Here is a 115,343-nt window from a genome sequence, read left to right as displayed (position 1 = left end):
ACGTCAGCGATGATGCCGTCACGGCTAGCTCGGATTTCATGATCAACCTTACCAATTCTGATCTCAAACAATACTTGTTCGGCAGACACCTGCTGTCCTAGTGACACGCATATTTGACTGATGTACGCGTTCGCGTCATTGTCCGATAGCAAGGGAACGAATATATTACTAATATTACTGCTCATTACCCTGCTACCTACTGCTGACTCATGCTTTGGCGAATTTTGTCATTGAGCAGTTTAAACTCTTCTATCAGAGCATCACATTGAGATTTACTTGCTTGACACAGCGCGGTCATTTCAATGTGAATTTGTTTATCTTTTTCGACGATTTTGCGTTTAACCGCAGCTGGGTGTGCATCATGTTCTGTCGGCGTAAACGACCAGAGAACATAATCACCGTCTTCTTGCTCGGCAACAATCGTCCAGCCGCCCTGTTGACTAAACTGAGCGCCTTGCTTTGACTTCAAAGCCGTTAAAGCGCTTTCAACACTGTCATAGCCTATGCTCGTTTTTGCATTCGCGCTAAGCGCAGTAAATAGACTAAATGTCACCAATACCAGTCGGTATTTATTCATCGAACGATACATAATAATTATTGTTTTTGGCGTCTAATAAAAAGCAGCAATTAGGTTATGTAATCTAAATAAAAACTGCAATGATTATTTAAAAATTTCTAAAATTTTCAACTATATAGACTATATTTAATACAATACAGGCAACACCACTCGCCTGACTCTAAGGATTAGACCTTGTATAAAAATGCTATCTATTGGTTTGTGTTATTACTGATCATTCAAGTCGCAGGTTTTTGGCGAAGTTACTTCTCTAGAATGACATCTGATGACGTCACCTTTGCACAACATTTTCATGCCATTGCCATGCTTATTTGGGTGCTTTTATTGATTAGCCAAGCTTGGTTAATCAATCATAGACATAATCGTTACCATAGAATGTTGGGCATGAGTTCGTTGTTTCTCGCACCAATCATTGTGATTTCAGGTTTTACGGTTATTGCCGATATCAGCTCAAAAATCCCTTTACCTATGCCTGACTGGGTACCTGCCATGGTGTGGTTTGGATTTTTCCAACTAACAGTGTTTGCGCTCCTCTATGGCCTTGCGATTATGTACCGAAAGACTATGCAACTTCATATGCGTTATATGTGCTGTACTGGGGTAATGTTTCTGAACCCAGGTTTGAGTCGTTTGTTAGATTGGCTAGCCGAGGCAACGCCATTATGGTTGCCAAGTGGTATCCAGCACTTTTACATCCCCATTTTAATATGTGTGGTTATGCTTATCGATGACCGACGCCGTGGAAAATTCTACCTGCCTTGGGCGCTATGTGGCTTTGCTTGGATTATAAACATCGTCATTTTTAGCAACGCTAATCAGATCACGGCATTAGTCGATGTATCTCATTGGCTTATCAATGCCACACAAAAATAGCCTTGACCTGACTATAACGTCATCGTCTATTAACCAAAAAACCAGTAACACACTGCAATGGCAGCACTGATCCCTGCAACATCTGCAATTAAGCCACAGGCGATAGCATGGCGAGTATAACGAATACCGACACTACCAAAATACACCGCCAGCACGTAAAACGTTGTTTCTGTGGAACCTTGCATGATAGAGGCTAAACGACCCGCAAACGAATCTGCACCGTGATGATTCATGGTCTCAACCATCATTGCCCTAGCGCCGGATCCACTTAATGGCTTCATTACCGCCGTTGGTAAGGCATCGACAAAACGAATATCTCCACCGATGACGGCGACTAACGTACGTACCGAATCGACAATGATATCTAATGCGCCGCTGGCCCTAAATACGCCAATGGCACAGAGCATCGCCAACAGATAAGGAAGTATGGTGATACAAACCTGCAATCCTTGTTTCGCGCCAATGATAAATTCATCATAGACTCGAACGTTTTTACGATGCGCAATAATTAAAAACGCCACTAATACCGAGATGATTAACAAATTACCAAATAAAGACGACTGCTGCGCCAACTGTTCTGCTGACAAGGTTGCCATATAGGCGATAAGCGAGGCGAAAAATGCAAAAGCGGCACCTAAATAAGCCATCACCACACCTTGCATCAATTTGATTTTTTGTACCCAGCAAACCGCGAATAAGCCCGCTATGGTTGATGCAAATGTTGCTAACAAAATCGGTAAAAACACATCCGTTGGCACCGCTGCCCCCTGCTGTGCTCGATAAACAAACACAGTGATAGGAAACAAGGTCACAGATGACGTATTTAACACCAAAAATAATATTTGCGCATTTGAGGCAGTATCTTTTTTCGGGTTGATTGATTGCAGATCTTGCATCGCTTTTAAGCCTAACGGTGTTGCCGCATTATCTAGACCTAAAAAGTTTGCCGACAAGTTCATGGTGATGGAGCCAAACGCGGGATGGTTTTTCGGAACATCTGGCATTAAACGAGAAAATAACGGAGAAATCGCTTTTGCAATTTTATCTATTACCCCAGATGATTGTGCTATTTGCATCATCCCTAACCAAAAGCTCAAGATACCAATTAAACCTATCGCGATTTCGACCGTTAATGACGACATATCAATAATGCTGGTCAACAATTGCTCAAAGATAGAGGCATTATTTAACGCTAGCCATTGATATAGAGCGCAGACAAAAGCAATCAGAAAAAAAGAGAGCCAGATAAGATTAAGCATGAGCGATGATAATTATTTTTGTTTCTTTCACCATACCATAGCCTAGATAACTTGATAACCTCCTGATCAGCAACAGGTAAATGTTAACATTAGGTTAAATACTCTATAACAACCTGTGGATAAGCTGTTATCGTCATGTATAAAAACTTTAGATAAAATTTTAATTATTTTTCAACCATTGTCGCAACCCCTTGTATACAAAGGGTTTTAGTGTGGATAAAAAATATTGGCTTTTCTCAAGCCATGTACTAGAATTAAAATTCAAGGCAAACGAATTACATCATTTTGCTGGTTCGGTTCCAAGGTAAACACTAAGGAAATTGAATAGCGAAATGAGATACAGAATTTATTAGCGCAGGCTCAACCTATGAGCCATTCCCCTGAGCCCGAAGCACCTCATTGCTTTGGGCCTTTTTTTGCCTAAAGAAAATCACCATTTAGCAACACCTTATTTAATTGCCGACGGTAAGTATAACCGGCACTTACCGTTTGCTGTTTGCCGTTTATCGTTTACTGTTTACTGTTTACTGTTTACTGTTTACTGTTTACTGTTTACTGTTTACTGTTTACTGTTTACTGTTTGCGTAGTACGGTTAATTTTTAGACATAAAAAAAGGTGGCAGTGCCACCTTTATTCGCTTTAATAACCATATTATGTTGCGAGCTTAAACAAACAACGGTAATTATCAGAACTAAGCTGGGCAATTTCTTCAACACTTTGTGCACGAACATCCGACAACATTTTAGCCACTTCAACAACATAAGCTGGCTGGTTCTGTTTGCCGCGATGTGGTACTGGTGCCAAATACGGTGAGTCGGTTTCAATCATAAAGCGGTCATCAGGTACCTTGCTCGCAACATCTCTCAACGCTGCCGCATTTTTAAAGGTCACAATGCCAGAAAAAGAGATATAAAAGCCCATAGCAATGGCCTGCTCCGCCATGTCCCAACTCTCAGTGAAACAGTGCAAAATACCACCCACTTCATCCGCTTTCTCTTCACGCATGATTTGCAAGGTATCTTCTACCGCATCTCGGGTATGAATGATGATGGGCTTGTTAAGTTTGCGTGCAACGCGAATGTGTTTGCGAAATGCATCACGTTGTACTTCTTGCGTTTCTGGTGCGTAAAAGTAATCTAGACCGGTTTCGCCTATGGCAATCACTCGTTCATTATCAGCAAGCTGCTCTAATCTCGCTTCATCAACCATGTCTTCTTGATTAAGCGGGTGCACACCACAAGAAATTTGCACATTATCATACTTCGCGGTTTTGTCCGCCATGCTTTGAAACGCATCCAACGTTACTGATACACATAGCATCTGTTCAACACCCGCTTGTTTAGCTGCGGCAACAACGTTGTCTAACTGATTGTCAAAATCCGTTAAATCTAAACGGTCTAGGTGACAATGAGAATCAATATACACTTTTACTCCAATGACTCATCAAAAAAGGAGTTCGTTGAACTCCTTTTAGTATTTAAATGGTTTAAGGTCTCGTGTGCAAATGACCAACTCCTTTGCCACACAGTCCTTGTTAAATTACATGGTATAGGTCGGCTCTTTCGAATTTAGCATTCGCCCTAAATTTGATTCGATTTGATTACGCACGTTATTTTCATCGTTTACGAATGCAACACCAACACCCGGCTCGGTACCATTTTGCGCGCCATGTGGGGTGATCCAACAAACCGAACCATTTAATTCGACCGATTCAAGTTGACCAGGTAATGTCACGGTTAAATGAATTTCATCACCTAATTCAAATTGCTCAGGTGTTTTTACAAATAAACCACCTTGCTTTAAAAACGGCATATACGCCATATACAGCTCGCGCTCGTTTTTAAATTCTAACACAAAATTATTCATCAACGATTTACCTTGTTATTCTTATTTGATGGATCCGCTGTTGCATCAAGCGGCATTACGTATAGTCTGTTCAAGCTCCACCAGCAACACCTCAAGTGTATAGGTTTTATTGGCTTGTGTTAATGTTTTTAATTGTCTATTTGCTTGCATCGTTAAGTTAAGGCAGGCAAATACCGTCTCGGCATCTAGGCCATCGACAGTTTCAGATAGAGGGTTGTCAGCAAGCGCTTGTTGCCAGCCGCTATGATAGCGAAACATCGACTCAAAACCGAACTGCAACCAACGCATACCATGAACGGATGCCTGAATTTGCTCTATTAATTCAACGCCATTATCAAATTGATGGATAAACCGAGCCAAGCTTTGCAATAGCTGACGTTTGTCGTTGTAGACATCCTCATCGGTTAACTCCGCAATTTCGGCAATCGTACTAAATGGATGAACCGCCTGTTTATTGACAGCGACTTGCGCCAATTGCTCCCCTTGGGGTGGCGTAATAGCGACTTTACTGCAACGAGAAATAATGGTCGGTAGTAACTGTTCCATGTCATTGCACACCAACAATAAGAAGCTATTATTGGTTGGCTCTTCTAACGTCTTTAACAAGGCATTGGCAGCCGATTCGGTCATATTTTCACAGTGACTGATCATTACCACTTTGTTACGCCCTAACTGCGCGGTTTTTTCTAGAAACTGACAGGCTTTACGAACCAAATCTACACCAATGGTTTTGTCATCATTATCAATAACCACAAAATCAGGATGCGATTGAGCTTTAAGTAGTTGGCAAGTTTTACACTGACCGCAAGGTTGGTTTGTTTGTTCAATATTTTCACAAAGCAGACTGTTACCAAGCCAATTAGCCAAAGGCAATTGCCCAGCACCGTAACTGCCATGAATTAACAAGGCATGAGGCAATATTTTTTGTAGGTATTTATTGATCAAATCCTGCTTATTGCTTGCAAGCCAAGGGCTTGCGATGTCTGCTGTGGTCTCGTTCATATTGATTCTTGCCATTACGGCAATTGGTTTTCCAATGTTTGACGAATATCTTGATGTACTTTATCCATCGACTGACTTGCATCAACAATAAAGGTGTTGTCATCTAAGGTGGCTAATTGCAAATACTTATTCCGTACACGATGGAAAAAATCAATTTTTTCTTGTTCGATACGATCGAGTTCGCCGCGATTTTGTGCTCGCTGCAAACCAAGCTCAGGCTCAATGTCTAGGTATAAAGTTAAATCGGGTTTAAAATCCCCTAGCGTAATATTGGCAATGGTATCAATCAGGGTATCGTTAAATTCTCTGCCACCACCTTGATAGGCACGTGAAGATAAGTCATGGCGATCACCAATAACCCACTTACCTTGTGCTAACGCAGGCAATATTTTGTTCGCCAATAACTGCGAACGACTGGCGTACATAAGCAGCAACTCACATTCTTTGGTAACTGTCTCATCACTAGGCTCTTTGACAAGGGCTCTGAGCTTTTCAGCCAATGGCGTTCCGCCTGGCTCTCGAGTCTTCACGTATTCGATGTGTTTTGCCTTTAAGACGTCTTCTATAACGGCGATAGCAGATGACTTTCCGGCACCTTCAATGCCTTCAACAACAATAAACTTTCCCTGACTCATGATAGGTTATTTACCTCTTATATATTTATCGACCGCTTTATTATGTTCTTGCAAGGTTTTTGAAAAATAATGCTCGCCATTACCCTTGCTAACAAAATACAAATACTGACTCTGCGCCGGATGCATGCTGGCTTCGATCGCCGATTTACCTGGCATCGCTATTGGCGTTGGTGGCAAACCATTAATGCGATAGGTATTGTACGCGGTCTTTTCACGGATATTAGCATAGGTGATGTCGCCAGTGTAACGATCGCCCAAGCCATAAATGATGGTTGGATCCGTTTGCAAGCGCATACCTTTATTTAAGCGCGAGATAAACACCGATGCAATCAATGGTTGCTCGCTTAATTTACCCGTCTCTTTCTCTATTAGCGAGGCCATGATTAACGCCTCATAGACGTTTTTATATGGTAATTTTTTAGCTCTGCCCTGCCAGCTGTCGTCTAATTCTTGCATCATGCGTTGATGGGCATTACGCAAAATATCAATATCACTCATCGAAGCGGTATATTGATAGGTGTCTGGAAAAAACAAGCCTTCTGGGTGAGTGTATTGCTCAGTGATTAACGACAATACTTGCTGTTGTGATTTATCCTGCAAGGTTTGTTTAATATGCGGCGTCTCACTTAACTGCAGTAACCATTGCTTAAACGTTGTTCCTTCAACAAACGTCAGCTTAAACTGGGCTTCCTTACCGCTGTTCATAAGGGTAATGATATCTAACATATTCATGTCAGCATCAAGCAAATAACTGCCTGACTTTACGTTAGTTTTTGCGGGATATAACTTGGCATAGACGCGAAATGGCAAGGTCGATGTCAACCAACCTTTATCGTTAAAATCCTTTACCAAATGATGATAACTCTTGCCTTTATTCAATTGGTATAAGGTTTGTTGGCTAATATTAATCGGCTTTTGCAATTGAGCGTCGACATAAGCGTACATACCACCGGCTGCTAATAACCCAAGAACGATAAAAATTAACAGGATCCGCTGCAACATGGTTTATTCCTTTATCCATTGATTCAATTGCTGATATAGCGACAGAGCGCTTGTCGAATGTTTTATGATATGACCATTAAAGCGAGTAACGGGGGCAAGCCCCAATACCGTATTACAAATAAACATCGCCTCAACATCCGCTAACGTATCGATGCATGTTTGCACTTCGTTAGCATCAATTTTAGCGAGCAGTTTTTGTCGGATAAGGCCATTAACTCCTGCCTTATCTAAAGATGGTGTCTGCCATTGACCAGCTAACTGCCAAAATACATTAGCTGAGCTTGTTTCAATGATATTGCCCTGAATATCAGCCACTAAAAGATCATCGTCTTGACTGTGTTCAAGTTCATCTCTTATCAGCACCTGCTCAAGGCGATTCAAATGTTTGATACCCGCCAGTAACGGGTTAATACCGAGCCGAGTGTCAGCGATGCCAACGGTTATGCCCTGTTCACGCCACTGTTGATAATGTGCCGGATAATCGGACGTTTGCACAATAATAGTCGGCTTTATGATAGCACTGCGAGCATAGCCGCGTTGAGACACACCAGCAGAAATAATAACTTTTAATACACCGTTTTGCTGAGCGGCAGATGCCTTATTAATCTCGCAAACCACAGACGGCCAATCGACGCCGGTAATACGCAAGCGTGCACAGCCATCTTGTAAACGAGTAAGGTGTTCACTTTGTATTAATAAGCGACCTTGTTCGATGCAGCCTGTTGTAAACAAGCCATCACCAAACGCCACAGCGCGATCATAGACACTGAGTTGCTTAGTTTGCTGAAAATTAACGGATACAAAGCTCATGATTAAAGCCGTAAGTTGGCAACTATCTGAATGTTATTATTATAAAAAATGCTCAACCACTATATCAAAGTAATTGAGCATTTCACATCTTAACTTGATGGCTTTATTTAAATCTTTTTAAATAATAACGAGCCGTTAGTGCCACCAAAACCAAATGAGTTACACAAAGCATAATCAAGCGTTGCCTGACGAGCGGTATGCGCTATGTAGTCAAGATCACAGCCTTCATCTGGGTTATCTAGATTAATGGTTGGTGGGACTTCTTGATTCTGTAAAGATAGAATGGTGAAGATCGCTTCAGCAGATCCTGCCGCACCGAGCATATGGCCGGTCATCGACTTGGTTGACCCCATCATCAATTTGTGGGCGTGATCACCAAATACTGATTTCGCACCATTGGTTTCGGCGATATCACCAGCTGGCGTTGAGGTGCCATGAGCGTTGATATAACCGACTTTGTCCGCGGCAATATTTGCATCTTTCAACGCATTACTCATCGCCGCAGCTCCACCTTCACCATTGGCTGGTGGCGAGGTAATATGATGGGCATCGCCACTCATACCAAAACCAACTAATTCTGCATAGATGTTGGCGCCACGAGCTTTTGCATGTTCGTATTCTTCGATCATCACCACACCTGCCCCATCACTTAGAACAAAACCATCGCGGTCTTTATCCCAAGGGCGAGATGCCTGTTGTGGTGCATCATTACGAGTTGATAACGCACGGGCTGACATAAAGCCACCAATACCTAACACCGTTGATGCTTTCTCTGCACCACCGGCCAACATCGCATCGGCATCACCGTAAGCGATCATACGTGCGGCATGACCAATATTGTGAACACCTGTCGTACACGCGGTGACTATCGCGATATTTGGTCCTTTCATGCCATGCATGATTGAAAGGTGACCGGAAATCATATTTAAAATAGTCGACGGACAAAAGAAAGGAGATAATTTTTTCACACTGCTTTGCAGCGCTTTTTTATGACCTTCTTCAATAAGCGTCAATCCACCAATACCAGAACCTACAGCAACACCAACACGACCGGCGTTTTGTTCGGTAATTTCAAGACCAGAATCGGCAAGTGCCTGATTACCCGCAGCAATACCGTATTGGATAAACAAATCCATTTTACGGGCTTCTTTTTTTGCGATGCCAAAATCTTCCGAATTAAAGTCTTTAACTAGACCGGCGAACTTGGTAGAAAAGTCGGTGGTATCCAGGTGTTCGATCATCCCTATACCGCTTTTCCCTGCCATTAAGGCTTGCCAGGTAGATTGAGCATCATTAGCCAGTGGACTTAACATCCCCAAGCCTGTTACAACGACTCGACGCATAACTTATTTTGTCTCCGTATTACACTTTTCAAAAACAAAAAAGGCGGTAATTAAACCGCCTTCTTCGTTGAATTCGTTATTAGCTGTTAGCTGTAACGTAATCGATAGCTGATTGAACAGTAGTGATTTTTTCAGCTTCTTCATCAGGGATTTCTGTATCGAATTCCTCTTCAAGAGCCATTACTAGTTCAACTGTATCTAGAGAATCTGCACCTAAATCATCAACGAAAGATGCTTCGTTTTTGCATTCTTCTTCTTTAACACCTAGTTGTTCAACGATGATTTTTCTTACGCGTTCTTCGATAGTACTCATTTTTTTTCCTTCACTAAAATTAGCAATATTTTCTAAATTGCGTGTAGTTTATTCGGCATCAGGAACTGTTGCAAGCATAAATGCAAAATTTTGCGCTGGTCAAACCTGATAGCCAACTCGATATTTATGGCTTAAAATCGGCGAATATGCAAGTATTTGCGACAAATCCGCCAATTTCTGTTGTTTTTATAAACTGATCGCCTAAACCATGTACATGCCGCCATTAACGTGAACAGTTTCACCGTTAATGTAGCCTGCTGCGTCTGATGCTAAAAAGGCGACGGTAGCCGCGATTTCTTCTGGTTGACCTAAACGATTTGCAGGCACTTGCGACGAAATCGCGTCACGCTGTTCATCGTTTAGTGCTTTAGTCATATCAGTATCGATAAAACCAGGTGCAATAGCATTGACGGTGATGCCACGAGAGGCTACTTCTTTTGCTAATGATTTGGTAAAACCTAATAAACCTGCTTTTGCTGTCGCGTAGTTAACCTGACCGGCATTACCCATTGAGCCGACAACAGAACCAATATTAATGATTCGGCCACTGCGTGCTTTCATCATTGGGCGCATAACCGCTTTGGTGATCTTGAATAATGAATTAAGGTTGGTAGAGATAATGTCATCCCATTCAGCGTCTTTCATTCGCATCATTAGGTTATCGCGAGTGATACCGGCATTATTTACCAATATATCAACGTTGCCAAAGTCTGCTTTAATCGCTTCAAATAAAGCGCTGATCGACTCGCCGTCTGTTACGTTTAAAACGTAACCTTTACCGTTGTCCGCTAAGTATGCAGAAATAGCATCAGCACCACCTTGTGATGTTGCTGTACCAATTACTTTTGCACCTTGAGCGACTAATTGCTCAGCGATAGCTTTACCGATACCACGGCTAGCGCCTGTTACTAGGGCAACTTTGCCCTCTAAAGAAAATAAAGACATTGTTAACCTTCCAATGCTGATGTAAGCGTGTCAGCTGTATTGACTGATACGCAGCTAAGTTGTTTATTAATTCGTTTTACAAGACCTGATAGTACTTTACCTGGTCCCATTTCAATGACGTTTTCGACACCCATGCCAGCGATTTTTTCAATCGACTCAGTCCAACGAACTGGGCTGTATAATTGACGAATAAGCGCATCTTTGATCGCTGCTGCATCATCAACCGTCGCGACATCAACATTATTGATTACTGGAATTTGCGGTGCATTAAAGCTGATGTTGTCAAAATCGGCAGCCAATTGATCCGCCGCAGGTTGCATCAATGCACAATGCGATGGCACGCTAACAGGTAATGGCAACGCACGCTTGGCACCGGCTTCTTTACACAAAGCGCCTGCTCGTTCAACCGCGTCTTTATTACCAGCAATCACAACTTGTCCAGGTGAGTTAAAGTTAACGGCAGATACGACTTGCCCTTGGGCAGCTTGCGCACAACAGTCAATAATCGTTGCATCATCTAAGCCGATAATGGCATACATAGCACCAACACCTGCCGGTACCGCTTGTTGCATATACTGACCGCGTTTCTCAACCAGTTTTACACCATCGCTAAGAGATAAAACACCGGCACATACTAGTGCAGAATATTCGCCTAACGAATGGCCGGCTAATACTGCCGGGTTATCACCATTGGCCGCTAACCAAGCACGAAATACAGCAACACTAGAGGCAAGTAGTGCCGGTTGGGTATAATCTGTTTGATTTAATTTGCCATCGCTGTCGTTTTGAATCAGATCCCAAAGGTCGTAACCAAGGGCTTCTGATGCTTCAGCAAAAGTTTGTTTTACAACGTCGTTGTCGCCAAGGTCAGCCAACATGCCGACAGCTTGTGAGCCTTGACCAGGAAATACAAACGCTAATTGATTGTTCATTTTATTTATAGTCCTGAAATTAAAAACGAATTAATGCACTGCCCCAGGTAAAACCACTACCAAAGGCTTCCATTAATACTGTTTGACCACGCTTGATACGACCATCGCGGACCGCTTCATCAAGTGCAGTAGGAATTGTCGCTGCTGATGTATTACCGTGCTTATCAAGGGTAACGACCACTTGTGACATAGGTAAACTCAGTTTTTTCGCAGCCGCAGCAATAATACGTAGGTTCGCTTGATGCGGAACCAGCCAGTCGATATCCGACTTATCCATATTATTGTGCTCTAGTGTTTCGGTAACGATTTCGCTTAAACGAGTTACCGCAAATTTGAATACTTCATTGCCCTTCATATATATGTAGGCTTTTTCTTCAGTTAACGGGTCACCACGTTTTGGTGAATTCGCGCCAAGTAATGCGCCGTAATTACCATCAGCATGCAAATGAGTAGAGATGATCCCCTGCTCTTCGCTGGCTTCAAGAACCACCGCACCGGCAGCGTCACCGAACAAAATAATGGTTGAGCGATCTTTTGGATCACACATATGTGATAATGCATCAGCACCAATCACAAGAATACGCTTGGCCATGCCTGAGCGAATATATTGGTCGGCAATACTTAAACTGTAAATAAAGCCTGAACATGCCGCTGCAACATCAAACGCTGGAACATATGGCATATCCAAATATTTTTGTACGTAACAGGCACCACTTGGCAAATCAACATGGTTTGAGGTCGTCCCCATAACAATCATGTCAATATCTTCTTTTTTAAGACCTGCCATTTCTAATGCTTTTTCAGCGGCGCGTGCGCCCATATAGGCAACGTTCTCGTGCTCTGCTGAAATGCGTCTTTCCTTGATACCGGTGCGTTCCATGATCCAATCATCGGTGGTATCTACCATTTTTTCCAAATCAGCATTAGAGCGAATTTGAGCCGGAAAATAGCTACCGGTGCCAGCAATTCGTGAATACATAGTTATTTATGACCTTTTACTAACGTCTGTTCCAATTTGTGATTTATTTTCTGTGGAACTTGTCTTTCAACTTCTTTAACCGCTTCCTTAATGGCGTTATAAAAAGCGGAGCTGGTTGCGTTACCGTGACTTTTAACCACGATGCCGCGTAATCCTATCAAACTTGCGCCATTATACTGGTCGGGGTTCAGACGTTTTACGATATTTTTTAGTGTCGGATTAAGCATTACGCCTAATAAACGGGTGAATTTATTCTCATTGATGATTTTCATCACCTTACCCATGACCAATTTAGCAACACCTTCACAAGTCTTGAGCGCAATATTGCCAACAAATCCATCACAAACAATAACATCCGCTTTACCAGAAAAAATGTCATTGCCCTCAATAAAGCCAACGTAGTTAATATCTTCGGTCTGCTCCAATAATACCGCCGTTTGACGGATATGGTCGCTGCCTTTGATATCTTCCTCACCCATATTAAGCAAGGCTACTTTGGGGGATTCGATTTCATCAACTTCTTGTGCCATCACTGACCCCATTACCGCAAATTGGAACAAGGTGGTTGAATCAACAAATACATTGGCACCTAAATCGAGCATAAAGGCGTGTCGGTGAGAATCGGTTATTGGTAAATGAGACACAAGCGCTGGGCGTTCGACGCCCGGTAACATCTTTAAGACATAATGAGCAATCGCTAGTAAGGCTCCGGTATTACCGGCACTGACGCAGGCATTCGCTTCGCCTTGTTGTACCAAATCGAGAGCTTTTCGCATCGATGAATCTTTCTTGGTACGCAAAGCAATACTTGGCTTTTCGTTCATAGCGATCGATTCGCTGGTATGACAAATTTCAATACGCGAATGGTCAACGAGATTGTGATGTTTGAGATGCGCTTCGATAACGCTTTTGTCGCCGCAAAGGGTGAGTTGGAGGTATGGCATTTTTGCAAGTGCCATTTTTGCAGCAGGAATTGTTACAAGGGGGCCATTATCGCCCCCCATAACATCTAACGCGACGGTTAGACTATCCAAAGTTAACTCGCTTATTTAGCGATAACTTTTTCACCTTTGTAAAAGCCATCGGCTGTTACGTGGTGACGGCGGTGAGTTTCGCCAGATACGCTATCTACTGATAGATTTTCTGTAGTCAACGCATCGTGTGAACGGCGCATGCCACGTCTTGAACGAGATTTCTTACTCTTTTGTACGGCCATTTTACCTTACTCCTAAAAATTTTTTAAAGCTACTTGAGGTTTTTTAAAACATCAAATGGATTCGGTTTCTCAAGCGTATCCGGTAACTTGCCCCAAGTCGTGTTGGCATCTTGGCCACAGTCCTCGAGGTTATGTTTCGGAATTAATGGAATCGAAACTAAAAGTTCATCTTCCACTAAATCGCGTAAATTGACTTCACCATTTTCATCTAAAACGACAGCATCATAATGTTCCGGCAGTTCACCTGCCTTCTCCTCATTTTTCGCAGGAGAGAAAGAAAAGTCTACTTTCAACTCTTGTTCAAATGGTTCATTACAACGCTGACATGTTAAATAAACTTGGGTTGATGCTTTTCCGCTGATAACAATCAAACCCTGTTCATCAACATCAAAATTTATTACAACATTTACATGCTCGGTAGCCTTATCAGCTTCACCAAGCAATCTTTCGAACCGGCATAGTTCAAAGAATCCATCAACGACTAAACGTCGCTGTGCACTTTTGTACGGATCTATTGTTACCGGAAGTTTAAGATTCTTCATAAGGCGCGCATATTAATGGGTGTATCGCCCTGTGTCAAAAGAAAATTAACCTTTGTCTGTTCTTTTGACTAATTAATGACAAATTTTAACACAAGTGACTTAATTGTGAACAATTTTACTCGGTTAACTTGCTATTAACCTATTTTGCCACAAGAAAAGCCAACTATCATCAATTCACAGTATGACAGATATTGGCGAGAACATGTGCTTCGGCTACAATGCCTGCAACATAACCAAACAAACACAGACCCATGACACAACTTGTATTAGGTTCAACATCTCCTTTTCGTAAAGCTTTGTTAGAGAAACTTGGCGTGCCGTTTGCCTGCGCCAAACCAGACGTAGATGAAACAGCGCTTGCTGATGAATCGCCAGAGCAGTTGGTCGCGCGCCTAGCTGAACAAAAGGCAAACGCGGTAGCGGCACAATATCCTGACGCTTTAATCATTGGCTCAGATCAAGTCGCCGTGTGCGATGGCAATATATTGGGTAAGCCACATACTCATGAAAACGCCATTAAACAATTGCAATCCTTCAGCGGAAAAACGGTCACCTTCTTAACCGGCTTATGCTTATATAATAGTGCGACGCAAAACAGCCAGGTTATTGTTGAGCCGTTTTACGTGAGTTTCCGCGAACTGAGCCTCACCGAAATAGATAATTACCTTAAAGCCGAACAACCCTACAATTGTGCCGGTAGCTTTAAGAGTGAAGCCTTAGGGATTTGTTTATTTGACTCGTTACAAGGTGATGATCCAAACAGTTTGATTGGCCTGCCATTGATAAAATTGCATCAACTATTAAAAAATGAAGGTTATGACGTGCTCGCGAAACAAAGCCTGTAATCACTAAAATTTGTTAAAGATAAAGGGTTAAACAGATTAACCCTTTCATCTATATAGGCGAGCTTTAGCTGCGCCATTAGCGTTTGTTAAGTAATACGGCGCCTACCCCTTGCTTTGCCAATGTGTCGTCTGGGTTATATAAAGGACAAGACTTTAAACTCAGGCAACCACAGCCAATACACCCATCCAGTGAGTCTTTAAGTTTATTCAGCTGAACTATGCGTTGTTCTAATTGTTGTTGCCATAAGGTCGATATCGTCTGCCAGTCTTGTTTGTCCGGTGTGCGATTTTTTGGCAGCGAGCGAAATACGTTTTTAATTTCTTCTAAGCTCACACCGAGCCCCTGCGCGACCTTTATTACCGAAATTCGTCGTAAAACATCGGCTTTGTAACGTCGCTGATTGCCGGTATTACGCCAACTGGTGATCAGCCCTTTGGTTTCGTAGAAATGCAACGTCGACACCTTCACTCCGGTGCGTTTGGCCACTTGCCCGACAGATAAGTTTGCCTCCATATTTCACCTCTTTATCACTAGCTCTTTGTAAGTAATCGAATTTTTCGATTCGTTTAATCTACTAATTTAATGCAAAAAAGCCTTTACCTCAAGTTAACTTGAGGTCTTATCCTTTGCATTACAAGATGACAACACACAAACAAAAACAGCATCAATATAAAGGAGCAACATGATGAAAACTTTAATCAATAACGTACAAAACTGGCTAGATAACGATTTTAAGAAAAAATATTGGCAGTTAATGAACGACACCATGGCCAACAAATAAGCGTCACAAAACGCTTTAGGCAATAACCAGGTAGCTAAAGAACGATAACAAAATAACCCGACGTTGGTGTTAATCAGAGGCAAAATAACAAACTCGAGACTCTAACACGTCAAGGAGAAAACGATGAGATTAGAACATATTAATTTGGTGGTCAGTGATTTGGATAAGACATTGACCTTTTATCAAGCGGCATTCCCCCATTGGCATGTGCGTGGTCAAGGACAGATGAATTGGTACGGCAAGGACCGACGCTGGTTACATTTTGGTGATGACCAGCAATATATTACCTTTAACGACGGTGGCGAAGGCAAAAATCGCGATTTAAGCTCACAACAACTCGGTCTCGCCCACTTTGCCTTTACCACTAGCAATCTGCAGTCGTTAATAGATAGATTAAAACAGGCTGGATTTACACGCTCTAGCGGTGGCAAGCAATTAACCGGTCGACGAAACGCTTATTTTATCGACCCGACAGGCTTTGAGGTGGAGTTTGCGCAATACACCGCCGACGACCCAGCAATACGTAATTTCTATGAAGATGAGTGAACACCTTGATACAGCAATAACAGGCACAAAAAAGGCGGAGAAAATACCGCCTTTGGATTTATTTTAGTGAACCGTTAACATAAGGCTAGCCATGCCAGCTTAATAGGTTTTGATGGTCTGCTTTTTCAATATCGCCGTTAATTGTGCATCATATGGCGCTTCAAAACGAACCCGCTCTGCACTTCTTGGATGTTCGAATTCAATACTGTGAGCATGCAGGAATAATCGTTTAAGGCCTTGCTTGTTCATCGTCGCAGTAAAATCTTCAGCACCGTATTTGGCATCACAAGCAATAGGGAATCCAGAGCATTGGCAATGCACACGAATTTGGTGCGTACGGCCGGTAACCGGAAACGCTCGAACCAAACTAGCACCTTCAAAATGCTTTATTACTCGATAACGGGTTTCTGACTCTTTACCTTGAATATTGTCAACGATAACGACACGTTCGCCTGATTTAAGCTCATTTTTACGTAACCCTTCGGTTACCTTAGTGAGTTTTGTAGGCCAATGCCCTTTGACTAAAGCATGATAAAATTTTTGCACTTTTTTACTGCGCAGTTGTTCGTGCAAATGACGTAATGCAGAGCGCTTTTTGGCAACCACTAGACAACCGGATGTGTCACGGTCAAGACGATGCACAAGCTCGAGCATCTTTGCTTGTGGACGCAGTGCGCGCAGCGCTTCAATGAGTCCAAATGACAAACCACTACCACCATGCACCGCCATACCCGATGGTTTATTAATGACAATTAAACAGTCATCTTCAAACAAAATGCTTTGTTCAAGACGAGATACTTTGTCTAATTTAGTCGAAACAACATCGGTTTTCTCAGACACGCGTATCGGTGCCACACGGATAACATCATCTGTCTGCAGCTTATATTCAGGTTTGGTACGTTTTTTATTAACCCGTACTTCGCCTTTACGTAATAAACGATAAATCATGCTTTTTGGTACCCCTTTGAGGGTTCTTAGCAGAAAGTTATCGATTCGTTGACCGGCACTGTCTTCATCTACCGTAATGAAGCGAACCTTAGGTCTATCAGCATTAGGCTCGGCAGCGTTTTCAGAGGGGTTTGTTGCCGCTTTTCGTTTATCGTGCAACGGATTTTTAGGCTTGTTGTCTTTCATGGCGCGAAGTCTAACACATTTTTTTGCATTTTTGCGTAAATTTCTAAGGCAAAATCATTGCCTTAAGCTAGTATTTAGTGGGATAATGGCTCAGTTACTGAAAAATTATCTGTAACAATAAAAAGTAAACGATAAAACTTAAAAAATCGACTTACTTATTAAAGGAAAATTGAAACAAACCGCACTCCAGAGAGAATCGTAAGAGGTTTATTGCGGCAACTTCACTATACGAACAATTGAGCGAGTTACATGCGCATAGGCCATTTGCCGAGTATGTCCGCCACAAAAGATATAGTGACAGCATTGCCCATTGCTTGATTGGCGCTTGTAACTTGCCAAATTCGAAGCATAAACAATGAATCCAGCAAATTCGGAGTGTTTTTAACAAAAGCCAGCACAATATGTGTGATGTGTAAAAGTTATTCGCGTAAGTAGAACCGACAAAGATAGGCTCTACTAACGTAAAAAATTTAATGACAGTCCCGAATTCATTAGGGAGTTGACATCCGTGAGGCTGACAACCCTCTGTTTATCTGCTTTTCTGCCTGAATACCAGGTATGTTAGCTTTTGCACAAATGCGCCTGTTGTGACTTGGTTTATAAAAACAGAGTCATAAATTATATGAAACGCATGTTAATCAATGCTACACAGTCGGAAGAATTCCGCGTAGCGCTTGTTGACGGCCAAAGCTTGTACGATCTGGATATCGAAAGCCCAGGCCATGAACAGAAAAAAGCCAATATCTACAAAGGTACCATCACTCGCGTAGAACCATCTCTTGAAGCAGCATTTGTGGACTACGGCGCCGAACGCCACGGTTTCTTACCTATGAAAGAAATCGCCCGCAGCTACTTCCCACAAGGCTACAGCTTCCAAGGCCGCCCTAACATCAAAGATGTATTGCAAGAAGGCCAAGAAGTCATCGTGCAAATTGATAAAGAAGAGCGAGGCCAAAAAGGCGCCGCCCTTACCACCTTTATCTCACTTGCTGGTAGTTACTTGGTATTGATGCCAAACAACCCGCGTGCTGGTGGTATTTCACGTCGTATCGAAGGTGATGAACGTACCGAACTTAAAAACTCACTGTCTAAGCTAAACCTACCTAAAGGTATGGGCCTTATTGTTCGTACCGCAGGTGTTGGCAAAGCCTACGAAGAGCTAGAGTGGGATTTAAACGTTTTAATGCAACACTGGAAAGCAATTGAAGATGCTGCATCGTCACGCCCTGCACCATTTTTAATTCACCAGGAATCAAATGTAATCTTGCGCGCAATTCGCGACTATTTACGTCGTGATATTGGTGAGATTGTTGTTGACCGTCCAAAAGTATTTGATCAAGTAAAACAGCATATCGACTTAGTTCGTCCTGACTTTATTAACAAAGTTAAGATGTACAAAGGTGATGTACCACTGTTTACCCATTATCAAATCGAATCGCAAATTGAATCTGCGTTCCAACGTGAAGTGCGTTTGCCTTCTGGTGGTTCAATCGTTATCGATCCAACAGAAGCATTAACCTCCATTGATATCAACTCTGCCCGTGCTACCAAAGGTGGTGATATCGAAGAAACCGCATTTAATACCAACTTAGAAGCTGCGGAAGAAATTGCCCGTCAATTACGTCTTCGCGATTTAGGTGGTTTGATTGTTATCGACTTTATCGATATGACGCCGGTTCGTCATCAACGTGAAGTTGAAAACCGCATGCGCGATGCCGTACGTCCAGACCGTGCTCGTATTCAATTAAGCCGTATTTCAAAGTTTGGTTTGTTAGAAATGTCGCGTCAGCGATTGCGTCCTTCTATTGGCGAAACAAGCCAACACGTGTGTCCTCGTTGTAGCGGTACTGGTAATGTTCGTGGTGTTGAGTCTTTAGCTCTTTCTGTTCTTCGTTTAATGGAAGAAGAAGCGATTAAAGATAAAACCGCGCAAGTTCATGCCCAAGTTCCTGTTCCTGTAGCCACTTACCTTTTAAACGAAAAGCGTAATGCTGTAGGGCATATTGAGCGTAATCATAACGTTAAAGTATTAATTTTAGCGAATAGTGATATGGAAACGCCGCAGTACGAAGTATTGCGAGTTCGTGACGATGAAACGGTGGCCACCTCAAGCTACGAAATGAAGCTAACAGAGGCGGTTGTTGAAGAAGCGGTTATGCCGAAGTTCCAAAAGGAAGCAGTTAAACGCGACGAGCCAGTATTGCAAGGTATGACAGCACCGAAGCAACCTGCTCCGCAACAAGCTGAGCCTGAGAAAGCGTCCGCTGGTTTGTTCGAAGCAATCAGCAGCTTCTTTAAATCTTTATTCTCGGCTGACGAGAAAAAAGAAGAGAAGAAACCACAACGCAGCAATCAACGTCGCCCACAAGACAACAATCGTCGTCGTAAGCCGCGCAATCAACAACGTCGTGGTAAAGGTCGCGAGCAGCACAAAGGTGGTGATAAGCAAGATCAACAGCGCGATAACAAACGTGATGCGCAACGCGATCAGCAAAATAAACGCCAGAAGCCGCAGAAAGACGCTCCAAACAAAGACGTTCAAAACAAAGGCAAGCAACAGCAACAGCCAAAGAAACAACCTCAAGAGCAAAAAGCGAAAGAGGAAAAAGTTGCAGAACGCCGTCAACGTCGAAATGTTCGTAAAAAAGTGCGCGTAAGTGAGCAAAATAAAGAGCAAGATGAAACTCAACAAGCTGCAACTGAGACGGTAAAAACCGACACACCAGTGAAAAAAGAGCAGCCTGCTAGAAAAGAGCCTCGTAAAAATAAAAACGAGAAAGCGAAACCACAGCAAGCTGAAGATGCTAAAGCTGAAGATGTAAATGAAGATAGCGCAGAAAATGCCGGTGATGAGGGTGACAATAAAGAACGTCGCCAACGCAGCCGTCGTTCTCCACGTCACTTACGCTCTTCAGGCCAACGTCGTCGTAAAGAAAAACAAGATGCTGCTGAGACTGAAAATGCCATCATCGAACAACGTATTGATGAAGATCCAGTAACTGCACGTTACCCTGGCAGTACAGAAGCTGATGAAGCACAAACATCGCTTGATCTTGAAACGCCAGAAGGTTTTGTTGCTAAACAACAAGCACCTGAATCTGAGGTTGAGCAAGCAGACAGTGGTGATGGTGTGCCAGAGCAGCAACAAAGCCTGCCATTAGATGCCGATGCGCCAGTAGCGAAAAAGAGAACGAGAAAGCCTCGTTCAGCTAAAAAAGCTGAGCCTGTCGCTGAACAAGCCACAGAAAGTGCTGAAGCTGTTAAAACCGAAGCACCTAAAGCAGAAGCGCCTAAAGCCGAAGCGCCTAAGACTGAAGCGCCTAAAGCAGACGCGCCTAAGACTGAAGAGCCTAAAGCAGACGCGCCTAAGACTGAAGCGCCTAAAGCAGACGCGCCTAAGACTGAAGAGCCTAAAGCAGACGCGCCTAAGACTGAAGCGCCTAAAGCAGACGCGCCTAAGACTGAAGCGCCTAAAGCAGAAGCGCCTAAGACTGAAGCGCCTAAGACCGAAGCACCAAAAGCAGAGCCTAAGACTGAAGCGCCTAAAGCTGACGTTAAAAAGCCAGCAGCAAAAGTCGTTCGCTTAAAGGCTAAAGCACATGCGCCAATGGCAAAACCAGCGGCTGTAGAACCTGCATCATCGGTTATTCCGACAGATGCGGTTGATACTGCCGATCGTGAGTCGGTTGTTCGTTCAGAACGTTCAGCTGCAGTAGGTTTTGCAACAGAGCACAGTACTTCAGGTCCTACGAAACCTTAAATAGGCTTTAATTAGGCTTTAACAGACCACAGTTTTGTTGAAGTACAATTAATCGCAACATAAAAATGCCAATCATATGATTGGCATTTTTTATTTTTAAACGTTTACTGTAAAAGCGGATGTCACTAATTAATATTTAGCGATTAAATCATCTCACTTTATCTGTTACAGCTTCATATACTGGGCGTTTTTCTCGATAAATTTTTCGCCAATACCTTTTACATTAGCCAAATCTGTTAATGACTTAAATGGGCCATTTGCTTGACGATAGTCAACAATCGCTTGTGCCTTTTTACTGCCTAAGCCTTTTAACTCAGACAATTGAGCAGCATTGGCTTTATTGATGTCCACACGACTATGGTTTGCTTGCGCCACAGCATCACTTGCTACGTTTTTGTTTTGAGCTTTATCTGCAAACGCAAAGCTAGTTGATGGGATTAATAGTGATAACGCCAAAAAAGATGAAGTAAGTATTTTCATGTGTAGTTCCTTTACGTATTTAGAGCTGAATAGAACGATGACTAAAGACCGCCCTGCCATTGCTGCATCCTGCAACAATCAGTGACAAAGGTTGTCACCTATTTAAAACATAGTTAACCAAGCGCTGATGTCAAAACAACAAAGGTACCATAGCGACTAGGTTAATGTATTTACTACCGCTCTCGGTCGCGTAAATAACGGTGCAACAAAAAAAGCGGCAACCTAGTGGTTGCCGCTTTTTAATCGTTATTAAAGCGTGACTGGTTATTTATCAGCACGACTCATAAATTTTTTCTCTTCGGTATTCACTTTTACGCGATCGCCAGTAGAGATGTATTCAGGAACTTGAATAACAATACCTGTCGTTAAAGTTGCAGGTTTAGTGCGAGACGTTGCCGAAGCACCTTTGATAGAAGGATCTGTTTCCACAACCTCCAATTCAACACTTGGCGGCAATTCAATCGATACTGGGTTACCATCAATGATGACCACGTAAATCCCTTCAGTTGCTTCATTGATGAACTGAATTTCATCACTGATAGATTCGGTATTAATGTTGTACGGCGTGTAGTCTTCATTATCCATGAACACATATTCATCACCATCGACGTAAGAGAACATGGCTTGACGACGCGTTAAATCAGCCAAGGTAAGCATGTCAGAGTCTTTAAACGACTCATCGGCTTTACCACCGGTTACCGCATCGTATAAGCGCATACGATAAATGCTGCCACCTGCACGGCCTTGTGGTACCGAACGTTGAATATCTTTTACGAAAAAAACGCGATCGTTATGTTCAATCGCCTGATTCTTTTTAATGTCACTTGCCTTAGGCATGATTAATTCCTGTTAACGTTTGTTCTAAACAATAATGCTTTTATTTATATCTTCAAGAACCTGGAACGGATCTGCAGCTTTGGTGATCGGACGACCAATGACCAAATAATCAACACCAAGTTCGATTGCTTGCGGCGGGGTCATGATGCGTTTTTGATCATCCACTGAACTGCCTACCGGACGAATACCTGGGGTTATCAATTTAAATTCTTGACCTAGGTTTTGCTTTAGCATTGCCGCTTCTTGGGCTGAGCATACGACACCATCAAGCCCTGACTCTTTCGTCAATCGCGCAAGGTTCATAACCTGTTGTTCAGGTGTCACCGCTAAGCCTAATTCATGCAGATCTTGCTCTGTCATACTGGTTAATACCGTAACCGCAATCAACAATGGTGCGTCTTTACCATAGCTTTCTAGGCCCTGTTTGGCGGTGGTCATCATTTTACTGCCACCAGAAGCATGAACATTGACCATCCAAACGCCAAGATCAGCGGCTGCTTGCACAGCTTTGGCAACAGTGTTTGGGATATCATGAAATTTTAAATCAAGAAAGACGTCAAAACCGCGATTTGTTAAACCTTTTACAAACTCAGGACCAAAGTGGGTAAACATTTCTTTGCCGACTTTCAACTTCGCCTGGTTTGGTTCAATTTTGTCAACAAATGATAGCGCTTGCGCTTTTTCAGCAAAATCCAGAGCCACAACTACTTTGGCATCAGACATCTAATTATTCTCCTTCAAGGCCTCTTACCGGCTTTAATTGTTCCCAGTCATGACAGCTTGGGCATGACCAGTAATGGACTGTTGAATTGAAACCACAATTACGGCAGCTGTACCTAGGCCTAATGTTAATATAGGCGGCGACCATTTCGCTAATCACATCAAGGCTTTTTGCGGTTTTATCATCCTGACTTTCATGACGTTGCATTTTTACAAAGTGTTTGAAGCCACGGATGGTTGGGCGTCTCTTTAACGCCTGCAAAATATATTCTTCTGCCTTTTCTTTCGATTTCGATTGTTCAACATATTCTAAATATTTGATCAGCGCAGTTGTACTACCACTTTTCTCGAACACTTTACGAATAAACGGATAGAATTCATCGTTAATATCACTGCGCTGATATGCAGCCTGCATTTTATCAATAACGTCAGGAAAAAACTCCATATCTTGATAAAAAATTTCTTTATAACACTGGCATGCATCATTAAATTGCTCGCTATTTTCAAAAACCTGAGCCATAAGAAAATTAGCACGGCTGGACTTAGGGTGCAGCTCTAATGCTTTTTGCAATAATTCTAGTTCGCGTATGTACTCATTTTGCGCAAACGCCTGTGTCGCCAACTCGCAATAAAAGTTCGCTAATACGTGTTGTAATTTCTTATCTTTGCTTTTAATTATCGCCTTTTCCAGTTCTCGGCCTTTTTGCCAATCTTTGGTGTTTTGGTATATCTGCAACAAATAACTTAAAGACTTATTGCCATAGGTAGGCGTTTTCGTCAGTTTTAAAAATAACTTTTCGGCACGGTCAAACAAACCAGCAGCATAAAAATCACGACCTAATTCAAATAAGGCTTGCTGCTTTTGAGGATCTGATAATACCGGCTGTCTCACCAGGTATTCATGGACTTTAAGCGCCCTGTCGAGCTCACCTCGCTTGCGAAACAAGTTTGCCATAGCGAAGTGAGCTTCAACGGTATCATCTTCTACCGTTAAGGCTTCTAAGAGAAACTCCATGGCCTTGTCTTGTTGGTTAGACAACAGATAATTTAAGCCAGTGGAATATTTGATGGTGAGATTGTCTTTGTCGGTTTGGTCTTTTTGTTTAACGCTGTTGCGGCCCATAAACCAACCGTAACCTACAGCAACCGGGAGCAACAAGAACAATAATTCAAACATAAAAGATAGGGCTTCTTGTTAGTTTATTTGCTGGAGGATTTACGCAAACGTTTAATTTTGCGCGACAGCATGATACTGAACATGGTCATCAGACCTATGACGAAGCCAATAAGGGTAAAGATGCTTACCGCCATGGCGACCGACATTCGTGACTTCGCAACGATATAGTTCAATTCAATCAATTGCTCGTTTTGCGTACCAAAAACAAAAGCGATGGCTAAAAAGATGAACAATACTAGTACAGATAAGTAGAGTTTCAAAGGAGTGCTCTTTTTGATTCGTTGGTTAAGTGTCTCAAGTATATGAATAAATAAAACCGGAGCACAAGTGCTCCGGCCTAATATTCTACAAAGACAGGTTCACCCGCTCGCGCAATTCCTTGCCCGGTTTAAAATGCGGTACGTATTTGCCCGTTAATTCAACCGACTCGCCGGTTTTAGGATTACGACCGGTTCGCGGTGCACGATAATGCAACGAGAAGCTGCCAAAGCCACGAATTTCAATCCGCTCCCCTGTTTCCAGAGTATTGGCCATCATCTCGATAATTTCTTTTATCGCTGTCTCAACATCTTTCGCTGAAAGATGTTCAAGTCTATCTATTAATCTTTCTATAAGCTCTGACTTAGTCATTTGAACCCCAACTCGTTCTTTTGCCATTCTTGTACCAAAACGCTAAGTCTAAGCTCGTTTGTTGCCTTAAGACTTTTGGTTGCCATTCTTTCTTTTATTAATTTTAATAAATATTATAGTTTGATCAAATAGTTATGTCGTCTTTTTTTTAAAAAATTGTAACCGTATCAACTTATTAGCACGCTTGAACAAAAAACAAACAGCAAATTGACGGCTAACTATTTAGAAAAATCGCATTAATTTGTCAAAACAACTTAGTACATTCGTTTAATTATAACGAGACGGGTAAATATCAGACATAAAAAAAGCCGCGTTAAGCGGCTTTTTATTACGTAATAACTTAATCTGATGTCAGATTAGTTTTTCGCGTTTTTGAAGGCTTCAGCCATAGCGTTAGTGAATGAACCATCTTCCGCTTGGTTTACGTCTTCTAGAGCTTGACGCTCTTCAGCTTGATCTTTCGCTTTGATAGAAAGGCTGATTGCACGGTTCTTACGGTCAACACCAACAAACTTAGCTTCAACGCTGTCGCCAACGTTAAGTTCAGTTGTTGCATCTTCAACACGCTCACGTGAGATGTCAGCTACACGGATGTAACCTTCAACACCTTCAGCTAGCTCAACTTTAGCACCTTTAGCGTCAACTTCGATGATAGTACCAGTAATAACGGTACCTTTCTTGTTGTCTGCTAGGTAGTTGTTGAACGGATCTTCTTCAGTTTGCTTAACGCCTAGAGAGATACGCTCACGCTCTGGGTCAACTTGAAGTACAACAGCACTGATTTCATCGCCTTTCTTGTATTCGCGAACAGCTTCTTCACCGCCATTCCAAGAAATATCAGATAAGTGAACAAGACCGTCAATACCGCCTTCAAGACCGATGAAGATACCGAAGTCAGTGATAGACTTGATCTTACCAGAAACTTTGTCACCTTTGCTGAAGTTCTTAGCAAACTCTTCCCATGGGTTCGGGATACATTGCTTAAGACCTAGTGAAATACGACGACGTTCTTCGTCGATTTCAAGAACCATAACTTCAACTTCATCACCCAAGTTAACAACTTTAGATGGGTGGATGTTTTTGTTAGTCCAATCCATTTCAGAAACGTGAACTAGACCTTCAACGCCTTCTTGGATTTCAACGAAACAACCGTAGTCAGTTAGGTTAGTTACGCGACCAGTAAGTTTAGAACCTTCTGGGTAACGATTAGCGATAGCTGCCCATGGATCTTCACCTAGTTGCTTCATACCTAGTGATACACGGGTACGCTCACGGTCGAACTTAAGAACTTTAACGTTGATTTCGTCGCCAACATTAACAATTTCACTTGGGTGCTTAACGCGCTTCCAAGCCATGTCAGTGATGTGTAGTAGACCATCGATACCACCAAGGTCAACGAACGCACCGTAATCAGTAAGGTTCTTAACGATACCTTTAACTTCTTGACCTTCTTGTAGAGACTCAAGAAGTGCATCGCGCTCAACAGAGCTTTCAGATTCGATAACTGCACGACGAGAAACAACAACGTTGTTGCGTTTTTGATCTAGTTTAATAACTTTAAATTCTAGATCTTTACCTTCAAGGTGAGCAGTGTCACGTACTGGACGAACATCTACTAATGAACCAGGAAGGAAGGCACGGATGTTAGAAACTTCAACAGTGAAGCCACCTTTAACCTTGCCGTTGATAACACCAACAACAGTCTCTTTCTCTTCGTATGCTTTTTCAAGGAACTGCCAAGCTTCGAAACGCTTCGCTTTCTCACGAGAAAGGATAGTTTCACCGAAACCGTCATCAGTAGCGTCTAGAGCAACATCTACTTGATCGCCAACGTTGATTTCTACTTCACCAGCAGAATTCTTGAATTGGTCAATTGAGATAACAGATTCAGATTTAAGGCCAGCATCAACTAGTACGTTGTCTTTTTCGATACGTACAACAGTACCTTTGATGATTGAACCAGGACGTGTTTCGATTTCTTTTAAGCTTTCTTCAAAAAGCTGTGCAAAATTTTCAGTCATAACTTGTATATAAACTCAGTTATTAATCCAGTCGACGTCATTGTCTCATGGGGTTGTTTAATTGACTTCGTGCTTCCATGCAGTAAGCCCTAAATAAAGATATCAACCATAATTGGTTGATATCGTATAAATCTATTTACATTAATTGTTTTAGCTAAAGATAATTTAAATCAATTACTTAGCTCAGCTTTTCACTGGCGAACAAGAGGATTTTTTCAACTACTTGTTCAATACTCATTTCAGTTGAGTCTACAATTAACGCACCTTCGGCGGGTACTAGCGGCGCAACTGCTCGGTTGCGATCTCGGTCGTCCCGTAGACGTATATCTTCCAAAAGGCGCCCGATACTAACATCTCCACCCTTTTGTTGCAACTGTAAATAGCGTCTTCTCGCACGTTCTTCAGCGCTGGCGTCAAGAAATACTTTTACTTTTGCATCAGGAAAAACCACGGTTCCCATATCTCGACCGTCAGCAATCAAACCAGGGGTTTCACGAAATGCACGTTGGCGACGCAATAATGCCTCTCGAACTCGTGGATACGCGGCGACTTTTGATGCCACAGCACCAACAGTTTCGGTGCGGATATTGTCGGTTACATCTTCCCCTTCCAACAATATACGCGTCTCGTTATCTTCCACTGAAAATTCAACATCCAGATGAGCCGCTAACGGGATCACGGATTCTTCATTATCAACATCAATGCCGTGATGTTCGGTAGCCACAGCTAGCACGCGATAAATAGCGCCACTGTCTAAAAAATTCCAGCCTAGTTGCTCAGCAACTATCCTTGCTACTGTCCCCTTACCTGCGCCACTTGGGCCATCAATTGTAATTAGAGGGATTTGCTCACTCATGTGTAATTCCTAATTCACTTATTATGCTTGTTGCTTTTTGATGTTCAAACCTACGCCATTAGCCATTTCAACAAAGTTGGGGAATGATGTGGCAACATTTTCGCACTCGAGTATGGTAATTGTATCACTAGCACGCAAAGAACTGATAGCAAAAGACATGGCAATTCGGTGATCATGGTGTGAATTTATCGTTCCACCGCCTAATTTTCCACCAACAATGTCAATCCCATCTGGTACAACAGTACAATCAACACCCAAAGTCACTAGACCATCGGCCATGGCTTGAATACGATCACTTTCTTTTACACGTAACTCTTCAGCATTGCGAAGACGAGTTGTACCTTTAGCACAAGCGGCTGCTATAAATATTGCAGGAAACTCATCAATTGCCAACGGTACATCCTTCTCATCGATATCAATACCTTGTAATTGTGATGCATGCACTATCAAATCAGCCACGGGCTCAGCCCCAGCAAAACGTTTGTTAACTAATTCAATATTTCCGCCCATTTGCTGAACAATGTTTAACACACCAATACGAGTTGGGTTCATGCCAACATTGCGCAAGGTTATCGAGCCTTGCTTGGCTATTAAGCCGGCAACGATAAAAAATGTTGCTGATGAGATATCACCAGGGACGGTAATATCACAAGCGGTTAAGCGACCACCGCCTTGTAGGCTCACTTTATTGCCATCGACTTGCACGTCATAACCAAAGGCTTGCAACATACGTTCGGTGTGATCGCGAGTAATGCCCGGTTCAGTAACTGTGGTTGTACCTTCGGCAAACAAACCGGCTAAAAGAACACAGGATTTTACCTGCGCACTGGCCATTGGCAGCGGGTAATCAATACCGCTTAGTTTGCTGCCACCTTTAACCACCACCGGTGGCGTGCCATCATCGTTGGCGCTAATATCTGCACCCATAAGTTTCAATGGGTTAACAACACGCATCATTGGACGCTTATTCAGAGATACATCGCCTGCCATTGAGCTAGCAAATGATTGCCCGGCTAGAATCCCCGACATTAAACGAATCGATGTGCCTGAGTTACCGATATCAATTTGTTCACTTGGTTGTCGCAAACCATCAATACCAACACCATCAATAATCACGTTATTGTCTGCATCAGGCCCTTGTATATTTACACCCATGGCTTTAAACGCATTCATAGTTGCCAAACAATCATCACCAGGTAAAAAGCCTTTCACATACGAGCGGCCATCGGCTAAAGAGCCAAACATAATGGAACGGTGAGAAATTGACTTATCTCCTGGAACGTTGACGTCACCATTGACGTTACCTTCAACAGGATTGGCAATAAAGGTTAGAGAACCTGACATGTTTACTTCCTTCTATATATACAGCATGAATGCGATGCGTGAATGCCTGTTATTGTAATTAGTGGCAGTTTAATCTGTTTATTATGGGTAAGTCGCTACCTTGCCCAAGTAGATACGTTGGGTTAAGCGTTTTCTGCGGCGAATTGCTTCATAAAGTCAACAAGTGCCTGAACCCCTTCGATTGGCATGGCGTTATAAATACTCGCGCGCATACCGCCGACCATACGGTGCCCCTTTAAAGCCAACAAGCCAGCGTCTTTCGCTTCACTTAAAAAGCGTTGGTTGAGATCTTCATCGGTTAAATAAAATGGTACATTCATCAAAGAACGATTGCTTTTATTAATGCGCGACTGATAGAACGCAGATGCGTCGATATAGTCATACAGTAATTGCGCTTTATCTTGGTTATGCTGCTCAATGGCTGGCACGCCACCTAATGACTTTAACCATTGAAACACCAGCGATGCCAAATACCAAGCATAGGTAGGCGGCGTATTAAACATAGACTCAAAATTTGCGGTCTTTTCATAATCCATAATCACCGGTGTTGCCTTAGCATGTTGACCAAGCAAGTCTTCACGAACGATAACAATGGTTAGGCCTGACGGGCCGATATTTTTTTGCGCACCAGCGTATATCAACGCAAACTGGCTGACATCAATTTGTCTCGATAATATGGTTGACGACATATCAGCAACCAAAGGCACGCCATTGGTTTGCGGAACCTCAAATATTTCAATACCGTCAACGGTTTCGTTTGGACAGTAATGAACATAGGCTGCGTTAGGGTCCAAGTCCCACTCAGAGCTTGGCTTAACCGCTTTTTCGCCATTAATGTCAGTGACGACATCTACACTGCGAATACGCCCGAACTTCTCGCCTTCAACCACAGCAGCTTTTGACCATGAACCGGTTACGATGTAATCCGCACTTTTTCCTGCAGGTAATAAATTTAAAGGTACCGCTGAAAACTGGCCTCGTCCGCCACCATGGCAAAATAATACTTTGTAGTTATCAGGGATGTTCATCAAATCACGAAGGTCTTGCTCAGCTTGGGCAGCAAGCGCCATAAATTCAGGGCCACGGTGGGATAATTCCATCACCGAACAACCGCTATCATTCCAGTTTAAAAATTCGCTTTGGGCACGTTGCATAACCGGCTTGGGTAACATTGCCGGACCGGCGCAAAAATTAAACACTTCACTCATTGCTGTTTTACTACCTATATAACTTGCGGCAATACCTTGCAGTCTTTGCCTGTTTAAAAACAAAATGAGCGGGGTTAGCCGCTCATTTTTTCATTGTTGTTACGTTGAATTATTCGTCGCTTGCCTCAGCGTCATCCGCTTCAGCCTGCTCCGCTTCCGGCTCTGGTTGAGCGTCACCATCTGCTGTTGGTGCACCCTCTTCGCCTTCTAGCAATTCATCGTCTTCATCGATTTCTTCGATTCGTTGTAAGCCTACGACGTTTTCATCTTCAGCGGTTCTGATTAATCGAACCCCTTGCGTATTACGGCCGATGATGCCGACTTCATTAACACGAGTACGAACTAAGGTACCGTTGTCGGTGATCAACATGATCTCGTCATTGTCATCAACTTGAACTGCGCCAACAACCGGACCATTACGATCACTCACCTTGATTGATACCACACCTTTGGTCGCACGCGACTTAGCTGGGTATTCTTCAAGTGCGGTACGTTTACCATAGCCGTTTTCAGTAACCGTTAACACCGCACCGTCGGAGCGAGGAATAATCAGTGAAACAACTTTTTGGTCACCTTCAAGTTTGATACCACGAACACCTGTTGCGGTACGACCCATGGCACGAAGTGCATGAATCTGTTCGCCAGTCTCTGCATCAACTTTGATTTCACCGGTCTCGCTATCGCGAGCCATCTCGTTGAAACGAACCACTTTACCTTCATCACTGAACAACATAATGTCGTCATGACCATCGGTAATATCAACACCGATCAAGGTGTCGTCATCACGTAAGTTCAAGGCGATAATACCATTAGCACGTGGACGCGAGTACGCCGTCAATGGTGTTTTCTTAATCGTACCTGATGCTGTCGCCATGACGATGTATTTATCTTCTTCATATTCGCGTACCGGTAAAATAGCGGTAATACGCTCGTCACTATCCAATGGTAGGATATTAACGATAGGTCGACCACGAGCAGTACGAGTTGCTAGAGGTAATTGATACACCTTCAACCAGTACAACTTGCCTCGGTCAGAGAAACATAAAATCGTATCATGGGTATTGGCAACCAACAGACGTTCAATGAAATCTTCATCTTTCATCTTGGTTGCAGCTTTACCTTTACCACCACGACGTTGCGCTTCGTATTCACTAAGCGGTTGATACTTACAGTAACCTTCATGAGATAAGGTCACGACAACGTCTTCTTCAGTGATTAAATCTTCTAGGGACAAATCATGAGATGATAATGAGATTTCTGAGCGACGCTCATCACCAAACTCTTCACGAATCGCTTCTAACTCTTCACGAATAACTTCCATTAAACGTTCAGGGCTAGATAAAATGTGTAGCAATTCAGCGATGATGTCTAATAACTCTTTGTACTCATTTAGAATCTTTTCGTGCTCAAGACCAGTAAGCTTTTGTAGACGTAAGTCCAAAATAGCCTGAGCTTGTTGCATGGTTAGGTAATATTTACCATCACGGAAACCGAATTCTGGTTCTAACCATTCTGGACGCGCGGCATCAACACCTGCACGTTCAAGCATGTCAGAAACATTGCCTAAATCCCAACCTTGAGCCGTTAGCTTCTCTTTTGCTTCAGCGGCTGTCGGCGAGCTTTTGATGCATTCGATGATAGGATCGATATTCGATAACGCTACCGCCAAACCTTCCAAGATGTGCGCACGCTCACGCGCTTTGCGAAGTTCAAAGATAGTACGACGTGTTACAACTTCACGACGATGCAAGATGAACTCATCAATCATATCGCGTAAGTTAAACAGTTTTGGTTGGCCATTTGAAAGCGCAACCATGTTCATACCAAAGCTAATTTGCATTTGTGTTAGTTTGAATAGGTTGTTTAATACAACCTCACCCACTTCACCGCGCTTAACTTCAATAACCATGCGCATACCGTCTTTATCAGACTCATCGCGTAGGGCTGAAATACCTTCAATACGTTTTTCTTTTACTAGCTCAGCCATTTTTTCAATAAGGCGAGCTTTGTTTACCTGGTACGGTAATTCGTGAACAACAATGGTCTCTTTGCTTGTTTTCTCGTCTACTTCAATTTCAGTGCGAGCACGAATATTTAATTTACCGCGACCGGTTTTATATGCTTCATGAATACCCGCAACGCCAGAGATAATACCCGAGGTCGGGAAGTCTGGTGCCGGAATGTATTCAATTAATTCTTCGGTAGTAATGTCTGGATTTTCAATCATGGCAATACAGCCATTGACGACTTCCGTTAGGTTATGCGGTGGAATATTGGTTGCCATACCAACCGCGATACCGGATGAACCATTAATTAACAGGTTAGGTACACGCGTTGGTAAAACTGAAGGCATAAACTCTTGGCCGTCGTAGTTCGGCACAAAATCAACAGTTTCTTTTTCAAGGTCGGCAAGTAAGGCATGCGAGATTTTCTGCATGCGGATTTCCGTATAACGCATTGCCGCTGCAGAGTCGCCATCAACAGAACCGAAGTTACCTTGACCATCAACCAACATGTAGCGAAGCGAGAATGGCTGAGCCATACGAACAATAGTGTCATAAACAGCGGTATCACCATGTGGGTGATATTTACCGATTACGTCACCAACAACACGGGCAGATTTTTTATAGCCCTTGTTCCAGTCATTACCTAAATCGTGCATTGCATATAGCACACGACGATGCACTGGTTTTAAACCATCACGTACATCAGGTAAAGCACGACCTACGATTACACTCATGGCGTAATCCAGGTATGAATTCTTTAATTCATCTTCAATATTGACAGGAACGATTTCTTTAGCCAGATCGGTCATAAAACGATGCTTTCCCTAAACTTGAACACCTAGGTTTATCGGGTGCTCCAACATTATTATTATCGAGGCAGAATTTTAGCATAAAAGCCCTACCTTCTGCACTTCTTTAGTCGCAATAAACGTTTTTTATTACGGTGCAACAAAGCACCCTTTAGCTTATATTTACGCGACTAATAAAAATAGCCCTGCCGCAACGTGATAAACGACCAAGAGTGATTGCAACTCTAGAGGTAAAATGCGACAAGATAATTAACGCTCACTGAACAAAAAACACACGTCAAAAGTCAGTAAACCGTCGTCTTTCAAACTATTGATTAAACCCTAATCCTAGCCGCTTGTCACCTCTTTTATAAGCCTTTTTACAGAAAATAATCTTTGTTATCAGTTATAGGTTTACATATTGATATGACTTCGATATAAATAAGCGTAGTTACAAATAGTTAACACACATGGACTGTGTGATTTCATAGGTCAAAAAACCAGCGACGGAACGGTTATATGCGCAGGTAAGACCTGTTGTAGAAATTAGGAAATAATAATAATCACATGGCTAAAGTTATCCAGCGAAAAGTAACCATTCTTTATTACGACATAACCTCTTTACAACTAAAACACGCCATTGAGACATTTCCTCAAAAAGATGGCGGTCGAGTCGTTATTGATGAGGAATTTAAGAAAGGTAAATCCATTATTGCAGTATGTGATGGTGAAGTAACCGTTCTTAACAAGATAGGTGACCGAATAGACGACGAACGCTGATCGTTAGCGCTTGTTCCAAACAAAAAAACGCCAACACATATGTTGGCGTTTTTTTGTTTATCACCTATCGGCTTAATGCTTTAAGCCGCCAATCGATGCTTTAGCTTTCGAAATGTCGGTGCCGACATCGCCAATAATTGACACGCCCTATTGGCTGCCAAACCACTATCTAACGCCGCTTTAGCCAATAAACGTTGCATCAAATCCACTCTAGGCTCTGCCAATGGCATGCGCATAAGCGATTCAGAGATGTGATTAATCAACCCTAGCAACTTATAATCTTGTACCTCGGGCAATTGCTGAAGCTTTTGCCAACGACGTCTAAAAGTTGCCTCTGGCAGCAATAGAACATTCGCCGATTGCAACACAACCTGCTGGCACTGATTCATCGCGTATTGATACAGCGCGTATTCAAGATAGCTCGCTACCGGTGGCAGTTTTTGATACGGCAAGGTCACATCACTAATGGCAAAAACCAATTCCGTCAATGCTTGTTCAACACCTTGGTCAAACATAAAGGCTACAGTGTTTGGCGAATAGCTTGATACTGCTGAATGACTGGCAGATGGCGTGTTAAGCGGTGCTGGGCTATGCGGTACAGGGCTATGCGCTGCCAAGTTATGTGCGGTCGCCGGAGCATACGCCACATTGGATTGTGCTGCCTCGCCATGCATGGCATTGCTATTGGACGCACTCATATACGAAACACTAGGCAGTGCTACGCCAGCAATATCAGCCTGATTATTAGTAAAATGAGTGTTCTCGCGCTGAACAGACGACTGCGTGTGCTCAGGCTCAGTATCAATGACGTTTTCACCGCTATGGTATAAGCCAAGATGAGCGCAACCAAGTTGTTGCTCAGAACATAAAATTACCGCTCTGTGAATTAAGTTTTTCAATTCTCGTATATTACCCGGCCAAGGGTAATCTAATAATGCTTGTTTGGCATCGGCGGTGAAACCCGTAATGCCTTTATTGTACTCACGATTGTATACTTGCAAGTAAGACGATGCGATTAACAAAATATCGTCACTGCGCTGGCGCAGGGGAATATTTTTTAGGTTGAACACATCTAGGCGGTAATAAAGATCTTCTCTAAACAAACCTTGCTTAATTCGCTCTTTTAAATCGACATTAGTTGCCGCAACCAAACGCACATCGACGCGTTTAATATCACTTGAGCCGACTTGCGAATATTGTTTTTCCTGAACAAAACGCAGTAATTTAACTTGCATTTCCAGAGGTAATTCACCAATTTCATCCAAGAATAAGGTACCACCATCCGCCTTAGCGATCGCACCAGTAGAGGCCTTACTGGCGCCAGTAAACGCGCCTTTAACATGACCGAACAACTCACTTTCGACCAAATTTTCTACCACGGTACCGCAATCAAAAATAACAAAAGGTTGATCTTTTCGATCGGAAAAATGGTGCAAGCTCTTAGCCAACATCTCTTTACCAGTACCCGATTCACCCGTAATTAGGACTGTCGCATTGGTCGGTGCCACCAGTTGCAGCTCATCCATTAACTTATGCATCGACATCGAATTAAACCAAAAATTTGGTACATGGTTTTTATTTTGACTAACGACAGCGGTATCACTGTGACCTAGTTTGGTTAAGGTCATGGCAATAAAGTCTGCGATATGACACAACACATGATGGTCGCGCTTTTGAATACTCATACCGGAATGGTTTATCAATGACAAACAGCCTAATAGCCGCTCTTCATCATAGACACCAACGATTGATTGCGTGCCTGAGTTGGCCAATACCGAGGTAAACACTCGATAGTCTGAACTGGCATTTTCTACCGACGCCAAAAATTGCAGTTGTGTATCACTGATGGTTAACCCAGCATGCTCAACAGGTTGACCTTGTTGGTCTATGGCACACAACAACTTACTGGTGACGCCATTGCCGCTATCAACGATTTCATAATAACCACTTTGGTCGAGTTCAAAGCCATGACATAGGTGAGCTAGGGTACTTTCAATAAACTCTTCTTTACGGGCGTTATCACCTTGTTGGTTGATAATACTCCACTGCATCAACATCTTTTGATAATCGCCATCGGTGGTTTGCGATACTTTTCCGGAAATTTTATCCAGATTACCTATTTGCGTTAAGGTATTTTGATGCTGCCATTGGTTTAGTTGATTGCCACCGGTCTCCAAGGCATTCGATAACGAAAAGTTGGCATAATAAAACAATTCAATTGGCGAATAGCTGACTTCTTGGCTATTCAATGCCAAGCCGCAACTGAACGACAATGATTGATTCAATCCGGCAAAACGATGCTCATGCAATAACGTCTGCAAACGACTGCTCATGTTCAGCATTTGCTCTTCGTTGGTATCATAAAACATCAACATATAGATGGTACCGCCATAATGCGATGCTAAATCGCCAGGGCGAGCAAACTTTCGTAAAAAGTCACCTATGCCATACAAAACCTTGTCACCGATTTCACGGCCATATTCAATATTAACTTGGTTGAAGTTATCTGGGCTTAATAACAAGATTCCCGATACACTTTTGTTTTCATCACCAATATGATTCGCCAATCCCATAGGTAAATGATCAAGGCGAGTCAGTTGTCTAAGAAATAAAACCGCACCGCGTTCCATATCATCGTAATGCATAGGCGCAATAATACCGTCGAGCAAAACACTGGCATTATTCGCACACTGTACCGCGATGGGTTGCAATTTAGTTAAGGTATCAACTTTAATCGCGGCGTCGATAAACTGCTCGGCGTGGCGAGAACTTAAATCTTCACGCATACGAATCAATGTCGGCCATGGTTGACCGATAATGTCGACACCCACCGGCGCTAAAAGTGATAATGCCGATTGATTGGCAGTAACGATTTGACCACGACTGTCGAGATAAACCTGTACCTCACCAATAGCAGAAACCGCTTGTTGTAATAATTGTTGTTGGCAATCAATGGTCATTACGCCTGCCCCTCAGTAACCCAGCCACAATAATCATGTGACAACAAGGCTTCAAATTCAGTGGCGTTAACCGCTGCGCCAAATAAAAAGCCCTGTACCATTGTCACACCATGTTGCTCTAGTACGTGCAACTGAGCATCGTTTTCAACGCCTTCGGCAATCACATCTAGGTTAAGTGCGTTAGCCAAAGCAATGATTGCCTGAACAATGGCTTTATCATCTTCTGATGTGGCGAGATCAATAATAAATGAGCGATCAATTTTTACCGTATCGATAGGAAAGCGCTTTAAGTAACTAAGCGATGAATAGCCGGTACCAAAGTCATCAATGGCAATATCAACGCCAAGATCTTTGATCTGTTGTAATCGGCTGATGTTGTCTTTGACGTCATTCATGATGGCGCTTTCGGTCAGTTCCAGCTGCAATGATTTACGATTAATTTGGGTGTGTTGTAACACCTTTTCTAAATGGCTAAGCAAAGTGCCACGGCGAAACTGAATGCTTGAGACATTAACGGAGACTTTTAAGTCATGATACCCCTGCTTTTGCCACAAACTGGCTTGCATACAGGCATTTTCTAATACCCACTCGCCAATCGCGGCGATAAGGCCTGTTTCTTCGGCAATAGGGATAAATTTAGCCGGTGATACATAGCCAAACTCTTCACTGCGCCAACGAACTAATGCTTCAGCGCCGACGATATTACCGGCTTTGCTGCACACTTGTGGCTGATAGAATACTTCCAGTTCATTATTATCAACCGCTTTACGCAATGCCTGTTCCATTTGCAAGCGTTCGGCAGCCAAATGGTTGAGAGAGCTGCTGTAATATTTAAAACAACTTCGCCCTTCTTGTTTGGCATGATACATAGCAACATCAGCATTTTTCATCAAATTGGTTACACTAATGGCGTCATCCGGAAATACCGATACGCCAATGCTTGGCGTCACTAAAACTTCGTATTGCTCAATCATCAAAGGTTTAGACACCGCATCGATGATATCTTGCGCCACCACATTGATGTCATCCAAGGTATCGATGTTATCCAAAAATACCGTAAATTCATCACCACCTAAACGGGCCACTTGTGACACCTGAGGTTTCAAGCTACTTGGCGATACGCCGTGATAACTTGCCAGAGTTTGATCAAGTATTTTGGCAACTTTTTTAAGGACTTTGTCACCAAAATTATGGCCTAAGGTATCGTTGATTCGCTTGAACTGATCAAGATCGATAAACAGTACGCCAAGCCTTTGTTTATTGGTTTGCGCTGACTCGATCAAATGATGAAGCTTGTCGTAAAAACTTTGTCTGTTGGGTAACCCGGTTAAGCTGTCGTAATAGGCAAGATAATGCAAGTGCTCTTTTGAGTGTCTAAGCTCGTTTACCGCCTGTTGTGAACGCAACATATAGCGAACACGATGGCCTATCATTGGCCAGCGAATCGGCTTAGGTAAAAAGTCGGTTGCGCCAATATCATAGGCACGGCGAATAGACTGATAATCATCTGCACCGGTGATCATTAAGATAGGAATATCTTTACCTTTAGGGTGCTGTCGAATGCGCTCACAAACTTTATGGCCACTTAAACCAGGCATTTCAACATCAAGTAGTACGATATCAATTTCATGTTCTATAAATGCCGCAATGGCACGTTCGCCGTCGCACGCATCAATCACGTAAAAACCTTCTGCCTCTAACGTATCTCGCATTAACATCAGATAGGTTGGATCGTCATCACAGACCAGTACTTTATACCCGTTATAATCTTTTAATTCATCTTCGCTCATACAACTTCTCTGGCTATTTCATCAAGTACAAGATTGGTTTCGCCGTATACATCTTGCAACTGCTGGCTATAGCGTAAACAAGTGTCAATATTTCCTTGGCTGGCATTTCGCTCAATTTGCGCACAATAGTCAGCAAGCTTTTTGCCACCGACATTAGCGCTCAGTGATTTCATGGCGTGAGCGGTTTTTCGTACCTGTTCGCTATCATTACTTTCAAGTGCTTGTTCAAGCGCTTGGTATTTATGAGCGAACTCCTCTTTAAATGTTTTATAGACTTTGGCATAAATTGGCTTGCCGGTCATCTTTTCTATGTCTTTTATGGCATCAACCGCGCTTTTATCAATCAGATTGTCGGTTGTTTGCAATGGCTTTTGTGGCGCCGAAGATGACTGACGTTCGTTATTGCAGTCTTCAATCGTTCCTTGGTCTGCGTTATCTTGCCCCTGAGCATGGCTACCTTCTATATGGTAGGCCTCGATAAACTCATCGATTTCAGCATCGTCAACTTTAAGGTGTGCCAAAAATTGATTTAACACCGTCAATATTTGATTGATGGTAAACGGTTTATAGGTGTGTGAATTCATACCCGCATCGATACATTTTTGTTCATACCCCAAACCAACCCCTGCGGTTAGCGCGACAATCGGCACCGCCTCAAGGTTCATATAACTTTGCCACTTGCGTATGGCTCGGGTTGCTTCAAAGCCATCCATGACCGGCATTTGGCAGTCCATCAGTAAAAGGTCATATTGGGTTGTCTTAACCATCTCTAACGCTACCTGACCATTTTCGGCAATATCAACCTCACAGCCAAACATATGCAGCATACTGGTGGCGACTTCTTGGTTTGTGCGCACATCCTCAACAAGCAAAATTCGAGCTCTAAACTCATCGACGTTGGCAAAGGCATCAACAAAACCGTCTTTTTCCTCACGAATGGTGCCACTTAGACAGTCATGCAACACTTCTATGGTTACTTGCTTTCTTAGCGGTTTTTCTAAATGGAAACCATGATCCTTGACCTTACCATCCGCTGAGGTACTGGTTAACAACACCACGTGTTTACGTTTGGCAAAAAAGTGCTTAACCGCTGGGTTTTCCAATAATGGGCTATCAATGATGTATAAATCGGCATCATTCAGCGGTTGTTGAGATACAAAGTCTAAAGGCTTATCAATCGTATCAGCATCAATGCCTAATCGATGCAGGGTATTGATGGTCATGCGACGCACAATTTGCGAATCACTGAGCACGACAACATGAGAATCAAAACTTTGTGACTGACACTGCTCATGCTGCTCAGCTCTTACCAAAGGTAAGTTAATGGTGAACACTGAGCCTTTGTTAGGTATCGATACCACATCAATATTGCCGTTCATGACTTCCAGCAATCGCTTGATGATCGCCAAGCCTAAACCTGTGCCACCATATCGACGGGTAGTCGAGCTGTCTTCTTGGCGAAACGCTTTAAAAATCTTATTTTGATTGGCTTTGGCAATCCCTATGCCTGTGTCCGACACACTGATGACAATATGGTCACCTTTTACAGAGCAGCTTATTTCAATATGACCCTGCTCGGTAAACTTAACGGCATTGCCAAGCAAGTTGGCGATAATTTGGCGAATGCGTAACGCGTCGCCGACAACCCATACCGGCGCATGAGGGTCAATAGTTACCGCCAATTCAACGCCTTTGTCATGAACGCGATTGGCGAATAAAAACGCCGTTTCTTCGACCAGCTCATGTAAGTTGAAGGGTTGTTTTTCCAATTCAATTTGATCGGCTTCCATCTTTGAAAAATCGAGAATATCATTGATCAAATCAAGCAACATTTGACTGGCTTTTTGCACAGACAGCGCGTAGCGATTTTGAGTTCGATTTAAGCCTGTTTTCAGTAATAAATCACTCATACCGATGATCGAGTTCATCGGTGTACGTATCTCATGACTCATGGTAGCTAAGAAATTAGACTTGGTTTGTGCTGCTCGTTCTGCGGTATCTTTAGCTTTATTGGTTTCAATAACCGCGACTTCCAAGGCAACGTTTGCCTGTTGCAATTCTGCGGTCCGTTCCGCCACGTCTTTTTCCAATTGCGCTTGATAGGCTAGTTGATCGCGACGACGTTGCTTACTGCGCATCACCAAGCTTGCGATTAAAAGTAATGTTGCTAAGGCATAAAATGCATAGGCATACCAGCTGTACCACCATGGTGGATTTACCTTAATAGGTAAACTCAGCTCCTGTTTGCTCCATACACCATCGTTGTTTGAACCGCGCACTCGGAAGATGTAATCACCATCCGGTAAATTGGTAAACGTAATACGATTATTGTTGTCAGAATCAACCCATTCATTACGCAAGCCTTGCATCATGTATTGAAATTGATTGTCTTCTGGCTTGGTGTAATCCAAGGACGCAAATTCAAATTCTAAAAAGGCATCAGAATGTTTCAGTTCAAGCACTTCATTATGATTGAATACTTTTTCAATTGGCATTTCAGTACCAAAAATACTGAACCGCGTTAACCGTAACGGTGCCTGATAATTATTAATTGGGATCTGATCAGGCATAAAGGCATTAAAACCATTAGAACCACCAAAGAACACCCTGCCTGTAGCAGATTTAAAATAAGCACCACTGTTAAAGTCTTCGCCTTGCAAACCATGCGTGGTATTAAAGCTGTTCACTTTTAACGTCTTAGCGTTAATGCGCGATAAGCCTCGCGTATGACTGACCCAAACATAGCCGTCATCGTCTTCTACCATGCCATAGGTGAACAAACTAGGCAGACCATGTTGCAAACCAATTAATTCAAAGTGCATGTTACCTTTGGCGAAGTTATCTTTGCGAATACGTGCCAAACCGGCATCTTGGGTAGCCACCCAAATATACTTTTCGGTATTTAATAAACTAACAATTTTATTGGTTGGCAATGAATATGGTTGTTGTTGATGATGACTAAAGTAATTTACTTTGCCACTTTTAATGTTGTAAGTATTGACGCCACCACTGCGTGTCGCTATCCATAAATGACTCGCTCCATCGTAGATAACATCGAGTACCCTATCACTTGAAATGGAATCTTTATTGTTCTCATCGCTTTCGATATGAGTGATCTTGCCGTTTGCATCAATAATATTGAGACCGCCACCAAAGGTTGCAGCAACGATATTGCCGCTTGGTAATTCGATGATTTTTGAAATGGCGTTACTGCTTAAATGATGCTCTTTGGTTTGGTCATTGGTAAACAGTTGAAATGTTGATTCTCCGCTGCGACGCAGATGCAGGCCCTGACGAAATGTGCCTACCCATAAATTGTCATTTGAATCGACCAATAAACTTAACACCCGCTCATCTTGCAAGGCGCCTTCTGTACCCGGGCTCGCTTTAATCACTTCGGTTTTGGTGTTATCTGAGTCAAAAACATTTAAGCCGCCGCCCCAGGTGCCAACATACAAGTTGCCGGCTGCGTCTTCAGCAAATGAGGCAATGACATCCGACGAAATATTATCGTTCATTCCCTTACGAACATGAGGAAACTTGGCCAAACTTGCGTTCCAACGACTTAAACCGCTTTGTGTACCAACCCACATAACGCCACCGTCGTCTTGGAATAACGTTTTGACCCTATCATCTATTAAACTGGTGGGCCTTGCATCGCTATGGCGGTGAGCGATAAAGCTATCGGTTTCACTTTGGTATTGGCATAAGCCACTATCGGTAGCAAACCACAGAATATTATTTTTATCCTGATATATGTCATGTACGCTATCGTGACATAAAGTGCCCGATTGCTCTGATGAGATATAACGCTTTTGTACGCCACCGATAGGATCGAACGTAAATACCCCTTTATCGCCAGTGGCGATCCAAAGAATATTGGAATTATCTTCATAAATGGTTTTTATTTTGTTGCTGGGTATCGAAATTTGCGTCGATGTAGAAAATGTAACAAAGGAGTCTTCTCCAGGTTTTAATAAATTAAGACCATTAACCGTTGTTCCTACCCAAAAATTATTCGCAGAATCAAATTGAAGATCGGCTATCGCATTGCCACTAAGATGGGATTTACCATCAAGTTCGTTAAAATGTTTAACATCTGAGCCATTATCAATAAACGCAATAATACCTTGGTTACGACTGCCAAAATATAAGTTACCGTTAGCGTCTTCTGCGGCCACATCAAAATCACTTGGAATGATATCTTTGTATTGCGCTGAATCACTTAGATTACGAAAGCCATCAATCTCAGGTAGATATAAACTAATACCACCATCACCTAATACCCAGATCCGCTCTTCTGAATCAACAAATACGTCCTTAACCCAATTACTTGCAAGGGATTTTGGATCACGAGGGTTATGGTTATAAGCTTTAGAAGAGATACCATCAAAGCGGTTTAAACCATTTTGGTTACCAATCCAGATATAGCCCATTTTATCTTGAGCAATGGCATTAACCGATTGTTGTGATAAGCGTTTGCTGTCTTTTAAGTTGGTAAATTGAATCTCATGGTTGGAATATCGATACGACGACGCGAATAACTGCGCACTAACTAGTGCCAGAAAAATACAACAAAAAGAAGCGCTTAATTTGCGCATCGTAAAAGATAGTTTGGTTTTATACATCGATTAAACCCAGTTTATTTTTATAATTTTTGGGAGTACTGCTTTATCACATTAAAACACTTGCGCAATCCGTTGTCACGTCTATGTTTTGACTATATTTATCGCGAATTTTAATACCGATAAAAAAGGCACCTGAGGTGCCTTTTTTATTTTTCGTTTATTCGACAAACCAAGTATTGGTTATGGCCGCATTTTCAATCCTTTGCTGTGACCAGATATTGTCTGCACCTATTTCATCATCTGGCCATAAATGTCCATTAGTGAAGAACTTACCGTCTAGTTTTAAATACCCGTAGGCGGTAATGGTGTCGTTCGGCCATAAATAGTAGGTAGCGCCGATTTCATCATCTGGCCATAAATGACCTGTTGCACCGATTTCATCGTCTGGCCATAAATGACCATTAGCACCGATTTCATCGTCTGGCCATAAGTGACCATCAGCACCGATTTCATCGTCTGGCCATAAGTGACCATCAGCACCAATTTCATCATCTGGCCATAAGTGACCATCAGCGCCAATTTCATCGTCTGGCCATAAGTGACCCGCTGCGCCAATTTCATCGTCTGGCCATAAGTGGCCATCAGCACCGATTTCATCGTCAGGCCACAAGTGACCACTGGCGTAGGTGCCATCCCAGCTGTATTCTTTATTACCGACTAGGTAAAACTTGCCTTCTTGTAAATTGTAACGTGCTGGACCAACGTAATGTTGATACTTAGTTTGTGCGGTTAGCGTTTGTTCAATGTTCATGCCACGATTGGCACAGCCAACAGCATCAGAATTCACGGCACGTTCTGCATTTACAAAACCGGCACCTTGTTGGAACACACTGTAGGTATATTCATCCGTTTCAGAATTAGCGCCTGCAATAGCAGACGATAACAGGCGGCATTTGACATCATCCGGGGAGAGGGTTGGGTCTTCTTGTAACAACAGGGCAACAATTCCCGAGGTAACCGCTGTTGACTGAGAAGTACCAGATAGTGCCATGTATTTGCCGCCTGTATCGGCTTCTGGGAAATTTCGGTATATATAACTATTTTCTGTCATTAATCCTTGGATTTTGCTACCCGGTGCAATTAATTCAGGTTTAATAAATCCTTCGACCGTTGGGCCAGCACTTGAGAACGATGACAAGATGTCATCACCAAGGAAATAAGGCGTACCATTGTCTGAGCTAGCACCAATGGTAATAACATAAGGGTTATTGCCTGGCACACCAATACTCATCGCATCTGACCCTTTGTTACCTGCAGAAGCAAGCACGGTAATGCCCTTGCTCCAGGCTAAAGTAACGGCCTGATTAATAGGATCGTCCCAATAAAAAGACTGCGGATTAGCCGAGAACGACAGATTAAGAACCTTGATATTATGCTGGTCTTTATGGGAGATAACATAATCAAGGGCCTTTAAGATCTCGGTGTAAGTTGAGCTGCCATCTTCATAGAAAGCTTTTACAACCAACAAATCCGCATCAGGAGCAACACCATTATAGAAAGCCATTTGGTTTCCATTTCTGTCATAACTATATGAACTGTTACCAATGATACTTGCCACGTGGGTACCGTGACCATTTTCATCGTGCTTTATATCTGTACCACCTAAGACATTATGCAGCACTAAATTACGTTTATGACCTGTGGTATCTTGTTTGATACTTTTCATATGACGCACGCCTGTATCGATGATGGCAACACCAACACCTTTACCGGTTATGCCATTTTGATGCAACTGACTGGCGCCAGTTAGGGTCGATACATAGGTATTTCTATCGTTAGCGAATGCTTCTGCCGCAGCAACGTCCTGCTCATTAGCCATGCTCAATTGCACTTTATCGTCATTGAACAAACGAATCATAGGATGAGCGTTTCGCACCTCATTCACTTGAGCATCGGTCATTAATGCAGAGATTGCTTGGATGACAGTGTACTTGTGCAGTACTTCACCACCGACTGACTCTACAGCATTAACCAGTGTCGGCTTACTTGCTCCTTGCACAATATACGAAAAACGCTCTTCCGCATGTTGGTGACCGACGTATAGGAGAGCTGCCGTTAATACGAGCAGCGAGGTCATTAGCGCAGACCTTAAAACGGATTTTTCTAAAAATTTGAACGATTTCATGCCCTGTCCATAATTTTTTATTATTGTATTCTTTACAATGCGAGAAGCGTGCCAAACTTTAAAATAACCAATACAGACAACAAGTTATGGGGCTTAGTGCAATAAACGCACAATCACAGCAAAACCAAAACCAAAACCTAACGAGCAAAAGTGACGAAAACAAACGACGAACCAGAAAGAAATGACGAGCACCAGTAAAAGACAAACAAATGACGTTAAAAAATGACGAGCACGATTAACTATAATTGCAACAGCTTTATCAAAGTTGTTGATTAGCTAAAGAAAAAACCTCTGATACACTTAGTAAATACACACGGTAGTAAATGTGTTTCAATCATTTTGGTGCCGCCCTATGTTTAAAAAAATTCTAATATTTACCATTCTGTTAGTCCTAGCCTATGGTTTTTGGATCAGCCCAGATTTTAAAGAGATAGCTGCTGGTGTGGCGATTTTCTTATTTGGCATGATATCTCTTGAAGAAGGCTTTAATACGTTTACCGGCGGTACGCTGGAACGGATTTTAAAAAAATCCACAGACAAGCAATGGAAGAGTGTTGGCTTTGGTATCGCCACAACCACGATTATGCAATCGAGCTCTCTTGTCTCGGTTATTACCATTTCCTTTTTAAGTGCAGGACTGCTTGGTCTGGCCGCCGGCATTGGTATTATTTTTGGCGCCAACATAGGTACCACCACGGGAGCTTGGTTGGTTGCCGGACTTGGTCTTAAAGTTAAGATATCCGCCTATGCTATGCCCATGCTTGTTTTTGGTGTGGTGTTATTACTGCAAAAACAAAAGAACTTAAAAGGCTTTGGTTTTATTCTTGCCGGGCTTGGTTTTTTGTTTCTCGGCATCTCCTATATGAAATCCGGTTTTGAAGCCTTTAAAGACACCATTGACCTAGCGCAATTTGCCATGGAAGGATTCGCCGGCTTGATGTTGTTCTCTTTAATCGGTATCGCGGCAACGGTGATCATGCAATCAAGTCATGCCACCATGGTGTTGATCATCACCGCGTTGGCTGCGGGGCAAATCACTTATGAAAACTCTCTTGCGTTAGCCATAGGTGCGAATGTCGGCACCACCGTCACCGCCGTAGTCGGCGCAATGAGCGCAGCCATTCCCGGGAAACGGCTGGCTGCAGCCCACTTGATCTTTAATATGGTTACGGGCTTAGTTGCGATAATCTTTTTGCAACAGTTTTTAGTGGCAGTCAACTACTCTAGTGAGGTTTTAGGCATTGCCAACGACGATTACACTCTAAAACTGGCGGTATTTCATACCCTATTTAATACCGCAGGGGTGGTCATCATGTGGCCATTCGTCAATAAAATGGTCAGTTTTTTAGAAAACATATTTAAAGAACCAACGGTGGAAGGCAAAGGCGCCATTCATTTACATAATATTTCTGTCGACTTCCCTGAAACCGCAGTCGAAGCGGTGCGCAAGGAAACCGCCCATATGTACCAATTATCGACCAATGTATTGTGTGAGGGGCTGAGTTTAAATCGAGAAGAAGTGCTGTCAGACAAAGATCTTGAATTGGTTGTAAAAAATAGCCGAACCGTAACGGATCTTGATATTGATGGTCTCTATGAAACTGAAATAAAAGGCATTTACTCTGAGATAATTAAGTTTATTTCCAAGGCATCGTTTACCTGGGAAGTTGAGCAATCGTCATCGATTCATTGGTTACGATCGGCAACGCAAAACATTGTCGAGTCGGTAAAAGCGATGAAACACCTGCGTAAAAATATGTCTCAAGCGATTGTGCACAGCAATAAAGACTTACAAGAGCAGTATGACTTGATGCGGCTGATGATCGCTCGCATCATTCGCGAACTTGACGGTGTACGCGTCATGATACGGGTAGAAAATGACGATCAAAAAGCATTGATGATGATTCAAGATTTAAAACAGGAAATACAAGGCATAGATCAAAAGTTTTATCGTCATATCACCACCCTATTACAGGATAAAAAAATCACCGCACATATGGCGACATCCTTGATGAATGACGGCAACTACACACTCACCATAGCCAGCGACATTATCTCTATGGCAGAGACCTTGTATGCGGTTTACAACGAGCAAAAAGAACAGGTTAAACGTGAGATCATATTAAATGAAGAATAGCGGTTAGATATTTTAACGCATACAAGGCCTTTCACGTCACAGATAAAAAAAGCGCTATCTTTTTGATAGCGCTTTTTAATGACTGGCGAAAAATCAACTAGAGAATAGCGTATTTATTGCGACAGCAAATCCAGCATAAATGCGAATACCAGAGCACGGTCTTTATAACGTTTATAACGACCGGAAACACCACCATGGCCTGCTTCCATATTTATATGGAACAACAACTCATTATCGTCTGTTTTCATCTCACGTAATTTCGCCACCCACTTAGCCGGTTCAAAGTATTGAACTTGCGAGTCGTGCAAGCCCGTTGTAACCAATAGATTCGGGTACGCTTTGGCCTCGACATTATCGTATGGTGAATAAGACAACATGTACTCGTAATAGGCTTGCTCATTTGGATTACCCCACTCATCATATTCATTTGTGGTCAATGGAATAGACGCATCTAGCATGGTGGTAACCACATCGACAAACGGAACCGCTGCAACAACGCCACGATAGAGTTCGGGTGCTTGGTTGATTACCGCGCCCATTAATAAACCACCAGCACTGCCGCCATAGGCAAAGATCTCGTCTTGTGCGCCATACTTGCCTTTCACCAATTCACGGGTAACATCAACAAAATCATTAAAGGTGTTCTTTTTATGCAGTAGTTTGCCGTCGTCATACCATTTACGGCCTAGCATAGAGCTACCACGTATGTGCGCCACAGCATAAACAAAGCCTCGATCGACCAAACTGATTATCGAATCACTGAAAGATGGATCATTGGTTGACCCATACGAGCCATAAGCATATTGCAATAACGGGTTATTGCCATCGCCTTTAAACATGTCTTTTTTGTATAACACACTAACCGGCACATCAGCGCCATCACGGGCTTTCATCATAATGCGCTCAGAATGATATTGCTTAGCGTCATAACCACCAAGTACCTCATCTTGTTTCTTAAGGTCAATGGAGGTTAAATCCAAACTGATGTCATAAACAGAGCGAGGTGTGGTCATACTTTGATAACCAACACGCACTTGTTGTGCATTAAAATCGACGTTGGTATGCAGGTACACCGAGTATAAAGATTCATCAAATTCAACAGGGGCAACCTTGTTAGTATTTAAATCCATCACTCTCATGCCCATCAAACCATTTTCCCGTTGCACATAAACCAAGGCGTCATTTAGTACTAACATGTCACTGATTAAGGTGTCGTCACGATGTTCAACAACGTCCTGCCATTTACTCTTGTCAGCAACATCGGCTTTAGCGACTTTGGCAATTTTAAAATTCTTAGCATTTAAGTTAGTTAGAATATAAAACTGGTCACCGTGAGGTTGCACGCTGTATTCTAAGTCGCGCTCTATCGCGTGTGCGACCTTAAACTCGCCTTGTGGATTATTTGCATCAAGTAATGACACGCCAAGGCTTACGGTGCTGTTGTGAAAAATCTCAATGTATTGATTATCCAGCGATTTACCAATCCAGGTATAGAATGACTTGTCGGTTTCTTCGTACATAAGTACGTCATCATCTTGAGATGTACCTAATGTATGACGATAAACCTGATAACCAAGCAAGGTCGTTGGGTCTTTGCGGATATAAAACACCGTTTTCGAATCATTTGCCCAAATGATTTGCCCGTTTGTACCGGTTAATTCATCACTGAGCATATCGCCGGTGTCGAGGTTTTTAAATTTAATCGTATAAATACGACGACTGACCATATCTTCAGAATAAGCTAATAAACTATTGTCTGGGCTGACTTCGACACTGCCATTGGCATAGTAATCTTTACCTTCGGCCAGTACATTGGCATCAAGCAATACCTGTTCTTCGCTTTCGCCCTGTTTCACTCGGCTGTATATACGGTACTCACCGCCTGTGACAAATTTACTTTGATAGGTATAACCATTTTTCGTATAAGGCACCGATGAATCGTCTTTTTTAAGACGGCCGATCATCTCGTCATATAGGGTATCTTGCAGCTTTTGAGTATGCGCCAATTTAGCCATGGCGTAATCTTCTTCCGCTTGAAGATGGGCAAGTATTTCTGGATCCGAACGGGTGTCGTCACGTAACCAGTAATAATTATCAATGCGCTCATCACCATGAATCTGCATTTTTTTCGGGACTTTCTTTGCGACAGGAGCGGCCACTTTAACCTCTTGTGCTACGGATTGTTCAGCTTCTTCGTTATCGACACTACAGCCCGTCAAATAAACAGGCAGTAGCAACAAAGCAAATTTTTTCATTATTCTTCCCTAACTTAAGTTGTTGACTTGATTCAATTTAGTGTAGTTATAGGAATTAGACAAATGAATTTTTATTTTTAGATGCTTTCTATTAAAGTTATTCGTGTAGAAGAATACTAAGGACAGGAAATTGTACTGACAGAGTTGCCTGATGAGTCAGTGCTAAACAAAAAACAGTCAGAGCAACGATGGTGACCTTGCAAATAGAGGGTGGTAAAAACAGTAAATTACGCCCTGGTGATATTCATGGCAGCTTATGCTCAAATCCAAACATAAGCGACCAACAAATTGGTAAGTTCAAAGTGTAAGCGGTTGCATCGTTTATCGCGGTCGAGGCCAAAATTGCTAATCTTGCTAATCTTGCGGTAAAAACCATTAGCGAAGGCAAAATGAAAGGGCGTAATTTTAGGGTACGAAAAATTAGCGAGTCACCACAGAGCCAGCAATTACGCATTCATTAGCTAAAAAAAAGCCCCACTAAAGAGTGGGGCGAAAAAATTTGCATTTCAGGGAGGAAAACTATGAAAAGTTAACTGTGTTTAATAGTAAACTTTTCCTTAAAAAATACCGTTAATGAAATGTAAAACACTGCAAAAGTGTGTTGTTATGCTTTTGTTAATAAAATAGTGTTTTACTTGATATCTATAACACGTCTTTGAACGTTCAGCCTTATAATATGTCTATCCGCAGTGAATTCATCTAGAATTTAAAAGGCGTTTGAACAAATCTGCAGGAGCTTTAAGTTGCAACAATGTATTGTATTTATCCTTCTTTTCTCGTTAACCGCTTGTGCCAATAGCGATTGGCGAACGGCAAGTCGAGAACCTGCCGGTATCGCTGCATTACCGAGTGAAGAAAATCGAGCAATCATAGAAGTATATGCGGCGGATGCGTTTAGTTGGCGCGGCTGGTTTGCGGTGCATCCTTGGGTGGCGATAAAGGATAAAGATGCCAATGAATATACCGTCTTTGAAGTGGTAGGTTGGCAAGTCAGACGTGGCCTTTCGGCCATCCGTGAATTTAACACCGAGACCCCTGATAGGTATTGGTACGGTTCTAAGCCTGAGCTATTGCTATCGATTAAGGGCGACCGAGCAACCGAGCTGATCCCTAAGATCAAGAAAGCCATTGAAACTTACCCATGGGCAGATGAATACAGTGTTTTCCCTGGCCCCAACAGCAATACCTTTGTCGCCTGGATAGCCCGCGAAGTGCCGGAACTTGAATTAGAGCTTCCGTTTAGCGCCATTGGCAGTGGTTATGCTAATGAGTAACTAAATCATATTTATTTGATTATTTGTCGATTTATCAAATTAATAATAAGGATATCTGATTTTTGCTTTAATGAGTAAATAGGATGTAAGACACATTTCAGAGATTACGAAATTATGCAATCCTTACATATCGCGCCTATACTTGCACTAGCGTATAAAATCCAACGAAAACAATAACAAGCAGGACGCATGAGTCTTTTTCAGGAACTAAAGCGGCGAAACGTATTTAAGGTGGCAAGTGTTTACTTGATCACCGCGTGGCTGATCATCCAAATTATATCGGTGGTATCCCCTTACCTACATTTACCAATTATCTTTGGCACCATCACCACAGTGGTACTGGCCATCGGTTTTCCTATTGCGATGATATTTGCTTGGGCATTCGAGCTCACACCACAAGGTCTAAAAAAAACCAAACACGTTGATAAAGACACGTCGATAACTCATGTCACGGGCAAAAAGCTCAGTATCACATTATCGATACTGTTGGCGTTTGCGTTATTTTTTATCGCATACGACAAACTTATTGCGACCAAGCAAACAGAGACAATACAAACCCAACAAACAGCTGAGCACTCTACAGACGATTTGACTATTGCGGTATTACCCTTTGTGAATATGAGTACCGATAAGGAAAATGAGTTTTTTGCTGATGGTTTGACCGAAGAAATACTTAATAAGCTTGCTCGGGTAGCCAAACTGCAAGTTACCGCAAGAACATCGGCGTTTCAGTATAAAAACAGTAATGAAGATTTACGTATTATCGGTGAACGATTAGGTGTCAGTTATATTTTGGAAGGTAGTGTACGTAAATCGAATAACATCGCCCGTATTACCGCACAGCTGATACGTACCAGTGACGGCTTTCACCTATGGTCTGATACCTACGATAGTGAATTAGATAATGTCTTTACCGTACAAGACAATATTGCCAACGAAGTTACCGAAGCGCTTGATATCATTCTCGATGAAGGTGCTAGAGCTGAGATGCATCAAGCTGGCATTGGCGATGTGCAAGCCTTCATCGCCTTTCAAAAAGGCGTAGAAACATATAACGAGGCCCATTCTAACTTGATTGTCGATATTCAGATATTAGAGCAGGCAAACCAATACTTTGATATCACCATAGAACAAGCGCCTAAATTTCAAGACTCTTACATTTATAAAACAGACTATTACGGCCATATATTTTTAACCGATGAAGTCAAATATAGCATCGATGATAAATTGGCTGCTCTTCAACAATTACAACAACTGTTTGCACAAGTGATTGCTAATGAACGCAATAAAAGCTTAAAAGCGGTGTATCAGATGAGTGTGACGATGTTTTCCAATGACTGGCGAAAATTGCCGGTTTATAAAAATAACATTAGTGATATGGATTTTTGCGCCAACATTCAATGGTTCGATATGTTAAGAAATTTAGGTTACGGCGAACTAACTCATGCAATGGCTGAGCAAGGGATAAAATGTGATCCACTCAATGGATTAAACAGATTAATTCTTATTTTTGAAACCTTCCATATGGGGCTGCAAGAACAGGCCAGACAAATTATAGCAGGCTATCATCAAGAACAAGATGCCGGCAATGGCTACGAAGTCATCAAGGTGTTGACCTATCTAGCTGAAAACAACATAGCTGAAGCGGTAAGTATAATAAAACAGGTTAAGCCAAGTCCGTTAAAAATCATCGGCGAGGCATTTATTGCTGCCGCTAAGGGCGATAAACAACAGATAGAACAAGCAATCGAGGCACTAAGAGCAAACCGAGATGGCTCACGAAGTCATTTGTCAGAAGATCTGGTACACGCCAACTATTTAGGTGACCGTGAGACGGCTAACCGTATCGCAAGTAAATTAGATAACGATCCCGCGGGACCATTTCACCTTTTACAAAGCATTGTAAACTGCTCTTGTGGTGCGACGTTTGACATCGATAGCACACCAAATTTTAAAAAACGCATTGAAGAAGCGCAATTAACCTGGCCGCCGAAAACACTGATCAAGTTTCCATTGAAAGACTGGTGATAGCTGATAGATGCTAGCTTTTTGGTGAAAGCTTTTTGGTGAAAGCTTTTTGGTAAAAGGTGACTGGCTTTAATTTAGTAACATCACCAAGCAATTGCTCACTGAACGTATCGAATCCAGCATTAATTAACAATTAGCCAACCAATTTATAACAACACACTCTTGCACTGTTTTACATTTGGTTAACGGTATTATTTTGATAAAGGTATAACATTAAAGGCAGTTAACTTTTCATAGTTTTCCTCCCTGAAATGCAAATTTTTCGCCCCACTCCTTAGTGGGGCTTTTTTTTAGCTAATGAATGCGTAATTGCTAGCTAAATAGTGACTAGCTAATTTTTCGTACCCTAAAATTACGCCCCTTCATTTTGCCTTCGCTAATGGTTTTTACCGCAAGATTAGCAATTTTGGCCTCGACCGCGACAAACGATGCAATCGCTTGCACTTTGATCTTACCAATTTGTTGGCCGCTTATGTTTGGATTTGAGGTTAAGCCGCCAAGAATATCACCTGGTCGTAACTTACTCTTTTTACCACCATCAATTTGCAAGGTTACCATCGTCGCTCTGACGGCTTTTTGGTTTAGCACTGACTCATCAGGCAACTCTGTTGGTACAATTTCCTGACCTAAGTATTCTTCTAAACGAATAACTTTATGAGCTTCTTTATGGCTAATAAACGAACAGGCAGTACCGTTTTTACCCGCTCTGCCGGTTCGGCCTATGCGATGAACGTGTACCTCAGGATCGTGAGCAATATGAAAATTAATCACCAGATCCAAGTTATCGACATCGAGACCGCGAGCTGCGACATCGGTTGCCACCAGCACAGATAAACTTTTGTTGGCGAAACGAATCATGGTTTTGTCACGGTCTTTTTGATCTAAATCACCATGCAATGCGGCACTATCAAAGCCACTGGCTTTTAATTGCTCGGACAATAGTTGGCATTGCACCTTGGTGTTACAAAATACCACCGCCGATTGTGGCTGAAATGCAAGCAATAAGCGTTTACTGGCATCCATGCGTTGTTCATCACCACCTTCAACTTCATAAAAGTATTGACTGATGCTGCTGTTATCATGGCTCGACTCTACCGTGACTTTTTCAGGCGCGTTCATAATATGTGCGGCAAACTGTTCAATCTTCGGAGGGAACGTGGCACTGAACAGCAGGTTTTGTCGATCACTCGGACAAAAACCAACAATGGTATTTAATGACTCTTCAAAGCCTATATCGAGCATTCGGTCGGCTTCATCTAATACTAATGTATTGACCTCATCTAAAGATAAGCGGCCTTTACGGATATGCTCTTCAACTCGACCGGGTGTACCAACGATAATATGCGCACCATGCTCTAAGGACCCGATTTGCGGCCCCATAGGTTGGCCACCACATAAGGTCAACACCTTGATGTTATGAATATTTCTCGCCAGCTTGCGTATTTCAACAGCAACCTGATCGGCTAATTCTCGGGTTGGACACAACACCACACTTTGCACTCGAAAGCGCTTCACATTTAAGTTATTCAATAAGCCCAAGCCAAAAGCACACGTTTTACCGGAACCGGTTTTTGCTTGGCCGATTACGTCTTTACCTTCGAGCATAAGTGGAATCGACTTGGCTTGAATGTCAGTCATGGATAGGTAGCCAAGCGTTGTTAGATTTTCAACGAGGGCCGATTTTAAATTAGTCGAGTTAAATGTTGGATTGGACACAATCAATAGCTATATGAATGGGAAAGCGTAAGTATAACAGATACTAATGCCTTACATTAATGCTAATTAGGGTCAATGGCTTGAATTTAACAGCTTTTACAACCATAAATTCAACGAGTCAGCGACAACGAGAGATAAAGAGAGATAAAAAGAGATAAAACAAGTGACGATGTCTTGTCTCAAGGATATGATCGTCATCCCGGAATACCATACAGTCATTGTGCTCTATGAAACATATACTCAGTAAGCTCAGTGTTTATGCCAAGTAGCTCAACCCAGTTAACTCAACCAGATAATTTAAATCCGATAACTCAGTCAGGTAAATATGAAACAAACAATCATTTCTCCAAACGCATTCAAAACCATTGCTTGGAAAAACGGCAAAGGCAACACCATTGAACTGGCGATAAACGAGGGCGCGAGTTTAGCAGATTTTAAATGGCGTATTAGCATGGCTGATGTCGTTGAAAATGGTGAATTTTCAGACTTTAGTGGTTATCTAAGAAACTTGGTTTTAATTAAAGGAAACAGCATCTCACTAGAGCATGACAAACAAGCAACCGATATCCTTGATCAGCATTTAAGTTTCGCAACATTTGATGGCTCGAATAAAACATACGGTAAGCTGGCGAATGGAGCAATTACCGATTTTAATATCATAACCTGTCGCCAAACCTACCACACAGAGGTGTTCACCTGTATCGATACTATGACGAAACAATTGCCACCGTGTGATATCGCATTTGTCTACGGCTTAACATCTCCTATTGATGTGAGGCTAAATAATGCTCAACAGACATTTTCGTTAAAGCCAAACCATTTGCTCAAGTATGAGTTTGAAGACAACCAGCACGTTATACAGGCCACAGGCCGAGAAATGATTATTGTGTGTCTAACAGAAAAATAACGCTGAATTTTGCGAGCTCGATTAACACATTTATAACAACACACTATTGCACTGTTTTACATTTGGTTAACGGTATTTTTCGCTCAAAGGTATAACATTAAAGGCAGTTAACTTTTCATAGTTTTCCTCCCTGAAATGCAAATTTTTCGCCCCACTCTTTAGTGGGGCTTTTTTTTATCTGTGGGTTAACCTTCGATTTTTAATCTACATCGATTGTGCGCCCTGCTATGACTAACACGACCGTTTTGCTGCGACACTCTTTTGCACTGTTTTACATTTTGTTAACGGCATTATTTGGCGCTTGCTGTAAAATTAAAGACAGTTAACTTTTCATAGTTTTCCTCCCTGAAATACTATTTTTAGCCTCACTCTTTAGTGGGGCTTTTTTTTGTCTGTGGATTAATCTTCGATTTTTAATCTACATCGATTGTGCGCCCTGCTATGACTAACACGACCGTTTTGCTGCGACACTCTTTTGCACTGTTTTACATTTGGTTAACGGCATTATTTGGCGCTTGCTGTAAAATTAAAGACAGTTAACTTTTCATAGTTTTCCTCCCTGAAATACTATTTTTAGCCTCACTCTTTAGTGGGGCTTTTTTTTGTCTTTCGCCCTGAGTAATCCACTTTGCTTGGCTCGGTGTTGCTGATATACAATATGATCTTTATTTGTGTTTGCGCGCTTTAATCAATGATGAAGTCATTTAATATCCCATTAGTTTTTCACCCTATATATAGCCAATTGGATTTGCCTGAGCGGCATCGCTTTCCAATTGATAAATATCGAACGATTTATGAGCGCTTGCTTGCTGAAGGCGTGCCACACAGTGTCTTTCATCAGCCTAAGACATTAGACGCAGGATCTGCCTCACCGTTAATTGATGCCAGCTATGTAGAGGCATTGGTTTCTAATTCGCTTGATCGCAAACAAATGCGACGTATTGGCTTTCCTTGGTCTGAGCAATTGGTAAAACGTACCTTTACCGCCGTTGGTGGCACTTTACTAACAGCAGAGTTAGCACTCGCGCATGGCATCGCAATTAACTTAACCGGTGGATATCACCATGCCTTTGCGGACTTTGGTTCTGGATTTTGTATGATCAATGATTTGTATTTGGCAGCCAATAGAATGCTTGAGCATGATGATATAAATCGCGTATTGATATTTGATTGCGATGTCCACCAAGGCGATGGCACAGCCGCATTAGCAGAGCACCGCGACGACATCATTACGGTGTCGCTGCACTGCGAGAAGAACTTCCCGTATCGCAAGCAAGTATCGAATATGGACTTTGGCTTAGACAACCATTTAGACGATGACGAGTATTTGCAAACCGTTGAGCAAGCCTTACATTTGGCGCTGAGCTGCTACGATGTCGATGCGGTGATTTATGATGCCGGTGTCGACATCCATCAATATGATGATTTAGGCCATTTAAATATCACCACCCAGGGGGTGTATCAACGTGACAAATTAGTTTTTGATGCCTGCGTTTCGCGCCAACTTCCTATTGCCGCAGTTATTGGTGGTGGCTATCAGCGCGATATTGCCGCCCTTGCCGACGTGCATCTGCAACTATTTAAAGCCGCTCATGACGTGACATTGTCGAATCGGGATTAACGCAAAGCTAACTGATGAATAACGATTTGCTAACAACACACTCTTGCACTGTTTTACATTTGGTTAACGGTATTATTTTGATAAAGGTATAACATTAAAGGCAGTTAACTTTTCATAGTTTTCCTCCCTGAAATGCAAATTTTTGCCCCACTCTTTAGTGGGGCTTTTTTTTATCTATTGCTTGGCAATTAATAATCGACTTTGTGGGTCAAAAGAAACTGAGATTTATCTAAAGCTGTATAAAAGTCTCGGTATGGTTCCGGATCATCAATACTGCGTTTTCCATGGTGAGCATTGGTTCGCACCAGTACATGACCATCACCCTGATCTCGCACGGTAATCGTCAGCCGAATGTGATAGCCACTTAATTTAGTTGCCGAAATAACACCAAAATCGGCATCGGCCTTTTCAACGACAAAACCTAGATCTTGTAAGGTCGCGACAACACTGCGCAATGTGCTCATTTTGTCTGTACCTTCATAGGTTCGTGACTGAAAACTACGTGACTCCACCGCGCTTTTATCCATGTCAAAAGCTCTATTGGCGGTATTTTCGCAGCCAAATAACAAACTGCTACCCGTAATAAGGCAAATCATTAACGTTTTCATATTTCACCCTCCTCTAAAAATAGGGATTTCGATAATTTTTCAAAGAACGACTGATATAATTCAGGCTCATCAATTATCTCAACCGTGGTCACTATCCCCTGGGTATTACGTACGATTCGTTGCATGGTTATCCTAGCTGTCGCCTTATCGGCGTGATTTAAATCTTGATAGACCACCAAGCATATTCGGATGCTTTGTATATCGTCAGTCGCAGGCATACTGCCCGTTAACATGGCAATGATAAATGCTGCCGCCTTTTCACGAGAGCGTGAGGCATCAATGTCTTTTTGTGCCGATAACACGCCAATGCTACTATCTGACTCTTCAACTAAATAGCCAAGATCTTGCAAAACACCGCCGGTTGCTAAAAGCAATGTTTCCCTATCGACGTTATCAAATTTGCGACTTTGCATTTGTCGGCTCTCCAAAGACGACTCTTCTAATTTGAAGGCATCTTTAGGTGGCGTCGAGCTGCAGCCAAACATCAACATAAGGCAACAGATGGATACTATTGTGTGGTTATTCATAACATCCTCCTTAAAATGTTGAGCTGTGGTAGGCAAAATCGTTGACAAAGTTACCTTCATCAAAACGAATGATAATGGTTAACGTTTTACTTGTTCTAGAAGCTGCGCCAGCGTTTTTGTTATAGCCACCGCCCCCGCCAGCCAGCACTTCGCTACCAAAACCTAAGATCAATGTCGAAATACCACCACTGCTGTTAGAGTAAGCAAATTCTGTGGCAATTTTATCGTATACCCATACTTCATTGCGCTCTTTGTCGGTGGAAACAATATTAGGTGAGCCTAAAATGGCGGCAACATCTGCACCAGCCATGCCGAGCTTTATCTCTTTCTGCACAACACCAACCGTTAGCTTGTTGGCATTATTTCCATTGACGGCTTCATCAACATCGTTTTTATGCTCTGAAGCAGACATACAACCGGAAACTGAACAGAGTAAAGCGATAACAACAATAATTTTATTTAACTGTTTCATACACCCTCCTGAATATCATTTCGGTGTAAGAGTTAAATTGCAATTAGTAAGCCAATCAACAAAACCAGTTAAGCTACTGTTTTTATGTAGGTTATTTAAAAATAAAAATATTGGCCGAATTAACGTTTGAGCATTTATGCCAATACAAAAGACATATTTGTCAGTTTTTTGCGATAAGAAAAGTAAATAGTCACCAATCAACAACACACTGTTGCGCAGTTTTACATTTGGATAACGGAGATTTTTATGGTCAAAAGGTATAGTTATTAGCGTTAACTTTTCATAGTTTTTCCTCCCTGAAATACTATTTTTAGCCCCACTATTTAGTGGGGCTTTTTTTATGCGTAAATATGACCGTATTGAACGTAAAAAGCTAAGCACATAAATATATGTTACTTAGCTTTTTTAATGACTTTAACGGCTATTTATCTACAATTGTAATTGTACAGACCGCCATTTAACTCTTCGCATTAGAAGTAATCTTTTATTTGCCACGCTGCGAAGCTAGACAGTTCGTATCCATAGAAAATGACCGTACGGGGATCGCTATCAAGATCGCCACTATAGTAACGCTCTTCGATGATATTGTTGTGCTCGTCATACGTTAAGGCTCGACTGTCATCAATACTGCCGTCGCCCCAGTTATCACGCAAATAATTAAGCATAAAACCATGCTCATTATAAGTACGATAAAGAATGTACTGTGGCGTTTCCAAATCACCATTGACATAACTGGTGTGTTCTATTCGCAAGTTATTGTCATCGTACTTGTACTCATTGCCTTGGTAGTTCACACCATCAGCATCATGGTCATAATATTTGCTGAGCATATTGCCCCGGTCATCGTACGTCATAGACTCGATATTGTCGTAGCCCTCAACCAAAGGATCGGCATCGGTTTTTACAAAGATAAGGTTACCGGCATCATCATAAACGTAATCTTTAATAGTGACTCGATTGGCTGAAAAGTTGCTGTCTATTTGTTGTAATAACTGGCCAGAGTCATTGTAAGTGTATTCCACCTGTGAATCGACGACATTGATGGCATTTTCATCGTAACTCGCATCCCAATAGTTTTCCTTTTTCACTAACGTGCCATTGTTGTAATACATTTTATAGACAGTGTCTGGGTTACCATCGTTGTTTCTATCTTGCGCTTCACGGGTCAAATTGCCATCGGCATCGTATTGGTACTCAACAATGAGTTCAGGCTGTTCTGCGCCATTGCGGGTACGATTATAAGAGGACTGAAGACCTTGCTCGTTGTACATATATTGTTGGTCATTGGTATAACTGCCACTGGTGTAATTTTGACTTACCGGTCGGCCGTGTATATCTCGCGTAGTAACAGACTGGCTCGATAATTCACCTTCATAATAACCTTTCCATGATAAGAAGTTAGCGTTAGCATCGTACTGCTCTAGGTCATAGCCCTGACTATCTGCAACCTCATTTCCTTCAACATCTAGCTCGTGATAATCCCAACGCAACTGATGAGTTTCTTTGTCATAACTCACTCCATAAACATAAGTAACGTCATCGGATGCACTGGTATAGATATCCTCTGATACAGAATAAACCTGAGACTGCAAACCCATTGCCATAAAGGCATGATCCATCGCAACCATTGGGTGTGTGGTATCAGCATGAACGATGTCACCATTAGCAAAGGCAGAAAATAGCGACAAAGTCAGTTTATTGCTGCTAAAGAGATAATTGAGTTGGTACAAATCAAAGTTTGACGCCATCAATGTTTGATGAGTGCTTTCTTTAATAGAGACATTATTACTACCATCTCTATCGCTATCAAAACTGTAAAGTAAGGTCAGTATATTAATTAGCGCGCTGTTGGCTAGACTGTATTCGCCGTAGTTAAAGTTTTTTAGAAACTTCGTCGTTTCAATTGCTGTGCGCGGCAAGCTAACATCACTGACCAAATCCTCTGGTGATATGCTCGCTTTAGCCATCACTTGTTCACCCAGTTGCGTGCCACCTAAATAAAAGGTGATGTTATCGCCGGCGTTATATACAAAGCCACCTTGCTCATCGGTATAGCCTGTCGCGCTGTCAGATTCATATTTTAAGCCATGCACACCTTTCATAAACGAGCCTTTGGTAACAGCAGCCGTTACCGTCGACTGGGCACAGTTTTCTGGGTTTAAATTTTCACAGACTTGATAGGTTAATGCGTAGTCACCAGCTAAGGTGTCGGCAAGCAAGCTTATACTATTATCGACTAGGGTTAACGCGTCATCACCACTGACCAATGTCACGCTGACATCGTCAGCCATAATGGCTTGCTCATCCATCATATCGTTAGCAAGCACATCAAGGATATTGAGGTTTTCTAATCCACCATTTAAATCCATACTGGCATCTGTAGTCAGTGCGAATGTGGCAGCCATCACCTCAACGCTAACGTCGCCAGTTGCACACACACTGGCATCGCTTTGCAAACACACTTGATATTCAAGCGCATAGGTACCGGCGGGAGTCATTGCGGCAACGTTAATGGTACCATCTTCATTTAAGGATAACGGCGTGTCGCTGTTTAAAACGCTTATGGTAACTAGATCAAGTGATAATTCGGCGTTATCTAAGGTGTCGTTATCGAGTATCGATAAACCATTGGCACCAGTACGTCCGGCAATATTGCTAATGGAATCACTGGTCAATGAGAGTTGTGGGGTATCTTGTTTTTGTTCGATATCTTTATCACTTGATGAAGAACCGCCGCAAGCGGTTAACATGACAATAGACGCGATAGATAAGGACGCTTTGTTCAGCGTTTTTTTAGATGGCAATAAGTGCAACATCAGCACCTCCGAGATTAACATTTATTATTATTTTTATTTGCTATCCCTGCGGTTAATACCAACCTATCAACTATCTCAAATGCTAACAACCTACCATTTGTAGGGTTATTACGATTTGCTGGTTTGTTGTTTGGTGAATGGTTGCTGTTGCAATTTTGTACCGCAACGCCACAGCCATTCTAATGGTCCAAACTGAAATCGTTTAAGCCACCAGCTACTGAATTTTAATTGCACAATCAGTATAACCAGCGCAATAACAAGGCCTTGATGGTGAGATAATTTCGCAATATAACTTAAGCCCCAATTGAAAAAAATAAAGGTGCCGATCAAGCTTTGCGTCACATAGTTGGTCAGTGCCATTCGGCCAAATGGTGCTAAGCGCAGTAAAAACGTCTGCCCACGCAATGTAGTAAAAGCCAAGAGAAATAAACACAGATACACACCGGTCATCGTCAAATTAACCAATTGATACATGGTCAAGGCCACCATGCCGACAAAGCTATCAAAACCAGCGGCGTTTTCTTTCATAAACGCGTGGTAAATCACAAATCCAGCGATAGGTAGACATACAGCAAAGGCAATGCCCAGTCGTTTAAGCCAGGTTTTAAATACTGCTTTATTGGCAATAATATCGTTGAATATGCCTAACCTCCCCAACCAAAGGCCGATTAGAAAGTAAGCAAAGGTGAGGTAAAAACGACCAAAAATACTGATTTGAAATTCAAATTTCGCCAGCATGCCAGAAAAGGCATTCTGATAAAACACATCACCAAGACTGCCTTGTGTTATAGCCGCAATATAAGCCTGTGCCGCCGGTTCATCGGGTTCCACACTTCCCCCAGGTATGATGGTATCGGTGCCGTGAGTGAAAAATATTAAATAACGAAAGCCACCAGCGAAAATAAACGCCATTATCCAAAAAAAGGCTTTATTGGAGAGTTTATAGCAAGCAACTAGCGGAATACCTAAAACCGCATAGATCACCAGAATATCACCTCGATAAAACAGATTATGCACAAAGCCAATTAGCAATAACAAGGCGAGTCGCCAAACAAATCGGCCGTGGTAATTGACGCCTTTGCGTTCAGCGCTGTCCATTTGAATAAAAAAGCTGAGACCAAAAAGAATTGAAAATAGCGCAAAGAATTTACCACGCAGGAAAATCCAGTCCATTGGACCGATAATGGCGTCTATGACACTGGTATTTAAACCATCAAAGAATCCCGGTGGCGGCAAGGTTGCCATGTATTGTTCTAGCATATGACAAATAATAATGCCCGCCAGTGCAAAGCCACGCAACGCATCGACAACATGCAATCGAGCATTGCTCGTTTGTGTTGATGAAAAATTTACTAAGCTATCATTTTGCATAGGTTTCCTTATTCCTTGGACTACGTAAGCAGAGCTGTTAAAAACAGGGCTTAACCAAAATACCTGCTTTACAGTCTATGTCAGATACTGCCATTGAGCGAGAATTGGCCAACGTTGAAACCAAACATCTGTACAAACGGGTTAAGCAGCTTCTCTAAAAGCACACTAACACCCTGTTTAATATTATAAAAATCAAGCACATCAACATAATTCTACTATAGTTATCAAAGACGAATTCGGGCGTTTTAAGTTTAGTGAAACGGATATGACCCGATTTGATAATAAACAAGGAATCACTATGAATACACGCATTTCACTGAGTTTTGCGCTCGTTGGCTCTTTGCTACTAGGCGCTTGCTCTTCCGGTAATAATGAAGTTGAAAGCACCATGGCAAAAAAAATTACTCCTCCTGCACTTATCGATCGTGCCGTTTTATTTGGCAACCCAAGTCGTTTTCAAGGCCGTGTTAGCCCGGATGGCAATAAAATGAGTTTTCGTGCGCCATTAGATGGCGTGATGAACTTATGGGTAGGCGATAAAGGTAACTTTGACAGTGTTAAAGCGATTACTAAAGACACCGGACGAGGTATTCCGAGCCATTTTTGGTCAAAAGACAGTAATTACATTTTCTATATTCAAGATCAAAACGGTGATGAAAATTGGCATTTATACAGCGTAGAGCTGGCCACAGGTAAAACCACGGATTTGACACCGCATGCCAATACACAGGCCCAGTTTTTAGGTCAAAGTAAGGACATGCCAGGCATCATCATTGCCGGTATGAATGACAGAGATCCACGTTGGCATGATATATACAAGGTTGATTTAGCCAGCGGTGAACGCACCCTGTTACAGCAAAATGAAGGCTATGCCGGTTTTGTACTCGATAATGAACTGAATGTTCGTTTGGCTGCAAAAACCCTCGCTAACGCCGATATGGAATGGTTTAAAAAAGACGGTGAACAATTTACATCATTTTTAAGCGTCCCTTATTCAGATATGCGAACCACGCAGATTTTAAAGTTTGATAACGACAACTCAGGTGTCTACATGCTCGACAGCCGCGGTCGTAACACCGCAGCATTGAGTCACATGGACTTGGCCAGCGGTAAACTTACCGTTCTCGCCAGCGATGATAAAGTCGATATTTCCAGCATTTTGTTTGACCCAGATAACCATACTCCGGTTGCCTATAGTGTCGATTTTATCAAACCAGAATGGGTTGCCATTGATGACGGTTACAAAGACGACATTAACACCCTAAACAGTCAATTGAGTGGCGGTGCGCAAATCTTAGCGCAATCAAATGATAATAATTACTGGACCGTATATACGGACAACAGTAACAGCTCGCCTATTTACAAGGTGTATGATCGAACCACTAAAACACTGACCGATATGTTTGTTACCAACCCGAAACTTAATGAGGTTAGCTTAGCTAAAATGTACGGTGTGGTGATCAAATCACGCGATGATAAAGACCTTGTTTCATACCTTACCCTGCCATTAGAAAGCGACATGAATCAAGATGGCAAACCTGAAGCCAAGGTGCCTATGGTGATGCTGGTTCATGGTGGCCCATGGGGACGTGACATCTATGGTTACTCTCCGGTTGTACAATGGCTAGCAAACCGCGGTTATGCGGTTCTGCAAGTAAACTTTCGCTCATCAACAGGCTTTGGTAAAGAGTTTACTAACGCCGGTGATAAGCAATGGGGCAAAGCCATGCATACCGATTTAATTGACGCCAAAAACTGGGCAGTTAAGCAAGGCGTTACGGACGCCAATACAGTAGCAATTATGGGCGGTAGTTACGGCGGTTATGCCACATTAGCAGGGTTAACGTTTACCCCGGACGAGTTTAGCTGTGGGGTTGATATTGTAGGCCCGTCAAACTTACAAACGTTATTGTCTTCTATTCCGCCTTATTGGACCAGTTTCAGACAAGTGTTTGTTAACGCCATTGGCGACCCTGATACCGATGAAGGCTTAGCACTATTGAAAGAACGTTCACCATTAACCTATGTTGATGAGATAAACAAACCATTGTTAATCGCTCAAGGTGCTAATGATCCACGCGTTAAGCAAGCGGAGTCTGATCAAATCGTCGATGCGATGAAAGCGCGAGATATTCCCGTGACCTATGTGTTGTTCCCGGATGAAGGGCATGGTTTCCAAAAGCCTGAAAACAATCTGGCATTCTACGCGGTAGCGGAAGCATTTTTAGCAAAATGCCAAAATGGTCGTGTACAACCGATTGGTGATGACTTTGACAACTCAAGTATTCAAATTACCCATGGTGCTGAGTTTGTGCCAGGTGTGCCGAGCACCTCGGTAAATGAATAGTAAACCAGTGATAAAAAGGTAACCGAAAAAAACAGTGCTCTATTTACATCATAGTAACAACAAAGCATTGCACTGTTTTACATTTGGTTAACGGAAATAATTTATGAACAGATTAGACTTAATAGCAGTTAACTTTTCATAGTTTTCCTCCCTGAAATGCAAATTTTTGCCCCACTCCTTAGTGGGGCTTTTTTTTGCCTGACATAACACCTACTGGCAACCTTTCACTAGTTCATTTCAAAGCTTGGCAATAGGCTTGCCTATCTACTCGTCTCTATTTCGTTTGCAAACATTTATGATAAGGTGGTGAAAAAACAACAAGAATAAATAATGATGATCGAAAACGGAATTCTTAATAAACCCAAATTACGAGAACAGCTCTGGTTCAAAGTACTGTTCGCCTTGTTTGCCGGTGTCATCGTCGGCGTATTGATGGGCCAAGACTTGGCGCTTATGCCGCATCACATAGCAACATCTATCAGCGAATGGTTAGCACTACCGGGCTACCTATTTATGACCTTACTCAAATTTATCGTTATCCCTTTGGTGATAAGTTCGGTAATGCTGGGAATTTGTGACTCGTCTGGCTCAAAAGCACTAAAAACATTAGGCTCTAGCGTAGGCTTTATTTTATTTACCACAACGATTGCAACAACCATTGCCTTAAGTCTGACGTTTTTAATCGAACCAGGTGCGGCTGTCGACAATCGTTATTTTGGTGGCACCGGTGACAGCACCATCAACCCTATCAACATAGCCGAAAACGGTGCGTTAGGGATTATCAAAGGCATTATGCCTGGCAACCTGTTTTATCATATGAGTAACGCCGATATGCTGCAAATTGTTGTCGCAGCGATCATCATTGGCTTAGCGCTATTAAATATGGCAAAAGACGATTCGATGCCGCTGATAGCGTTAATGCGTTCGGTACAAAAAGTCTGTATGACTATTGTTATTTGGTTGATGAAGTACACACCTATCGTGGTGTTTGGATTGATTCTTAACACGGTTGTGCAAATGGGCTTAGGCGCCATTGTCGCGGTTTCGATGTTTTTTGCAACCGTCGTGTTGGGCATGTTGTGCATGGTGCTGGTGTATATGTTGATCATTGCCATCTTAACACCGCATAACCCGCTCACCTTTATTAAAAATTGCCGCGAGGTTATCGCGTTTGCGTTGGCAACATCATCATCAAGTGCCACCATGCCGGTGACCTTGCGTGTCACCGAAACATTGCACAAGGTTCGGCCGCAAATATCGCGCTTGGTCATTCCCTTAGGTACAACGGTTAATATGGATGGTACGGCGATTTTCCAAGCCACCGCGGTGGTCTTTATCGCTCAAGCATTTGGCGTAGATTTAACCACAACGCAATTGATCATCATTAGCTTATTGGCCATTGTTGCCTCAATTGGTGCGCCTGGTATTCCTTCGGGATCTCTTCCGATTCTTGCTGGTACCTTGGCAAGCCAAGGACTGCCGGTCGAGGGTATGGCATTGGTCATTGGCGTTGATAGACTCTTGGATATGGGCCGTGGGGTTATCAATATATTGGGTGATATGACATCAGCAACCGTACTTAATACCTATATAAAAGAGGATACGGTAACAGATGTGCCGGTCAGCGACGCTGGCTAAGTTAACAGTTTTATAACAACAAACGATTGCCAACAATTACGTTTGGTTAACGGTATTTATTCAGGGTTCAAGTATTATTATACACAGTTAACTTTTCATAGTTTTCCTCCCTGAAATGCAAATATTCGCCTCACTACCTTTAGTGGGGCTTTTTTTTATTCCGATAAAAAACAGAGCCGAGTGCAAACCAGTAATGAATTACAAGGAAAAATGACCTAACGGCTACGGTATACTAATAATGTTCTTTGGTAATTAAACTGACCTGCCCTTGTTCGTCTAACCAAACATATGCCTGTTGTTCAAACTTTGCCGCCAATTGATTTGCTTGTTGCTGAGTGATGTTGGTTATAAACACACTTTTTTCTGCTGGCCAACTGTCATCGCGTCCAGCGCCATAACCATTTAAAAACGGCAATTGCTTAGCATTAAGCTCAGCCACTAACGCCTTGTGGCGCTGCTCATTCTGTTGCTTAGACAAGGCTTTACTGTGAGGGTTATACGCGGTAATAAACGCCGCAGCAGGCTGTTTAAAACGATGCAAATAACGACTCAAGGTGCGTTCGGTTTGGCCTATATTTATCAGCCAAATGCCAATATCATCATCAATGATGTAATCAGTTTGCATATAGGCGTTTAACAGTTTTTTATCCATAAAAGTGTACATTTGGGGTAATTGCCAACATTGTAGCCGATTTTTATCTGCTACAGTTAACACCATGTTACTGTTCAGAAAATTAATTTCTAAAGCCTTCCCAAAACCCGAGCCTAAATCGTTGCCAGCTAGGGTCGTGAACTATACCTGGTATGCGATAGGTGAAATCGCGTTAATTGTTGTCGGTATTATGTTGGCAATAAGCCTGAACAACTATAACGAAAACAAAAAACAGCAGCAGATATTTATCAATGAACTGGAGATTGTCTATAACAAGCTGTTTGAAATAAAAGACCTGCATCGTAACCACGTATTTGGTATTGATAAGCAGGAAAACATCATTGATGCCATCTTAGAAGATCGTTTTTTCTTATCCTATCCAGAAAGCCAACTGCCCTACTTCTTGTATTATGTCGATCTACCCCATCAACATTGGGGAGTTCAGCCGGTAAGCATAAATAATTATATTAAAGACCTAAAACCGATCACCGCCAAGCAAACCGAAGTCTACAACGTCTTACTCGATTATATCGAACACAAAGATTACAACGGTTTAATGACGAGCTCACACGCGTTAAATCAAGCCATCATCTCACCTGAATTAGAAGCCTTAGGTATCCCCTATCCAGCATTAGTATTTGGCATGTACGCGCTTAACAACTTTGAATTTTTTAATACCATGCCGGTATTTTCTGAAGAGGATGTGAACAAAGTAAAACGCTTACTGAAGCAACCACATATGATCACTAAACTGCACAGCCTAAAGGCGAAAAAAGCGTTGCTTAAATACCCCTTTTTTATGAGTCCTGTTGAAATTGACAACGTGTCACAGATGATAAAGAGCTATTTTCCCAGTATCTCTTACCAAACTCCAAAAATAGGCATCATTGGCTCAGCGATTGAAGGTCATGGTTGGTTTGAAACCTCTTTAGATATGGCACTTATAGATGAAGAACAAAGGACTTTTTATGTGCGCGTGTACTTAAATCAAGGGCAGGTAAAATTTAGGGCCGATAATATGTGGAAAAAGGATTGGGGTGGTAGCTTTTTCCCATCTGGTGAAGCGATTTTAAAAGGCGATAATATATCGGTGCCGGAAGGTTTATACGATGTCTACTTTGATTTATCGGCTTTGTCTTATCGATTTGAGCAAGTAGAACAAGCACCGACAGAGCAGCAAAATAACCAGTAAACTAGTCCTTAGTCCTTAGTCCTTAGTCCTTAGTCCTTAGTCCTTAGCTCTTAACTCTTAGTCCTTAGTCCTTAGCCCTTAGTCCTTAGCTCTTAGCTCTTAGTCCTTAGTCCTTAGTCCTTAGTCCTTAGTCCTTAGCCCTTAGGCATAACATTCAATACAAGCAACCTAGCGAAGATTTATTTCCGTGCCTGAGCAAGGTTAACGATTAATTAACAACACACTGTTGCAGTGATTTACATTTGGTTAACGGTATTTTTTCTAGGCTCAGGTATTATAAACACAGTTAACTTTTCATAGTTTTCCTCCCTGAAATGCAAATTTTTGCCCCACTCCTTAGTGGGGCTTTTTTTTATGCTTACTATTTTTTAGGTATCCACTTCGGATGCTCACCTGTTTTCTCATCTAATCCACTGATGAATATCCATTTTATTGTGATGAAAATAGCAAAATTTCAATAGTTTGCTAATCTTTAGGCACCGGTAAAGCGCAGACTTTACGGATCCTGCTAATGGTATTTAGAAGCGGCTTCAAGCGGTAACGCAGTAATTAGCTATGTAAAATTAGAAGGATACAAGATGAAAGAGTACATAACCTCCCTAACCCTAGCGGTTAGTCTATTGTTCAGCTCTGCTCTATTTGCATTTGATGACCATGAAAAGCCTAAGTCTCTCGCTGACATGTGGGTGATGGTGCCAAATGCCGGACAGCAAGCACAGTTTGAAAAAGCATTTAAAGAGCACCTTAAATATCGCTTATCAAAAAAAGACTCTCGCGAATGGCATGTCTTTGTGCCAACCGTTGGTGTTGATATGAATCGTTACGCGGTGCGTTTTTGCTGTACGTCATTTAAAGATGTCGAAGCCTATAACAAATGGGCTAAAGACAATGACATCGGCAAACATTGGAATGAAACCGTTGCCCAATATGTTGCCAGCTATGAGCACTTTTTTGGTCGCATGGACTTTGAAAACAGTCATTGGCCAGACGATGGTAAAAAATACCGTTATTTCGCAGTTACCGAGTACCAAGTAAAAATGGGAAAAAGTGAAAGTGTTGAAGCGGGTAAGAAGACATTAAGTGACAATGCAAAAGCGATGAAGTGGCCATATCTTTGGTCATGGAGCTGGACCATCGGCGGCGAAGGTGGATTAAACCTAGTCATCCCTTATGAAAACTTTGAAGGCATGACGCCACCAGATAAATCGTTTGGCGAAGCCTTATCTGCGCATTTAAAAGACGATGCCAAAACCGCTGAAATTTTCAGTAACTGGAGTGATAATTTCAGCAGCACCAATTATACCATTTGGTCACTAAGAGATGATATGAGCATGGGACAAAGCGAATAGCCCAAGCACTTATTAACGACTTAACAACAAAGGCAAACCGAATCTCCTGCGGTTTGCCTTTTATTTTTATAAAACAGTAAGATATAGACTACATTTAGTGAATAACACCATACAAAGCACTTACTATTATGCTATTACGACGCATTAACCTTCATTTAAAACAACAAAACTGGACAGCGGTCATCCTAGATTTTCTGGTCGTTGTGCTGGGTATCGTCGTCGGATTACAAATAACCGACTGGAATGAACAGCGCAAAGACAATGCCAAAGAACAACAGTATCTCAGTCAAATCTATCGCGATTTTGGCGTTAATATAGAGAAAGCCAATGCCTTAGTTGCGCATCATGATGAACGAGTCAACGACAGCATGTATGCCATTTCCAAAATCATCAAGCAAAAACCGCAAGATGACGAGGAAGTCGAACGCTTTAAATGGGCGGTATTAACCTTAAAACAACGCCCACCATTGATGTTAGAAATGGGCGGATACAATGCGCTGATTGCCGCGGGTGACTTTGCTCTTATTCGTGATAACGAATTGCGCAACCTATTTATTCGTATCGACAGTGCGATTACAACCGATAAAGAAATGCTCGATATTTTTGATGGTCAAGATTGGAATGAACAAGATCAACAACGAATTGGCAAAACCTTGCCTCACCCAAGTGGTCGTGGCCTGGCTTTTGAAGTAGATTACGATTATGTCGCCAATCACCCGCAATCACTGTCTGTATTCTCTGCGTGGCGTCGCAGTCATGCCACCCTACGCGATTATCGCAGTTATCTAGCAAAGCTTTTCACTGACGCCAGAGAACGAATAAAAGTGGTAAACAATCAATCCTTTGATACAGAAAATAGTCAATAATCGACGATAAACCTATATTGACTATCATCCGTATTACACAATTAACACCAAGTTTCCTTTGATATTAATTGTTTACCTGGGCTAGAATCGAATCATTCTCATCAAGTTGTTTATACCTATGTCAAAACCTTTAAACGTTAACCCTGAAGAAATCGCTAAATTTGAAGCCGTTGCTCACCAATGGTGGGATTTACAAGGTGATTTCAAACCACTACATCAGATCAATCCTTTACGTCGAAATTTTATAACGTCACATGTTGGTGACTTATTTGACTTAGACATTATCGATGTTGGTTGCGGCGGTGGCATTCTCGCTGAAAGTCTGGCTCGACTCGGCGCTAAGGTAACGGGTATCGATATGGGTGAAGAGCCGTTAAATGTTGCCAAGCTGCATGCTTTAGAGTGTGGTGTTGACCTCAATTACCAAAAAATTCCCGTTGAAGAAAAAGCCGAACAATGCCCAGAACAGTTTGATGTCGTAACCTGTATGGAAATGCTTGAACATGTGCCTGATCCGGCGTCAATCGTTAAAGCCTGCAGCGACATGGTTAAACCCGGTGGTTATGTGTTTTTTTCTACATTAAATAAAACCATCAAATCCTACTTATTCGCGATAATTGGCGCCGAAAAAGTATTAAAAATCGTACCTAATGGCACCCACGATTGGGACAAGTTTATTCGACCGAGTGAGCTTATCGGCTGGGCCGAAAATGTTAATTTAAAATGTTTTGATGCGACAGGCATTCATTACAATCCAGTGACCGAGAATCATAAATTAGGCGATGGTTTGGATGTCAATTATCTTATCGCTTGTCAAAAAATTACCGAATAACTTACGGATACCAAAACTATGCTAAGCCAAGCTAAAGGCGTGTTGTTTGATCTTGATGGCACCCTACTCGATACCGCAAAAGACTTAGGTGCGTGCCTCAATTATTTGATGGATAAATATGGCTTTGAGCACGTCTCATACGAACAATATCGCTTGGTTGCATCCGATGGTGTCTACCCATTGCTCGATCTTGGCTTTGCCGAGCAACTGGTGCATTTTGACCGCGAGCAATTGCGCCAAGAATTTCTCGATTACTATCTCGAAAATATTGCCGTTCACAGCAAACCGTTTGACGGCATCGTTGAGCTTATTGATGCCATTGAACGTCAAAATGTGCCTTGGGGCGTGGTAACAAATAAGCCCGCGTTTCTTACCGATCCATTAATGTTGCAGTACCCAGAATTTAAACAATCGATCATTAATGTCAGCGGCGATACGTTACCACAACGTAAACCGGACCCTGCGCCAATGTTACTGGCCAGTGAAGCCCTTGGTGTGGCCAGCAAAGATATTTGGTATTTTGGTGATGCAGAGCGCGATATCCAGGCTGGTCGACGTGCGGATATGACGACCGTGATTGCCAAATGGGGTTATATTAAAAACGAACAAGAATTAGCCAGTTGGCAAGCAAATTATTGCGTTGCTCACCCTTTGCACATTCTTGCTGTCGAAGATCAGGCCAAAGATCGCCCAAACCTGTAACCCACTGTTTTAAAAAGCATTTAAATTGAATAGTCGTTTTTAGTATAACAAGGTCAAAAAACAACCAAAAAGATCTTAAAAAAAATTTTTTAGCTAAAAAAAGATCTTGCTTTTTTGCGATTCTCTTTAGAAATAAAGCGCACAATGTAAGTTGTTACTAACCGGGAAAGCGCAAGTGATTTTTCCACAATTTATTCACTATTTATTGGGGTTGCATTAAGGTCAAAACCTCATTATCTTGTGACTAGATACATTAAAAACCCCAACATATTGTGCATCGCTTTTTGTTGTAAAAGTGTGCAATCAGGGTAGAAAATACACACGGCATGAAGCTGTGTGGCTGCAAGCCAGCGCTAATAAATAACAATAACTACAAATAAAAAAGCAGGGAAAGCAGATCACGTATTACTGCCCTTTGCATACAAGTCAAAGCTATGTATAAAAACTATAAAGACAGGTCATTCATGAACAACAACCTTTTTGTCACTAAGCGTACCGGTGAAAAAGAGCCAATCGACTTAGACAAAATCCACAAGGTAATCGACTGGGCAGCGGAAGGATTAGAATCAGTTTCCGTATCTCAAGTAGAAATTAAGTCACACATCCAGTTTTACGATGGCATCAAAACGGAAGATATCCATGAGACCATCATTAAATCTGCCGCTGATTTAATTTCAGAAGAAACACCAGATTACCAATACTTGGCTGCTCGCTTAGCGGTATTCCATTTACGTAAAAAAGCCTACGGCCAATATGAGCCGCCAGCGCTATTTGATCACGTTCAAAAAATGGTTGAACTTGGTAAGTATGATGAGCATTTGCTGGCTGACTACAGCCCTGCAGAATTTGCTGAAATGGACTCTTTCCTAGACCATGATCGTGATAAAACCTTCAGTTATGGTGCGGTTAAGCAGCTTGAAGGTAAATACTTGGTGCAAAACCGAGTTACCGGCGAGATTTATGAAAGTGCCCAGTTCTTGTATGTATTAGTTGCAGCGTGTTTGTTTGCTAAGTACCCACAAGATACTCGTATGCGCTATGTACGTGACTTCTACGATGCCATTTCGCTATTCAAGATTTCACTGCCAACGCCTATTATGGCCGGTGTACGTACACCAACACGCCAGTTCTCATCATGTGTATTGATTGAGACCGGTGATAGCCTTGATTCGATTAATGCCACATCAAGCGCCATTGTAAAATACGTTTCACAACGTGCAGGTATTGGTATTAATGCCGGTCGTATTCGTGCGCTAGGTAGCCCGATTCGCGACGGTGAAGCATTCCATACTGGTTGTATTCCATTCTACAAACACTTTCAAACAGCGGTTAAAAGCTGTTCACAAGGTGGTGTACGTGGTGGCGCAGCAACATTGTTTTATCCACTTTGGCACCTTGAAGTTGAAAGCTTATTGGTTCTTAAAAACAACCGTGGTGTTGAAGAGAACCGTGTTCGTCATTTAGATTACGGCGTTCAATTTAACAAAACCATGTATCAGCGTTTGATCAAAGGCGAATACATTACCTTGTTCAGCCCGTCAGACGTACCTGGTTTATACGACGCTTTCTTTGAAGATCAAGAATTATTCGAAGAGCTTTACGTTAAATACGAAAACGATTCAACTATTCGTAAGAAGCGCATTAAAGCCATTGAGCTATTTACCTTGTTTGCACAAGAACGTGCGTCAACAGGTCGTATATACCTGCAAAACGTTGATCACTGTAATACGCACAGCCCGTTTGATCCAAAAGTGGCTCCGGTTCGTCAATCAAACTTATGTTTGGAAATTGCCCTACCTACGAAACCACTTGCTCATGTTAATGATCCAGATGGTGAAATCGCGCTATGTACCCTATCAGCCTTTAACTTAGGTAAAATTGAGTCGTTAGACGAACTTGATGGTTTAGCCGATTTAGCGGTTCGTGCGCTAGATAGCTTATTAGATTATCAAGACTACCCAGTACCAGCGGCATTAAATGCCACTGTCGGTCGTCGTACCTTAGGTATTGGTGTCATTAACTACGCATACTACTTAGCCAAAAATGGCGTGTTCTACTCAAATGGTAGTGCAAACAACCTAACACATAGAACATTCGAAGCGATTCAGTATTACTTGCTTAAAGCGTCGAATCAGTTAGCGAAAGAGCAAGGTGCTTGCCCATTATTTAACGAAACCAAACTTTCTAAAGGTATCTTACCGATTGATACCTACAAAAAAGAAGTCGACAAAGTCTGTTCTGAGTCGTTGCATCTTGATTGGGAAGGTTTGCGTGAAAACATTAAGCAATATGGTGTGCGTAACTCGACCGTTTCAGCACTTATGCCGTCAGAAACCTCATCACAGATTTCGAATGCGACTAACGGTATTGAACCGCCACGTGGTTTGATTTCAGTTAAAGCGTCAAAAGACGGTGTATTGAAGCAAGTTGTGCCTGAATACGAGCGATTGAAACACAACTACGAGTTACTTTGGAATATTCCAAATAACACCGGTTATCTTGAACTGGTTGCTATTATGCAAAAATTCGTTGACCAAACGATTTCTGCAAACACCAACTACGACCCAAGTAAATTCGAAAACGGTAAAGTGCCGGTTAAGCAAATCCTTAAAGACTTATTGCTTGCTTATAAACTTGGCGTTAAAACCATGTATTACCATAATACCCGCGATGGTGCTGATGACAGCCAGGGCGATATGGATGATGGTTGTGAAGGCGGTGCATGTAAGATTTAATCTTACCTCGCTATCTATCGATAAAAAGAGAAGGCATGCCCTTCTCTTTTTTTATGGCCCGATTTTAGGTGCTAGATTTTAGGCCTGAGCATGTATGCGCAAGTTTTTATGTATAAGACTGGGTACTGTGATTGAAAACCACTGCACAGTAACCCGACAGCGCAGGCATGAGTTCAAATAGCTTCAATAACAATGAACGTTATCAGCAAGCCCGCAACCGCCTCGCGCATGCACTTCAATCAAACACGTCAAGCAAAGTTAATATCTATATATACAAACCTGCCCGTGACAACGATTTACAGCGAACACGTAATCTTTACATCTTTATAACAACAAAGTCTTGCAGGCTTTTACATTTGGTTAACGGTATTATTTTGCTAAAGGTATAACATTTAAGACAGTTAACTTTTCATAGTTTTCCTCCCTGAAATGCAAATTATTCGCCCCACTCTTTAGTGGGGCTTTTTTTTGCGTTTATTTAGTGAGGCTTTGTTAACTTATAGAAAAAGTTAATGTTGCTGCCTACAAATACATGTAGTTAAGCGTGAATGATAGGATAATCCACATCAGGATACTGAGCGGGATACCGACTTTCATAAAGTCAGAGAAATGATAACCACCAGCGTTCATCACCAGCAAGTTGGTTTTATAAGCCATTGGGGTGGCGTAACTTAAATTAGCACCAAATAAAACCGCCAGCACAAAGGGCTCTGCCGGTGCACCAAGCTGTTGAGCCACAGAAATAGCAATCGGTGTACCGATAACCGCAGCGGCGTTATTCGATACCACATTGGTTAAGATAGCCAGCAGTAACATCAATGCTGCGAGGACACCGCCGGTGGGCAGCGAAGAGGACATAGCAACAAACAATTCAGCCAAATACTGAGCGCCGCCGGTTTCCATCATCGCCGTACCTAACGCCAATGACGCAGCAACGATTAAAATAACCTGAGTGCTCAATGCGGCACTGACTTCTTTCCAATTAAGACACCGTGTCATCAATAGCAACAGCACGCCAACAATTGAGCTCACCACGATTGGCAAAATATCCAATACAGGCAAGGTAACCACGGCACAAAGAATACCGAGTGCCAATGGCGCTTTTCGAGTGTGGACTATCTTTGCAGCGCCATCGACAACCAAAATACCTTGTTTGGTTTTTAGTTTTTCTATTTGCTCCACATCACCTTGTACCAGCAATATATCGCCAATATTCAAGGTCACATTACCAATGCTTTTACGGCCGATTTCCATCGCTTTACCATCGCGATGTAAGGCAATGACCGATAAGCCGTATTCGTGAGCAAAACTGACGCTTTTTAAAGTACGGCCTATCAAGCCTGAGCCTAATATCACTACAATTTCAGCGAGCACCTGAGAACCGGGCTCTAATGGGTGATCCGCATCGAGTTTGTGTTTTCCTGAGTACAAGGTTGCTTTTAACACCCGTTCAAACTCTTTTAATCGGTCAGGGTAATCTCGTACTTGCAACCTATCACCAGGGCGAATTAAGGTGTCTGGCAATGGCATAAGCTTATGATTGTCAGAGCCACGTTGAATACTTTGGATTTGCAATTGACCATCGGTCAATTTAATTACTTCGGCAATGGTTTTACCTGCCGCTAAACACGTGTCATTAACGCTAAGGTAAGCGCTAAATAAGCGCGGTGATGTATCCGGCATACTGGCTTCACGTTTAGGCAAAATACGCGGCGCAACCAACCACAAATATAACACCGCTGCGGATGCGGCAACCAATGCAGGAATAGCAAAATCAAATAAACCAAAGCGCTTTAAGCCCATATCAAAGGCAACACTGACCACCAACAAGTTGGTTGATGTACCTATGGTTGTGACCATTCCGCCGACTAATGTTGCAAAGCCCATCGGCATGAGCATGCCACTTGGGTCGGCTTTGGTACGAATCGCGACACTGATCAAGATAGGTAATAACAGCACCACGATTGGCGTGTTGTTGACAAAGGCACTTAACGTACCGGCAATAATGAGGGTAAATAATAACGATATTTGCGGACTGATCTTCCACAATTTCGCCAGACTTCGCCCTATCGGCTCTAATGCACCGGTACGTACTAACGAATGACCGATGATCATTAACGCACAAACCGTCACTAACGCTTCATGACCAAAGCCATAGAAAAACGAAACAGGTTCAATCACATTGCCGTTATACTCGAACGGGAAGACAGCAAAAAACACCGTTAATACGGCAATAACCGTTAGCGAAGAGGTTTCCAAGGAGATATCTTCTCGTTTGAAAAGATATAAAGCACCAAGTGTTAAGATTAAAACTACTAGAGCATGGTAATTCGGCAGGCTCGGGAGTGTTGCCAGCATCATAAGTCTATCTTTTTTGGTCTATTTTTGGTGTGTCATTGCAATTAAGAATAGCCAGAAATCTGGCTAAAAAGCAACCATTAATTGACTATGACAAGAATTGCGGTCAAAGATTCAAAATTCATGGTATTTATCTAAATTGCTGTCATCATAATGAATTTAGAAATGCAAACAATTTAGTTATCAATTTTCCCCTGATTTGAGTAGAAACATTTCCATATTTGGTGTTATTATCCAATTATTAACCACCATATATTGTGTAATTAGGTGGTTTGGCACAATTAAGTTGTGAACTCGAATCCTGAAAAAAAGCCGGCTTTATCGTAGATTTTTCGCTAAACGGTTAAATGAATAACCAGAACAATAAACGCCTTGGATTTGAGATAGCAGAAAATAAAAATTTAATACTGTAATGACGACATATTGGGCAGTATTGAAAGGAGAAATGATGTCGTACTCAACTTTTAATCAAACCAAAAACAACCCTTTACTTGAACCGATGTTTTTGGGCCAAACCGTTAACGTATCCCGTTACGATCAGCAAAAGCACCCTATTTTTGAAAAGCTGATTGAAAAGCAGCTTTCGTTCTTCTGGCGCCCAGAAGAAGTCGATATTTCTAAAGATCGTGCCGATTGGCAGTCATTGACGCAAAGCGAGCAACACATCTTTATTTCCAACCTGAAATATCAAACCTTGCTTGATTCAATTGCCGCACGCAGTGTTAACGTCTGTATGCTACCTTTGGTTTCGATTCCAGAACTAGAAACATGGATTGAAACTTGGGGTTTCTATGAGACCATCCATTCACGTTCGTACACGCATATTTTGCGTAACTTGTTTACTGACCCAAGTGCCGTATTCGATGATATCGTTATTAACGAAAACATCATCAAACGCGCTAGCACAATCAGCCAATACTTCGACCGTTTGATCTTGATGACTCAGTTATATCAAGCTCAAGGCGAAGGTACTTACGAAGTTGAAGGTAAGCAAGTTGAGGTTACTGAGCGCGAAATTAAAAAAGCGCTCTACCGTTCAGTATGTTCAACCAATGCATTAGAAGCGATTCGTTTTTATGTGTCGTTTGCCTGTTCATTTGCATTTGCCGAACGCGAATTATTGGAAGGTAACGCCAAGATCATCAAGCTAATCGCTCGAGATGAAGCGGTTCACTTAACCTCTACTCAACATATTCTAAATATTTGGGCGAGCGGTAAAGATGATCCTGAGATGAAAGAAATCAGCGAAGAATTACATCAAGAAGGTCTAGAAATTTTCCTTGATGTTATTCGTCAAGAAAAGGAATGGGCTGATTATCTGTTTAAAGACGGTTCTATGATCGGTCTTAACAGCGAAATTCTTAAGCAATACATTGAGTATCTATCAAATCAGCGTTTGACTGCGATTGGCTATGCGCCACAATTTGAAATTAAGAGTAATCCATTACCATGGATCAACTCTTACTTGAGCAGTGATAATGTGCAGGTTGCACCTCAAGAAACCGAGATTTCATCATACCTGGTTGGTCAAACGGACAGCGCCGTTGATTCAACCGATTTTGAAGACTTCGATCTGTAACCTCAGGCCTAAGCATTAAGCCTGTGGGAAACAAAGTCACCATAGATAACAAGGTTGTCGAAGCGGAATTCGACAACCTTATCTATAAAACCACCCTTGAATATTTTGAAGCCAACGACATAGAGATTCATTATCATTGTCGTGATGGGTTTTGCGGCGCCTGTCGCTGTAACTTGGTTGAAGGTGATATTGAATACGTCAACGGTGAACCACTGGCCTTTATTCGTGATGGTGAATTCTTACCTTGTTGCTCGGTTCCCAAAACCGACATCATCGTCACAACAGATTAACTCTGTCTAGCAATCTACTCGTTAGCCTTTATATAACTCCCTGATTAATCAACTATATCCCTGTAAATCATGGCCTTTGTGCTATACACTCTATAGCAAGCTGAATAATTATTTTCCTCTGTTTGAGACTCATAAGGATTACCTATGGCCGCCCCACAACGTTCACTCACCCTTCGTTTTCTCGCTGAACCGCAAGATGTCAACTTCGGCGGCAAAGTACACGGTGGTGCCGTAATGAAGTGGATCGATTTGGCCGCCTACGCCTGTTCGGCGGGTTGGAGCTCACGTTATTGTGTTACCGCTTACGCTGGTGGCATTCAATTTGTATCGCCTATCCACGTTGGCAACCTAGTCGAAGTTGAAGCCAAAGTAATCTATACCGGTAATACCTCGATGCATATTGCTTTAGAAGTGCTTGCTTGCGATCCTAAATCGTTATCTAAACGTCTAACCACACATTGTATTGTCATCATGGTGGCTGTCGATGAGAGCGGTCATCCGGTAAATATCCCACAATGGGTTCCTGAAACCGACGAAGATATTAAACAGCACGAAACCGCGAAAAAATTAATGGATATGCGCAAAACCATTAAGAATGAAATGCAAATATTCAATACAGCGACGGTGAGTAAATAAAACACCGTATCTATATTCAAATACCAACACGATTCAATACCCTAAGCTATTAAGAACCTAAGCTATTAAGAACCTAAGCTATTAAAAACCTAAGCTTTTAAGAACCTAAGCTTTTAGGTAGCACGGCTCAAAGAGCCTACCTTTGAGCGTTTGCCTGACAGGTGCATAAAGCAACTCACTATCAACGTCTGCGTATACCTAACTGGAAGCAGTGTTGCATGTTCAACATAGAAGCGTCATTACAACTTATTATCAATACCATGACAATTGATAATTTCACATAATACATGTCAATTCATATAATCTCCTCATCGAATCGAGTTACGGTTTATCCAGCTCAATTATTCATTATTTAATTATCAAGTTTGGAGTACATTATGAAAATGAATCACGTAGGTATTATGGTTGGCGACATGGATAAAGCGATTGAGTTTTACACCAATGCTTTAGATCTTGACATTGTTATGAATAAAGCGACCGTTGTTGAAGAGCGCGAATCAGCGATTGGCCGTATGTGTATCGCCGTTTTTGGTGAAGGTTTTAAAGGCTTTAATATTGCGCACTTAGTTACATCAGATGGTATTGGCGTTGAATTATTTGAGATGAAAGAACGTGCTGAACGACATGATTTAGACTTTTCTCGTTTGGGCATATTCCACTTTTGTTTACAAACCGATGACTTTGCAGGCGTTATCGAAAAAACTGAAAAGTTTGGCGGTAAGGTACGTATGGATATTATGCGCTACCACCCAGAAGACGACAGCAAGCCAGCAAAAATGGTGTATTTAGAAGACCCGTTTGGCAACTTATTTGAACTGTACTCACACACCTATGAAGAAACATACGCGTCTGAATACGAGTAATCGTGCGAGCAACATTTAAAATGAAAGGATTGGCATTGCCAATCCTTTTTTATTTGTTATATCGCATTAAAACGCAATGGTTAACTTTTTGAGAAGTGGCCTCACCGCGACTAGTCGGCATTGGATTTCGTTAGCGCGGCTTTTATCGAGGCAATATGTTTTGGCCCCATACGGCAACAGCCGCCGATAATATTTGCGCCGGCGTTTAACCATTGCTCTGAGGCGAGACCGCATTCATTTGGGGTTGCCGTCCCATGCCACGTTTTACTTTGTGCATCATAGTCTTCGCCAGAATTAGGATACACAACAATAAACTTGTCATTACAAACGGATTTGATTCTTTCGATGAGTTCGACCATGTATGTAGGGTTGGTACAATTTACGCCAAAAGCAATAGGATTTGCGCTATCACGCAAGGCGACAACACACTCTTCAATCGGCGTACCATCGTTTAATTGTTGTCCATTTTTACATGAGAAACTTAGCCAAGCGGGTTTTGTTTGCTTGTTAAGTAACTCAGTTAACACTCTGGCTTCTTGTAAGCTAGGTACCGTTTCACATGCCAGCATATCGGCATCGGTTTGAGTTAATAATGACAGTTGCGCCTGGTGATGCGTTTTCAATACCTCATCACTCACACCATAATTACCATGATATTCTGAACCATCGGCTAAGCTGGCGCCATAAGGGCCAATACTCGCGGCAACAAAAGGTCGCATGGTATCTGGATTAAGCTGCATAAATTGCTCAACAGCGTGTTGCGCTAGGGTAACCGAGCTGACAATTAAATCACTCGCTTGGTTTTCGCTTAATCCTAATTTAGTCAACTCAGCAACGGATGCTTGATAGCTTGCGGTGATTACGCATTGCGCTCCGGCTTTTAAATAATGCAAATGTGCTGCAACGATAGCACTTGGCGCTGATAATAAAAGCTGCGCTGACCACAAGCTATTGTTTAGATCAAAACCTTGTTCTTCAAGTTGGTTAGACATGCCGCCATCCAACAACAAAGTGTTACCTTGATTAAGGAAGTCAATAATACGATGGTCTTTCAAGCGCGGGTTCGTCATAGGTTAGTCACTGTGTTGCTGGTTATATCAGACATTAAGCATTTGTTTTGCTTACGTCAATCATCGGCATATGATGGTGCTGTTGCTGTTGCTGGTGCTGATGCAGCTATTGCTATTAGCTTGCTAGTCTAAACGTTAGCAAATCAACCAATGACCAACATCCAGCTCTTTTAAAAATGTCGCCGCATGCTCTCCTTGGCACATCGACCAGGTTGCGATAAAGCCTGCTTGCACACAGTTAGGCGCCGTGATGGTCACTGAACGCGGCGCATTAACAATTGCCTTACCTGTTTTTGGGTTAAGAATATGCGCGTATCGCACACCGTCTTTTAAAAGATAGCGATTTGCGTCACCGCTACTGGCAATGGCGCCTGTATTTAAAGATACGGTATGCACTGCGTGTTGTTTTTTATCAGGGTGCTGCAACCCTACTTGCCAAGCTTGACGTTCATTGCCAGTGTTTAGCGGAGCTTTATTGGCCAACATATCACCGCCAAAGTTAATCAATATCGCTGGCAATGCTGTGTTCAGGTCTGACATCAGTGATTCGGCGATTAGCATCGCCCTATCTACCGCATACTCTTTTCCTAAGCCGCCTAAATCTAATTCCATTGATTCGGGCATCCACATCGTGTCAGCGCCTAGCTGTAACTTATCTAAGCCAATGTGCGCTAACAATGGCTCAATGTCTTTATCTACAGGTAGCTGGTCGGAACCATCAAACTGCCAAGCTTTGCGTAAAATACCGGCACTGATATCAAACAATCCATCACTTAATTGATAGCACTGTTTGGCAAAGGCAAATAAACGCTTGGTTTCGTCGTCAATAACGGTTTCATGTCCCGCTTGTTGGTTAATATGAGTTAATACACTGTCGCTGCGGTATCTTGAGTACTTTTGTTCTATACGGCGGGTTTCATCGACAATGGCTTGGGCTAACTGCTTAACCACAACGTCATCATCACTATTAATAAGAATTTCGCAAAGACTTGCCATAGCGCTAAAGCATACCTTGTAACCCAATGAGGTTTTCGCTAACGAGAATGGCAATAACGTCTCAGCGACAGCTGATGGACTATCAACATGATGTTTTGATTTTACTCGCTCAGTGGTCATAGGCTTAGCCGCTAAAAAGAATTACTGACTTGAAATATGATGGCTTTAACCGATTCATATAAATCTTGTTCAGCCAAGACGCCCGGCGCGTCAACGCCAGGATTATCTGGATCTTGCTGGTAATATTGCAATCGAAACGACCATTCTCGCCCTTTATCAAATAAAATGCCGTATTTAAAGCCGAGGGTGAAGGCACTCATTTTCCCCAAACGATAATCGGCGCTGACGTGTGTCGGTTGCTCATTTTGCCATTGTTCCGTTGTCACAAAAGGTTGAAAAAACTCGGCCTCCTGCTGCTCGTAATAGCGAACATGCGGCTCTAAGTAACGGCCATTTAATTGTATGCGGTAGCGCAAATCAAAGGTATGCGAGTTTATTTGCCAGTCATCCCACATGTATCGATACGAAACATCAATAATGTCATGCTCTAAATGATATTTGCTTTGCGCAAACACACTTTGTTTTTGTCTTGTATCCGGACGGCTTTCATAAATTTGTGCTTGTGAAATACCTTGCTCGTCCACTAAAGAAACAATTTTAAACGCATCATTGAGGTAGCCATCTACGCTGGAATAAGAATAATTGAATTGCACGATGGCGCGGCGACTGAGCACCTGCGTAACACCAAACAACACATCAATGGTGGTTTTATCATCGTCTTTAGCGATTCGATATGGGTTTTCACCTGATGATAAATCGGTAAACACATTACCGTTTAATACACTATCCGGTGTGACTTGCGGCAAAATAGCCAATGGCTTAGGAATGCCACCTTCAGGATCAATTTGATCAATAAAAGCACCGAGGCCAAACGCTAATGTGGTATTTTTTTTATTAAAATCGCGAGCAACCGAACCACTGACACCGAGTGAAAAGTAGTCATATTCTTTCGAGGCATGAGCGGCTACGGAATAACGAGAGTCGGCACTAACAGGCTGTGACCATGAGGCGTTTAACTGTAAACGGGTGTCATGAAATGTTGGGTCTAAGGGAGTTTCATTGGCATCAACTTGATATACCCCATCACCGCTTGGTCTGGCAAATGTCTGAACATAAGGCTGAGGTACCGCGCCATTAGCCGACGCACCACTTAATGTATCGGCAGTAATTTTGCCATTAAATATATGTTGGTCGCCAAAGTCTTTTGTCGCTGAAACTATGCCTTCAACGACTGAAACACGTTGCTCTTCGGCATAAACCAAAACCGCCGTATCAACCTGCCAGGCGTCTTGTTGTGCTTTTGCGTTGCTGCCAAGTAATGAGCATGCAGCTGCGCCAAGGATGGCTTTGACATTATTGCCGGAGTCATCCTTTAATTGCATCCACAGCCTCCACCAGCAAAACTGCGACCGCCACTGGATGCTTCCTTGGAAAAATAAACATGATCGTCGACGATGGTATCTAAACCACCGCTGTTAAGCGCCATTTCTTTTTTTGCTAACAGATCTCGCTGCCATGGTTCAACGCCTAAACTGGCGCATCCACTAAACATCAAACAGCTAACAATTACGATGACTCTTTTCATAGATACTCGCGTCGATTGTGTTGATTATGTCGAACGTGTCGGAGAAAAATGCATATCAGCTGATATTCGCTAACAGTAAATTCGAGCAACTCAACATTGTATGTTAATGTATATCTAAATATTTTAGTGCAATCAATGGCTTTTAGTGACAAACCATTGCAAAGGTAGAATATCACGATGTCAAAAAACAAAATTATCGTGCTGTTGTTATTGGCGTTATCGTTTTCTATATACACCAATATCACCCTATTAAAACGTCAAGCGCAAGTCGAAAATAACATTGCAGAGCAACCTGCCAATGGCGTTTCCATGCACACAGCGTCAACAAATAACAATTCTAACAATGGTTCCTTGAGCGCCAGTGATGGTCTTTCTTCGTCTATTTCAACCCAAGAAAAAGTCGATCAACTTTACAGCGACGATAATCGCTTAAACCTGCTTATCGCCAAAGCCCATCAATATTTTGACAGTTATCAATTTGCACAGGCCGTCGATCTATATGAAGAAATTTATTTTAGCGACGAGGACATCAGCTTTAAATTAAAACTAACCTGGCTACAACAGGCTAACCTTTGGCTAAAAGGCAACCAAATCAATATTTCTGAAGATTTTGTCGAGCAAATGCTAAGAGTATTTCCGTACGATTACGAAACCAGCATAGTGCAATTGGCGATATTAAAAAAACGCGGTGACAATGAATTGGTTTTTGAACGTTACCTCGACCTGATACGTAATCAATTCGACAGCCGCAAGCACAGTTTTTTAGAAAGTCAGTTGCAGGCTTATTATCAGCAATGGTCTGCGCATATCATGCAATTACAAAACTGGTCACTTTTGATTGAGCAGACAGAAAAGCTTATCGATCAGCAAGGATTTCAAGTCGAGTATATTCTGGTCATCAGTGAAGCGCATATTCACTTAAATAACATAGACAATGCATTGGCGTATCTTGAGCAAGTCGAAGGTTTACCGCAAGTTGAAGTGCAACTGAATAAACTACTGCGCATGATAGAGCGTAAAGAACGCAACTTAAACGGCATTCCTTTAATCAAAGATGGCGACCATATGTTGGTTAATGCTCGATTTAATCAAGGTCGTTATGGGCGTCTAATGATTGATACTGGCGCATCATTAACGGTTATATCTGAACGTTTGTTAAATGAATTATCAGCACAAGAAAACTATGATGTGCATCGCACTATGACGATACGAACAGCATCCGGTGAAGAGCAAGCCTACAGCATTATTATTAAACAATTTACCATAGACGCTTGGACCGTCGAAAATTTGGAAGTGGTTATTATGCCATTAGAAAGTATGGACAGTGCCGATGGTTTATTAGGCATGAATTTTCTTAAGCAATTTACCTTCAATATTGACCAACAAGAGCGCTTACTGTTTCTGCAAGAAAAATAGCAACCGATGCGGGCATATAACAAATGCAATTACAGCCCTGTCTAGCTAAGCAACTTTTTTCTCAATAGCGCTGCGGCTTTTCATAGGGATCACCTTACTCACTTTGCCTAACTGATGACGTTTCTCATCATTTAAAATGGCAATCATAAATTGTAGGTCGATATATTTACCAACAATTGCCAGCAGCAAACTGATAAGCGGTAGGTATAGGATTGAATACACCATGTTGTTAACCAACAAAATATCCACCATCAATGGGGTTAAAACTAACAGTGTTGCTAAGTAACGATATCCTTTTAACATCATACGATTCATTTTCATGATTTGCTCCCGGTGCTTGTATGCAATTTATGGTGTTAATGCTAGGCATTGACCGAGATTTGTACAAAGGGAAAATATTCACCATATAGGTGAATATCATTCAACCATAAAGAAACACAGATAAATTTATTAACATCTTATTAACAATCAACAACTTACAAGTTTAAGTCGCGCTGTGTTCGATGACAAAATGCCGACAACCGTATGACAACAGATGAAAATTAATCCGCTATGAATGACTATGTTGAGGTTTTCTTAGTATTTTTGACTTGTTGTTGCAATAGTGGTGACTTGGTTAACCAGGATAAAAAACAATGGATCTCATGGCGCTCTTCGTCTTCTGGACGGTACACCGCATACAACGCATTGGTGTATGGAGTGACTATTTCAAAAGGGTTTACTAATAACTTGCGCTCTATCAATCGATTTTCAATCGGCACCATAGCCAAAGCCACCCCGAGCCCCTGCTCAGCTGCATCAAGCATGGTGTCATAATTGTTAAAACTTAATTGAGTCTTTGCCTTAAAGCGGTCAACACCTAAGTACCCCATCCAAGTCGACCAAATGTTATCCATATTACCCAAATCAAGCAGTGGCACATCACTAAGCTGTTCAAGTTTACGTAAGTCATGTTGCTGCTGAAATTCAGGAGAGCAAACGGCGGCAATATCGACGTTCATCAACTTTTGGCTCAACACCCCCGGCCAACCGCCTTTGCCTATGCGTATAGCAATATCAAAATCACTGTAGCGCAAATCCGCCAATTGCATGCCGGTCTCAATGCGAATATCGATGTCTGGATGAGCCTTTTGAAATAACCCTAATTGCGGAATAATGACGTTAGACGCCATGGTTGGAAACGTGGATATACGCAATACCGGCGATTGAAATTGGCGGGTGATCTCTGCGGTGCCCTGCTCGATGGTATACAACGCATCTTGCACTGTTTTTAAATAACTGCGACCGGCATTATTCAAACTCACCTTACGGGTTTTACGAATAAATAATTCGAAGCCAAGAAATTCTTCTAATGCTTTTATTTGATGGCTCACCGCCGACGGCGTGATAAACAGCTCTTCAGATGCTTGTTTAAAACTCTGTAGTCGGGCTGCAACTTCAAATATTTGTAATAAGTGCAGAGGTGGTAACTTGCGTGCCATAAATGAATCTAAATCAACTGTTATTATTGCTTAAGTGTACTTGGCTTTATAATTTTTATCACTATGTATTCGCGGGTTACAACGACTACACTTGAATCAATTGACGCTAGCATTTTGTATTTAAACGCATTTTCGTACATATCTAAAAGCTGGCTGCATGAACTACCTTTTTGTATTAGCAAGTGCTAATATAAGGCAACTTTAGATCCAAGGTATTTTTTATATGACAGAATTCACTCCCTATTCGGCGCTGATTGGTGGCGCTATTATAGGTATAGCAGCAATCTTATTGTTGTTGTTACTCGGTAAGATAGCCGGAATTTCCGGTATTTTTGCCCATACTTTTTCTCGCTATCCGATTCAATCGAGCTGGCAGTTATTTTTCATACTCGGCCTTATTGCTGGCCCTATGATTGCCGCTTTTTTCGGCTTTTCGTTGCCCAATGAAATCAATGTACAATGGTCACATGTGATCATAGGCGGCTTTTTGGTTGGTTTTGGCTCTAGATATGGTTCAGGCTGCACCAGCGGTCACGGCATTTGTGGTATAGGACGATTATCAAAACGTTCAATCGTCGCCACTGTTGTGTTTATGATCACAGCCGCCATTACGGTGTTTGTAACACGCCACATGGTAGGAGGCTAGCATGACCAGTAAAACCGGAAAAAGCATCGTAACCAATGTATCTGCCTTTGTCTGTGGTCTAATATTCGCGATTGGCCTAACGGTGTCGCAAATGGTCAATCCAGATAAGGTGCTTAACTTTCTCGACTTATTCGGTAATTTTGATGCCAGTCTCGGGTTTGTCATGGCTGGGGCATTAATGGTGTTTATAAGCGCGTATTTGCTTGTGATAAAACGAATGGAAAAACCAATATTTGCCAGTAACTTCGATTTGCCTAAAAGTACCAGCATCGATAGCCGATTAATCATTGGCAGTGCTATTTTTGGAATTGGCTGGGGCTTATCGGGTATTTGTCCGGGTCCAGCCGTTGCTAATATAATTGGTGCCAATGATAAAATACTGGCTTTTATTTTGATGATGTTAGTTGGTATGATCATCGCTCAGAAGGCCAATAAAAATAGTCAATAAGCTAATTTCTGCACCAAAACAGTGCTGTTGATAACTATAGATAAAAAACGCATCATCATGAATAACTATTCAGATGGTGCGTTTTTTATGCAAATTGACGCCTTGAATTTAAGACAATAAAAAGTACTGATGACCCAATGAATTCGTTAATTTTTACAACGCAAGCCCCAACGCCACAAATTTTCGCCATATTTAACCGTGCGCCTATACAAAAATCACAGCAATGGCTTTCACCCCTTTAAAAACAAGATGTTAACCTAGCTGCACGTAATCTGAATTCAATAAAAATCAAATTTGAAAGGATGAAAAAACTGACAAATGTCAATTTATAAATTCGCAACATTGTCTCGATTCGTCATATTTTATTTTTGTACATTAATGCTATAGATAAGCACTTTATTGCACAGTTAGTACAATAAACTTTTTACACCTCGAGCTGTGGATAACTCTGTTAACAATGTTATTAAATGTTGCTAGATACGGTTTACAGACCTATGCCAAGTTTACACTTTCAAAATTTATAAAGTTTTCATGGCAGTTACATTTCCACCTGTCTTGTAAATTTAACAAAAATGCAAAGTTTTTCACAAAAACAGTGGATAACTTTTTCCACGCCGTACTGTTATTGACCTGTAAATTTGCAAGCGTTTTTTTTACTTTTTTTTATATTCTTTTGGTAATATAAATATTCCTCTAAGAACAAAACTACATATAGGTTAAAACAATCATGAAAACTGTAACGGCCGCCCTTTTTGGCGCATCAGGTCTGACCGGAAGTGCCCTGCTCACAAAGCTGCTTAACAGTACGCAATTTAGCCAAGTGACGGTTTTTGTTCGTAAAAAGCTTAATGTTAGTGACGCAAAATTAATACAAGTCGTGGTTGATTTCGATCAGATAGAGAACCTCGCAGAACATCTACGAGGCATTGATACAGTGTTTTGTTGTTTAGGGACAACCATAAAAAAGGCCAAAACGAAGCAAGCCTTCGCGGCAATTGATTATCAATTGGTGCTAGATATTGGCAAACAATGCGCACACGCTCAGGTAAAGCACTTTATGGTGATCTCAAGCTTAGGTGCTAACAGTGAATCTAAAGCGTTTTACAATGCGACTAAAGGCAGAATGGAGTGTGACATAGCTCGCCTTGGTTTAACGCGTATAAGCGTTGTTAGACCTTCTTTATTGATTGGCCAAAGACCAGAGTTTCGCTTAGCTGAACAACTCTCTATCGTTATTACATCAATGTTGGGCTTTGTGTTTATTGGTCCGTTAGCTAAATTAAAACCGATTAAGGTCAGCTCGGTGGCAAACGCCATGTTCCAGATCGCGGTACGTGACCAATATAATGGCACTGACACTGGCAAAAACAATCACATCGAGTTTATCGAAAATGATACTTTACACCGCTTAGCTGATGCGGCTAAGGAATGAGTTCAGCAACGACAGGTAAGATTGACACCACCAGTAACAGCGCCATGGTGAGGTTAAAATAGCGAACCGATTTAGGGTTATTGATTATCTTGTTCATTAACACGCCAAAATAGAGCCAGCTACCTACGCATGGAAAAGCGACCAAAAAGAAGCCCAAAGCGACCAATAATACTTGGCTAAATAAATGGCCATCCAGCTGAGTAAATGCGGCGATTGCCCCGGTTGCCATAACCCAAGCTTTAGGATTTACCCACTGAAATAGCACCGCTTGTATAAAGGTAAGAGGTTGAGACTTTGTCTCGCCTTGTTGCTGGGTACCGGCATTGGCAATCAGATAAGCAAGATATAGTAAATACATAATACCTATGACTTTGATTGCCATATGTAGCATCGGGAAATGCTCAAAAATGACGCCAAACCCTAAACCAACCAGCACCACCATTGAGGGGAAGCCCAAACAAATACCAAACAAATGTGCCAATGATCTGCGAATGCCAAAATTTAGCCCTGAGGTCATGATCATAATATTGTTAGGCCCAGGGGTTATGGTCGATGAAAAGGCAAAAATCAGAATTGGTAGAAAAAATTCCATGGTTTTATATAAACTTCTATTGGTTAGGTTTAGGTTCTGGTTAGTTTGCTTTTGCTTTTGCTTTTGTTTTTGTTATTAGCGATTTAGCGTCGCTGTTCTGCATTGATGGATTTATTAACGCTCAAAAAAAATCGCATACAGGGATTCACTGTATGCGATTTTTATCAGCAAGCAAAGCTTAATCCGTAATAGCGTATAACCTTGGCTTAAACACCATGTTGGCTAAATAATGCCAACATTTCATCTTCCGTTAATATATCGACGCCAAGATCCGTTGCTTTAGTTAACTTACTTCCAGCTTTTTCACCGGCAACAAGGTAATGGGTTTTAGCCGACACACTGCCTGACACCTTAGCTCCCAAAGATTGCAGCTTCGCTTTCGCCTCACTGCGGCCCATCTGATTCAGCGTACCCGTAAGAACAAAAGTTTGATCTTTAAGCGGTAATTCATCGTCAGCTTTAACTTCAATATCAGGCCAATGAATGCCAGCGGTAAGCAAGGCATCAATCACCTCGTTATTGTGAGGCTGAGCAAAGAACTGCACAATGTTATTTGCCACCACATCACCAACATCACTTACCTCCAGCAATAAGTCTATACTCGCCTCACGCAATGCCGTTAGTGTTAAAAAGTGCTGAGCTAAATTACTGGCGGTTGTTTCACCAACCTCTCTGATACCAAGCGAATAAATAAATTTGGCTAATGTCGTTTGTTTAGATTTGCTTAAAGAGCTAACCAAATTTTGTGCCGACTTACTGCCCATGCGTTCTAACGTGCTTAGCACAGTCTCATTTAACGCAAACAAATCCGCTGGCGTATGAATCAAGTTTTCATCAACTAATTGCTCAACCAATTTATCGCCTAAACCGTCGATGTCCATCGCTTTACGGGATGCAAAATGTTTGATCGCCTCTTTACGTTGCGCTTCACAAAACAATCCACCAGTACAGCGCAATACCGCTTCACCTTCTTGTTTGTCGACGGCAGAGTCACATACAGGACAGGTTTGTGGGAAGATAATATCCTTAGCCTTGTCGTCACGTTTGGCCATCACCACACTGACTACTTGGGGAATCACATCACCTGCACGGCGAATGATCACTGTGTCATTAATTTTTAACGCCAAACGCTCTATTTCATCTTGGTTGTGTAATGTTGCATTAGAGACCGTCACACCACCGACGAAAACCGGCTGTAAACGTGCAACGGGGGTAATAGCGCCGGTTCGGCCCACTTGAAACTCAACATCTAATAATTGAGTCATTTCTTCTTGTGCTGGGAATTTGTACGCGGTTGCCCAGCGTGGTGCTCGAGCAACAAAACCAAGCGTTTGCTGCATGGCAATATCATCAACCTTTAAGACCACGCCATCAATTTCATAAGACAACTGCTCGCGTCGCGTTAAGATGTCTTGATAAAAAGCCTGACATTGCGAGGCATCGGACAATAATTTGCTCTCTGGGCACATTGGCAAGCCAAGTTCTTTAACTTGCATTAATCGTTGAAAGTGACTGTCTGCCAACCAGCTTTCATCACTAACATAACCAAGACTGTAGGCGTAAAACGACAAGTTACGTTTGGCGGTGATACGAGAGTCCAATTGGCGTAAAGAGCCAGCGGCAGCATTGCGCGGATTGGCAAAGGTCTTTTCACCCTGCTTTATTGCCCGCTCATTAAGCATTTCAAAGCTTTGCTTTGGCATAAACACTTCGCCGCGCACTTCAAGCACGTCAGGAAAGTTACTACCACGCAACTTTAAGGGAATGGCATGAATTGTTCGAACGTTTTCAGTAATGTTCTCGCCGGTACTGCCATCACCGCGGGTTGCCGCTTGCACTAACAGACCTTGTTCATAACGCAAGCTGACCGCCAAACCATCTAACTTAGGCTCTGCGGCAATGGCAAATTGCGAGGTATGCAAGCGGTCAGATATACGCTTAACAAACGCTTGCCACTCGTCATCACCAAAGACATTATCCAAGGATAACATCGGCAATTGATGTGTCACTTGCGAGAATGATTTAAGCGGCGCACCACCAACTTTTTGCGAAGGCGAATCGAGTTGTACCAGCTCTGGATGGTCTTTCTCTAACGCCTGCAGTTCACGCATTAACCGGTCGTAATGTGCATCCGGCACACTCGGTTGATCCAATACATAATATTGGTAATTGTACTCGTTAAGCTCAGCAATGATTTGCTGCATCTTTTCTAAAATAGGGGTATTCATGGCTTGTTCAGACATAACGGATCACTTTAGATTAAAAAGCCCCATTGTGTGGGGCTTGATGATTCAATGAGATTAGTAACCGGCCAATCGGGCGCGGCGATCGAACTCACGTATTTTGCTCATATAGTGTTGCTCGGTTTGTCGAGTCATAACACTGCGCTGCCCATCTAAGACTTGACCACCAAATTCATCGGCAATTTGCTTAGCTGCGCTCAGCATTTGCTTAAACACTTTTTGCGGGTCATTGGCATTAGGCAAGGTCATAAACATGGTAATACCGCGAGTGCTGAATTGCTCTATGTTATCCAAGTCAAACGTACCCGGATTAACCATATTGGCAACCGAAAAGGTAATTTTGCCGTTGCCGGCATTGTCTTGATGGCGGTGGAAGATATTCATTTCACCAAACTTCAAGCCTAAGGTTAAGAAACACGGTAACAAGGCAGCACCACTGATTGCTTGTTGCTCAGGCATAACCACTGATAACGCCAATACTTCTTGTTCTAACTCAACTTTCTCACCACGCTCTAGATTATCAAAATCCATTTCCATTTGATTTCGTTTAACGGTTTTTTTGGCTTTGGTTGGTTTTGCAGTACTGGTTGTGGCTTTTGCTTTGACTGCAGCTTTAACTGAGGCTTTAGCATTTTGCACCTTTGGCTCAGTCGCAACAGCGCTATTGTTCGCAGCCACGTCATCATCATCCAATGCGCTCATGCTAGGCATCTCTGGCTCTGGCGTTGCGGATTTAGACTCAAACACTGGCTCTTTGTAAACAGGCTCTTTGTAAACTGGCTCTTTGTAAATTGGCTCTAGCGTTACTTTGGCAGGTTTTGCCGTCACAGCGACATCTTTTGCAGCCGCAGCGTGTTGCGCCACACTCTGATCAGCGGCGACTGTCGCCGGCTCAGCTGTTGCGCTGCGAGCTTGACTGGTACTTACGGGTTCGGCACTGACCGAATCAGCTACCGCAGGAACCTCTTCAAAACTTTGCTCAGCAACAGGCGCTGGCGTGTTCATTGCCTGAACGTTTTGCTCTGCATCACTTACGGCCTCAGCATTTTCAGCAATGGCATGTTGTGATTCTAAGCTATTTTCCAAGGCAGTCTCTGCCATAGCTGAAGTTGCATCGAGCATACTGGCATCAAGCGACTGTTGATTTTTATTGTCCGATTTAGCGATAGGCTCAAGATCATCGTTACTTGGAGAAAAATCACGCTCAAGCACTTCAATCTCTTGCAATGTTGGCGCTTGCTCCATCAACTCTTCATCGCTTACTGGTGGAGGATTATTCGAGGTGATCACTTCAAGCTCTTCGTCACTCGGTTCTGGCACCGAATTGTCAAGAACGACAGGTTTTGGCACACCAACACCAAGTTGATCAAAACCTTCTCGATCAAAATTACGAGCAACGTCGTCTTCAATAGAGGTTTCGACTTTGTCCGATTTGAGCTTTATTGGGTTTTTTCCATCTACATGGATTTTTCGACGTCCGTTCAGATAAATAGCGATGATGACGACGACACTTATAATTATTAATATATCTCTGAAACTGAATTCCATTACCAAGCCTGTTTTACACTGCCTCTGCCATAGCAACTGCTTCGTCAATATCAACGGCGACCATTCTGGAAACTCCAGGTTCGTACATGGTCACCCCTGTCAGGTGCGAAGCCATTTCCATGGCTATTTTATTGTGACTGATATAGATAAATTGCACTGTTTGCGACATTTCTTCAACCAATTTACAAAATCGTCCGACATTTGCATCGTCCAATGGTGCATCCACTTCATCGAGCATACAAAACGGCGCGGGGTTGAGTCTGAATATCGCAAATACCAATGATAATGCGGTTAGCGCTTTTTCACCACCAGAAAGTAAGTGAATTGTACTATTTTTTTTGCCCGGTGGCCTTGCCATAATGGTCACACCAGTATCAAGCAAGTCATCTCCAGTCAACTCTAGATAGGCGCTACCACCACCAAAAACCTTAGGAAACAAAACCTTAAGGTCATTATTCACCTGTTCAAAGGTCTGTTTAAACTTAGCTCGAGTTTCACGATCAATTTTTGCTATGGCGGACTCCAGTGTTGCTAATGCTTGCTGTAAGTCATCATTTTGCTGATCGAGAAAGTTTTTACGCTGCGATTGTTGTTCAAACTCTTCAATCGCCGCCAAGTTAATCGCGCCAAGCGCCGATATTGATTTGACCACACGAGCCAATTTAATTTGCCACTGATTTTCAGAGGCTTTGCTATCTAATGCAGCCAGTATCGTATCGAGATCTTGCTGTAGCTCAGCCAACTGCTCTTTTGCACTCTCTGCTTTGAGTTTGTAGCTTTGCATATCAACAAGCAATTCTTGTATTGATTGTTGGCTCGCGCTAATGCGCTGCATGGCATTGTGCTGGCACTCATTTAAGCGATCAATTTGCTGATTCGATTGCTGCAGTTGCTGATTTATCGCCGATTGCTGGGTATCCAGTTTTGACCGTTGCTCTAGCAACGTTTGCAAACGCGCCTGTTGCTCATCAAGAGGTTGCAGATTTTGTTTAGCCTGTTGTTCTAATTCATCTAATTGTTGCTGCAATTTTTGCCAATGTTCCGTCTCACGAACGTTGGCTTTTTCGATGGCGGCTAATTCACTAGTCAACTTTTGTTGCGTCAGTTGCAGCGATTGAGAACGCTGCGTAGCAACTTTATGTTGGCTAGAACAGTCTTGATACTGTCGCAGCAATTGCTCACGTTCATCGGCCATCGCCGTCAATGCTGACGCATCAATTGAGTTGTCCTCTGCTAAATTATGTTGCTCAATTAATAACTCTTCATAACGAGTCATTTCCTGTTGCAACTGCTCCTGTTGCGCGGCAATCTGATCACCGATTTGAGCTTGCTGATTTTTTGTTAACTCAAGCTCTTGGCGTTTTAAGTGCACCGTCTGTTGCTGCTGTTGTAATGCCTCGTTCGTGGCACCACGTTGCTGTATATGCTGTGCGAGGGTTAGCTTTTGTTCGGCAACGATTTGCTGCTGCAAAGTAAGTTGTTGTTGCGCATCAGCGAGGGATTGTTGTGCTGCGTGGTGTTGCGCTGCCAGCTCTTTAAGACGATTATGTCGTTCAAGTTGACCTTGAGAGTCCGCTAAAACCCCTTTGCGTAACCATTGTTTCGACAACCATAAACCTTGCGGGCAGATCACTGACCAGCTGTTATCCGGTAACACGCCAATAAGCTCTAATGCCTTGTCTTGCGTGTCAGCAACCAACACCTTGGAAAGTTTATCAGCCAATGCGTCACCACCAGCGACTTTAGACAACAAGGTGTGTTGCCCTGCTATCGCCTCAGGCAATGGCTGTTTATCGGTGTTTGTATCATTGCGAACCAACACAGCTTGCTCTAAATCACATGATTGCGGCCATTGTTCAACGTATTGAGCCATAAGAAAATGCTCTAGCACCATTTCAACCGCAACTTCCCAACCCGCATCAACGCTCAGCTGTTGTGCGACGCTTTCAAGCTCCGTTACACCTTGTTGTTGAAGATAATCAGATTGGCGTTTTTGCCAATCACTTTGATTGGCGTTTATCGAGTTCAATGCATCGATTTGCGATTGCAACGTGCCCTGCTGCAGTTTTTGCTGTTGCACCTCATCCAGAAGATTTTGTAATTTGTTTTGCTCGGTTAACAACGCGCTTTCACATTCTTCGACAACCGCTTGATACTGTTGATAACGACTCGAACACTCTTGTTCGCTGAGCATTGCCGCTTCAATCTGTTGTTGTAATTGCTCAACATCAACTAGCGATGTTTGCTCTTTCAACTGACTCAATCGCTGCTCTGTTTTTAGCAACAATTGATTTGTCGCGTCTATTTGGCTTTGATTAATGGCGACGCGCTTTTCGTAATCCGCTTGTTGGCGTTGCTGCTCATCCCATTGTCGTTGCCAGCTTTGTTGGCGCTGACTGATGTCCATTTGTTGTTGCGTCAATTCGTCAAGTTGGGCGCTGACAATGTCGAGTTCTGGTTCAATTTGGCTGAGTTGCTCATGCAACTCAGCTTGTTGTTGCTGATGTTGCTCAATGAGTTTCTTGCTCTCTTGCAAAGATTGTTGCAGACGTTGGTTATTCTCAGACAGCGATAGTTTTTGCGCTTTGACATGTTTGATGTTTTGTTCGACGCCGGCAATATTTGACGTTATTGCCAATTTTTTTTGATTAAGCAGCTCTAGCTTGTCGGTGCTATCATCTTGTCGCGTACGGGCGCTAATAATGTCCTTTTCCGCCTGCACTTGCTCAGCATTGAGTTTTTCTAATTCAGTTTGTAACTGCAATTCTTTACTGTGCAATGATTGCAATTTTAACTGACTATGGCGATATCGTATGCCCGCCAGTTCAGCTTTTAATTGACGCTCTTGCGCTTTTAATTCACGAAAACGAATGGCAGCTTGCGATTGGCCATGCAGTTTTTCCAAATTGACCGCTAACTCTTGGCGAATATCCGCCAAACGCAATAAATTGTCTCGAGTATGGCGAATGCGGTTTTCGGTTTCTCGGCGACGCTCTTTGTATTTTGAGACCCCTGCCGCTTCTTCGATAAAAATGCGCAACTCTTGCGGCTTGGATTCGATAAGCCGAGAAATCATGCCCTGTTCAATAATGGCATAGCTGCGCGGGCCTAGACCTGTGCCGAGAAAAATATCGGTAATATCTTTACGACGGCATTTGCTGCCATTTAAATAGTAGGTATTTTGGCTATCACGATTAACCACGCGGCGAATCGATATTTCGCTGCGATCGGCCATAGAGCCTACCAAACTTTGCGATGCATTATCAAACACCAACTCAACGCTTGCTTGGCCCACCGGTTTACGAGACGTAGAACCATTGAAAATAACGTCGGTCATCGAGTCGCCGCGTAAGTTTTTGGCAGAGCTTTCACCTAAAACCCAGCGTACAGCATCGATAATATTGGATTTACCACACCCGTTAGGCCCAACAATAGCCGTCATGTCTTGTTCGAACGGCACATTGGTGACGTCGACAAAAGACTTAAAACCGGCGAGTTTGATCTTTTTTAGGCGCATAAAGTAACGAGTATTGATTCTTTTTTTAGGTATTTATTATTGTTTTTCTGCCTGAGTTGCAATGCTGAAAATATTGCGCAAAGGCTTATGCTTATTGAACTACTGTATCAAATAAACACACGCTTTGTAACATTTTTCGCTGTTGTTGCCAGCCCCTAATTCGTTATACTAAAAAACAGCTATGAATTTGTGTAAAAAGTGATTCATTACCCACTAAGCTTTACCTTATAAGCGAAGGGTAATTCACCGCAATAATAAAGGATGACAAATGACACGCAGTATTCGCGAGCCTATCGCCCAAGGTGGTGCCGGCTACTTTTTCAAAGGCTTTGAATTAATCAAAACACCAGGGATTCGCCGCTTTGTATTTGTGCCATTGATGGTCAATCTCATTTTATTTGGCGTCGCGTTTTATTATCTCACCTTATACATTAGCGATATCATCGTCGATTTTGAACAATGGCTTGGCACGGACTGGTCATGGCTGACCATGTTTGTCGAACCATTATTGTATGTCACCGCGCTGATATGTTTTTCATTTGTGTTTTCTACGTTTGCCAATTGGTTGGCGGCACCATTCAATGGTTTATTAAGTGAAAAAATTGAACGTCATTTGTCTGGTCATCAACTGGATGATTCCGGCTTTGCAGACGTTATTAAGGATATTCCCCGTACCCTAAGTCGCGAATGGTGTAAGTTAAAATACTACTTACCTCGCGCCATTGGCTTTTTTATCGTGCTATGGATATTGCCATTTTTTGGACAAATCATCTGGTTTGTCTTTATCGCCTGGATGATGGCCATCCAATATTGTGATTACCCTTTTGATAATCATAAAATCAATTTTATCGACATGCGCAGTAAGTTATCTGAGCATAAAGGCAAGTGTTTTGGTTTTGGCATTAGCGTCACTATTGCCGCGATGATCCCAATCGTTAACCTAATTGTCATGCCGGTTGCCATTTGCGGTGCCACAGCGATGTGGGTTGATTATTTTCAACGCGATTATGTTTCTGGCTAGGACTGCAACGTCAGTTAAGCCATAGCGTATATGCTAAGTTAGAACAGAATAATCTCTTACGGACACTCCCATATGATTGCCTAACGTATTTAAATTCAGTATGTTAAAGCTATAAGCCGGTCAAATGGGAGTTTTCAATGAACGAGAACTGGTTACAAAGACAAGATCAAGGAACACGATCACGAGTTTTAGATCATCGCTCACCGTTTCAACGGGATCGAGCTCGCATTCTGCATTCGGCTGCGTTTCGACGCCTGCAATCAAAAACCCAAGTCATGGGCGTTGGTCAAAGTGACTTTTACCGCACTAGGCTCACTCATTCGCTAGAAGCCGCACAAATTGGCTCAGGCATATGCGCCCAATTACGCAATAAATACCCGACTCTAAGCCAACAATTATTACCCACTGAAGATGCCCTTATTGAGGCCGTGTGTTTAGCCCATGATATCGGCCATCCGCCGTTTGGGCATGGCGGCGAGGTGGCGCTTAATTTTATGATGCATAACTTTGGCGGTTTTGAAGGTAACGGGCAAACCTTTCGCATTGTTACTAAGCTCGAACCATACACTGAACATTTTGGCATGAATTTAACACGGCGCACCTTATTGGGCTTGATCAAGTACCCGCAAGTGGTTGAACGACTCGCCAATCAACAAGCACAAACTCCGCCGGTTAACTTTCGCCAATTAAAAGCTGGTGATTGGCACCCACCTAAAGGTTTATATAAAGACGACCTTAAGATCATCGACTGGGTGCTTGCACCATTGTCAGAAAAAGATCGCAATGAATTTCAAAAGGTCATTGTTAATGGCAATGGTCATCACAAAACCTGCTATAAATCACTCGACTGTTCAATCATGGAATTAGCCGATGATATAGCGTACGGCATTCACGATATGGAAGACGCCATTGTCACCCGTGTTGTCAGTCGTGAAAGCTTTGAACAAAACGTTGTGCGACCACTTAGTGAGCTCGATGATGAATTTTTAAATAAACACACCACAGCAATATTTGAAAAGTTATTTTCTTATAAGCGCTATCTGCAAAAAGATGCCATCGGTATGCTGGTGAACTATTTGATCACTCATATTGAGTTGCAGGATTTAAATGACAGCATTGGTACCAACTTCCAAGAGCCATTATTGCGCTACAACGCCGCACTGCCTGCAAAGCAAGCTCAAGCATTAAAAATATTCAAAGATTACGTCTACAAATTTGTGATCAAGCAACCCGACATCCAACGAATGGAATACAAGGGCCAACAGATTGTAATGGAGTTGTTTGAAGCGTTTGCCAGTGATCCTGCTCGATTGTTGCCAATTTCGACCAATGAACGTTGGCAAGTTGCGTGTCAACAAGGTGAAAACCCGCATCGCGTCATTGCCGACTATTTATCCGGGATGACCGATGAGCACGCTATACGGGTTTATGACAGTTTATTTTTGAGCCAAGGTTTGAATAAAAGCCAAGATTTATACTAACCAATCAATTGCACTGGCAGGTGTTCTAGATCGAGTTGGCATAAGTCATCAAACTCAGCAGCTAAACGGCTGCTTTCGGCGACCACTTGCAGAAAATAATCGATGCGTTGTTGTTCAGATAAGGTTTTAAAATCCGTGCGATCGGGAATTTTTTGGTACGGTAAACTGCTGACAAACTGCTGACTTGGGCTTAACACCAACACGTTATCAAAATACTCTTGGTTGCTGTATCTGTGTTTTACGTATTTATCGAACCAACCGGGTTTAAATTTATGATGGAAATGCGGATACAATACCAGCCCCTCTTTAGACGGGTTGCCATCTACCGTCACCGGTCGCGCTAAAAATCGCTGATCGAAATGATAATCAATGATGCCACCATCGCGATACATGCCAGGCCCTGCGCCGCTGATGTCTCTCACCCCGCCAATAAGCAGTGGAATAGCCCCCGTCGCCAATAACGCATCATAGGTATTGTCCGCCGATAACGCCACCTGTTTTGAGTCAATGCCATCGTTATAATCAAACGGCGCGGTAGACTGATTTTGTGAGAAAATAATGCGTTGATAATGCTTCGATAAACGTTTGCGGCTGCGCGCATTAGCCATCGCACTGGCCAGTAAACCACCTAACTGCAGCACAGGATTCTCATGGCGACTTAAGCCTTTTGAACGAGCGACAATGATATGATTGCTAATGTTGGGATTATTGATGATTTCATTCACCCCATTTTGCCCCAGCACATGTTGTAAAAGCTGTTCAGATTGCGCTGTCACTTGTTGTTTATTGGCTTTTTTTGGATAACTTAAATTGGCGTAGCCATCTATCAAGCGGTTTATCGCCGCGAGCTTGTCATTTTGCGCGTAACAACTGAACCGCCATGCGCCGGCTGATGATCCCAAGGTATCTAGCGGCGTTGTTCTGTCTTTAAAAAAATCACCACAAAAATAACGATCGAGGCCTGCTAATACAAACCATTTCGGCCCACCACTGGCACCCACCAATGTGGTAAAAAGATCTGGCTGTAAGCCGTATTGCTTGATGGTGTGATATGCCGTTTTACCTGCATACAAGGTTAATGAACTGCTCACTTGTATTATCTTCGCTTATGTTAATTATCGAGCTGTGTTGGTCTTTATGTTGCTCGAATTTACTTGGTTCGTCTTTACTGCGCTAGCCTTTGTAATACAAGGCACAGTGGGCTCCAGCGGGGTCTTTAACGATCACGTATCTGTCACTGCCCATAGATTTAATGTCGGTCACCATAGCACCGCCATTTTGCTCTACCGCACTAACGGCCTGATCAATATCGGCAACCAGAAAGTACGGTAACCATACCGGTGGTAATTCCGCATTGCCGCCACGAGCATGACAAATTCCGGCTTGCGCATCACCGCCTTTGGGGCTCAACATAACAAAGTCTTCATAGTCTCCCATCGACACACTATCGGATTTCCAACCGATGACCTGTTGATAAAAATCTCGAACGCTTTCGGCATCATCGACGGTTAAATCAAGCCATGCCATATCACCTATGTTATTTTTGTCCATTCTGTAGTCCTCGTTTGGCTGTGCAGTTATATCAGGCAAAAGTTGCCGCTAACAAAACTATTTAGGATTCTTTGGATAGTAATGCTCAGGTAACTGATTTATATGTTCAAAAAACCGCGTGTCTTTATAAGGTAGCTTCATAAAGCCAGCAATTCCAAGCTCATCAATGCTCGGCAATAATTCGAGAAGTTGTTGTAAGCACTGTTCAAATTGTTGCTTTTTACTGTGATCGAGCAGCATTAAATAGCTGTGAATTTTGAGATGTTGTTCCAGCACCTCAAAAATAATACAACCGGTATGATGAATGCTGTTCATTTCTTTAAGAACCAGCATCACATTGTCGGGTAAATGCAAATACTCATCAGGGTCTTTACCGTCTTCAAAATATGAGTGCAAATGCGATACATTTTCTAAATCAGTGATTGCCGAGACTTCAAATGGAATGCGCTGGCCATTATTTTCAAATGGTGCAGTGCGTGTATCACGTTCAAAATGCAGCGTATCTTTGGCGTTAAATAAGCAAGATTTAAAAATACCGACGCGATAAATACCTTGCGCCAAATAGATCATATTATTGACCGCCGCCTGAAACGAATACTCTAACGACGGATCATATAAGGTGATATTGGAATCAACATAAACGCCGTCTTTTTCCCAGCGCACAGCAAGGCCACCGACCACAGGGTATTTTGCTAAGCGACTGACCGCGGCAATAAATGCCTTTTCCGTTGCTCCCATACCAGCAAGGTAGTTTTTATAATATTTTTCCAGCTGCACATCATCAACGTCATACAAGCTTTGCTCGCTACCCTGCTCTCTTAAAAACGACTTACGAGAGCCATAGACAACGGTTTCGATATCTTCTTCATGGTGTCTAAGCCAAACAGGAATTAACGGTTCAACTGCAGGTTTGGTTGGTGTATCGGATAACACCAACTTTTTTAACATGCCAAGGTTGTTAAAAAGATAGTCACCGGCTTGACGACGCAATACTGGGTCATCGCCAAGCATTGCATCAATTGGTTTGGCCAGAATTTGCGGTAAGCCAAGCGAGCTTGCGGTTATCACCTTGTAGCCATAACGACATGATTGACCTGATGCTAAGGCATAAATGGTCGCCGCCATGCCTTGCTCATCAAATCTTGGGCTAGATAAACCACCGTTAAGCTGCTCTTCACCGATAAAATAGATATCACCCATACGAGAATTGGTTTGCTGGATATCAGAGCTCATCAAATCCATAACATTGGTCGCGGTACTGTTGCCCTGTTTATCCAACTGTGCCCATACCGACGAGCCCCAATCGATCAACTGCAGCGATTGCTTGGCGTCATCCCAAACAATGTTTGATGGTTTGATATCACCATGAACCACTGGTTTTAGCATACGGTTATGTTTTGGATCAGCAATATAAGTAAGTAGCTCGATCATTAAAATGGTAATGTTAACGATTTGCTCTGCAGGCAACGGCCCCTGCTTTAACGAAATAACCTCTAAATCTTCGCCTTTGGCGCGGCTCATGTGGATAATGGACTGACGCTTAATTTTTAAATATTCATACAACCGAGGAATGGCAGCGTGGCTCAGAGCGTCTTGCATTTGCGCTTCTTCTTCCAACCTATCTTGCACATGCAACGGCAAATCAAGTCGCGAGAACTTAAAGACTTGTGGTTGGTTGTTGTCGTCTTCACCCTCAAAGACAAAACCGTAGGCACCTTTACCAATCATTTCTACATTACTGTAGCCAAGACGATTGAGCTGTTTAATACAAAGTTCCATCCATTTTTTAAGCTTTGCGGCGTCTTTCGAACTAAGCAAATAAATGGATTGGTCTTCAGCGATATAAAAATGTTTTAGCTTTTTTTCTGCCACAAAAATCTCTTGCAGATCTTATGCTTGCCTGCGATACATGGTAATCATTATTACAAGCAAATTAAGCATTGTGAATTTAATTTTCAATTTGTTGCGTGGTTGATGCGCAACTAACCGCTGTTGGCTATGCTTAGACGATGAATCATAAAAACATCGACCTTAGGCAAATATCACCATGGCGCAACGACAAAGCTTGGCTAAGCTCTTGCTTTAGCCCTTGGCTAAGTGTTTGGTTTAGTCGCTTAGTTATGGTCATGTTATGCGCCTTGTCTTTGCTCGCATTTAAACCATTCGCCAAGGATACAACAAACAACTCGAACAGCGCTAATAACAAGGCAACGCAGCAAGCACAACAAGCACAAAAAAGCGTACTGCGAGTATTGGTATGGTCAGGCAATGAAAACTACCTGCCTAGAGCGGGCTCACCGCCGAATCTTGACCGAGAATATCTCGAATTATTTGCCGATAATCATGGCCTAAATCTGGAGTACATTGAAAAACCATCGTTTGAGCAGCTTATCCCCGCCCTACTGGCTAATGAAGGCGATATTATTGCCGCCAATATGACGGTAAATACGCTTAGGCAGGCGCAGGTTGATTTTACCTTGCCTATCACAGAAACACCTGAGTATATTGTCTTAGGTAAAAACAATAAGCCATTAACGGCCGCAAAAGATCTCGATGGTCGAAAAATAGCGGTACAACCTGGTACCTCGCATGCCATAACCGCTTTAGGTCTTGCCAACGTCTATCCAAACATTCAAATCGAACAGATACCAGCCAAGACCACGAGAGATAAACTATACGACGCCTTGGCTAAGGGTGAATACGATTTAACCATCGTTGACGGCAACATAATCGACTCAACCTTAAAATACCGCGATGATATCGTCAAAAGCCTGCAAGCCAACGTCGCTAGAAGCATCGCTTGGGCGGTAAGAAAAGACTCTGCAACCTTAAAACAACAACTCAATACCTTTTTACGACAACAACAGCTAGGCGCACAGCAAGACAGTGAATCGGTCACCGCATGGCAAACAATCACTAAACGGCGCACCATTCGCATAGTCATGCGCAATACCATCTCATCCTATTACCTTTGGAAAGGCCAATTAATGGGCTTTCATTATGAGTTAGCCAAAGACTTTGCTAAACAACACAAGCTTCGTTACGAAATTTTGGTTGCTGATGACAATATTGAAATGTTTGACATGATCAAAACTGGAGAAGCCGATATCGCGCTAGGCTTTTTCACGCCAAACCAGCACAGAGCCGAGCAAGGGTTAGCGTTTTCACGCCCATACCACTATGCCAGCGAGCAAATTGTTGCTGGCCCGAATGATCCACCTATCGAGTCGGTCCACGATTTAAAGTACCGTAATATTGCGGTTCGTAAATCCAGTTCTTATTATCAAACCCTTATGGATTTACAATCCATCATTCCGCAGATAACCGTCAGTGAAGTCCCTGAAGAATACGATACCGAACAAATTATCGAAGGCGTTGCCAGTGGCGAATTTGATTTAACACTAGCGGATAATCACTTAGTCGATATGGAGCTCAACCTTGATACCAAGATCACGCCAAGTATCTTTATAGGAAAAGAGAAAGCACAAAGCTGGATATTCAAAGATGGCAACAATCAGCTTAGAGAAAAAATAGACAGCTATATCAAACGTACCTATCGCGGTCTATTTTACAACCTCATCCACAAGCGATATTTTGAAGCCGACGGATTAATTGATAAGCATCATGATGCCTATGAAAACCTGCAAGCTGGCGGCAATTTATCACCTTACGATGAGATTGTTGAAAAATACGCAGCACAATATGGCTTTGACCCACATTTACTGATCGCACAAATGCACCAAGAAAGTCGATTTGATCCCAACGCAACGTCTTTTGCTGGAGCTCAAGGCTTGTTTCAAATAATGCCTCGCACGGCCAAGCAACTCAATATTATCGATGTTACAGATCCTGAAAAGGGTATCCATGCTGGGATAAAATATATGGCTTGGGTCAGTGAACGCATGCAAGAGCAAGACGTTCGCGACGACCAATTAACCTGGTTTACCTTGGCATCTTATAATGCCGGCCCTGGTCATGTGGTTGACGCGATGCGTTTGGCTGAGCAAAAAGGTTGGCAACGGGACATTTGGTTTAACAATGTTGAGCGGGCAATATTATTGCTGTCGCAGCGTAAATATTCCTCTAAAGCTCGTTATGGTTATGTTAGAGGCCAAGAACCCGTGACTTACGTGCGCAATATTCGCCGCAAATACTTGATGCTTAAAGACGTAGTGACCACCGCTCATTAACAATAATGATCTTATCTCTGATTAGAATTGATAGTGGATACCGAACGATACCAGTTCAAAGTCCTGATCTACGTCGAGTAAATTTGGATGGTGATTATTGTCATCGGACTCAAGTTCAGCTTCAACGTAGTCGTAACTTAATCGAATCGCGATATTGTCGGTGATATCAAACTGCGTACCAGCGCCGAAAGAAAAGCCAATGCCTGTCCAGTAATCACTGTCACTGTGGCTAAATTCCTCACCGTGTTTGTCATAGTCTTCGGTATATATCATCACCCCTAGACCGGCTTTAACAAACAACGACCACGATGGGTATATATGAAAATGATAGCTAGGGGTGAGCGTAATAACGGTAAGATATACATCATCAATCGGCAGTTCAGATGGTCTGCCTTGCATATCCATGACAATAAACAGCATGCCTTCTAAAGACCACACATCGGCAAAATTAAACCCGGTATATAAGCCAAAGCCTTGTTCATCTTGCGATTGCTCGTATTTCATCCCATCAAACACCGAAGACGCGTCAAATTCCGTGGTCATGTCGGCATTACCGGCCATCAAGCCTAAATAGAAGTACGACCCATCATGCTCCGCTTCAGCCTCAGTATCTTGAGCGCCATCAAAGTATTCTGTTTCTTGTGTGTGTGCCGCCAATGGCAACAATATGCTGAGCAAACTAAGTCCAGTGACAACAAGCCGTTTAATAACGTTCGCCATAAATCCCTTATTGTTTTTAGCATCGATATACCTATAAAACTGAGTATAGGCAAAGATCAAGATTTCGCTAAAATTTGAACTTTGACAATGCCTTACAATGGCCATGGGTCGTAATGAGGCGATGCCGTAGGGTTATTTTGCAGTGTCTCTTTTAATCTCTCCTGACAACACGTCTCGACAACAGCTCCCTGCAACACCTACTAACAACATCTTCCGGCAACAAGTACCGCTTAACCGGTACGCTTAGCAATTGCCGAATATAGACATAAAAAAAGCACCGCTTTGGCGATGCTTTTAATCAAACTTGTTATGCAACATTACTCGGTTTATTCGTCCGGTAATGTGTTTAGTTTTTTACGTAAACGCTCGCGATACTTAGTTTTCGCTAGCTTTTGCATATCTGCCACTTTATCACTTTCATCAACGATCTCTCGACCGAGTATGGTCTCAATGGCATCTTCGAGGGTGACAATACCTGCCGTTTGGCCAAAGTGATCTTCGACCAAGAAAATGTGTTCGCCGCGTTTAATAAACAAATCCAATAAATTAAGCACCGGAAAACTTTCGGAAATACGGTAGATAGGTTTAGAAATCGCTTTTAGTTGCAACTCACCTTTACCTTGACGATCGTTTTCATAGAGTTGACCTTTAATGATCACCCCAGTGATATTATCAATACTGCCCTTGTATACCGGCATGCGGGTAAAAACAGCGGTTTGCTCTGTGGTAAGCGCATCAACAACTTTAGTCTCTTCATTTAATGCATGAACTACCGAGCGTGGCGTTAAAATATCTTCAGTTTTTGCTTCACGCAAGGTCAAAATGTTTTCAATCAGTTGGTTTTCTTGACTGACCATTTTGCCATCTTTGTAGCTCAAGCTTACCATTGCCAGGACTTCTTCACGGGTAGTACCGTGGCTCGATTTTGAAGAAAACAACTTGGTGATACGGGTAGATAACCACACCAATGGAAACACCAGCTTAACCAAAATAGAAATCATATAAGCCGATGGAATCGCCAATTGACGCCAAAATGTTGCACCAATGGTTTTTGGAATAATCTCAGACAAGTACAAAATAGCTAAGGTTAAAACGAAGGCGATTAGGGTTTCCCATTTTTCACCGAATAGTTTTATCGCTTGTGCGCCTACCCCAGCTGCTCCCATGGTATGGGCAAAGGTATTAAGAATCAAAATGCTGGAAATGGACTGATCTAAATTGTCCTTCATTTTTGCCAGCATTGCCCCACCACGTTCTTTTTCTTGTTCTTTTTGAGCAATAAAGCTCGGTGTGATGGATAAAAGTACCGCCTCTAGTATCGAACATAAAAACGATACGCCAATGGCAATACTCAAATAAATAATTAGTAGTGTCATAAACCTTTAAACTAGTGTTGATAGACTGATAAGTGTAATCAATAGTCGCTAAAACTGTTACTACAAACCAGTAACAATTCGCAATTAAGCGTTATTTAGACAGTCAATTACCGTAATAATTCGCCAAGGTATTGATATAGCGTTATAAAAAATACAACACTCATAAACACCAAAGCAACAAAAACAATGGCAGAACCAATATCTTTAGCTCGACCAATCAAAGGGTCATGTTCAAGACATACTTTGTCGGCTAAGGCTTCCAAAGCAGAATTGACCAACTCTGCAAACAGTACAAAAATCATACTGAAAAACATCCACAACCATTGCTGAAAATCACTGGCGATAACAATTGAGATAGGAAAAAGTAGCAAACACAACAACGCTTCTTGACGAAAAGCGGCCTCATGTTGCCAAGCGGCACGAAAGCCCTTGATAGAGCAATAACCGGCCTTAATTATGCGCGCAAGCCCGGTACCATTAGGTTTATTGGTCATAAATCTTTATTAATTATCATCGATAATGCTCATTATATTCGAGCTTATGAATGAATGCGAGCCTTAAAAACAACCCGTTAATGCCGTAAAAAATGCATTTAAATCAGTCGTCTAGTAAACGTTACAGCTGCGGCGATGATGTTTATGCGTTTGTCTGCAGCTAAGTGAATAATATATTGCTTTTGCATGACAATTTTAATATTTTAGATAGACCTCAATATCATTGGTGGCGATTGAATAATTAAAGCCGCGTTAATTGCGCCTTTAATTAGTAACATTTGCGCAGATGATTAGGATGCTAAGCGATTGTCTTAGGTTATTGAGGCAGGGATATTTGCTAATAATAATAAGTAGAGTGTGTTAACCATCTCGTTAAATAAAACGCTAAGTTAACATGCCCTGGAAAACAGGATTCATTTTCATGTCGTCGTTTTCACGAATTTTTTTCAAGAATCTGATCATTACCTTGGCGGTTACCGTCATCTATGTGATTTTCAGTATCTACAGCCTCACTGGTTTTGTTGAAGAAGCCCAAAATGACCATAAAGTCAGCTTAAATAAGATCACTGAACATTATCAGGGTGACGATCTAAAAGGCTTTTCTAAACAATTGAAGTTAGCGTTCGAATATGACGAGCTGAAGATAACTGATCTTAATAATCAACCGATATACAGTTATAAAAATTCCTCTGCCAGCCCATCCCTACTGGCCTTAGTTGGTATGGATATTGCGCCTAGCAAGATAAAAAACAACAACTTAGGCATATACATCTCCTACAAAGTTAATAACGACGAGTTGTATGCGGTGTATTACAAAATCACCTCATTTATTGCCTTAGTCATGATTTTGGTATTGTTTGCCGGTTCGATGATTTCCGCAAAAATGACCGCGCGAGCATATCGTCGTGCCTCGCAAAACGTTTCTGAGAATATTGCCAAAGAAATTAAAACCGCTATCGAAAACCGAGATACGGCAACAAAGTTGGCCTTACCGACTGAGTTTTCTGATGTAAACAAAGTCTTAGTCGAGCTGAAAACCTTTGTCGCAAATAAAGTGATTCGAACCCAACAACTCGAACAAACAGCGTTTGTTGATACCCTAACCGAATTAGAAAATCGCAGTGGTTTTGTTGATAACTATGACGAGTACGTTAAAAAATATGGCGATTCTGCGTTTGGTGTTTTGATCATCACCCGTTGCTCTGAGTTATTAACCATTAATAAAGTGCATGGTTATCAAGAAGGTGACCGTTATATTTGCCAAGTGGCCAATATTCTAAAAGCTCAATGTAAGCACATCGAAGGGTCCAAATTATATCGCCTTAATGGTTCTGACTTTGCAACCTTTTTACCGAACATTACCGTTAAAGCATCTGAAAAGTTTTGTGACGAGCTAACCGGCTTATTTAATGAGTACCAGCAGTTGGCTGATTTCGATTCTATCGCTTATTCGGGTATTGTTAAGTTAGATACCAAGCGCCCACTGGGTGAGTTATTAGCGATTGCTGACTCAGCCATCTCTGTTGCACAAACTCGCAATAAGAACGCTTGGTTTGTCCAACAAGATCCAGAGCTATTGCATAGCGATACCGCAACCTATGGTAATCAAACCTGGAGCAAAGAAATTGACTTTGTTATTGAAAACCAAAGCGTTTCCTTGCTACAGCAAATCATTCAACCAAGCAGCCGTAACAATCGTATTTATCACGAGGTACTATCGCGCTTTACCAGTTCTGAAGGTGAAACATTGCCAACCGCAACGTTTATCGCCATGGCTGAGAAGCTTGATAAAATCATTCTAATCGACCGCTTAGTGATTGAAAAAACCCTAGCGGAAATAAAAGAGAAAAACATAAGTAGCCAGTTTTTTGGTATCAACTTGTCGACCCGCTCGATTCATGACGAGCATTTTGTTATTTGGTTAGAGCGCCGCTTATTAAAAGATCACGATATCGCAACACGATTGGTGTTTGAAATCAGTGAGTTTGGTTTAGAGCAAAATATCCGTGGCAGTAAATACTTTATCGACATGGTACATCGTGTCGGTGCGCGTATTTGTGTTGAGCATTTTGGTGTTGGTATCACCTCATTTAAATTCTTCCGTGAATTATCACCAGATTATGTGAAAATGGACGGTAGCTACACTCGTGATGTTCACTTAGATAAAAACAATCAGTACTTCTTACGTTTGATGATTGACTTAGCGCATCGTCTTGGCATTCGCGTATTGGCTGAAAGTGTTGAAACACAAGAAGAAAAGTATACCTTTGATGAAATATTCATTGACGGCTGTCAAGGCTATTACTTAGGTAAACCGGAAGCGCTTTAAGGCGCTTTCGTTATTTTTTAAGCAACAAATTTACCCGTCTTAGTTTAATTTTGTACTATAAAGATTAAAAAATCAGCAATTAAAAATAACCTTACTAACAACAAGTTGTTAAATTGCATATAAACTAGGATAATAACCTCAGTGATTCTAACAAATAGACATAAATGACTGATTACGTTTTACTTTTGATCGGAACCGTGTTGGTAAACAACTTCGTTCTAGTCAAATTCCTAGGCCTATGTCCTTTCATGGGGGTTTCGTCGCGCACGGAAACAGCCATCGGCATGTCGTTGGCAACCACCTTTGTACTCACTCTGGCATCGCTACTCAGTTATTTATTTAGCACCTATTTATTGCAGCCTCTTGGCTTAGAATATTTAACCACCATGGGTTTTATATTGGTTATTGCCGTGGTTGTGCAATTTACCGAAATGGTGGTGCAAAAAACATCTGCCAATCTATACCGTCTATTGGGCATCTTCTTACCGCTTATCACCACCAATTGTGCGGTGTTAGGTGTTGCTCTATTAAACCTCTACGAACAACATAATTTTTTCCAGTCCATCGTGTATGGCTTTGGTGCCGCCGTCGGGTTTTCCATCGTGTTAATCATGTTCTCGGCAATGCGTGAACGACTCGCCAGCGCCGATGTGCCAGCGCCCTTTCAAGGTGCCGCTATTGCCATGATCACCGCAGGTTTGATGTCATTAGCCTTTATGGGTTTTACCGGGTTGGTGAAATAATGGAATTTTTATTGGCGGTTTTTGTCTTTGGTTTACTTGCCGCAGGCTTTGGTGCCCTACTTGGTTTTGCCTCAGTAAAATATAAAGTTGAAGGCGATCCTCTGGTCGAACAAATCGATGCCTTGTTGCCGCAAACACAATGTGGTCAATGTGGTTACCCTGGCTGTAAACCTTACGCTAAAGCCGTTGCCGATGGTGACTCGATAAACAAATGTGCACCTGGTGGTGAAGACACCATCAAAAAGATAGCTGATTTAATGGGTGTCGAAGCAATTCCTCTCGATGAAGCCCACGAAGCGGATGCAACACCAAAAGTTGCGTTTATCATCGAAGAAGATTGTATCGGCTGTACCAAATGTATCCAGGCATGCCCTGTCGATGCCATTACCGGTGCAGCAAAGCAAATGCATACCATCATTGCCGATGAGTGTACGGGCTGTGACCTATGTGTCGAACCGTGCCCTGTCGACTGTATTAAAATGATCCCTATCGAGCAAACGCCAGAGACCTGGCAGTGGGATCTCGAATCGATTGATATCGTTCAGATAGATTAGTGAGGTTGTAGTGGAATCTGTCCTTGAACGCATAAAAGAACACAAATATTTTAACTTTGCTGGTGGTATTCATCCTCCAGAGCAAAAGTTTTTGTCAAACACCAAACCGATTAAAAGCATTGCCTTACCAAAACAAATCATATTGCCGTTAAAGCAGCATGTCGGTAAAGCAGGTGAGCCTATTGTTAACGTCGGTGATAAAGTCTTAAAAGGCCAACAATTAAGTAAAAATGGCAACCCGATGGCTGTGCCTGTGCATGCGCCTACGTCGGGAACCATAGTGGCGATTAAGCCTGCGACAATAGCCCACCCGTCGGCAATGAAGGACTTGTGCATAATCCTAGAGCCTGATGGCGAAGACAAGTGGCGCAAACGAGAAATCGTAAAAGACTTTAAACAGTTATCGAAAGCGGATTTGATCGATAAAATCGCCGAAGCGGGTATTGCAGGAATGGGCGGTGCAGGTTTTCCGACCAATATAAAAGTCAATGTCAAACCAGGCATAAAGTTTTTGATCATCAATGCGGCGGAATGTGAGCCGTATATCACCGCAGATGACCTGTTAATGCGCGAACAAACCGCGACCATCGCCAGTGGTATAGACATACTTGATCATTTGCTTGAACCCGAGCATGTGTTGATTGGCATTGAAGACAATAAACCCGAAGCCATCGGCGCGCTTAAAAAAGCGACCGCACATAATCCTAAAGTGCAAGTCTGTGTGTTGCCAACTAAGTACCCAACCGGTGGTGAAAAGCAACTTATTAAAGCCCTGACAAATCAAGAAGTACCTAGCGGTGTTTTGCCTGTTAGCATGGGCATCATTATGCAGAATGTGGCAACCGTATTTGCCATCAGTGAAGCGGTATTAAACGACACGCCGTTGATTCGCCGTGTGGTAACGCTAACCGGTAAAGCCATTGATAAGCCACAGAATTTATGGGTTCCTCTTGGTACCCCTATCGAGCATCTACTGCAACAAGTTGGCTTTAAGCCACAACCGAAACAGCGTGTGATTATGGGCGGCCCGTTAATGGGTTTTGCCTTGGCCGATTTAAATGTCCCAGCGGTAAAAATCACCAACTGTATATTGGCGCCAAGTGAAATTGAAATCGCCGCTACCGAGAAAGAGATTGAGTGTGTGCGTTGCGGTCAATGTGCCGACGTGTGCCCTTCTAATTTGCTACCGCAAGAATTGCAGTGGTATGCAAAAGCCAAGGATTTTGACAAGTTACAAGAGCTAAACTTGTTTGATTGTATCGACTGTGGAGCATGTGCTTATGTCTGCCCAAGTCATATTCCTTTGGTGCACTACTATCGCGTTGCAAAAGCCACCATTCGTCAAAACAAATTGCAAGAAGGCAAAGCGGAACGCGCAAAACTGCGTTTTGAAGCCCGTAAAATTCGCTTAGAGCGTGAAAAGCTTGAGCGTGAAGAAAAACACAAGAAAGCCATGGAAGCACGCCGTGCTAACATGACGAAAGACAAAAGCAGTGCCAGCAACTCAGCGGTTGCTGCGGCGTTAGCTCGAGTTAAAGCTAAAAAAGCAGAGCAACAATCGGCAGATGATACAGGTCCTGCACCAATGGATGCCAAAGCAAGAGCTGCAGCTGCTATTGAGCGTGCAAAAGCCAAGAAAAAAGCGCAACAACAAGCTAAAGCGGCAGCGGTTGAAGGAACATCTCAACCTGAAAGTGCCGATAGCAAAGCCGACGACGCTAAAGCTGCGGCAAAAGCGCGAGCGATAGCCAAAGCCAAGCAACGCGCTGCGGATAAGAAAGCCGCTGCGAGTGACAGCCAAAGCACAGCAGCGTCTGCTAAATATAAACCTGCGCCAGCAGCAACTAAAGCGACAACCGCACCAGCGGTTAAGCCATCGGCACCTAAAACAGCAACAGCAACGGCAACAGCAACGGCAAACGATGCAGACAAAGCAAAGTCGGCACGAGTGGCAAGTGCTGTCGCAAAAGCAAAAGCTAAAAAAGCAGCAAAATCAGCTCAGCAAGAGTTGGATTTAGCCGATGTAGACAAAAGTGACAGTAAAACAGCCGCGAAGCCTGCAACCAAAACAGCTGCTAAGCCTGCGACAAAAGCAGCTGCGAAACCGGCGACAAAAACAGCCGCGAAACCGGCGACAAAAACAGCCGCTAAGCCTGCGACAAAAGCAGCCGCTAAGCCTGCAACCAAAACAGCCGCTAAACCTGCGACAAAAACAGCCGCGAAACCTGCGACCAAAACCGCCGCGAAACCTGCGACAAAAACAGCCGCGAAGCCTGCGACAAAAACAGCCGCGAAACCTGCGACAAAAACAACCGCGAAACCTGCGACAAAAGCAGCCGCGAAACCTGCGACAAAAACAGCCGCGAA

General features: G+C 42.4%; 93 protein-coding genes (2 of these 93 cut by a window edge). 34 read left to right on the top strand and 59 right to left on the bottom strand.

Annotated features, from left to right (window positions below; translation table 11 throughout):
* Together E2K93_RS16180 and E2K93_RS16175 are read right to left on the bottom strand one after the other, a co-directional pair.
* A protein-coding gene (locus E2K93_RS16180) for an acetyl-CoA carboxylase biotin carboxyl carrier protein subunit (protein ID WP_135440084.1) crosses the window boundary here: on the bottom strand, positions 1–185 show its beginning. It extends 277 nt beyond the left edge of the window; the window shows 185 of its 462 coding nt (coding positions 1–185); it begins with the start codon at positions 183–185; its stop codon lies beyond the left edge, outside the window.
* An 11-nt stretch (positions 186–196) separates the two neighbouring features.
* On the bottom strand, positions 197–577 hold the full coding sequence (locus E2K93_RS16175) for a molecular chaperone DnaJ (protein ID WP_135440083.1): 381 nt from the start codon (positions 575–577) through the stop codon (positions 197–199).
* A 174-nt stretch (positions 578–751) separates the two neighbouring features.
* Here E2K93_RS16175 and E2K93_RS16170 point away from each other — a divergent pair, with 174 nt between their 5' ends.
* On the top strand, positions 752–1,450 hold the full coding sequence (locus tag E2K93_RS16170) for a hypothetical protein (protein ID WP_135440082.1): 699 nt from the start codon (positions 752–754) through the stop codon (positions 1,448–1,450).
* 29 nt (positions 1,451–1,479) lie between these two features.
* On the opposite strand, the gene E2K93_RS16165 is transcribed toward E2K93_RS16170, so the two are convergent.
* The 15 genes from E2K93_RS16165 to yceD all read right to left on the bottom strand — a co-directional run bounded on the left by E2K93_RS16165 (position 1,480) and on the right by yceD (position 14,295).
* Positions 1,480–2,709, bottom strand: coding sequence for a nucleoside recognition domain-containing protein (locus E2K93_RS16165; protein WP_135440081.1), 1,230 nt, complete (start codon positions 2,707–2,709; stop codon positions 1,480–1,482).
* Between the two features lie 652 nt (positions 2,710–3,361).
* Positions 3,362–4,135 (bottom strand): TatD family hydrolase, encoded by a 774-nt coding sequence (locus E2K93_RS16160; protein ID WP_135440080.1) that lies wholly within the window; start codon positions 4,133–4,135, stop codon positions 3,362–3,364.
* Positions 4,136–4,249: 114 nt separating this feature from the next.
* Entirely contained in the window at positions 4,250–4,576 is a 327-nt protein-coding gene (locus E2K93_RS16155; RefSeq protein ID WP_135440079.1) for a PilZ domain-containing protein, read from the bottom strand.
* Positions 4,577–4,621: 45 nt separating this feature from the next.
* Positions 4,622–5,578, bottom strand: coding sequence for a DNA polymerase III subunit delta' (gene holB / locus E2K93_RS16150; protein WP_189637801.1), 957 nt, complete (start codon positions 5,576–5,578; stop codon positions 4,622–4,624).
* A 14-nt stretch (positions 5,579–5,592) separates the two neighbouring features.
* Entirely contained in the window at positions 5,593–6,213 is a 621-nt protein-coding gene (tmk, locus tag E2K93_RS16145) for a dTMP kinase (RefSeq protein ID WP_135440077.1), read from the bottom strand.
* 6 nt (positions 6,214–6,219) lie between these two features.
* Positions 6,220–7,215 carry an endolytic transglycosylase MltG gene (gene mltG / locus E2K93_RS16140; RefSeq protein WP_135440076.1) on the bottom strand — a complete coding sequence of 332 codons (996 nt, stop codon included), beginning with the start codon at positions 7,213–7,215 and terminating at the stop codon, positions 6,220–6,222.
* A 3-nt stretch (positions 7,216–7,218) separates the two neighbouring features.
* Positions 7,219–8,025, bottom strand: a complete 807-nt coding sequence (pabC, locus tag E2K93_RS16135; protein ID WP_135440075.1) for an aminodeoxychorismate lyase — start codon at positions 8,023–8,025, stop codon at positions 7,219–7,221.
* Between the two features lie 107 nt (positions 8,026–8,132).
* Positions 8,133–9,368 (bottom strand): beta-ketoacyl-ACP synthase II, encoded by a 1,236-nt coding sequence (fabF, locus tag E2K93_RS16130; RefSeq protein ID WP_135440074.1) that lies wholly within the window; start codon positions 9,366–9,368, stop codon positions 8,133–8,135.
* Between the two features lie 79 nt (positions 9,369–9,447).
* A complete protein-coding gene (acpP, locus tag E2K93_RS16125; RefSeq protein WP_135440073.1) occupies positions 9,448–9,681 on the bottom strand; it encodes an acyl carrier protein in 234 nt (77 codons plus the stop codon).
* Positions 9,682–9,882: 201 nt separating this feature from the next.
* On the bottom strand, positions 9,883–10,626 hold the full coding sequence (gene fabG, locus E2K93_RS16120; protein ID WP_135440072.1) for a 3-oxoacyl-ACP reductase FabG: 744 nt from the start codon (positions 10,624–10,626) through the stop codon (positions 9,883–9,885).
* A 2-nt stretch (positions 10,627–10,628) separates the two neighbouring features.
* Positions 10,629–11,558 (bottom strand): ACP S-malonyltransferase, encoded by a 930-nt coding sequence (gene fabD / locus E2K93_RS16115; protein ID WP_135440071.1) that lies wholly within the window; start codon positions 11,556–11,558, stop codon positions 10,629–10,631.
* A gap of 19 nt (positions 11,559–11,577) precedes the next feature.
* Positions 11,578–12,537: a beta-ketoacyl-ACP synthase III gene (locus E2K93_RS16110; protein WP_135440070.1), complete on the bottom strand. Its 960-nt coding sequence runs from the start codon at positions 12,535–12,537 to the stop codon at positions 11,578–11,580.
* 2 nt (positions 12,538–12,539) lie between these two features.
* The gene (gene plsX, locus E2K93_RS16105; RefSeq protein WP_416316115.1) at positions 12,540–13,541 is read right to left on the bottom strand and encodes a phosphate acyltransferase PlsX; all 1,002 of its coding nucleotides are present in this window, start codon (positions 13,539–13,541) and stop codon (positions 12,540–12,542) included.
* A gap of 41 nt (positions 13,542–13,582) precedes the next feature.
* The gene (rpmF, locus tag E2K93_RS16100) at positions 13,583–13,753 is read right to left on the bottom strand and encodes a 50S ribosomal protein L32 (protein ID WP_135440068.1); all 171 of its coding nucleotides are present in this window, start codon (positions 13,751–13,753) and stop codon (positions 13,583–13,585) included.
* Positions 13,754–13,782: 29 nt separating this feature from the next.
* Positions 13,783–14,295, bottom strand: coding sequence for a 23S rRNA accumulation protein YceD (gene yceD, locus E2K93_RS16095; RefSeq protein ID WP_135440067.1), 513 nt, complete (start codon positions 14,293–14,295; stop codon positions 13,783–13,785).
* Positions 14,296–14,546: 251 nt separating this feature from the next.
* Between yceD and E2K93_RS16090 the strand changes: the two genes are divergently transcribed.
* On the top strand, positions 14,547–15,140 hold the full coding sequence (locus E2K93_RS16090; RefSeq protein WP_135440066.1) for a Maf family protein: 594 nt from the start codon (positions 14,547–14,549) through the stop codon (positions 15,138–15,140).
* A gap of 76 nt (positions 15,141–15,216) precedes the next feature.
* Here E2K93_RS16090 and soxR read toward each other — a convergent pair whose 3' ends face one another.
* Entirely contained in the window at positions 15,217–15,654 is a 438-nt protein-coding gene (gene soxR, locus E2K93_RS16085; RefSeq protein WP_135440065.1) for a redox-sensitive transcriptional activator SoxR, read from the bottom strand.
* 391 nt (positions 15,655–16,045) lie between these two features.
* Between soxR and E2K93_RS16080 the strand changes: the two genes are divergently transcribed.
* Positions 16,046–16,468 carry a VOC family protein gene (locus tag E2K93_RS16080; RefSeq protein WP_135440064.1) on the top strand — a complete coding sequence of 141 codons (423 nt, stop codon included), beginning with the start codon at positions 16,046–16,048 and terminating at the stop codon, positions 16,466–16,468.
* 99 nt (positions 16,469–16,567) lie between these two features.
* On the opposite strand, the gene rluC is transcribed toward E2K93_RS16080, so the two are convergent.
* On the bottom strand, positions 16,568–17,602 hold the full coding sequence (gene rluC, locus E2K93_RS16075; protein ID WP_135440063.1) for a 23S rRNA pseudouridine(955/2504/2580) synthase RluC: 1,035 nt from the start codon (positions 17,600–17,602) through the stop codon (positions 16,568–16,570).
* Between the two features lie 622 nt (positions 17,603–18,224).
* Here rluC and rne point away from each other — a divergent pair.
* Positions 18,225–21,362 (top strand): ribonuclease E, encoded by a 3,138-nt coding sequence (gene rne, locus E2K93_RS16070; RefSeq protein WP_135440062.1) that lies wholly within the window; start codon positions 18,225–18,227, stop codon positions 21,360–21,362.
* 165 nt (positions 21,363–21,527) lie between these two features.
* Here rne and E2K93_RS16065 read toward each other — a convergent pair whose 3' ends face one another.
* The 11 genes from E2K93_RS16065 to gyrA all read right to left on the bottom strand — a co-directional run bounded on the left by E2K93_RS16065 (position 21,528) and on the right by gyrA (position 33,450).
* Positions 21,528–21,842, bottom strand: coding sequence for a ComEA family DNA-binding protein (locus tag E2K93_RS16065; protein WP_135440061.1), 315 nt, complete (start codon positions 21,840–21,842; stop codon positions 21,528–21,530).
* 264 nt (positions 21,843–22,106) lie between these two features.
* Positions 22,107–22,679 (bottom strand): elongation factor P-like protein YeiP, encoded by a 573-nt coding sequence (gene yeiP / locus E2K93_RS16060; protein ID WP_135440060.1) that lies wholly within the window; start codon positions 22,677–22,679, stop codon positions 22,107–22,109.
* A gap of 24 nt (positions 22,680–22,703) precedes the next feature.
* Positions 22,704–23,402 carry an orotidine-5'-phosphate decarboxylase gene (gene pyrF / locus E2K93_RS16055; protein ID WP_135440059.1) on the bottom strand — a complete coding sequence of 233 codons (699 nt, stop codon included), beginning with the start codon at positions 23,400–23,402 and terminating at the stop codon, positions 22,704–22,706.
* A gap of 4 nt (positions 23,403–23,406) precedes the next feature.
* Positions 23,407–24,576, bottom strand: a complete 1,170-nt coding sequence (gene lapB, locus E2K93_RS16050) for a lipopolysaccharide assembly protein LapB (protein WP_135440058.1) — start codon at positions 24,574–24,576, stop codon at positions 23,407–23,409.
* Between the two features lie 23 nt (positions 24,577–24,599).
* The gene (locus E2K93_RS16045; protein ID WP_169127827.1) at positions 24,600–24,836 is read right to left on the bottom strand and encodes a lipopolysaccharide assembly protein LapA domain-containing protein; all 237 of its coding nucleotides are present in this window, start codon (positions 24,834–24,836) and stop codon (positions 24,600–24,602) included.
* A gap of 85 nt (positions 24,837–24,921) precedes the next feature.
* A complete protein-coding gene (gene ihfB / locus E2K93_RS16040; protein ID WP_135440539.1) occupies positions 24,922–25,206 on the bottom strand; it encodes an integration host factor subunit beta in 285 nt (94 codons plus the stop codon).
* A 356-nt stretch (positions 25,207–25,562) separates the two neighbouring features.
* The gene (gene rpsA / locus E2K93_RS16035) at positions 25,563–27,227 is read right to left on the bottom strand and encodes a 30S ribosomal protein S1 (RefSeq protein WP_135440056.1); all 1,665 of its coding nucleotides are present in this window, start codon (positions 27,225–27,227) and stop codon (positions 25,563–25,565) included.
* Between the two features lie 178 nt (positions 27,228–27,405).
* Complete coding sequence (cmk, locus tag E2K93_RS16030) at positions 27,406–28,083, bottom strand: (d)CMP kinase (RefSeq protein ID WP_135440055.1); 678 nt, start codon at positions 28,081–28,083, stop codon at positions 27,406–27,408.
* A gap of 21 nt (positions 28,084–28,104) precedes the next feature.
* Entirely contained in the window at positions 28,105–29,427 is a 1,323-nt protein-coding gene (gene aroA, locus E2K93_RS16025; RefSeq protein WP_135440054.1) for a 3-phosphoshikimate 1-carboxyvinyltransferase, read from the bottom strand.
* A gap of 122 nt (positions 29,428–29,549) precedes the next feature.
* Positions 29,550–30,635: a 3-phosphoserine/phosphohydroxythreonine transaminase gene (gene serC / locus E2K93_RS16020; RefSeq protein WP_135440053.1), complete on the bottom strand. Its 1,086-nt coding sequence runs from the start codon at positions 30,633–30,635 to the stop codon at positions 29,550–29,552.
* 109 nt (positions 30,636–30,744) lie between these two features.
* Positions 30,745–33,450 carry a DNA topoisomerase (ATP-hydrolyzing) subunit A gene (gene gyrA / locus E2K93_RS16015; RefSeq protein WP_135440052.1) on the bottom strand — a complete coding sequence of 902 codons (2,706 nt, stop codon included), beginning with the start codon at positions 33,448–33,450 and terminating at the stop codon, positions 30,745–30,747.
* A gap of 546 nt (positions 33,451–33,996) precedes the next feature.
* Here gyrA and E2K93_RS16010 point away from each other — a divergent pair.
* Positions 33,997–34,209, top strand: a complete 213-nt coding sequence (locus tag E2K93_RS16010; protein WP_135440051.1) for a TIGR02922 family protein — start codon at positions 33,997–33,999, stop codon at positions 34,207–34,209.
* 80 nt (positions 34,210–34,289) lie between these two features.
* On the opposite strand, the gene E2K93_RS16005 is transcribed toward E2K93_RS16010, so the two are convergent.
* The 4 genes from E2K93_RS16005 to E2K93_RS15990 all read right to left on the bottom strand — a co-directional run bounded on the left by E2K93_RS16005 (position 34,290) and on the right by E2K93_RS15990 (position 45,664).
* Complete coding sequence (locus E2K93_RS16005) at positions 34,290–37,169, bottom strand: sigma 54-interacting transcriptional regulator (protein WP_135440050.1); 2,880 nt, start codon at positions 37,167–37,169, stop codon at positions 34,290–34,292.
* A complete protein-coding gene (locus tag E2K93_RS16000) occupies positions 37,169–38,959 on the bottom strand; it encodes a putative bifunctional diguanylate cyclase/phosphodiesterase (protein ID WP_228445370.1) in 1,791 nt (596 codons plus the stop codon). Before E2K93_RS16000 ends, E2K93_RS16005 begins: the two co-directional genes overlap by 1 nt.
* Positions 38,956–43,587 carry a two-component regulator propeller domain-containing protein gene (locus E2K93_RS15995; protein ID WP_135440049.1) on the bottom strand — a complete coding sequence of 1,544 codons (4,632 nt, stop codon included), beginning with the start codon at positions 43,585–43,587 and terminating at the stop codon, positions 38,956–38,958. Before E2K93_RS15995 ends, E2K93_RS16000 begins: the two co-directional genes overlap by 4 nt.
* 157 nt (positions 43,588–43,744) lie before the next feature.
* Complete coding sequence (locus E2K93_RS15990; protein ID WP_189637800.1) at positions 43,745–45,664, bottom strand: S8 family peptidase; 1,920 nt, start codon at positions 45,662–45,664, stop codon at positions 43,745–43,747.
* A gap of 400 nt (positions 45,665–46,064) precedes the next feature.
* On the opposite strand from E2K93_RS15990, the gene E2K93_RS15985 reads away from it, so the two are divergent.
* Positions 46,065–47,849, top strand: a complete 1,785-nt coding sequence (locus tag E2K93_RS15985; protein WP_135440047.1) for a Na/Pi cotransporter family protein — start codon at positions 46,065–46,067, stop codon at positions 47,847–47,849.
* Between the two features lie 113 nt (positions 47,850–47,962).
* Here the strand turns inward: E2K93_RS15985 and E2K93_RS15980 are convergent, their stop codons facing one another.
* Entirely contained in the window at positions 47,963–50,104 is a 2,142-nt protein-coding gene (locus tag E2K93_RS15980) for a S9 family peptidase (RefSeq protein WP_135440046.1), read from the bottom strand.
* Positions 50,105–50,292: 188 nt separating this feature from the next.
* Between E2K93_RS15980 and E2K93_RS15975 the strand changes: the two genes are divergently transcribed.
* From E2K93_RS15975 to E2K93_RS15965, 3 genes are all read left to right on the top strand, one after another.
* The gene (locus E2K93_RS15975) at positions 50,293–50,412 is read left to right on the top strand and encodes a DbpA RNA binding domain-containing protein (protein WP_135440045.1); all 120 of its coding nucleotides are present in this window, start codon (positions 50,293–50,295) and stop codon (positions 50,410–50,412) included.
* Between the two features lie 435 nt (positions 50,413–50,847).
* On the top strand, positions 50,848–51,378 hold the full coding sequence (locus E2K93_RS15970) for a DUF3750 domain-containing protein (RefSeq protein ID WP_135440044.1): 531 nt from the start codon (positions 50,848–50,850) through the stop codon (positions 51,376–51,378).
* Positions 51,379–51,567: 189 nt separating this feature from the next.
* Positions 51,568–53,406, top strand: coding sequence for a hypothetical protein (locus E2K93_RS15965; RefSeq protein WP_135440043.1), 1,839 nt, complete (start codon positions 51,568–51,570; stop codon positions 53,404–53,406).
* Positions 53,407–53,733: 327 nt separating this feature from the next.
* On the opposite strand, the gene dbpA is transcribed toward E2K93_RS15965, so the two are convergent.
* Complete coding sequence (gene dbpA, locus E2K93_RS15960; protein ID WP_135440042.1) at positions 53,734–55,122, bottom strand: ATP-dependent RNA helicase DbpA; 1,389 nt, start codon at positions 55,120–55,122, stop codon at positions 53,734–53,736.
* A gap of 325 nt (positions 55,123–55,447) precedes the next feature.
* Between dbpA and E2K93_RS15955 the strand changes: the two genes are divergently transcribed.
* Positions 55,448–56,029: a HutD family protein gene (locus E2K93_RS15955; RefSeq protein WP_135440041.1), complete on the top strand. Its 582-nt coding sequence runs from the start codon at positions 55,448–55,450 to the stop codon at positions 56,027–56,029.
* A gap of 691 nt (positions 56,030–56,720) precedes the next feature.
* Positions 56,721–57,650 (top strand): histone deacetylase, encoded by a 930-nt coding sequence (locus tag E2K93_RS15950; protein ID WP_228445368.1) that lies wholly within the window; start codon positions 56,721–56,723, stop codon positions 57,648–57,650.
* A gap of 188 nt (positions 57,651–57,838) precedes the next feature.
* Here E2K93_RS15950 and E2K93_RS15945 read toward each other — a convergent pair whose 3' ends face one another.
* From E2K93_RS15945 to E2K93_RS15925, 5 genes are all read right to left on the bottom strand, one after another.
* Positions 57,839–58,258 (bottom strand): hypothetical protein, encoded by a 420-nt coding sequence (locus tag E2K93_RS15945; RefSeq protein WP_135440040.1) that lies wholly within the window; start codon positions 58,256–58,258, stop codon positions 57,839–57,841.
* Positions 58,255–58,785, bottom strand: a complete 531-nt coding sequence (locus tag E2K93_RS15940; RefSeq protein WP_135440039.1) for a hypothetical protein — start codon at positions 58,783–58,785, stop codon at positions 58,255–58,257. Before E2K93_RS15940 ends, E2K93_RS15945 begins: the two co-directional genes overlap by 4 nt.
* Positions 58,786–58,795: 10 nt before the next feature.
* Positions 58,796–59,257, bottom strand: a complete 462-nt coding sequence (locus E2K93_RS15935; RefSeq protein ID WP_135440038.1) for a hypothetical protein — start codon at positions 59,255–59,257, stop codon at positions 58,796–58,798.
* 470 nt (positions 59,258–59,727) lie between these two features.
* A complete protein-coding gene (locus E2K93_RS15930) occupies positions 59,728–62,094 on the bottom strand; it encodes a hypothetical protein (protein WP_135440037.1) in 2,367 nt (788 codons plus the stop codon).
* 87 nt (positions 62,095–62,181) lie between these two features.
* A complete protein-coding gene (locus E2K93_RS15925) occupies positions 62,182–63,444 on the bottom strand; it encodes a DUF418 domain-containing protein (RefSeq protein ID WP_135440036.1) in 1,263 nt (420 codons plus the stop codon).
* Between the two features lie 298 nt (positions 63,445–63,742).
* Here E2K93_RS15925 and E2K93_RS15920 point away from each other — a divergent pair, with 298 nt between their 5' ends.
* Both E2K93_RS15920 and E2K93_RS15915 read left to right on the top strand, forming a co-directional pair.
* The gene (locus E2K93_RS15920; protein ID WP_135440035.1) at positions 63,743–65,791 is read left to right on the top strand and encodes a S9 family peptidase; all 2,049 of its coding nucleotides are present in this window, start codon (positions 63,743–63,745) and stop codon (positions 65,789–65,791) included.
* A 330-nt stretch (positions 65,792–66,121) separates the two neighbouring features.
* Positions 66,122–67,429 (top strand): dicarboxylate/amino acid:cation symporter, encoded by a 1,308-nt coding sequence (locus E2K93_RS15915; RefSeq protein ID WP_135440034.1) that lies wholly within the window; start codon positions 66,122–66,124, stop codon positions 67,427–67,429.
* A gap of 232 nt (positions 67,430–67,661) precedes the next feature.
* Here E2K93_RS15915 and E2K93_RS15910 read toward each other — a convergent pair whose 3' ends face one another.
* Positions 67,662–68,081, bottom strand: a complete 420-nt coding sequence (locus E2K93_RS15910) for a DUF3293 domain-containing protein (protein WP_189637799.1) — start codon at positions 68,079–68,081, stop codon at positions 67,662–67,664.
* 136 nt (positions 68,082–68,217) lie between these two features.
* Here E2K93_RS15910 and E2K93_RS15905 point away from each other — a divergent pair, with 136 nt between their 5' ends.
* The 6 genes from E2K93_RS15905 (at position 68,218) to nrdA (ending at position 75,757) form a co-directional block, all read left to right on the top strand.
* Positions 68,218–69,273 (top strand): hypothetical protein, encoded by a 1,056-nt coding sequence (locus E2K93_RS15905; RefSeq protein ID WP_135440032.1) that lies wholly within the window; start codon positions 68,218–68,220, stop codon positions 69,271–69,273.
* 578 nt (positions 69,274–69,851) lie between these two features.
* Positions 69,852–70,622 carry a hypothetical protein gene (locus tag E2K93_RS15900; RefSeq protein WP_135440031.1) on the top strand — a complete coding sequence of 257 codons (771 nt, stop codon included), beginning with the start codon at positions 69,852–69,854 and terminating at the stop codon, positions 70,620–70,622.
* A gap of 128 nt (positions 70,623–70,750) precedes the next feature.
* Positions 70,751–71,488, top strand: a complete 738-nt coding sequence (locus E2K93_RS15895) for a hypothetical protein (protein ID WP_135440030.1) — start codon at positions 70,751–70,753, stop codon at positions 71,486–71,488.
* 118 nt (positions 71,489–71,606) lie between these two features.
* Positions 71,607–72,320: a bifunctional 2-polyprenyl-6-hydroxyphenol methylase/3-demethylubiquinol 3-O-methyltransferase UbiG gene (gene ubiG / locus E2K93_RS15890; RefSeq protein ID WP_135440029.1), complete on the top strand. Its 714-nt coding sequence runs from the start codon at positions 71,607–71,609 to the stop codon at positions 72,318–72,320.
* A gap of 18 nt (positions 72,321–72,338) precedes the next feature.
* Positions 72,339–73,022, top strand: a complete 684-nt coding sequence (locus E2K93_RS15885; RefSeq protein WP_135440028.1) for an HAD family hydrolase — start codon at positions 72,339–72,341, stop codon at positions 73,020–73,022.
* A gap of 464 nt (positions 73,023–73,486) precedes the next feature.
* Positions 73,487–75,757, top strand: a complete 2,271-nt coding sequence (nrdA, locus tag E2K93_RS15880; protein ID WP_135440027.1) for a class 1a ribonucleoside-diphosphate reductase subunit alpha — start codon at positions 73,487–73,489, stop codon at positions 75,755–75,757.
* Positions 75,758–76,279: 522 nt separating this feature from the next.
* Here nrdA and E2K93_RS15875 read toward each other — a convergent pair.
* On the bottom strand, positions 76,280–78,016 hold the full coding sequence (locus tag E2K93_RS15875) for an SLC13 family permease (RefSeq protein WP_228445367.1): 1,737 nt from the start codon (positions 78,014–78,016) through the stop codon (positions 76,280–76,282).
* Positions 78,017–78,563: 547 nt separating this feature from the next.
* Between E2K93_RS15875 and nrdB the strand changes: the two genes are divergently transcribed.
* The 4 genes from nrdB (at position 78,564) to E2K93_RS15855 (ending at position 81,483) form a co-directional block, all read left to right on the top strand.
* Positions 78,564–79,694, top strand: a complete 1,131-nt coding sequence (gene nrdB, locus E2K93_RS15870; protein WP_135440025.1) for a class Ia ribonucleoside-diphosphate reductase subunit beta — start codon at positions 78,564–78,566, stop codon at positions 79,692–79,694.
* Between the two features lie 80 nt (positions 79,695–79,774).
* Positions 79,775–79,984 carry a class I ribonucleotide reductase maintenance protein YfaE gene (gene yfaE, locus E2K93_RS15865; RefSeq protein WP_228445621.1) on the top strand — a complete coding sequence of 70 codons (210 nt, stop codon included), beginning with the start codon at positions 79,775–79,777 and terminating at the stop codon, positions 79,982–79,984.
* A 144-nt stretch (positions 79,985–80,128) separates the two neighbouring features.
* A complete protein-coding gene (locus E2K93_RS15860; protein WP_135440024.1) occupies positions 80,129–80,620 on the top strand; it encodes an acyl-CoA thioesterase in 492 nt (163 codons plus the stop codon).
* Positions 80,621–80,997: 377 nt separating this feature from the next.
* Positions 80,998–81,483 carry a VOC family protein gene (locus tag E2K93_RS15855; protein ID WP_135440023.1) on the top strand — a complete coding sequence of 162 codons (486 nt, stop codon included), beginning with the start codon at positions 80,998–81,000 and terminating at the stop codon, positions 81,481–81,483.
* Between the two features lie 110 nt (positions 81,484–81,593).
* Here E2K93_RS15855 and mmuM read toward each other — a convergent pair whose 3' ends face one another.
* The 4 genes from mmuM to E2K93_RS15835 form a co-directional block, all read right to left on the bottom strand.
* Positions 81,594–82,553, bottom strand: a complete 960-nt coding sequence (gene mmuM / locus E2K93_RS15850) for a homocysteine S-methyltransferase (protein WP_135440022.1) — start codon at positions 82,551–82,553, stop codon at positions 81,594–81,596.
* A 135-nt stretch (positions 82,554–82,688) separates the two neighbouring features.
* On the bottom strand, positions 82,689–83,669 hold the full coding sequence (locus E2K93_RS15845; RefSeq protein ID WP_135440021.1) for an FAD:protein FMN transferase: 981 nt from the start codon (positions 83,667–83,669) through the stop codon (positions 82,689–82,691).
* Between the two features lie 11 nt (positions 83,670–83,680).
* The gene (locus E2K93_RS15840) at positions 83,681–84,991 is read right to left on the bottom strand and encodes a DUF3570 domain-containing protein (RefSeq protein WP_135440020.1); all 1,311 of its coding nucleotides are present in this window, start codon (positions 84,989–84,991) and stop codon (positions 83,681–83,683) included.
* A complete protein-coding gene (locus tag E2K93_RS15835) occupies positions 84,982–85,194 on the bottom strand; it encodes a DUF4266 domain-containing protein (RefSeq protein WP_135440019.1) in 213 nt (70 codons plus the stop codon). The genes E2K93_RS15840 and E2K93_RS15835 overlap by 10 nt, the downstream gene beginning before the upstream one ends.
* 177 nt (positions 85,195–85,371) lie before the next feature.
* Here E2K93_RS15835 and E2K93_RS15830 point away from each other — a divergent pair, with 177 nt between their 5' ends.
* A complete protein-coding gene (locus E2K93_RS15830; protein ID WP_135440018.1) occupies positions 85,372–86,610 on the top strand; it encodes a retropepsin-like aspartic protease in 1,239 nt (412 codons plus the stop codon).
* A gap of 45 nt (positions 86,611–86,655) precedes the next feature.
* Here the strand turns inward: E2K93_RS15830 and E2K93_RS15825 are convergent, their stop codons facing one another.
* Positions 86,656–86,931 (bottom strand): hypothetical protein, encoded by a 276-nt coding sequence (locus E2K93_RS15825; RefSeq protein WP_135440017.1) that lies wholly within the window; start codon positions 86,929–86,931, stop codon positions 86,656–86,658.
* Between the two features lie 239 nt (positions 86,932–87,170).
* Positions 87,171–88,091, bottom strand: a complete 921-nt coding sequence (locus tag E2K93_RS15820) for a LysR substrate-binding domain-containing protein (RefSeq protein ID WP_135440016.1) — start codon at positions 88,089–88,091, stop codon at positions 87,171–87,173.
* Positions 88,092–88,314: 223 nt separating this feature from the next.
* Here E2K93_RS15820 and E2K93_RS15815 point away from each other — a divergent pair, with 223 nt between their 5' ends.
* From E2K93_RS15815 to E2K93_RS15805, 3 genes are all read left to right on the top strand, one after another.
* Positions 88,315–88,737 (top strand): YeeE/YedE family protein, encoded by a 423-nt coding sequence (locus E2K93_RS15815; RefSeq protein ID WP_135440015.1) that lies wholly within the window; start codon positions 88,315–88,317, stop codon positions 88,735–88,737.
* A gap of 1 nt (position 88,738) precedes the next feature.
* The gene (locus E2K93_RS15810) at positions 88,739–89,185 is read left to right on the top strand and encodes a YeeE/YedE family protein (RefSeq protein WP_135440014.1); all 447 of its coding nucleotides are present in this window, start codon (positions 88,739–88,741) and stop codon (positions 89,183–89,185) included.
* A 727-nt stretch (positions 89,186–89,912) separates the two neighbouring features.
* Positions 89,913–90,617, top strand: coding sequence for an NAD(P)H-binding protein (locus E2K93_RS15805; protein ID WP_135440013.1), 705 nt, complete (start codon positions 89,913–89,915; stop codon positions 90,615–90,617).
* Here E2K93_RS15805 and E2K93_RS15800 read toward each other — a convergent pair.
* The 4 genes from E2K93_RS15800 to smc all read right to left on the bottom strand — a co-directional run bounded on the left by E2K93_RS15800 (position 90,607) and on the right by smc (position 98,517).
* Positions 90,607–91,209, bottom strand: coding sequence for a LysE family translocator (locus E2K93_RS15800; protein ID WP_135440012.1), 603 nt, complete (start codon positions 91,207–91,209; stop codon positions 90,607–90,609). The two genes, E2K93_RS15805 and E2K93_RS15800, sit on opposite strands and share 11 nt — an antisense overlap.
* 206 nt (positions 91,210–91,415) lie before the next feature.
* Complete coding sequence (gene ligA / locus E2K93_RS15795) at positions 91,416–93,437, bottom strand: NAD-dependent DNA ligase LigA (protein ID WP_135440535.1); 2,022 nt, start codon at positions 93,435–93,437, stop codon at positions 91,416–91,418.
* A 72-nt stretch (positions 93,438–93,509) separates the two neighbouring features.
* The gene (gene zipA, locus E2K93_RS15790) at positions 93,510–95,000 is read right to left on the bottom strand and encodes a cell division protein ZipA (RefSeq protein ID WP_228445366.1); all 1,491 of its coding nucleotides are present in this window, start codon (positions 94,998–95,000) and stop codon (positions 93,510–93,512) included.
* Between the two features lie 13 nt (positions 95,001–95,013).
* A complete protein-coding gene (gene smc / locus E2K93_RS15785) occupies positions 95,014–98,517 on the bottom strand; it encodes a chromosome segregation protein SMC (RefSeq protein WP_135440011.1) in 3,504 nt (1,167 codons plus the stop codon).
* A gap of 268 nt (positions 98,518–98,785) precedes the next feature.
* Here smc and cysZ point away from each other — a divergent pair, with 268 nt between their 5' ends.
* Together cysZ and E2K93_RS15775 are read left to right on the top strand one after the other, a co-directional pair.
* Complete coding sequence (gene cysZ / locus E2K93_RS15780; protein WP_135440010.1) at positions 98,786–99,538, top strand: sulfate transporter CysZ; 753 nt, start codon at positions 98,786–98,788, stop codon at positions 99,536–99,538.
* Positions 99,539–99,675: 137 nt separating this feature from the next.
* A complete protein-coding gene (locus tag E2K93_RS15775) occupies positions 99,676–101,019 on the top strand; it encodes an anti-phage deoxyguanosine triphosphatase (RefSeq protein ID WP_135440009.1) in 1,344 nt (447 codons plus the stop codon).
* Here the strand turns inward: E2K93_RS15775 and E2K93_RS15770 are convergent.
* The 3 genes from E2K93_RS15770 to E2K93_RS15760 form a co-directional block, all read right to left on the bottom strand.
* The gene (locus E2K93_RS15770; RefSeq protein ID WP_135440008.1) at positions 101,016–102,110 is read right to left on the bottom strand and encodes a patatin-like phospholipase family protein; all 1,095 of its coding nucleotides are present in this window, start codon (positions 102,108–102,110) and stop codon (positions 101,016–101,018) included. The genes E2K93_RS15775 and E2K93_RS15770 overlap by 4 nt on opposite strands.
* Positions 102,111–102,192: 82 nt before the next feature.
* Positions 102,193–102,570, bottom strand: coding sequence for a VOC family protein (locus E2K93_RS15765; RefSeq protein ID WP_135440007.1), 378 nt, complete (start codon positions 102,568–102,570; stop codon positions 102,193–102,195).
* Positions 102,571–102,627: 57 nt separating this feature from the next.
* Entirely contained in the window at positions 102,628–104,442 is a 1,815-nt protein-coding gene (locus E2K93_RS15760; RefSeq protein WP_135440006.1) for a protein kinase domain-containing protein, read from the bottom strand.
* Positions 104,443–104,579: 137 nt separating this feature from the next.
* Between E2K93_RS15760 and E2K93_RS15755 the strand changes: the two genes are divergently transcribed.
* The gene (locus tag E2K93_RS15755) at positions 104,580–106,760 is read left to right on the top strand and encodes a transporter substrate-binding domain-containing protein (RefSeq protein WP_135440005.1); all 2,181 of its coding nucleotides are present in this window, start codon (positions 104,580–104,582) and stop codon (positions 106,758–106,760) included.
* Positions 106,761–106,781: 21 nt separating this feature from the next.
* Here E2K93_RS15755 and E2K93_RS15750 read toward each other — a convergent pair whose 3' ends face one another.
* The 3 genes from E2K93_RS15750 to E2K93_RS15740 all read right to left on the bottom strand — a co-directional run bounded on the left by E2K93_RS15750 (position 106,782) and on the right by E2K93_RS15740 (position 109,350).
* The gene (locus tag E2K93_RS15750; protein ID WP_189637798.1) at positions 106,782–107,480 is read right to left on the bottom strand and encodes an outer membrane protein; all 699 of its coding nucleotides are present in this window, start codon (positions 107,478–107,480) and stop codon (positions 106,782–106,784) included.
* A 326-nt stretch (positions 107,481–107,806) separates the two neighbouring features.
* The gene (locus tag E2K93_RS15745; protein ID WP_135440003.1) at positions 107,807–108,856 is read right to left on the bottom strand and encodes a CNNM domain-containing protein; all 1,050 of its coding nucleotides are present in this window, start codon (positions 108,854–108,856) and stop codon (positions 107,807–107,809) included.
* Positions 108,857–108,963: 107 nt separating this feature from the next.
* Positions 108,964–109,350 (bottom strand): diacylglycerol kinase, encoded by a 387-nt coding sequence (locus E2K93_RS15740; RefSeq protein ID WP_135440002.1) that lies wholly within the window; start codon positions 109,348–109,350, stop codon positions 108,964–108,966.
* Between the two features lie 421 nt (positions 109,351–109,771).
* Here E2K93_RS15740 and E2K93_RS15735 point away from each other — a divergent pair, with 421 nt between their 5' ends.
* The 4 genes from E2K93_RS15735 to rsxC form a co-directional block, all read left to right on the top strand.
* On the top strand, positions 109,772–111,679 hold the full coding sequence (locus E2K93_RS15735; RefSeq protein ID WP_189637797.1) for an EAL domain-containing protein: 1,908 nt from the start codon (positions 109,772–109,774) through the stop codon (positions 111,677–111,679).
* A gap of 164 nt (positions 111,680–111,843) precedes the next feature.
* Positions 111,844–112,422, top strand: coding sequence for an electron transport complex subunit RsxA (gene rsxA / locus E2K93_RS15730; RefSeq protein ID WP_135440000.1), 579 nt, complete (start codon positions 111,844–111,846; stop codon positions 112,420–112,422).
* The gene (rsxB, locus tag E2K93_RS15725) at positions 112,422–112,976 is read left to right on the top strand and encodes an electron transport complex subunit RsxB (RefSeq protein WP_135439999.1); all 555 of its coding nucleotides are present in this window, start codon (positions 112,422–112,424) and stop codon (positions 112,974–112,976) included. Before rsxA ends, rsxB begins: the two co-directional genes overlap by 1 nt.
* Before the next feature lie 10 nt (positions 112,977–112,986).
* Positions 112,987–115,343, top strand: the 5' portion of a protein-coding gene (gene rsxC, locus E2K93_RS15720; RefSeq protein ID WP_135439998.1) for an electron transport complex subunit RsxC. It continues 577 nt past the right edge of the window; 2,357 of the gene's 2,934 nt are visible here — the first part of the coding sequence; it begins with the start codon at positions 112,987–112,989; its stop codon lies beyond the right edge, outside the window.

Origin of the sequence: Thalassotalea sp. HSM 43 (assembly GCF_004752005.1) — a bacterium.
In the GTDB taxonomy this organism is placed as follows: Bacteria; Pseudomonadota; Gammaproteobacteria; order Enterobacterales; family Alteromonadaceae; genus Thalassotalea_A.
Note: the sequence above shows the minus strand (reverse complement) of the source record. Positions and strands in the feature narration are given on the sequence as shown.

Coding starts and splice junctions, on each gene's coding strand:
- E2K93_RS16175 (WP_135440083.1), bottom strand. CDS start 577: ATGAATAAATACCGACTGGTATTGGTGACATTTAGTCTATTTACTGCG.
- E2K93_RS16165 (WP_135440081.1), bottom strand. CDS start 2,709: ATGCTTAATCTTATCTGGCTCTCTTTTTTTCTGATTGCTTTTGTCTGC.
- E2K93_RS16155 (WP_135440079.1), bottom strand. CDS start 4,576: ATGAATAATTTTGTGTTAGAATTTAAAAACGAGCGCGAGCTGTATATG.
- holB (WP_189637801.1), bottom strand. CDS start 5,578: ATGAACGAGACCACAGCAGACATCGCAAGCCCTTGGCTTGCAAGCAAT.
- tmk (WP_135440077.1), bottom strand. CDS start 6,213: ATGAGTCAGGGAAAGTTTATTGTTGTTGAAGGCATTGAAGGTGCCGGA.
- mltG (WP_135440076.1), bottom strand. CDS start 7,215: ATGTTGCAGCGGATCCTGTTAATTTTTATCGTTCTTGGGTTATTAGCA.
- pabC (WP_135440075.1), bottom strand. CDS start 8,025: ATGAGCTTTGTATCCGTTAATTTTCAGCAAACTAAGCAACTCAGTGTC.
- fabF (WP_135440074.1), bottom strand. CDS start 9,368: ATGCGTCGAGTCGTTGTAACAGGCTTGGGGATGTTAAGTCCACTGGCT.
- acpP (WP_135440073.1), bottom strand. CDS start 9,681: ATGAGTACTATCGAAGAACGCGTAAGAAAAATCATCGTTGAACAACTA.
- fabG (WP_135440072.1), bottom strand. CDS start 10,626: ATGTCTTTATTTTCTTTAGAGGGCAAAGTTGCCCTAGTAACAGGCGCT.
- fabD (WP_135440071.1), bottom strand. CDS start 11,558: ATGAACAATCAATTAGCGTTTGTATTTCCTGGTCAAGGCTCACAAGCT.
- E2K93_RS16110 (WP_135440070.1), bottom strand. CDS start 12,537: ATGTATTCACGAATTGCTGGCACCGGTAGCTATTTTCCGGCTCAAATT.
- plsX (WP_416316115.1), bottom strand. CDS start 13,541: ATGGGGGGCGATAATGGCCCCCTTGTAACAATTCCTGCTGCAAAAATG.
- rpmF (WP_135440068.1), bottom strand. CDS start 13,753: ATGGCCGTACAAAAGAGTAAGAAATCTCGTTCAAGACGTGGCATGCGC.
- yceD (WP_135440067.1), bottom strand. CDS start 14,295: ATGAAGAATCTTAAACTTCCGGTAACAATAGATCCGTACAAAAGTGCA.
- E2K93_RS16090 (WP_135440066.1), top strand. CDS start 14,547: ATGACACAACTTGTATTAGGTTCAACATCTCCTTTTCGTAAAGCTTTG.
- soxR (WP_135440065.1), bottom strand. CDS start 15,654: ATGGAGGCAAACTTATCTGTCGGGCAAGTGGCCAAACGCACCGGAGTG.
- E2K93_RS16080 (WP_135440064.1), top strand. CDS start 16,046: ATGAGATTAGAACATATTAATTTGGTGGTCAGTGATTTGGATAAGACA.
- rluC (WP_135440063.1), bottom strand. CDS start 17,602: ATGAAAGACAACAAGCCTAAAAATCCGTTGCACGATAAACGAAAAGCG.
- rne (WP_135440062.1), top strand. CDS start 18,225: ATGAAACGCATGTTAATCAATGCTACACAGTCGGAAGAATTCCGCGTA.
- E2K93_RS16065 (WP_135440061.1), bottom strand. CDS start 21,842: ATGAAAATACTTACTTCATCTTTTTTGGCGTTATCACTATTAATCCCA.
- yeiP (WP_135440060.1), bottom strand. CDS start 22,679: ATGCCTAAGGCAAGTGACATTAAAAAGAATCAGGCGATTGAACATAAC.
- pyrF (WP_135440059.1), bottom strand. CDS start 23,402: ATGTCTGATGCCAAAGTAGTTGTGGCTCTGGATTTTGCTGAAAAAGCG.
- lapB (WP_135440058.1), bottom strand. CDS start 24,576: ATGTTTGAATTATTGTTCTTGTTGCTCCCGGTTGCTGTAGGTTACGGT.
- ihfB (WP_135440539.1), bottom strand. CDS start 25,206: ATGACTAAGTCAGAGCTTATAGAAAGATTAATAGATAGACTTGAACAT.
- rpsA (WP_135440056.1), bottom strand. CDS start 27,227: ATGACTGAAAATTTTGCACAGCTTTTTGAAGAAAGCTTAAAAGAAATC.
- cmk (WP_135440055.1), bottom strand. CDS start 28,083: ATGAGTGAGCAAATCCCTCTAATTACAATTGATGGCCCAAGTGGCGCA.
- aroA (WP_135440054.1), bottom strand. CDS start 29,427: ATGTCAGGTTCTCTAACCTTTATTGCCAATCCTGTTGAAGGTAACGTC.
- serC (WP_135440053.1), bottom strand. CDS start 30,635: ATGAGTGAAGTGTTTAATTTTTGCGCCGGTCCGGCAATGTTACCCAAG.
- gyrA (WP_135440052.1), bottom strand. CDS start 33,450: ATGACCGATCTGGCTAAAGAAATCGTTCCTGTCAATATTGAAGATGAA.
- E2K93_RS16010 (WP_135440051.1), top strand. CDS start 33,997: ATGGCTAAAGTTATCCAGCGAAAAGTAACCATTCTTTATTACGACATA.
- E2K93_RS16005 (WP_135440050.1), bottom strand. CDS start 37,169: ATGACCATTGATTGCCAACAACAATTATTACAACAAGCGGTTTCTGCT.
- E2K93_RS16000 (WP_228445370.1), bottom strand. CDS start 38,959: ATGAGCGAAGATGAATTAAAAGATTATAACGGGTATAAAGTACTGGTC.
- E2K93_RS15995 (WP_135440049.1), bottom strand. CDS start 43,587: ATGTATAAAACCAAACTATCTTTTACGATGCGCAAATTAAGCGCTTCT.
- E2K93_RS15990 (WP_189637800.1), bottom strand. CDS start 45,664: ATGACCTCGCTGCTCGTATTAACGGCAGCTCTCCTATACGTCGGTCAC.
- E2K93_RS15985 (WP_135440047.1), top strand. CDS start 46,065: ATGTTTAAAAAAATTCTAATATTTACCATTCTGTTAGTCCTAGCCTAT.
- E2K93_RS15980 (WP_135440046.1), bottom strand. CDS start 50,104: ATGAAAAAATTTGCTTTGTTGCTACTGCCTGTTTATTTGACGGGCTGT.
- E2K93_RS15975 (WP_135440045.1), top strand. CDS start 50,293: ATGGTGACCTTGCAAATAGAGGGTGGTAAAAACAGTAAATTACGCCCT.
- E2K93_RS15965 (WP_135440043.1), top strand. CDS start 51,568: ATGAGTCTTTTTCAGGAACTAAAGCGGCGAAACGTATTTAAGGTGGCA.
- E2K93_RS15955 (WP_135440041.1), top strand. CDS start 55,448: ATGAAACAAACAATCATTTCTCCAAACGCATTCAAAACCATTGCTTGG.
- E2K93_RS15950 (WP_228445368.1), top strand. CDS start 56,721: ATGATGAAGTCATTTAATATCCCATTAGTTTTTCACCCTATATATAGC.
- E2K93_RS15945 (WP_135440040.1), bottom strand. CDS start 58,258: ATGAAAACGTTAATGATTTGCCTTATTACGGGTAGCAGTTTGTTATTT.
- E2K93_RS15940 (WP_135440039.1), bottom strand. CDS start 58,785: ATGAATAACCACACAATAGTATCCATCTGTTGCCTTATGTTGATGTTT.
- E2K93_RS15935 (WP_135440038.1), bottom strand. CDS start 59,257: ATGAAACAGTTAAATAAAATTATTGTTGTTATCGCTTTACTCTGTTCA.
- E2K93_RS15930 (WP_135440037.1), bottom strand. CDS start 62,094: ATGTTAATCTCGGAGGTGCTGATGTTGCACTTATTGCCATCTAAAAAA.
- E2K93_RS15925 (WP_135440036.1), bottom strand. CDS start 63,444: ATGCAAAATGATAGCTTAGTAAATTTTTCATCAACACAAACGAGCAAT.
- E2K93_RS15920 (WP_135440035.1), top strand. CDS start 63,743: ATGAATACACGCATTTCACTGAGTTTTGCGCTCGTTGGCTCTTTGCTA.
- E2K93_RS15915 (WP_135440034.1), top strand. CDS start 66,122: ATGATGATCGAAAACGGAATTCTTAATAAACCCAAATTACGAGAACAG.
- E2K93_RS15910 (WP_189637799.1), bottom strand. CDS start 68,081: ATGGATAAAAAACTGTTAAACGCCTATATGCAAACTGATTACATCATT.
- E2K93_RS15900 (WP_135440031.1), top strand. CDS start 69,852: ATGAAAGAGTACATAACCTCCCTAACCCTAGCGGTTAGTCTATTGTTC.
- E2K93_RS15895 (WP_135440030.1), top strand. CDS start 70,751: ATGCTATTACGACGCATTAACCTTCATTTAAAACAACAAAACTGGACA.
- ubiG (WP_135440029.1), top strand. CDS start 71,607: ATGTCAAAACCTTTAAACGTTAACCCTGAAGAAATCGCTAAATTTGAA.
- E2K93_RS15885 (WP_135440028.1), top strand. CDS start 72,339: ATGCTAAGCCAAGCTAAAGGCGTGTTGTTTGATCTTGATGGCACCCTA.
- nrdA (WP_135440027.1), top strand. CDS start 73,487: ATGAACAACAACCTTTTTGTCACTAAGCGTACCGGTGAAAAAGAGCCA.
- nrdB (WP_135440025.1), top strand. CDS start 78,564: ATGTCGTACTCAACTTTTAATCAAACCAAAAACAACCCTTTACTTGAA.
- E2K93_RS15860 (WP_135440024.1), top strand. CDS start 80,129: ATGGCCGCCCCACAACGTTCACTCACCCTTCGTTTTCTCGCTGAACCG.
- E2K93_RS15855 (WP_135440023.1), top strand. CDS start 80,998: ATGAAAATGAATCACGTAGGTATTATGGTTGGCGACATGGATAAAGCG.
- mmuM (WP_135440022.1), bottom strand. CDS start 82,553: ATGACGAACCCGCGCTTGAAAGACCATCGTATTATTGACTTCCTTAAT.
- E2K93_RS15845 (WP_135440021.1), bottom strand. CDS start 83,669: ATGACCACTGAGCGAGTAAAATCAAAACATCATGTTGATAGTCCATCA.
- E2K93_RS15840 (WP_135440020.1), bottom strand. CDS start 84,991: ATGCAATTAAAGGATGACTCCGGCAATAATGTCAAAGCCATCCTTGGC.
- E2K93_RS15835 (WP_135440019.1), bottom strand. CDS start 85,194: ATGAAAAGAGTCATCGTAATTGTTAGCTGTTTGATGTTTAGTGGATGC.
- E2K93_RS15830 (WP_135440018.1), top strand. CDS start 85,372: ATGTCAAAAAACAAAATTATCGTGCTGTTGTTATTGGCGTTATCGTTT.
- E2K93_RS15825 (WP_135440017.1), bottom strand. CDS start 86,931: ATGAAAATGAATCGTATGATGTTAAAAGGATATCGTTACTTAGCAACA.
- E2K93_RS15820 (WP_135440016.1), bottom strand. CDS start 88,091: ATGGCACGCAAGTTACCACCTCTGCACTTATTACAAATATTTGAAGTT.
- E2K93_RS15815 (WP_135440015.1), top strand. CDS start 88,315: ATGACAGAATTCACTCCCTATTCGGCGCTGATTGGTGGCGCTATTATA.
- E2K93_RS15810 (WP_135440014.1), top strand. CDS start 88,739: ATGACCAGTAAAACCGGAAAAAGCATCGTAACCAATGTATCTGCCTTT.
- E2K93_RS15805 (WP_135440013.1), top strand. CDS start 89,913: ATGAAAACTGTAACGGCCGCCCTTTTTGGCGCATCAGGTCTGACCGGA.
- E2K93_RS15800 (WP_135440012.1), bottom strand. CDS start 91,209: ATGGAATTTTTTCTACCAATTCTGATTTTTGCCTTTTCATCGACCATA.
- ligA (WP_135440535.1), bottom strand. CDS start 93,437: ATGAATACCCCTATTTTAGAAAAGATGCAGCAAATCATTGCTGAGCTT.
- zipA (WP_228445366.1), bottom strand. CDS start 95,000: ATGGAATTCAGTTTCAGAGATATATTAATAATTATAAGTGTCGTCGTC.
- smc (WP_135440011.1), bottom strand. CDS start 98,517: ATGCGCCTAAAAAAGATCAAACTCGCCGGTTTTAAGTCTTTTGTCGAC.
- cysZ (WP_135440010.1), top strand. CDS start 98,786: ATGACACGCAGTATTCGCGAGCCTATCGCCCAAGGTGGTGCCGGCTAC.
- E2K93_RS15775 (WP_135440009.1), top strand. CDS start 99,676: ATGAACGAGAACTGGTTACAAAGACAAGATCAAGGAACACGATCACGA.
- E2K93_RS15765 (WP_135440007.1), bottom strand. CDS start 102,570: ATGGACAAAAATAACATAGGTGATATGGCATGGCTTGATTTAACCGTC.
- E2K93_RS15755 (WP_135440005.1), top strand. CDS start 104,580: ATGAATCATAAAAACATCGACCTTAGGCAAATATCACCATGGCGCAAC.
- E2K93_RS15750 (WP_189637798.1), bottom strand. CDS start 107,480: ATGGCGAACGTTATTAAACGGCTTGTTGTCACTGGACTTAGTTTGCTC.
- E2K93_RS15745 (WP_135440003.1), bottom strand. CDS start 108,856: ATGACACTACTAATTATTTATTTGAGTATTGCCATTGGCGTATCGTTT.
- E2K93_RS15740 (WP_135440002.1), bottom strand. CDS start 109,350: ATGACCAATAAACCTAATGGTACCGGGCTTGCGCGCATAATTAAGGCC.
- E2K93_RS15735 (WP_189637797.1), top strand. CDS start 109,772: ATGTCGTCGTTTTCACGAATTTTTTTCAAGAATCTGATCATTACCTTG.
- rsxA (WP_135440000.1), top strand. CDS start 111,844: ATGACTGATTACGTTTTACTTTTGATCGGAACCGTGTTGGTAAACAAC.
- rsxB (WP_135439999.1), top strand. CDS start 112,422: ATGGAATTTTTATTGGCGGTTTTTGTCTTTGGTTTACTTGCCGCAGGC.